The sequence below is a fragment of the Collinsella sp. AF31-11 genome, from assembly GCF_003475605.1.
Classification (GTDB): Bacteria; Actinomycetota; Coriobacteriia; order Coriobacteriales; family Coriobacteriaceae; genus Collinsella.
Genome location: NZ_QRQS01000009.1, coordinates 1 through 105,177, shown reverse-complemented (window position 1 = coordinate 105,177; position 105,177 = coordinate 1). Strand labels below are relative to the sequence as shown.

The window sequence follows — 105,177 nt, the reverse complement described above, 5'->3', positions numbered from 1 at the left end:
CCCCCCCGCGGGGGGGGGGCGCGGCCCAGGCTGCCGCCGGTGCCGCTGTGCCCACCATCTCGCGCGGGCGCGTGACCTTTGTGGATGCCGCTCTGCCGCAGGGCGTGGTGGTGCCCGATGCCAATCTGGCCGTGTTCTCGATCGCCGACCTCAACGCCCGCATGGATGCCAATCGCGCCCGCAGCCGCCGCAAGGTGGACATTACGCAGATCACCTTCCCCTTTAAGCCGGGCGACTACGTGGTGCACGCAACGCATGGCATCGCGCTCTTTAGCGAGATTGCGCGCCAGGAAGTGGGCGGCAAGGAGCGCGACTACTTTTTGCTGGAATATGCCGATGGCGACAAGCTCTACGTGCCGCTCGAGCAGGTCGACCGCATCACGCGCTATGTTGGCCCCGACGGCGACAAGCCGCGCCTGACCAGGCTCAACACCGCCGACTGGACGCGTGCCACCAACAAGGCGCGCAAGAACGCCAAAAAGCTGGCGTTTGACCTGGTCGATCTGTATACGCGCCGCTCCTCGATTGCCGGTGTCGCCTGTCCGCCCGATACGCCCGAGCAGATCGAGATGGAGGAGAGCTTTCCCTACGACGAGACGCGCGACCAGCTGGAGGCTATTGCCGACATTAAGGCGGACATGGAGGCATCCAAGCCCATGGACCGCCTGCTGTGCGGCGACGTGGGCTTTGGCAAGACCGAGGTCGCCCTGCGCGCAGCGTTTAAGTGCGTGGACTCCGGCCGCCAGGTCATGGTACTCTGCCCCACGACCATTCTGGCCCAACAGCACTACGAGACGTTCTTTGAGCGCTTTGCCCCGTTTGGCCTTGAGGTCGAGGTGCTCAGCCGCTTCCGCACCCCGGCGCAGCAAAAGCGCGCGCTCAAGGCGTTTGCCGAGGGCACGATCGATGTGCTCATCGGCACGCATCGCCTGCTTTCGGCCGATGTGAACCCCAAGAACCTGGGCCTGGTGATCATTGACGAGGAGCAGCGCTTTGGCGTGCAGCACAAGGAGCAGCTCAAGAACTTGCGCGAGCAGATTGACGTGCTCACGCTTTCGGCCACGCCCATCCCGCGTACCATGCAGATGGCCACGAGCGGCGTGCGCGATATGAGCCTGATCACCACGCCGCCGACTGGGCGCCGCCCCGTGATCGTGCACGTGGGGGAGTACGACCCCGACGTGGTGAGCGCGGCGATTCGCCTGGAGGTGGGTCGCGGCGGACAGGTGTACTACGTGTCCAACCGCGTCAAGACCATCGATGACGCTGTGGCACGCGTGCACGAGGCCGCGCCCGAGGCGCGCGTGGGCGTGGCGCACGGCAAGATGAGCCCGCGCGAGGTCGAGGACGTGATGATCGAGTTCGCGACCAAAAAGATCGACGTGCTCATTGCCACGACCATCGTGGAGAGCGGTATCGACAACGCGTGCGCCAACACGCTTATCATCGAGGATTCGCAGCGCCTGGGCCTGGCACAGCTCTACCAGCTCAAGGGCCGTGTGGGCCGCTCGGCTACGCAGGCCTACGCATACTTTATGTTCCCGGGCGAGCTGCCGCTTACCGAGGAGGCAACGGCGCGCCTGACCGCACTGTCCGAGTTCCAGGACCTGGGCAGCGGCATGCGCATCGCCATGCGCGACCTGGAGATTCGTGGCGCCGGCTCGCTTATGGGCGCCGAGCAGCACGGCAACCTGTCGAGCGTGGGCTTTGACCTGTTTACGCAGATGCTGGGCCAGGCCGTGGCCGAGGCGCGCGGCGACGACGATGCCGGCGTGGAGGCGGCGAACGTGGGCATTAACCTGCCGGCCGACTACTTCTTGTCCGAAGAGTACCTGCCGGCGGTGGATCAGCGCGTGCTCGTGTACCGTAAGCTCGCGGCGGCCGAGGACCTGGAGAGCATCGACGAGGTGCAGGAAGAGACTGAGGCCGCGCATGGCGAGCTGCCGTTGGCGGGACTCAACCTGTTCAACCGCGCGCGCATTCGTATTCGCGGCGAGCGCCTGGGGCTCGAGAGTGTCACGCTCAGCGGCGGGCGCATTACCTTCCTGGGCGTCGACGTGCCCAAGAAGGTGGCCTTTGAGCTCAAGACTCGCTATGGCGCGGTGAACTTCCCCAAGAGCCGCAAGCTATCGGTGCCCTACAAGGCGGGCGCCGGCGCAGGCAGCGGCCTGGGCCGCGGTCTCGACGCCAACGACGGCACCGGCCCCGTGGCGGCCGCACTCATGCTGCTGCAGCAGCTGGGTGCGAGCGACGACGACTAACAAGTAAGTCGGTGGGACAAAGTTATCAGTAGTTTTTGTCCCAGGTGCGATAGTCGCATCGAGCCTGTCAACGCAAGCGACCCTGGGACAAAAACTACTGATAACTTTGTCCCACCACGTTGCGGGTCGACCCTTCGCCCCATCGAAAGGAAAGCATGTTCGGATACATCTATAAGAATGATGTCGCTGCTATCGCGGTTGTCCTGTGCCTTTGTCTGTGCGTGGGCAGCTTTTTCGATTATCAGATCTCGAGCGCGCTGTTTAACATCGCTAGCATGTACGGCCGCTTTATCGAGGCCGCCGGCGAGCTGCCGTTCGAGCTGACGGCGAGCATCGCGGGCGTTATGCTCGTGCGCGCGGTGCGTCCCGACTCCAGGGGGAGCAAATGGCTCGCCGTGCTCGGCATCCTTGTCAACGTCGGTCTGACTGGCTACGAGGTCGTTTCGTCCCTGCGGGTTGGCGGCAAACTTGTCGCAACACAGTTGGTGCTGACGTTTGTGCTGGTCATCGCCGCCAACCTTATCGTCTACCGCCTCACGCGCGACACCGATCCCAAAGAGCTCACGCGCTGGGCGTTGATGGTGCTTGCCGTGTGGGTCGCCCAGGCCATCATCCTCAACGTGATCGTCAAGCCGCTGTGGTCGCGCCCGCGCATGCGCGTGATCGCGGTGACGCAGGGACTCGATTTTCAGCCGTGGTGGGTGATCGGTAACCCCGACAAGTGGGCCTATATCGCCGCCGGCGTGATCAAGGACGGCTTTAAGTCGTTTGCGAGCGGACACACGGCACACGCGGCGATCGGCCTTATGCTCGCCGGGCTTCCCGCGGCGACCTTTAAGGAAAAGCCGTCGCGCCGCCGCGTGGTCTTTTGGATCGCCGCTGTGGTTGCGGCGCTCGTCGCCTTTGGTCGCATCGTGATCGGCGCGCACTTTTTGAGTGACGTGAGCTGCGGCTTTGCCCTGGTGCTGGCGCTCGAGTGCCTTGCCGCGCGCATTGCTTATCCGGGCGGCGTACAATAGCCCCATCTGAATCATCGGGCCGTGCCCGGCTAGAGAGGATTATCATGCTCGCGTTCAACAACGACTATTCCCACGGCGCGCATCCGGCGGTGCTGCAGGCGCTCGTCGACACCAATATGGAGCCGCAGCCCGGCTACGGTACCGATGCACACACCGAGCGTGCCAAGCAGCTTATCCGCAAGGCCTGCCAGGCACCCGATGCCGACGTATTTTTCCTGGTAGGCGGCACGCAGGCCAACGCGACGGTGATCGATATGCTGCTCGCGCCCTACGAGGGCGTTGTTGCCGCCGAGACCGGCCACGTTGCCTGCCACGAGGCTGGTGCCATCGAGTTTGGCGGCCACAAGGTGCTCACCATTCCCGGCTACGAGGGCAAGATGCATGCCGAGGATCTCGAAAACTATATCCAGGTGTTCTACGAAAACGAGAGCTACGAGCACACGGTATTCCCGGGCGCCGTGTATGTGAGCCTGTCGACCGAGTACGGCACGCTGTACTCCAAAGCCGAGCTCGCGGCGATTCATGCGGTGTGCCAGAAGCGCCAGATTCCGCTGTTTGTGGATGGCGCCCGCCTGGCCTATGCGCTGGCAGCCGATGAGTGCGACATTACCCTGCCCGAGCTGGCGCAGCTGTGCGACGTGTTCTACATTGGCGGCACCAAGTGCGGCGCGCTTTGCGGCGAAGCCGTGGTGTTTTGCGGCATGCACGCTCCGGCACATCCCATTCCGCGCATTAAGCAGCACGGAGCGCTGCTTGCCAAGGGCCGCCTGACGGGCGTGCAGTTTGAGGCACTCTTTACCGATGGCCTGTATTTTGAGATTGGTCGCCAGGCAATCGAGACCGCGCAGGCGCTTCGTCGCGTGCTGCACGAGCGCGGCTACCAGTTCTTCTTGGAGACGCCGACCAACCAGCAGTTCGTGATTCTGCCCAACGAGGACATGGCCCGCATTCGCGAACATGCCTCGATCGAGTACTGGGAAAAGTACGACGAGACCCACACCGTGGTACGTTTTTGCACCAGCTGGGCCACGACGCAGGAGGACATCGACGCGCTGGCGGCTGTCCTGTAGGTTGATGTAATGACGAGGGGCCGCCTTGCGCTTGGGTTTGGCGCGGGGCGGCCTTTGCTTTTGAGAGGGAAGGGTTGTATGGCCGAGATGTCCGAGCCGACGATTCGCCTCGCGACGCCCGAAGACGCGCCGGCGTTGCTTGCCATCTATGAGCCGTATGTGCGCCAGACGGCGATTACCTGCGAATACGAGGTGCCGAGCGTTGAGGAGTTCGCCGGGCGCATCGAGCGTACACTCAAGCGCTATCCGTATCTGGTGATGGAGCTGGACGGGCGTCCGGTGGGTTATGCCTACGTGAGCCCGCTCAACAGCCGCGAGGCATACGACTGGTCGGTCGAGACGTCAATCTACCTGGCGCGCGATGTGCGCCATGGTGGGCTGGGTCGCAAGCTGCACGATGCGCTCAAGCAATGCCTGGTCGCGATGGGCATCACCAACATGTGCGCGCTCATCGCCGTACCGCACGACAAAGACGACGAGTATCTGACGCACAACAGCCAGGACTTCCATGCCCATATGGGGTATCGCCTGGTGGGCGCCTTCGACCGTTGCGCCCAAAAGTTCGGCCGCTGGTACGACATGTGCTGGATGGAGCTGGTCCTAGCCGAGCGCGTCCCCAACCAACCCAAACCAACCTGGTTCCCCGACCTCCTCGCCTAAAACCACCACAAAGGTGCCTGTCCCCATTGTGGTGGTTTTGGTGGTGGTTAGCCGATGGGCTCGGTGTATTTGGCGCGGTCGGTGCGCTGGATACGCTTGGAGATGTGCAGCGGGCGGCCGTCGGTGTCGTAGACGTAGTCGGTGATCAGAATCAGCGCCTGCCCGCGCTCCACATTGAGCAAAAACGCCTCGTTTTGCGAGGCGTAACACACCTCAAAGGTCTTGTGCCCCTGCGCCGGCGCGCGATGGAACTCCTGGCGCAGCGCGGTGTAGAGCGATCCGTTGATATCGCGATCGATGAGCGCCTCAAAACTTGGCGGCAGATAGGTGGTCTCCAGGCACAGCGGCGCATCGTCTAGATAGCGCAGACGGACGAGCTTGACGAGCTTGCTGCCCACGGCGGCATCGAAGAACTTGGCCACATTGCCTGCGGCCTTGGCAAAGCCCGAGTCCACGGTGCGCGTGGTGGGCTTCATGCCCTGGCCCTGGATCTGCGCCGTGTAGCTCGAAAACACCAGGTTGTTCTCGTGGAGCGCCGGCGTGTCAGCCACAAAGGCGCCGCGCCCGCGCTCGGTGCGAACCAGGCCCTCGTCAACAAGCACCTTAAGGGCATGGCGCACAGTGCTGCGCGACAGCCCCGATTCGTCCATGAGCTCCATCTCGGACGGCAGCTTGTCTCCGCAGGCGTAGATGCCGGCGGCGATGCGGTCGCGCAGTGTGGCCGCCAGACGCTCGTATTGGGCCAGTTTCTTTTTAGATGAAGCGCTCATGTGATTAACCTGTATCTAACCTGTATGCTTGCCTAATCAAGCATGTATCCAATTCAACAACAAAACCGCTGGTAACGAGTATTTATATACCGTATCAGCAAAATATCTAAGACAAATATAGCATACAACTAGTCGACATAACCAAAACGTGTATGTAACTTGTATGCCATCGAGAGCATCAAACGAGAAGAAAGGCTGATGCACGATGACTACTCAGGAACAGGTTAAGGACGTCGTCTCCCAGGTTTTGGCTGACAAGGCAGACAAGGGCGGCATCAAGCGCGTCGTGTGGATTGGCGCCGGCGGATCCAACGGCGGCAACTATCCTGCCCAGTACTTTATGGAGCACGAGGCCACGCAGGTCGTGAGCTCCAGTTACACCAGCAACGAGTTCGTGCATGCCACCCCGGCCTACGTCAACGAGAACACCCTGGCCGTCGTCGTGTCCATGCGCGGCACCAAGGAGACCATCGTCGCCGCCCAGGTCGCCAAGGACCACGGTGCCAGCACCATCGCCATCTATGTCGACGAGTCCGCCCTCACCGAGGTCTGCGACTACAAGATCCAGTACGACAGCCTGGCCGTCGACGAGTCCTGCATGGGCCGCACCAACTCCGCCGTCGTGACCATGATCGCCATGGAGCTTACGCAGCAGACCGAGGGCTATGCCGAGTACGAGACCGCTATGGCCGCTTTCGACTTGGTCGACCCCATCTATCGCAAGGCCGTCGAGTACACCCGTCCGCTTGCTGCCAAGTGGGCCGAGCAGAACGCCGACAAGCCCTGCATCAACGTCATGGCTCAGGGCCCGCTCTTTGGTGCCGCCTACGTCTTTAGCATCTGCAACGTGCAGGAGATGCTGCAGATCGACTCCTGCACCATCAACACCTGCGACTTCTTCCACGGCCCCTTCGAGATCCTGGACAAGCGCACCTCGCTGTTCCAGCTCATCAGCGTCGGCCGCAGCCGCTGCAACGACGAGCGCGGCATCCGCTTTGTCAACCAGTACGGTGGCGAGCGCGTCTACCAGCTCGACGCCAAGGAGCTCGGCCTCAACGACATCAAGGACAGCGTGAGCGAGTACTTCAACCACCTGATCTTTGCGCCGATCCTCAACAACGTGTACATGCGTGCACTCTCTGCCGTTACCCACAAGGACTACATGACGCGCCGCTACATGTGGAAGCTGGACTACTAGGAGTTACGCGGTTTTACCAAACCGCGTAACGGCTCGACGCTGCGCTGTCCGTCCTCTACCTGCGGCGGGTCACTCATTGGGGACGTACTTAAACGACTGCCCCAAGGTGAGAGTGGATAAGCTCCCGTTTTTGGCCTGTTTGGGGGCTCAAAGTGGGAGATTATTCACTCTCGTCATTTTGCGGCAGTTGGGTGACTAGTCATCGGGGACGTTTTTGTTTGACTAGTTGTTTAAGAACGTCCCCAATGACTACACTCCTTTTGTCTAGAGATTTCCCGTTTGCCGATTTGTGTCTTGATAAATGTATATAACGACTATAACGTAGCATGAAACATACTGGAAACAAAGCCAAGGAGGCTACGTTGAAGAGAAGCAATCTGGGCTATGTGCTGGTGCTGATCGCCGCGCTTATGTGGGGCAGCATCGGAATCTTTGTAAACGGCATCTCGGCCATGGGCGTTTCGTCCCAGAGCATGGCTGCCTTCCGCTTGTTGGTCGGAGCGCTTATCTTGGCGCCGGTCCTGATGTTTATGGGCTGCCGTCCGGGCGAGGGGTCTACCGTGGCTCAGGGTCCGCTGGCCCTGTTCAAGGCAAGCCCTAAAGAGCTTGTTCCCTGCGCGCTTGTCGGTATCGTCGGTTTGGCCGCCGCCAACACCTGCTATTACGAGTGCATGGGCGAGGTGGGCATGTCCACGGCCTCGGTGCTGCTCTACACCTCGCCGGTGTTTGGCGTCGTGCTCGGCCGCGTGCTTTATCGTGAGGACGTGACCCCTAACAAGCTTGTTGCCATCGCTTTTAACATAGGTGGCTGTGTACTTGCAGTGACCAATGGCGACCTTTCCGGTTTCCATTTTTCGGTTTGGGGCGTCACGTCGGGCGTGATTGCGGGCCTTTGTGGTGCGTCGCTCGCGGTGTTTAGCCGAATAGCAACCAAAACGGTCCACCCGCTGGCCGTCACGTTTTGGGGCTTTGTTTTTGGCGGTGCGGTTATGGCAGCTATCGCGGCTCCGTGGCCGGATGTCGCCGTGGCAATGTCGCCACAGCTGCTGCTGCTGTTCCTTGGCTTTGGACTCATCCCCACAGCCGTGGCTTACATCTTATATATGCAGGGTCTATCCATGGGGCTCGAGACGTCGAAAGTTCCCGTCGTAATGTCATTCGAGACAGTCGTCACCGTTCTTGTGGGCATTGGTATCTACGCGGAGCCCGCCGGCGCGATCAAAGTATTGGGCATTGTCTTGGTGCTCGTGTCCATCGTGATCATGAATACGGATTTTACCATGCTGCGCAACAGTACCTTTGTCGGCCATGTTATTGAGAGCATGACCTTTAAGCCCAACGCGTGGTGGACGGAGAAATCGCAGGACATGGATCTCTTCAAGGAGCGCACGGGCATCGCGCTGGAACCCACCGTGCAGGAAAGCCCCTGGTATTTCGTGCGATAGAGGCAGTGTAAGCCCTTGGGGAACGTAACTGAGCGGGACTGTCCAACGAGCCACGGCGCTTTCGTTTCCAGTCAGTTAAACCCGCGAACGGTCGATATTTGGCCGTGAGTGGTTCTTATAATAATTATCAATATTCGCAACGTATAAGACGTTATAATGACCATAACGAAAAGGAGGAGGCAAGATGAATCAGATCATTCTCGCATCTCATGGCGGCCTGGCCGCAGGCGCCAAAGACACGCTCGAGATGGTTCTCGGCGACGTGTCGAACGTCCACGTCGTGTCGCTTGCTCGTGACGACAAGGAGCCCATCACCAATAAGGTGGACGCTCTGATCGCCACGTTCAACGCGGACGACACCGTCTATGTGCTGACCGATATGCTCGGCAGCTCGGTCAACAACAGCATGGTCGAGCTTTCCCGCAACGGTGCAGCATTCACGGTGATCAGCGGTTTCAACATTCCGCTGGCACTGACGCTTGCTATGAGCCCCGTCCCCGTCACGGGCGCCGAGCTCGCGGCCCTCATCAACGAGGCCCGCACCGGTCTGACCAACCCCAACGCGCCGATCGAGGCTGCCGTGGCCCCCACTAAGAAGGCCAAGGCGCCCCGTCACAGCTCCGGTCCCGCCAAGATCGTCCTCGCACGTCTTGACTACCGTCTGCTGCACGGCCAGGTCGTCTTTACCTGGACCACCAAGGTTCAGGCCGAGCGCATCATCGTCGTCGACAACGCTGCCGCCAACGATGACATCAAGAAGGGTGCTCTTAAGCTGGCCAAGCCCCAGGGCGTGCGCCTGAACGTCTTCACCGTCGAGCGTGCCCTCGCCAAGATGGACAAGCTCAACACCCTCGGCGAGCGCGTCATGTTCGTCTTTGGCAACACGGCCGAGATGCTGCAGTTCTGCCAGGGTTACAAGCTCGACGCCATCAACCTGGGCGCCACCGCCAACCACGACGGTGCCGATCAGGTCGGCGGCAAGGACAGCTCCGTCTTCTTCGACGCCACCCAGAAGGCCGACGTCAACCAGCTGCTCGACATGGGCATCAAGCTCTACGTTCAGCAGACCCCCACGTATCAGAGCGTCGACATCGACGCCAAGCTGTAATCAACCAGGCTTTTGCCTGACTGAAAGGAGAAGGGTATGAATACGTTCATCAGTGCGGTGCTCGTCGGCCTCGTCGGCGTGTTCTGCATGTGGGACTCCCGCCTGCTCGGTCGTCTTAACTTCGAGCAGCCCCTCGTTGGCGCCACGCTCGTCGGTCTGCTGCTGGGCGATGTGCCCACCGGCCTTGCCGTCGGTGCCGCCGTCGAGCTCGTGTCCATGGGCCTGGTGCAGGTCGGCGCCGCCGTTCCGCCCGATATGGTTCTGGGCGGCATCGTGGCAGCTGCCTTCGCGTGCCTGACCGATGCTTCCGCCGAGACCGCCATGACGATCGCCATCCCGGTCGCCGTCCTGGGTCAGCTCCTCGGCATCGTGTTCCGTTCCATCATCGCCGCCCTCACCCATGTGGCCGATAGCGCGATCGATAACGGCAAGTTCAAGACCGCCTACCGCATGCACATCTGCGCCGGCTCCGGTCTGTACGCCATCATGTACTTCCTGCCGATCTTCCTGGCCGTCTTTGTCGGTACCGACCTGGTCCAGGCCATCGTCAACATGGTTCCCGAGTGGCTGTCTACTGGTCTGAACGTCTCGACCAAGATCATGACTGCCTACGGTCTGGCCCTGCTGCTCACCATGATGATCAAGAAGGGCATGACCCCGTTCCTGTTCATCGGTTTCCTGCTCGCCGCTTACCTCAACCTGTCCGTCATCGCGGTCGCTCTGATCGGTGTGTGCCTGGCTGTCGTCTTCATGGGCTTCAAGTTCAACGGTTCCCATGCAGCCGCCGGTGTCGATTCCGACTACGATCCGCTCGAAGACGACGAAGACTAAGGAGGAACACACTATGGCAACCACAACCAAGGACGTGTCCCTGAACAAGAAGGTCAGCCAGTTCTTCTGGCGCTCCTGGGCCATCCAGGCCTCTTGGAACTACGAGCGTCAGATGAACATGGGCTTCCTCTACGGCATGGTTCCCACGCTCGATCGCCTCTACCCCGACGAGTCTGACCCCAAGCAGCTCGCTGCTAAGAAAGAGGCCTACCATCGTCACATGGCGTTCTACAACTGCACCCCGCAGACGAGCGCTTTCGTCCTGGGCCTCGCCGCCTCCATGGAGGAGGAGTACGCCAAGGATCCCGAGAACTTCGACCCCGATTCGATCAACGCGGTCAAGACCTCCCTCATGGGCCCGCTTTCCGGTATCGGTGACTCCTTCTTCCAGGGCACCATCCGCGTCATCGCCTTTGGTCTGGGCGTCCAGCTGGCTCAGCAGGGCTCCATCATGGGCCCGATCCTGGCCATGCTCATCTCCATCGTGCCCTCCGTGCTGATCACTTGGTTCGCCGCCAAGATGGGCTACCAGGGTGGCCACGAGTACCTGGGCAAGCTCCAGGGCGGCGACCTCATGGAGAAGCTCATGTATGTCTGCGGCATCGTGGGTCTTATGTCCGTGGGCGGCATGATCGCTACGCTGATCGGCGCCACCACCCCGCTGCAGTTCGCTGAGGGTACCGTCGTTATCCAGGACATCCTGGACGGCATGATGCCCCAGATGATCTCCCTTGGCCTCACCGGCCTTATGTACTGGCTCATCAAGAAGAACGTCAACACCGGTTGGCTTCTCGTGATCGCCATCGTGGGCGGCATCGCCCTCTCCGCGGTCGGCATCCTGGCCTAGTCGCGACCCAGCGTCTAACCGCTTTCCCCCGGGGGCCTGCCTGGCATCCCATACCCCAGGCAGGCTTCCATCCCTAAATGTGTCAAAGGGACAGTCCCTTTGACACATCCTCAACGGGCCGGCGACTCGGTCCTAACCACGGTAACCCTGCGAGCGTCCGGCAATGTGACGCCGCAAAAATTCGAAAGGAATGTGTCAGATGTACGAGATCGACCTTAACCTCCCTAAGCAGATCGTCGCTGACGTCCTGTCCAACCACGAGATTCACAGCGTCGCCTTCGTCGGCTGCGGTGCTTCTATGTCCGATCTTTACCCCGCCAAGTACTTCCTGGCCAACAACACGGACAAGCTGAACGTTCAGATCTTCACCGCTAACGAGTTCAACTACGACACGCCTTCCTGGGTCAACGAGCACACCTTCGTGATCACCTGCTCCCTCGGTGGCTCCACGCCCGAGACCGTCGAGGCCAACAAGACCGCCAAGAAGCACAACTGCCCGGTCGTCTCCCTCACCAACAAGGCTGGCTCCGCTCTGACCGTCGACGCCGACCACGTCATCGTTCACGGCTTCCACGCCAACTATGCTGCCAAGTGCGAGAAGCCCGGCTACGCCATTGCTCTTGCTCTCGAGATCCTTCAGCAGACCGAGGGCTATGACCACTACGAGGACATGATCACCGGCCTCACCAACGTCTTCGAGCTCTGCGAGAACGCCGCTCAGTCCGCCAAGGGCCTCGCCAAGCAGTTCGCCCAGGACTTCAAGGACGACGAGATGATCTACTTCATGGCCTCCGGTGCCTCCGAGAAGATGGCTTATTCTCACGCCGCCTTCCTGTTCACCGAGATGCAGTGGATCGACGCCGCCGCCTACAACACCGGCGAGTACTTCCACGGCCCGTTCGAGGTTTCCACCGAGGGTAAGCCCTACGTCTTCTTCATGTCCGACGGTGCCACCCGTCCGATGGACGCTCGCGCCCTCACCTTCCTGCAGCGCATGGGCGCCAAGGTCGCTCTGATCGACTCCAAGGACTACGGTCTGGCCGACGCCGTGCCGGCAAGCGTCGTCACCTACTTCAACCCGCTGCTGCACCTCGCCGTTATGCGCGAGTACGGCAACCAGATCGCCGAGGCCCGTCAGCACCCGCTGACCATGCGTCGCTACATGTGGAAGCTTTCCTACTAATCACAAGTAAGTAGACCTTACGGGTTGATTGAGAGGGGATGGGGTTTTGCCCCGTCCCCTTTTTTGCTCTGGGGAGGGCGTGTGCGCACGCGCCGCAAAACCCCAGATAAAACCTACCAAAATAAACCTGTCCCTTTTTGGCAAGTGGGAGGAGATGCGTATGATCAAGGCAGTGCTGTTTGATATGGACGGCGTGCTGGTCGATACCGAGTGGTTCTACAACCGTCGCCGCGTGGCGTTTATGGAAGAGAAGGGGTTCCACTTTGACGAGATCCCCGATCTTTCGGGGTCTAACGAGCCCGCCATTTGGAAGTCGCTGGTGCCCGACGATGCTGAGCTGCGCGAGCGCCTGCGCGTGGAGTACAAGCAGGTCTACAGCCCGGTCCATCCCGTTCCGTATGCCGAGCTGCTCAACGAGCAGACGGAGCCGGTGATGCGTGAGCTGAACGAGCGCGGCGTGAAGTGTGCCATCGCGAGCTCGTCCTACCGTGAGCTCATCGACGAGCTGGTGGAGATTGCCGGTATCGCCGACGTGCTGGACTACACCATCAGCGGCCATGAGTGCAGTGCGTTTAAGCCCGACCCCGAGATCTATTTGCGCGCCATGGAGGCGTTGGGTGTTGAGCCGGCCGAGTGCCTGGTTATCGAGGACTCGCCTATGGGCATTGAGGCCGGCAAGCGCTCCGGCGCCCGCGTCCTGGCGCTGCGTCCGCACGAGGGCGTCAACCTGGATCAGTCCGCCGCCGACACCATCATCGACAACCTGGCCGACATTTTGGCCGCTTTGTAGCGTCGATCCACCACGAGTAGTACAGATTCGCACGTCTTTTGCGGCGGATTGGCTTAATTTGGCTTGGATTTTGATCCGTTTGACTTCGACTCAGGCTAAGTGAGTAGACTTTTTGGCACATGCCGAGCACAAAGCGTATCTGCTTTAGTAAAACCGCAGGTCACAGAGGTGGCAGTTTTTGGTGTGCTCGGCAGATCGTAAAAAGTCTACTCACTTAGAATTTGGCTCTTTGGTTGGGGAGCTGCAGGCTCGTTTTGGTTGTCGAGAGAGGGTGAATTGAAGCGCCCACTCGCGCTCCATGCTACAATCGCCGGCATGCCCCACAATTACATCTGCCTTCGAAAGGAGCCTACGTGGCGAACGCCATCGATCAGCTCACGGACCGCGTGCTCGTGCTCGGCCGCCTCACCATCGTCCGCCGCGCCATTACTGCCGTGGCGGTCACGATTTCCGCCATTCTTCAGACATTTCTGATCCAGGCGTTCATTCAGCCCGCCGACCTGCTACCGAGCGGTCTCACCGGCGTCGCCGTCTTACTCGATCGCGTCACCTCGCTCGGCGGCGTTCATATCGATATCTCGCTCGGCATGCTGGCGCTCAACATCCCCGTGGCGCTCCTATGCTGGAGCGGCATTAGCAAGCGCTTCGTAATCTTCTCGATGATGCAAGTTGTGCTCTCGTCGTTGTTCCTCAATATCTTTCACTTCGCCCCGTTTTTGGGCGACAAGATCATGCTCATCATTTTTGGCGGCGTGGTCTCGGGCTTGGGCGCTGCCATCGCGCTTAAGTCCGGCGCATCCACCGGCGGTACCGACTTTATCGCTCTGTGGGTCTCCAACCACACGGGCAAGACCATCTGGGGCGTCATCTTTGGTTTTAACTGCTTTATCCTGGCGATCTTTGGCTTTATGTTTGGCTGGGACAACGCGGCGTACTCCATTGTGTTTCAATTTATATCGACCAAGACCATCGACAGCTTCTATCGCCGCTACGACCGCGTGACGCTGCAGATCACGACGCGCGAGGCAGATGAGGTCATGACCGCCTATGTCAATCACTTTCAGCACGGCATTAGCTGCGCCGAGGTCATTGGCGGATACAGCCGCGAAAAGATGTACCTGCTGCACACCGTTGTCTCGACCTACGAGAGCCAGGATATCGTCAAGCTGGTGTGCGACGTCGACCCCGGCGCCGTGATCAATGTGTTCCACACGCTTAACTTTGTGGGCGGCTGGTGGGGCGGTCATGTCGACGAGCCCATGCCTACGGCCGTACCCGATCCCGACAAGCCCGCGCGCATGGCCAGCAGGCAGGCCCGTCTGCACGATCAGGAAAGCTTGCAGCAGGACGACGGCAAGTAAAGATTTGCTGTATGCGGTGTATCGTTTTATCAAGCTGAGGTAATATATAAAAAGACGTTATATACGTATTAGTTATTTCGATATTTTGATAAGAGTGATCAGATATGCCAGCGCCCAAAAATGCACCGCTTTACCAGCAGATTTACGACGAGATCAAGGAAGCGATCGAGAAAGGTGTTTATGCACCTAAGGAGCGCATCCCGTCCGAGCTTGAGCTTGCCGAGCAGTACGAGGTGAGCCGCATTACGGTGCGCCGCGCCGTCGAGGAGCTGTGCTCCGATGGCTACCTGGTTAAGCAACAGGGTCGCGGCACCTTTGTTTCCACGCCGCACATCAACCGCCAGTTCCATGCCTCGACGCTGCAGACGTTTTCCGCGCTATGTGCCGACAACGGCATGAAGGCCGGCGCGCACGTGGTCGATCGCCAGATTGTGCCGGCGCGTCAAAACGAGATGGAGTTCTTTGGCCTGCAGAAGGACGCGCTGCTGCTGCATATCAAGCGCGTGCGTACGGCCGATGGCGAGCCCATATTTGAGGAGAACATCTTTGTGCCGTTTGACGCCTACCGTGAGCTGTTGACGGCCGATCTTGAGGACAAGTCGATTTTTGCCGAGGTCGAGCGTGTTGGTGGAACGCCGATTGTCTCGGTTGGCTACCGCACGGTCGAGGCCGTTCGAGCTAACGTCGAGCAGGCGGCAGAGCTGGGCATTGCTCCGCACGATCCGCTGCTCAACCTGCGTGCCGGCTTTACCGGTCCCAACGGCGAGCCGGTCCTGATGGGTAAGCAGTACTACGTGGGATCGCGCTACGTTATGGTGATGTAGTTCGGGATAGAAAACGAGAGTGGATAATCTCCCGTTTTAGGTCCGGTGGCGGCCTTAAAGTGGGAGATTATCCACTCTCGTTCGTCGGGTGTCCAAAAATCCACTCTCGTCCTTTCGGAACGCGTTGCTCGTGGCTAGCGGCAGCTCGGCGCTGGTCCGCGTGGCGGCGTATAATCGGCGGCAGAGGATTCTGACGTTAGGAAACCATGACCGATAGCATGCAGCAGATGGCGCTCGACACGCTCGGCGCCTATTTTGGTTACACCTCGTTTCGCCCGGGGCAGGACCGCATGGTCGATGCGATCCTTGCCGGTCGCGATGCGCTGGGCGTTATGCCCACGGGCGCCGGCAAGTCCATTTGCTACCAGGTGCCAGCGCTCATGCTGCCTGGCATCACCTTTGTGGTGAGCCCGCTGCTATCGCTTATGGAGGACCAGACCCGCGCGCTGCTCGCGGCGGGTGCACGCCCCAGCTATCTCAACTCCAGCCTTACCCCGGCCCAGCAAAACACCGTGCTCAAGCGGGCGCGTGAGGGGCGCTACCAGCTTATGTACGTCGCGCCCGAGCGCCTGCTCGAGCCGCGCTTTTTAGCCTTTGCGCAGGAGGCCGCGGCGGACGGCGGCATCGGCGTGCCGCTCGTGGCCATTGACGAGGCCCACTGCGTAAGCCAATGGGGCCAGGATTTCCGCCCCGCCTACCTGCAGATTCGCGAGTTCATCGATTCCCTGCCGCAGCGCCCCATCGTGGCGGCCTTTACCGCTACGGCGACCGAGCGCGTGCGTGCTGACATTCAGCAGATGCTCGGCCTGCAAAACCCCGCGTGCGTGGTGACGGGCTTCGACCGCAAGAACCTCTACTTTGGCTGCGAGGAGATGGGCGACAAGGCTAAGGCCGCCTGGGTGCGCGACTACGTAATCGCGCATTCGAGCGAGAGCGGTATCGTGTATTGCTCGACCCGCAAGACAGTCGATGCGCTCGCGGGCGAGCTCGCCGAGGCGCTGGGTCCCAGCGGCATTCGCGTGGGCCGATACCATGCCGGCATGGGCAACGACGCCCGTCGCCAAAGCCAGCGCGCCTTTATCGACGACGATATCCAGGTGATGGTCGCCACCAACGCCTTTGGCATGGGCATCGACAAGCCCAACGTGCGCTACGTCATCCATAACAACGTGCCCGAGAGCATCGAGGCCTACTATCAGGAGGCGGGTCGCGCCGGCCGCGATGGCGATCCTGCCAGCTGTCACCTGCTGTGGAATGGCAACGATTTTCGCATGCGCCGCTTTTTGATCGACCGCGGCGATGCGGCCGACGAGGCGCTCGACGATGAGCAGCGCGCGTGGGCGCTCCAGAATCGATATCGCCTGCTCAGTCAGATGGAAGGCTACTGCAATACCACCGGCTGCCTGCGCGAATACATGCTGCGTTACTTTGGCGACGAGGCCGCGGCCGAGCATGCGGCCGTAGGCGGCACCGCCTCGGATGACGCCGAGGGCTGCGGCAACTGCAGCAACTGCCTTACGCAGTTCGAGGTCGAGGACGTCACCGATATGGCCCGCGCCACCGTGCGCTATGTGGCCACGCGGCCCATGCGCTTTGGCAAGTCGCTCATCGCCGATGTGCTTCACGGCGGCAACACCGAGCGCGTGCGCCAGATGCATCTGGACGAGGATCGCGGTTATGGCGAGCTGTCGAGCGAATCGGTCGGGCGCATCAAGGACATCATCGGCCAGTTGTGCGGCCGCGGTTATTTGGCCGCCTCGCAGGGGCAGTACCCGGTTGTGGGGCTGGGTCCGCGTGCCGGCGAGGTCGAAGAGGAGGCGTTTGCCTTTACCGTTAAGCGCCGTGCGTCCAAGCGCAAGGCCTCGGCCCGCGCTCGCCGTGCGGTGGATCTGCTGCGCGAGGAGGCCGAGCTGGATCAGCGCCCGCGCGTGGGCGACGATGCCGAGCTATTCGAGCGCCTGCGTGCCCTGCGCAAGGAAATCTCGACCGAGCTGGAGATGGCGCCGTACATGGTCTTTTCCGACAAGGCCCTGCGCGGTCTGTGTCGCCTGCGTCCGCAGACGCGCGACGAGCTTATCCAGGTCAACGGCATCGGCGAGAAAAAGGCAGACGCCTTTGGCGAGCAGTTTATGGCGGCGATTGAAGAGTTTGAGTCCGAGCATGCGCGAGATGGAGCGTAACGATGGCAACTGACGATAAAACCGAGCGTGCCGACGTGTCCGCCGTGCCGCTGTACCAGCAGGTCATGGACGACCTAAAGGGCGAGATCGCGCGCGGCGTGTACGCGCCCGGCTCGCGCATTCCTTCCGAGATGGAGCTTGCGAAGTCCTACGGCGTGGGGCGCATTACCGTGCGCCGCGCCATTGAGGAGCTGTCGCGTGCGGGGTATCTCAACCGCCAACAGGGGAGGGGCACCTTTGTGTGCGCCCCCAAGCTCAAACGCAAGATTCGCCAGAAAGGCGATGTCCAGAGCTTTACCGAGGGCTGCGCCGCCAACGACATGGTGGCCGGAGCACGCTTGGTGTCGCGCACGGTGGTCGCGGCGACGCGCGAGGACGCGGCTTTTTTTGGCGTGGAGCCCGGCTGCGAGCTTATCGTGGTCGAGCGCGTGCGCACGGCAGATGGCGTGCCCGTCATGCTCGAGAACAACGCCTTTGTGCTGGCCGATCATCCCTACCTGCAGACGTTGGCCGATAAGGACCTCGCCGATAACTCGATCTTTGCGTTCGTTGCCGAGCATTCGGGCCGCGCACCGCTCAAGTCCGACCCCTGCACCGTGGAGATTGCGCTTGCCGATGCTCAGGCGGCCCCACTGCTGGAGGTGCCGGTCGGCGAGCCGCTCTTCTATATGGAGGCGTACTTTACCGATGCGGACGGGCGGCCCCTGCTGCTCGGGCGCCAAAAGATCGTGGGCTCGCGCTACTTGTTTGACATCTAACGCCCATAGACAGAACAACATAGAACAAATTTGCTGAAACGACTTCACCTGTGACAGTTCGCATGTTATAAATAGGACAACATAGAACGATCGCAGGTACGAGCTGTCGTCGTTCAAAGCCGCCACACAAGGAGGAGCGTCACGGTGAACGCACACGATCTGATTCAGGAAATTATCGAGCGCAAGGGTAAGATCGAGAACGTCTTTTGGATCGCCTGTGGCGGTTCGATGATCGACCTGATGCCGGCCAACGAGCTGCTCAAGCGCGAGGCAACCACGTTTGCCTCGACGGTCTACACCGCGCGCGAGTTTTGCCTGATGGCCCCCAAGAGCCTGGGGCCGAAGTCGCTCGTCGTCGCCTGCAGCCACAGCGGCAACACGCAGGAGGTCGTCGACGGTTGCGAGATGGCGCTGGCTGCCGGTGCCGAGGTCGTGGCTATGACCGACTATGCGGGTTCCAAGATCGACAACGGCAAGTGGACCATCTGGGTCTATCCGTGGGGCAAGGGCGAGTCGCAGGCCGAGGTCCCGCAGGGCATCGGCGTTCTGATGGCTGCCGAGCTGCTCGATCAGCAGGAAGGCTACGAGGCGCTCGCCGACATGTATGCCGGCCTTAAGCAGATGGACGCGCTGCTGCCCGCCGCCCGCGAGAAGGTCAACGCGGAGCTGGGCGACCGCTTTGCCGAGCTCTGCCAGCAGCACAAGTTCTTCTACATCCTGGGCTCCGGCCCCAACTTTAGCCAGACCTACGCTATGGCCATCTGCTCGCTCATGGAGATGCAGTGGCAGCACTGCTGCTACATCCACTCCGGCGAGTACTTCCACGGCCCCTTCGAGGCCACCGAGCCCGGCGTGTTCTACTTTGTGCAGCTCGGATCGGGCGAGTGCCGTCCCATGGAGGAGCGCGCGCTCGCATTCCTCAACACGCATACCGATACGGTCATGGTGCTCGATGCGCTCGAGTACGGCGTGGACGAGGTGCCGGCCAGCGTGCGTTCGTTCCTGGAGCCGATCTTCTTCTACGCGATGAGCTGCGAGCTGCGCGCCGCCCGCGGCAAGGTGTTCGACCACAGCCCCGAGGTTCGTCGCTATATGGGTGTCGAGCAGTACTAGGTACCGGGAAAAGTATTCACCTTCGATTCGCAAGCGAACAGCGTGCGTAAATAGCGGGCCGCACCGGGGATTTCCGGCGCGGCCCGCTCTGCATTGCGTCCATGCGTGGGGGGTATCGCGTCAACCGACGACCTACTTGGCGTCGTAGGCCTCGGCATCCCACCAGTCGAGCTGGGCAATGTTGTCACGGATGTGCTGGCAGCTCTTGTGGAAGCCTTCGAGCTCGTGCTCGGAAAGGTCGAGCGTGTAGACCTCCTCGACGCCCTCGGCACCGATCACGCACGGCAGGGAGGTAAAGATGCCTTCCTCGCCATACTGGCCGGTCATAAGCGTAGAGGCCGAAAGCACGGCGTGCTCGTTGTGCAGAACGGCGGCGCAGACGCGCGCGGCGGAGTTGGCGACGGCGTACTCGGTGCACTGCTTGCCGGCGTAGGTCACATAGCCGCCCTTGCGCGCGAGCTCCTCGATCTCCATGTGGTCGAAGGCGTACTTGTCGGGGTTTTCGGCCTGAAGCTCGGTGAGGCTCTTGCCGGCGATGGTTGCGGCCTTAAAGGCGGCAAGCTGGCTAAAGCCGTGCTCGCCGATCATGTAGGCGTCGATGGACTTGGGGCTCACGCCGATCTTCTTGGAGATCTCGGTGCGCAGGCGGGCGGAATCCAGGCCGCAGCCCGAGCCGATGATCTTCTTGGGATCGTAGCCGGTCAGGTGCCACAGCTCGGTGCACACGACGTCGCAGGGGTTGGAGATGCTCACGAAGATGCCGTCAAAGCCGGCGTCGACGATGCGCTTGGCAAAGGTGCGCGCGGCGTCGGTGGTAAAGAACAGCTCGCCGTCGCGGCTGCCAGCGGCCAGCGCGACCTTGCCGGCGGCATTGACGATGACGTCGCAGCAGGCCAGCTCCTCGTAGCGGTCGTAGCAGTTGACGATCTTGGTGTTGTACGGGACAAACGAAAGGGAGTCGCGCAGGTCCTGGACCTCGGACGTCACCTTGGCCTCGTTGATATCGCACAGGTACAGCTCGTCGGCAATGCCCTGCATAAGCAGGCTGTTGGCGACATGTGCTCCTACGTGGCCCTGGCCGACCACACCGATCTTACGCGTCTGGTACATATACGTATCCTTCCGGCCGAGTTTTTCGCGTCGAACCATTGTAGCGTCCTGTTGCCACTTTGCTAGACTAAAGTGCCGTAGATTTTTGGGACATGCCTTAATTTCTACTTTTGCGGCGTTGGAGGGTAGATTTTTGGGACCTACCCGAAAATCTACCGCTGGGCGATGTGCTCGCGCGGATGGGGTCGCTCGTTGTACCATAGCTGCAACTGACTCGTTAGGAGCTTCCATGCCCATTCGCATTCCCGACGCCCTCCCTGCCGCCGCGCAGCTCGAGAGTGAGAACATCTTTGTCATGACCGAGTACCGCGCGCTGCACCAGGACATCCGTCCGCTGCGCGTGCTCATCCTTAACCTCATGCCCACCAAGATCGCCACCGAGACGCAGATCATGCGCAAGCTCTCCAACACGCCGCTGCAGGTGGAGGTGGACCTGTTGCGCACCAAGACGCACGAGGCCACGCATGTGAGCGCCGGCCACTTGGAGACGTTCTACCGCACGTTCGACGACATCCGCGATATCCACTACGACGGCCTGATCATCACGGGTGCGCCGGTGGAGCAGATGCCGTTCGAAGAGGTCGACTACTGGCCCGAGCTCTGCCAGATCATGGATTGGTCTACCACGCACGTGCACTCTACGCTGCACATTTGCTGGGGCGCACAGGCGGGGCTCTACCATCATTACGGTATCCAGAAGCACGATCTGCCGGCAAAGGCGAGCGGCGTCTTTGAGCATTATCTGGTGAAGCCGCAGAGTCCGCTGGTCCGCGGCTTTGACGACCGTTTCTATGCCGTGCATTCGCGCAATACCGATGTGCGCCGCGAGGACGTGGAAGCCGAGCCGCAGCTCGAGGTCGTTGCCGTGTCCGACGAGGTGGGCCTGTACATCGTCAAGTCGACTGACAGCCGCCGCTTCTTTGTCTTTGGTCACCCCGAGTACGATACCGACACGCTGCGTCTGGAGTACGAGCGCGACGTGAAGCGCGGGCTTGATCCCGAGGTGCCGGCACATTACTTCCCGGGCGACGACCCCACCGCCGAGCCGCGCAACGTCTGGCGCAGCCAGGCTCAGCTGCTCTACACCAACTGGCTCAACTACTACGTCTACCAGACCACGCCCTACGACCTGGCCCGCGCCGGCGAGGAGCACTAGACTGCGATGGTACTGCTGTAGCCGTGGCTGATGTGGCGGCGATTAGGCGCTGATGATGTTGGGCAGCGGCAGGTCGTGGGCATCGGTGGGGACGTGGTTGATGCGTTGTTCGTCAAAGGCGATGCCGATGATTTGGCATGCGGGTGAGAGCATGGGCAGGTAGCGGTCGTAGCAACCGCCGCCGTAGCCCAGACGCGCGCCGGTTTGATCGAAGGCCACGAGTGGCACAACAATCATGTCGAGTGCTTCGGCAGGCACGATGGGGAAGCGGTCGCTGTCGATGTCCGTGGCCGCGAAGGCCCGCGCGGGGTGGGCGATAAACGGAGCCGCGAACGCATCGTCGGCGGCAACTGCTCGCATGCACATGCGCTGGCCACAAGCTGCGGCATCAATTGCCGAGAGCATGCACGGATGGGCCACGCGCCAGCCGCGTTTGGCGGCCGCAGCGGCAAAGGCGGCAGCATTTGCCTCGGAGCCCATGGCGGCATAGACGGCAACGGTGCGTGGTACCGTGGCACCCAAGCGATCAATCAGCTCGACAAGCCGTGCACAGATAGCGGCAGACTTTGCCGCCCGCGCATTCAACCCAATTGCATCGCGCCGGGCAATCACCGCCCGCCGCAACTCAGCCTTATCCATCCCAGCTCCCTCTCCCAAACCTACCAAAAAGGGACAGGTTTATTTTGGCAGGTTTTATCTGGGCAAACGTCGAAGCCGACGCAAAGGCGCCCTTTGTGGCGGCTTCGACTCGACGTTGGCTTCACAGCGCCGCAGCGATCGCTTCAGTCACAAACTTATTGAGTGACTCACCCTTCTTTGCCGCCGCCAGCGCTGCTTGCTTGTGGAGCTCAGAGCCCGTTCTTACGTTGAACGAGCCCTTAAAAGCCCGCTCGGGTTCCTTGCCCTTCTCGGCGCAAAACTCAAGGTAATCGTCGACGGCGTCGTGGAAGCATTGCTCCACTTCTTCAGCCGTGGAGCCTTCAAATACGATTGCGTCCCTAATGCCGGCGACCATACCTGTTAGCACATGCTGTTCGGCATCGAACTCGACCGGGGCGAAATAACCCTTGTATGCCAAAACGTTACTCATGACTACCTCCGACATCTTGCAGAAAGCGAACGATGTTTCGAATGGTCCCCGCTGTCAATTCGTCAGATGGATGAGGCGTGTGCATTACGAACATCCTGCCATCTGATGGCCTGTAGAAGCGAACGCGCGATCCGGATGTCTTGCCTTTGCTGTCCATTTCAAAGCCATATGAAGCCATAACTTTAAGAAAGTCAGCGAATCTATACGTTGAAGGACAGCTAAGCAGCTGGGCGATGAGTTTATCGGATCGAGTCATCCCGCCTCACATTCTGCAACTATATTCTAGTTGCAATTTCAGTTTGATGCAAGCATCTCTACTATAGAACATGTGTGCGTATAGAACAAGTGTTCGAATCACAACTGAGGAAGGAGACAGGCACCTTTGTGGTGGTCTGTGCTGTGGAGTGGGCGTCTGCGGCGGTTTGTCTCAATCTGTAACAGTAACACGGCAAAATTGGACCTAGATGTTACAGATTGAGACAAACCGCCGCGGTGGGCTGCGCCGCCCCGCTCAAATCGCAGAAAAAAGGTAGATTTTCAGACATGTCCCAAAAATCTACCTTTGGTGGTTAGCCCATCAGGTCGATGACGTTAAAGCCGGCGTTGCTCTTGGCGATGACGTCTCGACCGCCAAAGACGCAGGTCGGCGACTCGGCTGCGATGCGCGTCACATCGGCGCCGAGCGAGCGCAGTTCACCGGGCGTGGCGGCAAGCATCTGGGCGCGGCGCTTCTCGCGCGCGTCGGGATCGAGGCCGGCCAGGTAAGTCGTGTTGCGGCGTTTGGTGAGCGCGTACGGCTTCACGGGCGCGTCCATGCCGCTCACACAGCTTACGATAAAGCCCTCGAAGGCGGCCTCGTCGGGCTCAAAGTTGCCGAGCCATGCGCCCGCGCGCGCCACGCGCTCAATCGAGGGATCGATTGCCGGGTCGCGGTAGGTGTAGAACGCCGCCTGGCGCTCGCCGGCCGCGCGGAATCCGCAGCCGTACGCGCCGCCCTTTACGCGGATCTCGTTCCACAGGTAATCGTAGGAGAGCGCGTTGGCGGCAACCGCCCAGGCGCCCGTCACGTCGATGCCCAGACGGCGCGGGTCGCATGCGCTTGCCGCAAAGCAGATGTCGCTGGGGATGACAAAGGCCTCGTGGCGGTCGCGCGGCACCGGCACCACGAGCGCGTCGCGGCCGGCAGCGCCGCCGCCAGCGTCCGCGCTCAACCCCAGGTCGCCCGCGGCGGCCCAGTACGCGTTAAAGTCTTCATCGCTGCCGGTAAAGCTCGCCAGGCAGCCATCGGCCACAAAGATGCGGCCCGCCAGCTCGGCAAACTTGGCGCGCAGGCTATCCAAGCGCTCGTCAAAGTGTTCGAGCAGATCACGCAAGAACAGGTAGAAGTCCACGCCCGAGAGCTGTTCGCGCACCACGGCCGAAGGCGAGCTGTAACTCATCGCGCGACCGAGTGCTGCCGAGTGGCCGTTGTTGATAAAGCCCTGCTCAAGCCCAATGCGAATCTGCGTGAGCACGTCGCGCACGCGATCGGCGTCGGCATCGAGCAGCAGCGTGCTCGACCACACCTCGCGCGGCAGGTTTGCCAGCGCATCGATCTTCTCGGACAGGGCGCCGGCGCTTACCAGCAGGTAGGGGCGCACGCCGTCCACGTCGGGCTGCGTCATGACCTCGGTCGTAAAGCTCAAAAAGCCCAGCTTGCCGGCGATGAGATTATCGAGCTCCTCGGCCGAGTGCTCGCTCGTGGGCAGCTGCTTGAGCAGGCGGCAGAGCAGGGTCACGTAGGGCAGGTCCTCAAACGCGACGCAACCCAGATCGAAATATTGCATGGCGTAGGCCAGGCGGTTGGTGGGGATGTCGTGGCGCAGGCAGGGGATGGGCGCGGTTGTGTCCACGACCAGCGGCGGCTCGGGGCGTGCCTCGCTAATGTCGGACACGCGCAGGCGCGGCAGCGTGGCCTTGGCTTCGGGCGTGTCCTCGGCCTCCTGCGCGGCACGCAACGCGGCCGTGCGCTCGACCACGTCGGCCAGCTCGGTATCGGTCATGGCATCGCGCTTGGCTGCCAGCTCAGCGCCCTCGGCGCCCTCCGAACCGGAGCCGGCGTCCACCGGCACCAGCTCGACGAGCGCCATGTGGTCGTTTTCCAGCACCAGCTCGCGCAGCAGGTCCTCAAAGTAGCTACCGTCCAGCTCGCCGCGCAGCTCCTCGTACACCGGGCCGTACTTGAGCGCCAGCGACGCGGCGTTGTCATCGTAGAGCCAGGTGCTCAGCGCGTCGCACGCAATGGCCACGCCGTCGGCGATGCCGTAATCACGCTGGCGCAGGTCGTACTCGTTGCTGCTGATGATGGCTTCCAGGCGCTCGCGCGGAACGCCATGCTCGCACAGGTCGCGGCAGGCGTCTTGGAACACGCGGCGCAGCTCGCGCGCCACACCAGGCTGCGCGTTTTGCAGCATGATGAGCTCGTAGGGCTGCAGGCTTTCGGCCGCGGTGTAGCTCACCACGTTGCCGCCCACGCCGGCGGCCAGAATGGCCTTCTTAACCGGCGCTTCGTTGGAACCCAGCAGCGCCTCGAACAAGATATCCGCCGCGATCGTGCGCTTGCGGTCGAGCGCACTGCCCAGCACAAAGCCCAGGCCCACCAGGGCGTTCTCGGGCGTGGTGGCCATCTCGACGCGCTTATACTCGCAGGTCACGGGCGCCTGCACGCCCAGCGGATTGGGCGCCAGCGTGGACGGGTCCTCGCCGGCGGCGACGGCTGCGTCCATGCGGCGGTTCGCAGCGCTCGACTGCGACAAATAGCGCTCGTCCAAAAAGGCCAGCGCGCGGTCCACGTCCAGGTCGCCGTAGAGCGTGATGTAGGAGTTAGAGGGGTTGTAGTGGCGCGCGTGCGTGTCCAGGAACTGCTCGTAGGTGAGCGCGGGAATCGCGCGCGGGTCGCCGCCGCTCTCGTGCGCATAGGCGGTGTCGGGATAGAGCGCGGCGTTGACGGCGTCGTCCAGCACACTCATGGGGTCGGACAGTGCGCCCTTCATCTCGTTGAACACCACGCCGTTATAGCACAGCGTGCCCTCGCGCAGGCTGGCGGAGCTGTCGCCGTCCTCGCCCTCGACGCCCTCCGGCAGGTCCAGCTCGTAGTGCCAGCCCTCCTGCTCAAAAATGGTGGGCTTGGTATAGATAGCCGGGTTGAACACTGCGTCCAGGTACACGTCCATCAGGTTGTACAGGTCCTGCTCGTTGGTGGTGGCAACAGGGTAGATGGTCTTGTCGGGGTAGGTCATGGCGTTGAGGAACGTCTGCATGGAGCTCTTGATCAGGTCGACAAACGGCTCCTTGACGGGAAACTTGGCCGACCCGCACAGCACCGAGTGCTCAAGAATATGGAACACACCGGTGGAATCGGCCGGCGGCGTCTTAAAGCCAATGGCAAAAGCCTTGTTTTCGTCGTCGCACGCCAGGTACAGCAGGCGAGCGCCCGAGGCGGTGTGGCGAAGCACGTAGGCATCCGAGTCGAGCTCGGGCACGGTCTCGCAGCGCTCGACGGCAAAACCGTGGCAGGTGGTACCGGGCACCAGCAGCGCGGCAGCGGCGGCGCGCGGGTCGGTTGAGGTGGTGGGCATATGCAGTCTCCTTTGACGCCCCAGCGGGGGCGAATCGAGTCGAATCCTCGAGAGTATACCCATATGGAGCGCGGCTCTGCAGCGAACTGAAGACGATACCGGCGGATTGGGTAAAGGCCCCGCGTGACCGCCGCGCGAGCGTGGAAATTTGGACGCCTATCGAATGAGAGTGGATTTTCGGACGGAATCAGCCTCAAAACGCCCAAAAACCGTCCAAATACCCACCCTCATTTCCCGACCGTCCAAAATCCACGCTCATCCGCCGCCCACACATCTCTCATATCTCATTCGTCTCTAATACGAGAGATAACAGAAAGGTGAGAGATAAATATGAGAGATAACTGAGCAGCAAAGAGACAGGCAATCATGGTATTGTCTCAATACCGATTGTTCTACCAGCAAAAATATGTATAAATGAAGCAAATGGTAGACATTTCATCTCTATCTATCTCTTATCTCTAAGCCGAGAGATAGAGAGATAAATGAGAGATAATTACGAGAGATAACTGAGAGACGAGGGAAATCTATCCGCGGCATTCTCCGCAGGACCGAGCGAAAGGACGTGCAGATGAACGAAAACGAGCTGACCGGTCTGCTTGAGTCTTTAAGGCGTATGGGCTCGGATGATCTTAACGTCGAAGTGAAGGAGAGCGCCACGACGCTTTCCCGCGACGTGTGGGAAACGGTGAGCGCATTCGCGAACACTGCCGGCGGAATCATCGTGCTCGGAGTGAGTGAGCGCGCAGGTTTTGTCCCGGTTGAGAACTTCGAGACCGAGAAAGTGCTCAACCAATTTGTGTCAGGCATGGGTGATGCGGGCGGTCGAGGAAAGCTGGCCAATCCGCCCAAATACACGATCGAGCGAGTGGAGCTTCAGGGCGTCATCGTTCTCGTCATTACGATTGAGGAGCTCGATCCGTCGAGCAAGCCCTGCTATGTCATAGAGCGGGGCGCCCAGGGCGGCAGCTACAAGCGCATCGATGACAAAGATGTGCCGCTTTCATCGACCGAGGTGCTCGCATTGGCGTCATACGGTCGAGCGACTCCGAGCGATCGCGACGCGGTGGCGGGTGCGGGCGCGGACGATCTCGACGAGACGCTGGTCGACCGTACGATAGATCGGGCTTTCTCGTTGACGCCCCGGGCAATGCGCGGCGCGCCGGACAAACAAACGAAGCTGGAGCGCCTAAATATCCTTGATTCCCAGGGCAATGTCACCAAGGCTGGACTCCTAGTTGTGGGCACCTACCCTCAGCAGTTCTATCCCAAGCTCTTCATTGACGTGGCTGTCCATGCGGGAACTCAGAAGGGCATGGCGGGGTCGCTGAGGTTCATGGACCGCACAATCTGTGAGGGAACGTTGGGCGAGATGATCTCGGATGCCGTCGCAGCCGTCGCCAAGAATTTGCGGCGAACCTCGACCGTCCAAGGCGTCTCGCGTGTCGACTCGCTTGAGATTCCCGAGGAGGTTCTGCGCGAGGCAATCGCCAACGCCGTAATCCATCGAGAATACGGGGATCGGTTCTGTGGACAATCGATTGCCGTCGACGTCTTTGATGATCGTGTCGAGGTGACGAATCCTGGCGGCCTTTACGGGGGAAAGACTCGCGAGAACTTGTTTGACGGCAGCTCCCGATGCCGTAACGCGACGCTTGTGAAGCTCATGTCGATTGTCCCGCTGCCGGATGGCGCAGGTTCGCCGGCTGAGGGCAATGGCTCGGGCATCCCGATGATGATCGATGCCATGCGCGCGCATGGTCTGGCCGAGCCCCTGTTCTGCCCGGGATTCGATCGGTTCAAGGTCGTACTTTACCGTTCAAAGATCGAGCCGGTCGATCATGGCGGGGGCTTAATTGTGACGGCACTCAAACACTACGGCGAGCTGGGGACGCGCGAGCTGGCAGAGCACACAGGGCTCACAATTTCCCAGGTTAGGTCGCGCGTCAACGCGCTCATTGCTCAAGGCGAGCTTGAGCCCACGGCGCCGGCGACGAGCCGCAACCGCAAGTATCGACTGTCGGAGCGCGTGGGATAGATGCGTTAGTGGACGAGGCGACCCAATAATCGACTCTCGATTGGCGTCCATTAAGGTAAAGCGGTTGTTGCCCAGTCGACGGTGATGCTAAAGACTCGGCTTACGCCGGCATGGCCCCGAACCCGTCCATCAAGAACAGCCTAAGAACCAGCTTGATGACATATCCCGGTTTGACTTCAGCCGTGCCAAAGACGCTGCGCTCGGCGAGCTCGCTGCAGTATGCATAGATGTCGCGGATAAGGTCCGCGCCCGAAAGCGTAAACATGTAGCCTGCGTCCGAAAGCGCATTGGGTGCGGCGGGCAATTTGGTCATGCGACAAAAGGTCAACAGGTCGGGCGCCATAGCGTCCTGGTAGCCAAGATGGCTGCCGTCTTCTTGTGCGACGAGTTCCAGCTGGCGTACTCGATCCAGCGCCGCTGCCAGCACAAAGCTCGGTGTGGGAGCATTGACGTCCTCCGTGCTCGCCACGAGTCTGCCTGCTGCCTGCGTGACAAGCCAGGCGACCTCGCGCTGGCAGCGCACGGCCTTGCGTGTAACCGGCTTGATGGACGAAGAAGAAACGCTCCCCTTAGGCGGATTCGAAGCAGCTATAAGGCCCTCCCATGAACGACCCGGTCCAACAAGCCCGGATGAAACACGTGCTACATCAGTATACAGGGAAGTGGGACAGCGGGGTACAAGCGCGCCAGCGGCAAACCGAGAGCATCAACGACGTGCCGATCGCGGAATGAGACCTCGTAATAATTGACTCTCGGCCATATTATTGAGGGGCATGATTCGCGTTCGTATGGTTGTAGGTGCTGGCGATGAACGACATTGACCTTGCTGTTCCGTTGATGGATGGACCAAGCTATGACCGCGCCTGCAGTCTCGTGCCTTCCGAATACGTTGAGGCATGGGAGTGGTTTCTGGGTGAGGAACAGCGCGGCGGCGTTTGGACCAGCCTTCCGCACCACACCAAGGAAGATAGCCCTCAGTATCAGTATCGTTTGAGAATTGGCTCGGACTTCTTTCCCGTAACGCGGGATTCAGGGATCTTCTGGCCGGGCCAGGATCGGGTGAAGCAAGATCCCAATAAGATCTTTGCGCTTTCGGTCCATAACTCTAAAAAGAGCTTCTATACCGATGTGCCTCCGCTCTATTTGGACGATGGTACGTGGGTCATTAAGTACTCGGTTCAAGCGCCGGGTACCGTTGGTTTTCGAGACCAGAATTACAACCGTAAAATGCTCAACTGCATGGAATGTGGCGTTCCAGTCGGAGTCATATTTGCAACCGAGGTGGGCTACAAGGTGCTCGGCCTTGCGTTTGTTGAACGGTTCGAGCCCGAAAACGGATGGTTTGTTCTGCACGGTCCTGTTCATAAAGGCGGACCGGACCCTCGTTTTGCGCCCGACATGAGTTATCTGAAGCACATGCCCGTCGATATTGAGTTTGCCGGACAGGGTACGACCGATGACGAAAAAGTTCGCTATGCGTTAAGGCGCGAGCGACTGGGGCAACAATGGTTCCGCAAGCAGCTCGTTGCCGCCTATGACGGCCGTTGCGCGGTGTCGGACTGCGGCGTCAGCGAAGCTCTGGAGGCTGCACATATCGAGAATTACTCGGGCCCTAAATCGCAAGTTGCCAGCAATGGCATTCTGCTTCGGCGCGACTTACATTCCCTATTTGATGCTCATCTGATTTCGTTTGAGCCTGTTTGCGGTGAATATCGGCTGTGCGGATCGTACCTGCTGGATAAGACCGACTACGCTTCCTTTGCAGGTGCGACGCTAAGGCAGCCGAATGAGCGTCAGTGGCGACCCAATACGGCGTTTCTTGAGGCCCATCGCATTGAGTTCGATCGCTCGGAAAGGAAGCGTGAAAAGGCGGGGATTCTGCCGTATTAGCGTATTTGGCTTTGGTGGTCTTTTAAGATCGTGTTGTTTGATCGGATCGCGTGGCGATGCAATTTCGCGCGCACTTGCTGGTGCATGCTCTTCCTGGTTTCAATTACGGGAAGGGAGCGAGCGTGAGCTGGCGAGGCGATGTCGTGATGGGGAAGTACGGAAAACTGCCGCGTGCCCTTATCGACAACAATATGTTTCCGAGCGTAGGAGTTGATTGCGGGTCGTTTGTCGTCGCCTGTCCTTGTTGCGGCTCGCAAATACCGTGTCTCGACATTCGGTTCATCGATGCGCGCGACAGACTCAGTGACGAAGTGAGAAAACGGACAGGCGTTCATATGCCGGTGTACCCGGAGAAATACCCTGTTTGTGGCCTCGATATCGTGTACGACGCCGGCGACGAGGGATAGGTGATGCGGAGGAGCTGGCTGTGAAGGCCTCTCCGTCCCTACAAATAAATCCCCTCACCGAGTTGCTTGTGGAACTCGGCGTGATGGTCACGTGCCCAGGTAAAGAGCGCCTGGTCAAAGTCAGTGCGCGTAGCCGGGACGCCAAAGACGCCGGCAACTTCGACGCGCACAAACTCCAGTGCCGGCAGCTTGTTGATGGCAGTGAGGGCAAACGGGGATGAGGGCTCCTCGAACAGATAGCGGCTGCCTTGCAGCGCATCGCAACTGGTGCACGTGTTGCCGAGCGACGGGGCTTTGGAGGCTCGCGCGCCCACGGGCTTGTAGCCGCAGCGCTTATGAAGGTAGTCGCGGATCTCGCCCGGCGCGCAGCCAAGAGCGGGCACGATGGCGAGTGCGTTGGCGTTGGCCGTGTCGATGGCAATGTGCCCGGCTTCGTTGGGTGCGTGCGCGATGGCGATGCTCTCGTCGTTATCGGTTCGATAGGGAATGCCGAAGGCCGCGACCGAGGTCTCTTTGTGACACTTCCAGCACTCGCGCTTGCCCAGTACTAGATATATATACGGCGCCGAGAGGTCGGATCGGTCAACACCGGGCAGCCACTCGGCAAAGGGTTCGGGGTTGACGCCGCTAGGTACATACCAGATCTTCTTGGTTCGGTCCCATTTGGCGCCCAGCGCCTTGGCTTCTTCTTTGTGCGAAAAGGGAACATCGAGCTCGGTGCGCATGGCGGCTCCTTGGTGCTGCAGGTGCAAGTGGCTCAAGGATACCGCAGAGCGCAGACATCGCGGCGTTTTGCTGAGAAGTTGCGGTTCGGATGGGTTCGAGACGCGTTGGTCTCGGCCTCGGTGGCTATTGGGCGGTTGGAGCAGTTTGCGGCGCAGTTTTGTGCCTGGCTATTGTTGATGTTGGGGTATTGAATTTATTTGGCAGCCATTCGTCAGGTGAATTGATGCTACGTTGCGATGATGGTTGGAGCTGCCAGCGGATTTGGCGACATAAAACAAAACAGCCCAGAGACATAGCCTCTGAGCTGCGAACATTTGGTGGGCGTTAGAAGATTTGAACTTCTGACCTCTTCCGTGTCAGGGAAGCGCTCTCCCCCTGAGCTAAACGCCCGATCAAGGGTGCGCAAGTGCGCAAGGGATAATATAACGGAGCCTGAACTCGGTGGCAAGAACATTTTTAAAAATCGCTTGCATTGTGGTCTGGTGAGAAAAAGCCGCTCGCCGCCTGCAGGTGACCGTTTGCGGTCAAATTATCGACAAAGCGTAGACAGGTTTGTGGCAAGGTTTCAGGGAAGTATGTGCTGGCTTCGCCGTCTTGCGCACGATTGCACGAGGCGTGTGCCGTTGTTTGAGTAGTATGGGGGCCGACAATGAACATGCTGGTCGTAGATGATGAGGCTGATATCGCAAATATGCTCGCGGAGTTTTTCCGCATGGAGGGCTACGAGGTTTCGGTTGCCCATGACGGGCCGTCGGCCCTGGCGGCGGCTTCTTCTGGCCCCACCCCCGATATCATGCTGCTCGATGTAAACATGCCGGGGATGGACGGCTTCGAGGTCTGCCGCCGCGTGCGGAAGCATGTGAGCTGCCCGATCATCTTTCTAACGGCGCGCGTTGAGGATATGGACCAGCTTGATGGTTTTGCGGCGGGTGCCGACGACTACGTGCTCAAGCCTTTTTCTCTCGAGGTCCTGGGTCGTCGCGTGGCGGCGCACATGGCGCGCGAGGGAAGGACTCGCGATCGGCAAAGCGACGGCGCCGTCCGCTTTTTTGGCGAGATGACCATCGATTACGCTCAACGCATCGTTGAGGTTCACGGTGCGGGTGGTAATCGGGATTCGTCCGCCGGGGGCGATTCGAACGCGGTGACCGTCGACTTGACCAAGCTCGAGTTCGACATCATCGCCCTGTTGAGCAAGCGCCCTGGCCAGGTGTTTGACCGCGATGTGATTTACGAGCGCGTGTGGGGATGGGACGCCGCGGGTGACCCGTCGCAGGTGCGCGAGCACATTCGCCGCATTCGCAACAAGTTTACGTCGGCGGGGATCGCGGACGATCCGATCGCAACGGTATGGGGCGTGGGCTACAAGTGGGTGGCAAAGTGACGGGTTTTGGTAAGGGCCCACGCGGGCGCCATGCGCCTCACGAAGACGGCCGAGTTGTCGCTTGCGAGGACGGTTGTCGGGACAATGGCGGTTCTGTCCGCAGGCGCGACCGCCGCGCAGCTCGCCGCGCCGAGCGACGCGCGGCCCGCGAGCTTGAGCGCGAGCGGCTGAAACGCCTGCCGCGAAAAGAGCGCCTGCGTGCCTGGTGGAGCCTGCGGCCGTTGGGCGTGATCTTCACGGCGTATCTGGTCGCCTATCTTGTTGTCGCCACGGTGCTTGCGCTGAGCGCCATTGAGGTACTCGCGGCTTGGAATAATGGATATTACGAACTCGAGGTGACGCTCGACAACGGTTTGACCGAGCACGGCGTGATCGATTCGGGCCCATACATCTACGACCCCACCTCTCAGCAGCTGCTTCCCGCATCCGAGCTCAACTTGCCAGGCGATGGGCCGTACGCGGTCTTCATTGCGACGGGCGATTGGGGGACCGGTAGCGATTACGTGCCGGAGGGCGGGCGCACCATCAGCACGCTGTACGCGACCGTCGACATGGTTCGTAGCGGCCAGGTGCAGCTCTACGACTGGGGGCTCAATTACAACGAGGGCTATCCGCAGGAGGAGATTCTAGAGGTGAACAGCACGATTCCAGCGGAGAACCTCGCCCGCTATGACGCGTTGAGCCGCGCGGGCCGCGCGCAGAGCGTGGAGCTGTTTGAAAACATGACGGGAGCCGATCTTGAGGAGACGTTTGGCGAAGGGCTCGTCTCGAACACTGCCTATTATGCGGCTTCACCGCCTCCCGATGGTCCGATGCCTTGGGTCCTCACGCTTGCGACGGGGCTTGTGCCCGTTTTGGCGTACGGCGGCCTGGGTTGGCTCACGTTCAAGCACTTCTACCGCGTTCACATCGCCGGGCCCTTGGGGGAGCTGGCGAGCGCCGCGGGGCGCATCGCCGGTCAGGATTTGGATTTCTCGATCGAGCGCGTGCGGGGCAAAGAACTTGGTCGCCTGTCTGAGACGCTGGAGAATATGAGGGCGTCGCTGCTCGATGCCCAGCGCGAGCTGTGGCGCACCGCCGAAGGGCGGCGTCAGCTCAATGCGGCGTTTGCGCACGACCTCCGAACGCCGATCACGGTGCTCAAGGGGACGGTCGAGATGGCGCAGATGCGCCTGCGTCGCGGCGATGAGCTCGATGTTGGTTCGTTGGATGCCCTGTCGGCCCAGGTGGTGCGTTTGGAGCGGTACGCAACGGAGATGGGAGGGCTGAGCAAGCTCGAAGATCGGCCTGTAGACCGCAAGCCGCTGGCGTCGCGGTCTCTTGTGGATGAGCTCGAGTCGCATGCGAACGAGGTTGTTGCGGCGCGCGGGGAAGGGCTCGCGTTGAGGGTTGCAATCGACGAGGGTGAAGATGGCGCCCGTCCCGACATGGTCTACATCGACCTACCCCTGGTCGAAGAGGTCCTCGACAACCTTTTGAGCAATGCGTGCGGCCATGCGAAGGGCGTCATCGAGGTTGAGATTTCTGTTCGCGAGGGCAGGTTGGCTCTGAGCGTTGCCGATGATGGTCCGGGCTTTACGCCCGAAGCCCTGCGGCGCGGGTGCGATCCGTTCTTTAGCGAGAACAAATCTGCCGAGCATTTTGGGCTGGGCTTGAATGTGTCGAGCATTTTGTGCGGTTTACACGGGGGAGCGCTTGAGTTAGGGAATGGTTCGACCGGCGGGGCACGTGTGACGGCGACGTTTAGCATGGGCGGCGATGGGGACGAAACAGGGGAATTGTGACGAGGGCGCGCGCTGCGCGGGCGTCGCCGGGCTCATCGAGCCGTCGGCGAACCAGTTACCTGCTATTACCTTAAGAATGACTTACCTTAACGTAAGGCTTACTGAATTGTCATTGCTGGTAGACAAAACATAGACACCAAGTTGCGAAACTGTCCTTGTCAGGTACACAAGGAGGTAACGCGATGATGAGGATGCAGCCCGAAGCCGAAGGGTATTCCGATCAGGTTTCTTGCGGGGGCGCCGCTCGCCGTCTTGACGTAAGCGCTTTGAGCGAGCTTCGCAATCGAGTCGCGGGCGCTCATGACGCGCTGGACGACGCCTCTTCTGCCGGCGCGCGGACCGCAAACGCCCCCTCATTCACGACCGCTGCGGACATGTCGGCCGAGGCCACCGCAGAGGACGATGGCCTCGACGCCCGCCGACGAATCTTGCGTCGTCGCGTGCTTTTGGCGCTTGCGGCCTCGGCCGCGATCCTCGCGATTGCCTGCTGGGAATATCTTCCGGGGATCTTGGCATGGCTTGCAGACCCTCAGGCGGTTCGGTCGTTCGTCGCCAACCATAGCGTGATAAGTCGTCTCGTCATGCTTGGAATCAACGTCACTCAGATCTTCTTGGCCTTTTTGCCCGGCGAGCCTGTGGAGCTGGCGAGCGGTTACGCGTTTGGCTTCTGGGAGGGGACGGCGCTGTGCCTCGTCGCCTCGGGGCTGGCGACGTCGGCGATTTATTGGGCGACGCGTCGATGGGGCTGGAGCCTGGTTGGCCTCTTCTTCGACCGCAGCCTTCTCGACCGGTTTTCGTGGCTCAATAATGCGAAGCGACTCGAGCTGGTCATGCTGGTGATTTTCTTGATCCCGGGAACCCCGAAGGACTTCTTGACGTATTTTGCCGGCCTCACCAAGATGCGCTTCGCCCCCGTGGTGCTCATCGCAACGTTTGGGCGCATTCCCTCCATTGTGACTTCGACGGCCGCGGCATCCGCTGCGGGCAGCGGAAACTGGCTGGTGGTTGGTGTCGTCGTTGCCGTGTCACTGCTGTGCGTGGCGTTGGGCGGCTTGCTGTATCGTCGCCTGCGTGCCAAGGCAAACTGAGGCGGCAGGCGAAGATGTACGGCGGCTGATGGGCCTTTTGCGGCGACATCGTACCGCCGAGTTGCCGCGGCAATCGAAAACCTCCCCCAACATGGTGCATTCTGAAATCGAAATATTGCGGAAACGCGAGCAAAGTGCACATGCTGGGGGAGGTTTCGAGTTTTTACGCGCGTGTGGCCCTGCTATGCGCTCCGATTGATGAAGAAGTCGGCCATGGAGCAGAGCAGGTCAGCGGCGTTGTGCGAAATGACGCCGTTCTCGGCGAGCGCGCGGCTGGTGTCTTGCGCCTCTTGCGCGAGTTTGAGTGCGAGATCACGGCACGCGTCAATGCCCCCGCCGATTTCGATGAGTTCGACGGCGTGCGCGAGGTCCGCGGGGTCGCTCGTTTTTGCTTCGAGCAGCCCCCAAGGGCCGCGGCCTCAGGTTCGACCGGCTGGCCCCGGCGGACCTGTCGCTCGCGATGTCGCACGTGAACTCCGCCCCGCGCGGCGCGCTCGGCTTCGCGACGCCCGCCCGCGCCTTCCGGGCGATGCTCGGCGCCGACGCGGAGGCGCTGCTGGATGCGTACGGCGTGGAGGACGTGCCCATCGGCGAGCTCGACCTGACGCCGGGGCTCATCGCGCGGGCGCGCGCGGAAAGGGGCGATGCCCCGCCGTCCTAGCCTAAGGGAAAACGGAATAGACTGACCGACCGTTCGGCTGAGTCTGGGAAGAGGCGCCGGGCGGCGGGCGGAGCATGGCCACCGGACCCATCGAAACACATCTCCACCGTTCCTTCAACTGGGAAAACGGCGCCCCCGGGCCCCGGGAGGGGCCGCGGGGGCGTTCGGCTAGGTGCGGGAACGGCCTATTTGCTCAATGTGTTCGGCTGAGATCGGAAATCAACCCTTGCATTGTGGAATTCGGGGGCTTTGTCATATCCATTTCAAAAGAGCCTGCTGCCGCGATTTGACTGTCGCATAATGCAAGGCCATTGCGGTACCGAGCTATGGAAAGACGCCTGCGGAATTGTCCTACCGATAAGCGGACAAGCCTCCGGCTGGTGCCTTCGCCGTGGTAAGGTAAGCCGAATTGTTTCCAGGCTGTTTCGGGGGAGTGGAATGAGCAAAGAGTGCGTCGAGCAGGTCGAAGGCGCAGGAGCTTCGGTGCCGATGACCGATATATCGAACATTGATGTGCCCGAGGGCACCGACGAGCTCAGCCGCAGCACCCGCCGTGCATGGCGCGACCGCCTGAACAGCGCTTCGACGCGCAAGTTGATCATGGGCGTCTTGGCTACGCTGGTGGGCGGTTCGTTTTGGGGCTTCTCGGGCACCAGCGCGAGCTTTCTGTTCGATACCTACCACGTCGACACCTTGTGGCTTATGAGCGTGCGTCAGATTCTCGCCGGTCTACTCTTTATGGCCGTGGTTGTTACGCGCGACCGCGAGCGCCTGATTAAGCTCTGGACCACAGCCGCCGATCGCAAGCAGCTGCTGCTCTTTACCGCCTTTGGCCTGCTGTTCAATCAGTTTTGCTATCTTTCGGCCGTGCGTCTGACGAACGCCGGAACCGCGACGGTGCTCCAGTGCCTGCAGCTCGTTATCATCATGGGCTACACCTGCGTGACCGATCGCCGCATGCCGCGTACTCGCGAAGTCATCGGCATCGGTCTGGCTCTGGGTGGCACCTTTTTAATCGCCACCGGTGGCGACCCCACCAGCCTGAATATCTCGCCGCTCGGCCTGATCGCGGGTCTCATGTGTGCGGTCAGCGCTACATGCATGGCGGTGATTCCCGCCAAGATCCTGCCCGAATACGGCAGCCCCATCGTCACGGGCTCGGCAATGCTCACGGCGGGCGTGGTCTCGTGTTTCTTCGTGCAGCCTTGGGCGCATATGCCAGCGCTCGACGCTGCCGGCGTCGAGGCGCTCGCGGTGTTCGTGGTTATCGGCTCGTTTTTTGCTTACATGCTCTATATGCAGGGCGTTAAGGACATCGGCTCGGTACGTGCGAGCCTCATCGGAACTGTGGAGCCGGTTTCGGCGACCATCACCAGCGCCGTTATGCTGGGCACGGTGTTTTTGCCGACCGACCTTATCGGCTTTGCCATGATCATCGTGATGATGTTCCTCACGGTGTAGCTGGCGCCGCCGCCAAGACAGAAAAGGTGTTGTGCCACATTTTCGCCAATTGATGTCCGTGTCTGGAGTTTAGCTGTCGATGCCCAAAATGCCATAAACTAGCAACGTTATGGACTTTTTCATTGCGACTCAATTGCGAGGATTTCTTTATGGCTGGTAATCACTTTAAGAGCAGCGATAGCGGCCGTCCTGCAGTTCCGCCGCGTCCGAACGGGGCTGGTAATGCCGGCACGCCGGGCGGCGCTGGACAGGGCGGTTCCGGTAAGCGCGTGTCCCCGGGCGAGACGGCGATGTTTACCGCTCTGTACGAGCAGTCTCAAAAGGCAAAAAAGACCGGCCGTGCAAGAGGGAATGTCTTTGCGGGCGGTGCAACCTCCACGTCGCAGCCGAGCGGGGCTCCTTCGGCACCTGCGAACAACGCAGGTGCTGTCAACGCCGCGAATACCGACGGCAACGTTAATGCCGGCAGGGCCGCCAACAATACTTCCTCTTCCGGTGGCGTGGGGCTTACGGGTAACCTTGGCACGATTTACACCGGCGCCTCCGAGACTGGCACGTTCGCCCGCCTGGATGATAGCGGTGTCGAGTTTGCGGGCTCGGGTTCCAAGGAAGATTATTACGATTTTGGCTTGAACTACGGTGGCGACGCTTCGTCGAGTTCGACCTCTGACGGTCTGGTCCGTCATCGCCATCGCAAGGGCGAGCGCAAAAAGCGTCACACTGGCGCCATTATTGCCGCTGTAGTCGCGGTGCTTCTCGTTGCGCTTGGCGCAAGCGGCTTTATGCTGCTTAACTCGGCAAAGACCGTAAAGAGTGAAGCGAAGGAGGCTGTCGAGATCGTCGGTGGCCTTAAGGACAAGGTCACGTCGGGCGATTTTTCGACGCTGCCTGACGACGCGAAGAAGATCGATGAGCTCTGCGACAACATGAAGGCGGAGACCTCGAGCCCGCTGTGGACGGCGGCTTCATTTATCCCGGTGTATGGCAGCGATATCAATGCGGCCCGCACCATGATCGACGCCCTGTCCGATGTCTCGAGCAACGCGCTGGTTCCCATGGCCGATAACCTTTCGCAGGCCACGCCCGGCAAGCTGTTCCAGGATGGGACCATCAACGTGTCCGCACTGCAGGCGGTCGCCGATTCGCTCTCCGATAGCTCGAAGGTGTTCAAGAGCGTCAACGAGAAGATCCAGGGCATTGGCGATACTCATATTTCCCAGGTGACCGAGTTGGTCGATAAGGCCAAGGACGGCTTTGCCACCCTCAACGGCGCGGTTGACGCGGCGGAGAAGGTCGCCCCCGTCCTTCCCCAGATGCTCGGCGCCAACGGCCAGACGCGTCATTATCTTGTGCTCGCGATGAGCAATGTCGAGATCCGCGCCTGCGGCGGTTTCCCCGGTTCTCGCGGCGTGATGTCGGTGACTGACGGTAAGCTCGAACTGGGCGATTTTGTCAAAGTCGACATGATGAAAGAGCCTTTGAGTCCGCTTCCCATCACCGATGAAGAGGCAAACTTGTTCACGACCGGATGGGGCCTGACCGGATTCAACACGCTCGGATACACGATGGGCGACGTTACGATGACGCCCGATTATCCGCGTGCGGCACAGCTTGCCAGCGATATGCAGAAGGCCATTGTCGGAGATGACATCGACGGCGTATTTGCAGTCGATCCGGTATTCTTGCAGTATATGCTCGGCATTGTAGGCGGCACACAACTTCCTGACGGTACCGTCGTTGATGGAAGCAACGCTGCAAAGGTGCTGCTGCACGATATTTATTGGAATTACCCGGTAGAGGAACAGGACGCCATTTTTGCGGCGGTTGCCGGATCGGCTTTTAACAAGATCGTGGACGAACTGGGCTCCAGCGATATTGCTAAGATTGCTGGAGCCATCGAAAAGGGTGCTTCCGAGGGCCGCATCCTTATGTATTCGAGAAACGATGACGAGGAAAAGGCCGCGAAGGCTCTTGGAATATCGGGCGCCCTCCAAACCGATACGTCGGAGGCTCCGATTTTGGGCGTCTATGTGAACAACTACAGCTATTCAAAGATGGATTGGTTCCTCGATAAGCGAGTCACCATCGATTCTTCGGTTGAAAATGCCGATGGCTCGACGACGTATCGAGTGACCACCTCGCTCAAGAACACGATGACCCCTCAGGAGAAGGCCGAGATGCCTGGTTATTTCCAGGGCCATAACGGCATTAGCCAGGATATTGATGATGAGGTGCTGAGGCTTTATCTCTATGCTCCTGCGGGAGGCAGCATTTCGGACATTAAGACTTCGGGCTCCGGTTCTATCGAGATGAACGAAGCGACGCACGATGGCCTGAAGGTTGCATGGGGCGGTGTCCACATGCTTCTTGGACAAGACGTAAAGGTCGAGTACACGGTCACGACTTCGAAGGACTCTGGGCACAAAGAGCTTAAGGTTCGTACCACGCCAACCGCTCAAACGTTCGAACAGGATAAGTAAGATATGAAGTACTTTGGCACCGACGGCTTTCGCGGTGAGGCCAACGTTGGGCTGACGGTAGAGCACGCTTATAAGATTGGCCGTTTTGTGGGCTGGTATTACGGCGCCAACCGCGAGCGCAAGGCGCGCGTGATTGTGGGCAAGGACACCCGTCGCTCGAGCTATATGTTCGAGGCGGCGCTGGTGAGCGGCCTGGTCGCGAGCGGTGCGGACGCCTATATGCTGCACGTGATCCCCACGCCGGGCGTAGCGCATCAGACCGTGGAAGGCTGCTTCGATTGCGGCATCATGATCAGCGCGAGCCACAACCCGTTTTGCGATAACGGCATTAAGCTCGTCAATAGCGACGGTTTTAAGATGGACGAGGACGTACTGGAGCTCATCGAGGACTACATCGATGGTAAGAACGAGGTACCGCTGGCCACGGGCAACCACATCGGCGCCACGGTGGACTACATGCAGGGCCGCAACCGCTACATTGCTTCGCTCATCGCCAGCGCGAACTTTTCGTTGCAGGGCGTCAAGATCGGTATCGACTGCGCCAACGGCTCGGCTTCCTCGGTGGCCAAGCCGGTGTTTGACGCGCTCGGTGCCGACGTGCGCGTGATCAACGCCGCGCCCGATGGCTTTAACATCAACGTCGACTGCGGCTCCACGCATATAGAGCGCCTGCAGCGTCATGTGGTGGAGCAGGGCCTGGACGTGGGCTTTGCCTATGACGGCGATGCCGATCGCTGCTTGGCCGTGGACGAGCGCGGTCGCGTGGTAGACGGCGACCAGATTCTGTACGTGTGTGGCGTGTATCTGAACAAGCACGGTCGCCTTTCGGGCGGTACCGTGGTGCCGACGATTGCCAGCAACTTTGGCCTGGTCAAGTCGCTGGAGCTTGCCGGCCTAAGTGCCGTGACCAGCGGCGTGGGCGACCGTCACGTGTATGCCAAGATGCGCGAGGGCGGCTACAGCCTGGGCGGCGAGCAGACGGGCCATACGATCTTTGGCGATATCGAGCGCACGGGCGACGGCATTATGACCTCGCTGCGCGTGATGGAAGTGATTCGCGCCGAGCGCGAGACCCTCTCGCAGCTCACGGCTCCGTGCAAGCTGCTGCCGCAGGCGCAGGTGGCCGTGCACGTGGCGGACAAGGACGCCGCGCTGGGCAACATGGGTGTGCAGGCCGCCATCGCCGAGGCCGAGGCATCGCTGGCGGGCGAGGGACGCGTGCTCGTGCGCAAGAGCGGAACCGAGTCGGTGATTCGCATTTTGGCCGAAGCTCCCGACCAGGCATCCGCCGATGCCGCCATGAAGCGCATCGCCAACGCACTCGAGGCTCTATAGCTACGCGGTTTTACCAAACCGCGTAGCTGCTCGACGCTGCAAACGGCCCCAAGCGGCAATCTGACGCTCAATTTCAAGGGCGCGACCAGAAGGTCAGCGCCCTTTCATTTCACGTCACCTTGCTCGCTTGGGGCCGTTTTCGCTGACGTTGCCAAGACATCGGCGTCAACATGGTTGGCGTTGGCGATGGCGTGCTGGTCAATCCTTACAGCTCGTATAGCGTGGTGAACTTGTCTTGGAGGTAGCTGCAGTAGTAACGGGCGTCAAAGTCCATACCACAGGCGCCCTTGATGAGCTCCGGCGCGTCCTTGGCGCGGCCCCACTGCCAAATGTGCTCGCCCAGCCAGGCACGGACGGGCGCCAGATCGCCGCTCGCGCAGGCACCGGTAAGGTCGACGCCGTCGCGGCACATGGCCGGCACAAACATGGCGTCGTAGGCGCTGCCCAGCGCATAGGTGGGGAAGTAGCCAAACGAGCCGCCGCTCCAGTGCGTATCCTGTAGGCAGCCGTGCGTGTCGTCGGGAACGGGAATGCCCAGGTACTCATCCATGAAGCGGTTCCAAAGCGCGGGGATGTCCTTGGCCGTGGCCTCGCCGGCAAACAGCATGCGCTCGATCTCGTAGCGCACCATAATATGCAGCGGATAGGTGAGCTCGTCGGCCTCGGTGCGGACCAGCGACGGCTGCGCGATGTTCACGGCGCGGTAGAGCGTGTCTTCGTCCACGCTGCCATAGACCTCGGGCGCGTGGCGGCGCAGTACCTCGAGCAGCGGCCCCATAAAGGCGCGGCTGCGGCCCACGGTGTTCTCGAAGAATCGGCTTTGGCTCTCGTGGATGCCCATAGAGGTGCCGCCCTCCAGGCACGTGCGCGCATAGGCGGGGTTCACGCCCAGCTCGTACATGGCGTGTCCCGCCTCGTGGATGATGCTGTAGACATTGGAGATACAATCGTCCTCGTAGATGTGCGTCGCGATGCGCGCGTCACCCACGGCAAAACCCTCGCTAAACGGGTGCTCGGTAAAGGCAAGCGTGGTGTCGTCCAGATTCAGGCCGACAAGCTTCATCAGGTCGAAGCTTATGGCACGCTGGGCAGCCTCGGGCACGTGGGCGTGCAAAAAGTCGGCGGCCGGCTGCTGGCCGCGCTCGCCGATGGCGTGCACGAGCGGCACGACCGTGGCCTTGACCTCGTCACAAAACGCATCGAAGCTCTTGGCGGAAAGGCCGCGCTCGTACTGGTCGAGCCAAACGTCGTATGGGTCGCGCTTGGGGTCCATAAGCTCGGCCTGATGCTTGAGCTGGCCCACAACCTTGTCCACATAGGGCTCAAAGCTCGCCCAGTCATTGGCCGTCTTGGCCTTGTGCCACACGGCGTCGGCCTCGCAGGTGAGCCTGGTCCAGGCCTCGGCCTCCTCGGTAGGGACAACGCTCGCTTCGCGCTGGTCGCGGCCGAGCACGCGGAGCTCGTCGAGCAGCTGCGGGTCGTCTACATGTCCGCCTGCAACCGTCTCGCGCGCTAACGAGCGTACGAGCTCAACGGATTTCTCGCTGGTCAGCAGCTTGTGATGCTCGCCGGCAAGCGTACCCATGGCGTCGGCACGGGCGGCAGCGCCGTTGGCGGGAGCAATCGTCGCTCCATCGAACTCGGCAATCTTGAGCAGGTACTCGCGAGTCCACAGCTTGCCTTCGAGTTTGCGGAACTTTTTGACGGCCTTGTCGACCTTCATGCCTTTAGGCGTCTTGCCCGCTGCGGGCTTGGCCTTCTTATCGAGCTTCTTTCCCATATCGTATCCTTAATCTCGCAGGCCGAGCGCCGCAGGCGGGTGCACGGCCAGTTTGCACAGCTACCTGCTTTGTACCCAGCGCGAACAAAACGGAACGCGGCGATATGCTTGCAGAATGTGTTATCCTATAGCCCAATGCGTTGACGGAGAGGGTTTTGCCCGCCGCGTCGCCGGCAAGAGAGGGAAGGTCATGGGCTGCAAGCCTTCCTGCGGTGGCAAGGGCCAAGCGTTCACTCCCGAGCAGCGACCTCAACGGGCGCGCGGCCAGTGGCAGCAAAGCCCCAGTAGGGAAGCCGTGAGCCTCGCGACAAGAGGCGCAGAGTGGGCGCGGCGGGCCAGACATCCGCCGGGTCAAACAAGGTGGTACCGCGGAATTTAACCGTCCTTGGGCAATGCACATGCCCGAGGGCGGTTTTTTTGTTACCGAACCGGGCCGAGCATCCGCAGCATCGGGCGGCGTCAGCCGTCCCGGAGCGCGGATACGCGAGAGACGAAAGGGAAGACATGAGTCTGATTGATGATCTGGTCAAACTCGAGGAAGAGGCCAAGGAGCTCGTCGCAGGCGCCGACGACGCCGCAAAGCTCGAGGCTGCGCGCGTTGAGCTGCTCGGCCGCAAGGGCCGCATCACCGGCCTGATGCGTATGATGGGCAAGCTCGCCCCCGAGGATCGTCCTGTCATGGGCAAGCGCGCCAACGAGATGCGCCAGCTGATCGAGGGCATGCTCGACGAGCGCACCACCGAGATGAAGGCCGCCGCCCTCAAGCACGCACTCGAGCACGAGGCCGTCGACATTACGCTGCCGGGCATCCGTCCGCAGATCGGTCACCAGCACCTGATCAAGCAGATCATCGAGGAGGCCGAGGACATCTTCTGCGGCATCGGCTACACCGTCGAGTCCGGCCCCATGGTCGACACCTCCTACTACAACTTCACCGCGCTCAACGCGCCCATGGATCACCCGAGCCGCTCGGCCCGCGACACCTTCTACGTGGTCGACAACAACCCCGGCAGCGTCGCGCACCCCGAGGCTCACGCCCATGGCGAGTCCGACGTACTGCTGCGCACCCAGACCTCGGGCGTGCAGATCCACACCATGGAGTCGCAAAAGCCGCCCATCTACATGATCTGCCCGGGCACCGTCTATCGTCCCGATACGGCCGACGCCTGCCACCTGCCGCAGTTCAACCAGATCGAGGGCCTGGTCGTCGACGAGGGCATCACCTTTGGCGATCTTAAGGGCACGCTCGACTACTTTGTTAAGTGCATGTTTGGCGAGGATCGCAAGACCCGCTACCGCCCGCACTTCTTCCCCTTCACCGAGCCCAGCTGCGAGGTGGACGTGAGCTGTCATGTGTGCGGCGGAAAGGGCTGCAACTTCTGCAAGCACAGCGGTTGGATTGAGATCCTGGGCTGCGGCATGGTCGATCCCAACGTGCTCATCAACTGCGGCATCGACCCCGAGAAGTACACCGGCTTTGCCTTTGGCATTGGCGCCGAGCGCGTCGCGGCCCTGCGCTACGACCTGCCCGACCTCAGAACTCTCATGACAGGCGATATGCGTTTCCTGAATCAGTTCTAGGCTGCGGCTTGCCCAAGCACGGCACCTCGGCGCTCATTCGTCGCTTGCGTACCAAAGTACGCGGCGCTCCTCTTTCGGGCCGATCTGCCGCACTTGGACAACCCTCGCTTTGTAAGGAATGTTCACAAAGTTGAAGTTTCTACCTGCATCTCTTCGCAGGCTTTCAGTATGAAAGGAGAGCTACATGCGTGTTTCTTACGACTGGCTCAAGACCATGATCGATATTCCGGAAGATCCTAAGACCCTTTCGGACGAGTATATCCGCACCGGCACCGAGGTTGAGGCGATTGACACCGTGGGCGAGTCCTTCGACCACGTGGTGACCGCCAAGGTGCTCACCAAGACCCCGCACCCCGATAGCGACCATATGTATGTGTGCTCGGTTGACGTGGGTGACAAGAACCTCGACGCCGACGGCAACCCCGCCCCGCTGCAGATTGTCTGCGGCGCGCAGAACTTCGAGGCCGGCGACCACATCGTCACGGCCATGATCGGCGCAGTTCTGCCCGGCGACGTCAAGATCAAGAAGAGCAAGCTTCGCGGCGTCGTGTCCATGGGCATGAACTGCTCTGCGCGCGAGCTCGGTCTGGGCGGCGACCACTCCGGCATCATGATTCTGCCTGAGGATACGCCCTGCGGCATGCCGTTTGCCGAGTATGTGGGCTCGAGCGATACCGTGCTCGACTGCGAGATCACGCCCAACCGCCCCGACTGCCTGTCCATGATCGGTATGGCCCGCGAGACCGGCGCCATTTTCGATCGCGATTTCCACGTGGAGCTGCCCGCCATCAAGGCAGAGACCGGCCGCGCGACCGACGACGAGCTTTCGGTCGAGATTGCCGACGAGGGCCTGTGCGACCGCTATGTCGCCCGCATCGTGCGCAACGTGAAGGTCGGCCCGTCGCCCGACTGGATGGTCAAGCGCCTCAACGCCCTGGGCGTGCGTCCGCACAACAACATCGTCGACATCACCAACTACGTGATGATGCTCACCGGTCAGCCGCTGCACGCCTTTGACCTGTCAACCTTTGCCGAGCGCGAGGGCCATCGCCGCGTGGTGGTTCGCGCCGCCCGGCAGGACGAGAAGTTCACGACCCTCGACGGCGAGGAGCGCACGCTCGACGCCGGCATGGGCCTCATCACCGACGGCGAGCGTCCCGTGGCGCTGGCCGGCGTTATGGGCGGCATGGATTCCGAGATCGAGGACGACACCGTCGACGTGATGGTCGAGAGCGCCTGCTTCAACGCCGGCCGCACCTCGCACACCAGCCGCGACCTGTCGCTGATCTCCGATGCCTCCATCCGCTTTGAGCGCCAGGTCGACGAGACCGGCTGCGTGGATGTCGCCAACGTTACCTGCGCGCTCATCGAGCAGATCGCCGGCGGCGAGGTCGCTCCCGGCTACGTCGACGTTTTCCCCGCGCCCAAGACCATCGACAGCATTAAGCTGCGCCTGGCCCGCGTGCACGCCATCTGCGGCGCCGACATCGAGCCCGACTTTATCGAGCGCTCGCTCACCCGCCTGGGCTGCACCGTCGAGCGCGACGGCGAGGACTTTATGGTTACCCCGCCGAGCTTCCGCCCTGACCTGCCGCGCGAGATCGATCTGATCGAGGAGGTCCTGCGCCTGTGGGGCATGGGCCGCGTGACGGCGACCATCCCGGCTGCCAAGAACCACATCGGCGGCCTGACGCGCGAGCAGAAGCTTACCCGCAAGGTCGGCGAGATCCTGCGCGCCTGCGGCCTCAACGAGACCACGACTTTTGGCTTTGCCGCCCCGGGCGACCTGGAGAAGATTGGCATGTCCACCGAGGGCCGCGGCTGCCCCGTGGTGCTCATGAACCCGCTGGTGGCCGAGCAGACCGAGATGCGCCGCTCGCTGCTGCCGGGTCTGCTGCAGTCTGTGGCCTACAACGAGGCCCACGGCACGCCCAACGTGCACCTGTACGAGGTCGGCAGCCTGTTCCACGGCCGCGAGAACGCCAGCCTGCCCAAGGAGACCAAGTCCGTGGCGGGTGTGCTCTCGGGCCAGTGGAGTGAGCAGTCCTGGAACATGAAGTATCGCAAGCTGCGCTTCTTCTTTGGTAAGGGCATTGTCGAGGAGTTGCTCGCTCAGCTGCGCATCGAGAAGGTGCGCTTCCGTCCCGCCGAGGGCGAGGGCTACGCCTTCTTGCAGCCGGGCCGTGCGGCCGAGGTTCTGTCTGGCGGTACCGTGCTGGGCTGGGTCGGCGAGATTCACCCCGAGGCGCGCGAGGCCTGCGGCATAGATGAGGTCGTCGTTGCCTTTGAGCTCGATCTGGACAAGCTGATCAAGGGTGCCCGCAACCAGGAGAACTACCGTGAGTTCTCGCAGTACCCGGCTGTTGAGCACGACCTTGCAATCGTGGTCGACAACTCCGTGACCTGCGAGGACCTCGAGCGCCGTATTACCAGTGCCGGCGGCAAGCTGCTCGAGGGCGTGCGCCTGTTCGATGTCTACCGCGATCCGGTCCGCATTGGCAAGGGCAAGAAGTCCATGGCCTTTGCGCTTACGTATCGCTCCGACGATCACACGCTCACCAGCGAAGAGGTCGAGAAGGCGCACCAGAAGATCGTCACCAAGGTGTGCAAGGGCGTAAACGGCGAGGTCCGCGGCTAAGATCGCTTGCGTCTGTGACGAATGTATTGCAAAACGGCGCACTGCTTTGTTGGCAGTGCGCCGTTTGCTATGATAGCCGGCGGCGTGTTACGAATCTATCAATACGTAACACTATCAAGGTGATTCAAACGGCGCTGCGATTGCGTGCCGACAATCGGGAGGCATACATGCACATTCCAGATAATTATCTGTCCCCGCAGACCGATGCCGTCATGGCGGTGGCGATGGTGCCCGTTTGGGTTCACTGCATCAAGAAGGTGCGCGCCACGCTCGATCGCGAGCACATGGCTTTTCTGGGCATCTGCGCCGCGTTCTCCTTTTTGCTCATGATGTTCAACGTGCCGCTGCCCGGCGGCACCACGGGTCACGCCGTCGGCGGTGCGCTCATCGCACTGCTGCTGGGTCCCGAGGCCGCTGCCATCGCGGTTTCGGTCGCGCTGGCGCTGCAGGCGCTGCTGTTTGGCGACGGCGGCGTTCTGTCGTTTGGCGCCAACTGCTTTAACATGGCCTTTGTGCTGCCGTTTGTCGCTGCTATCGTGTTCGGTGCGCTCAACAGTCGTCTGCACGACAAGAGCTGGGGCACCTCGGTTTCTGCCGTCGTGAGCGGTTGGGTCGGCCTGTGCCTGGCGGCCCTGTGCGCGGCAATCGAGTTTGGTATTCAGCCGATGCTCTTTACCAACGTTTCGGGCGCGCCGCTGTACTGCCCCTTCCCACTGTCCGTGGCTATTCCGGCTATGTTGATTCCGCATATGCTGGTTGCCGGCGTGATCGAGGGCGTGGCGACGGCCGCCATCTACGGTTTCATTAAGAAGACGGCGCCGAGCATTATCGTCGGGCCCGAGGCCGTCGATGGCCAGCTTGCCGCCGATGGTACCGCCAAGAAGACTTCCCTAATCCCCACGCTCATTCTGGTCGCCGTACTTGTATTGGCCACGCCGCTGGGCCTTTTGGCCACGGGTGACGCCTGGGGCGAGTGGGACGCTGAGGGCGCCGCGACCGCCGTTCAGGAGGCTGGTGACGACAGTCTGCAGGCTTCGGTCGGCCTCGATGCTCCGACCTTTGCCGATGCGCTGCCCACGGGCGACTACCTGCAGGTCTATTCCGAGGAGCAGGGCCTTGGCTTTGCCGGCCAGGCCGCGATGTATATCCTTTCGGGCGTGATTGGCGTGGCGGTGCTTACCATCGCATTCCGCCTGGTCTCGCTGACGGTCAAGGAAAGCGGTGCTCATGGCAATAGCCGAGCTGCCTAGCTGGCTTGCGGCCGAGGAGCGATATGAGCCCGTGGGGGCTCGGCATCGTGTGATGCAAAAGAATGTCCTGCACCTGGCGAGCCTGCTTGAGCGGGTTCGCCTGGGTGGAGGTGCGCACGAGGGCGGGTCGATGGTCGACCGCGCCCTTTCTTGCGTTTCGGCTCCGGTGCGCCTGGTGGGGATGTTCGTTTGCGTCCTGTGCGTGTGTCTGACGCAAAGCCCGCTGTATCTCATGTTGATGGCGGCTATCGCGCTGGTGCTCGTTGCCGTGCGCCCTGTACGCGGGCTGCGCGCGACCTTTGTGCCGGCGCTCGGCGCCGCGGGACTCGCAGTGGTTCTGGCGCTGCCTGCTCTGCTGCTGGGCGCTTCTGCCACGGGCGCCATGCTCAAGATCGCGCTCAAGACCTTCATTAATGTGTCGCTGGTACTGGGCGTTTCGTGGACGCTTACCTGGAGCCGCATGTCGGCGGCGCTCAAGATGCTGCATCTGCCCGACGAAGTTATCTTTACGTTTGATATGGCGTTCAAGCATATCGAGGTGCTGGGACTCACGGCGCACGATCTGTGCGAATCGGTCATGCTGCGCAGCGTCGGATCCGCGCCTGCGGGTTTTTCGCGCACCGACTCGCTGGCGGGTATCATGGGCATGACGTTTATCAAGGCGATGGAATGCAGCCGCGCGATGGACGAGGCTATGCTTTGTCGCGGCTTTGCCGGTGCGTATCCGGCGCCCGCGCGCGCCGGGTTTGGCTGGCACGATGCCGTTTACGCGGCCGTTGTGGCGTTGCTCGTCGTGTTGTGCGCGGTGTTGTAGCGCGGACGGTCGAACTGTCGATGTGAGTAGGGAAGGGCGGCGTTTTGGCAAACGATACGAATAACGCGATGGGTGCGAGCGGTGCTGCCGGCACCGAGATCACGCCGCTCATCGAGTTTCGCGACGTGGTGTTTTCCTATGCGGGTCATACGGTGGTCGACGGCGTTTCATTGCGGGTGAACCGTGGGGAGCTCGTTGCTCTGCTTGGTCCTAACGGCTGCGGCAAGACGACGGTCATGCGTCTTATCAACGGCCTTGAGCTTGCGGACGCGGGTGCGTACCTGTTCGACGGGCATGTGGTCGATGCGGCATATCTCAAGGATTCCGTGACGGCCCAGCGGTTCCATCAGCGCGTGGGCTTTGTGTTCCAGAATGCCGATGCGCAGCTCTTTTGCGCCACGGTCGGCGAGGAGGTCGCGTTTGGCCCCGCCCAGATGGGGCTGCCGGCAGACGAGCTCGAGCGCCGCGTGCGCGATGCCATGGGGCTGTTCCAGGTTGCCGACCTTGCCGACGCCTCTCCCTATCAGCTCTCGGGCGGGCAAAAAAAGCGTGTGGCGCTGGCGGCCGTCGTGTCGATGAACCCGGATATCTTGGTCCTCGATGAACCTACCAATGGACTCGACGAAGATTCATGCGACATCGTGGTCAACTTCTTGCTAGCCTACGTCGCGGTGGGTAAGACGGTCTTGATGAGTACGCATCACCAGGATCTGGTGCGACGCCTGGGTGCCCGCGCCATCTATATCGATCGATATCACCATGTGGTCGAGGCGCCTTCGCCGTCGTATGGAACCGAAAGCGGTGCTACGGACTAGTTGCTGCGTAAAGCGTGCGTAGCCGCCTGCGCGGCTTTGCCGTGATGGTATAGTTATCCAGGTTTTTTATGGGGGTGGCTATGCCAAGCTGGAACATTCATATCGCTCAGACGGAGCGTTTGCTGGATCGCACCAGTGTGCTTGCCGATAGTGTGCGCGACCGCAATGCCTTTTTGTTTGGCTGCGTGGTTCCGGATATCTTCGTGGGCTATATGGTTCCTGGCATTGCCGATCCCATTCCGTATAGCATTACACATTTTGCCAAGCCCGAGCCTATCCCCAAGCCGCGTGAGCAGGAGTTTTGGGACACTTATGTGGCGCCGCTGCTCAAGGGTATGCCGATAGGTGCGCCGGCTGCGGCGACGTCGATTGTCGAGGAACGCGAGCGACTGAACCGCGTGCACTATCCCCAGCGCTACAAGTATGCCGAGCCGGTTGCCGGTCCCGGCGCTAGTGAGTTCTCGCTTGCGTCCGAAGATGTGGCGCAGTCGCTGCTCGATTTAACGCTGGGCGTCTGGTCGCATCTGGTGGCCGACACGGTATGGAACACGCGTGTGAACCAGTATCTGGAGGCGCACGGCGGCAAGCCGTGTGAGGAGTTCCGCATTAAAAAGCAAGGCGACTTTGACTGGTTTGGCAAGACGCTGGGCATTGTTTCGATTCCGCGTGCGACCAATCGCCTGTATACCGCGGCGACGCGTTTTGGGCAGTATCCCATCCATAAGGAGTATGTGCTCAAGACTATCGGCGTCATGCACGAGATTGTACGCGAAAACCCCGGTGAGCCCGATCATCCGCCGTATCGCCTGCTAACCGAGGAATTTTTCGATGCAACGTTTACCGAGGTCATCGAGCTAACCGAGGCAGGCTTTGCCGAGCGCGTAGCCGCTCCCGGCACACCCGCACTGCCCCTGATTGCTAGCTGCTAGCTGGCCGGCCCGGTAGTGAACAGCTCGTCCCAATCGACAAATAGCTTTTGCCGCAGGGCATCTTCGGCGTCGCACTCCTGTTTGGTCTTTGGGGTGTAGGGAAGCCCAGCCTTTTTATGGATGAGCTCGGCTATGTGGTCGAAGCTCTTCTTATCCTTAATCTGGTCATAGGTAAGTTGGATGACGTCGTAGCCCATGCTTGTGAGTGCGGTGGCGCGCTCGGCATCGGAGAGGCTCGCGGCTTCGCTGTCATGAGCGGAGCGGCCTTGGCATTCCAGAATGACACCCATGCTGTCGGTGAAACTTTCGATGAGGATGTCGGCGTAACAGCAGGTTTTGTCATACAGCGAACGTGCGGCTTCGCTGAGCGGGATGCGCGCGTTATTGGTGATGTCTATGCCCAGGCCGCCTTCGTCGCGGGGGAGTGAGATGAGCATGGATGTTTGGACCTCGAAGGGTGAGGCAGTCTGTCCTGTCATGCGTTTGGCGGCCCAACGGAGTTGCTTGACGCCGCGCAGGCCTGCGGCCTGCTTGGCGAACGCGGCGATATCCGCCGCGCTGAGGAGCGGCGCGCGTTTCCACAAATTGGTGCCATTGCCCTTGGTGTCAACAACGCGCTCCCAGCCACAGTCGGGTGGAATGAGCTTAAGGGATATTGCCTCATCAAGTTGCTTTTGCGCACGCTCGCAGGGCGTAAATACTGCAAATGAGCTGCACATCTCATAACACGCCATGAGCAGCTGGTTGCGTGAGACCTGCGTAGCAAGGTTGAGCAGTGTGAACTCGGGCGATGTGACATCAAATCCATGTTCAGTTTGCCTAAACGACCCGGGAGGTGGTTCCTGGGTCAGCAGGCGGCTGCGAAAAAGCTTGCCGTTCGCGCGGCGACCCTTTTCGCCCACGAATCTCCAGACCGGCTTGTCGAGTAGATCCTCAAATACTGGCTGTTTTGAGTAATGCACCAAGCGATGGTCATGGTCGGGCGGCAGGATTGCCGGATAGAGTCCCAGTATCTGGGGCGGGATGCGATAGTACTGGAAAGCCGAGGGTCCGCAAGCGAGAAATGACATAGCAATCCGATCGTTTGAGCGTTGTTTGGGCTAGAAAGGCTATCGGTTTCGGAAGTGCGGGGAAAAAGAGAAGCAGGCAAAGCACAAGGAGTATTTGAGCCAACTTTATCAGGGGTTTTGTTGAAATAAAAGGGCTTGTGCTTGGGGGTGAGCAATTTTTCCCCGCACTTCCGAAAACATAGTCATTTTTGACCTTGCTAAAACGATTTAGCAGCGTCGGTTAAGGTGTGGGTTTGCCACCGGGCGAACACTTTTAGCGCTTGGGACTTTATTATTTGGGCCCTGAAGGGTGGATTTCGCGCTTTTGGTAAAGAAATGAGTGCGTGTTTTGCCGTGTGCAGGTATTGGCACACAGAAAAAGGGCCCGGAAGGCGAAGCCTTCCGGGCCCTTTGCAATGCAAATCTGCTTGCAAGTGCGATTTAGCGCACCTGAGCGACGTAAGCGACGTTGGTCGAGGAAACCTTGTCCTCGAGCTGGACGCTCATGCGGGGATCGCCGGCGGTGGCGACGGTCAGATCGCCGGCCTCGACGTAGCCGAGCTCCTTGGCGGTCTCGATCGCCTTGACGATCGTGCCGTTGACGGTGCCCTGGGTAATCTCTGCCTGGTGCGGGATGACGCCCCAGTACATGATCATCTGCTGGACGGCCCACTCGTGGCGGGAGAACGCGCAGATCGGCATGTTGGGACGGAAGTGTGAGATCAGGCGAGCGGTACGACCGGTGGTCGTCGGCACGGTGATGCACTTGGCGCCAACGGTGGTGGCCATGTTCACAGCGGACATACCCACAACGTTGTTGACGACGCGGGTGCCGTGAGCGTCAGCCGGAACCTCGAGCGGAGCGTGGGCCGGGAGGTACTTCTCGGTCTCGAGAGCGATGCTGGCCTGCATCTTAACGGCCTCGACCGGGTACTTACCGGCAGCGGACTCGCCGGACAGCATGACGGCGTCGGTGCCGTCGTAAATGGCGTTAGCAACGTCGGCAACCTCGGCGCGCGTCGGGCGCGGGTTCTGCTGCATGGAGTCGAGCATCTGCGTAGCGGTGATGACGGGCTTGTAGGCCGCGTTGCACTTGGCGATGATCTCCTTCTGGATGTGGGGAACGAGCTCGGGCTTGATCTCGATGCCCAGGTCGCCACGGGCGACCATGATGCCGTCGGAAGCCTCGAGGATCTCGTCGAAGTTCTCGACGCCAAGGGCGCACTCGATCTTCGGGAAGATCGTCACGTGCTCGCCACCGTTCTCGCGGCAAAGCTTGCGGATGCCACGGACGGACTCGCCGTCACGGATGAAGGAAGCGGCGATGTAGTCGATGTTCTCGGTCAGGCCAAAGAGGATGTCCTGACGATCGCGCTCGGTGATGGCGGGCAGCGAGATGTTGACGTTGGGCATGTTGACGCCCTTGCGCTCGCCGATCAGGCCGTCATTCTTGACGACGCAGGTCATGTCCTGGCCGTCGACGGACTCGACCTCGAGGGCAACCAGGCCGTCATCGATCAGGATGAGGGAGCCCTTCTCGACCTCGGAGGGCAGAGCCAGGTAGTCGAGGGAGATGTGCTCAGCGGTGCCGTGGAAATCCTCGGACGTGGGCTGAGCGGTGACGACGATCTTATCGCCGGTCTTGACGGCGACCTTCTTGCCGTCGACCAGAAGGCCGGTGCGGACCTCGGGGCCCTTGGTGTCGAGCAGGATGCCGACGGGCAAACCGAGCTCCTTGGAAATACGACGGACGCGCTCGATGCGACCGTGGTGCTCGTCGTAGGATCCGTGCGAGAAGTTGAAACGGGCGACGTTCATGCCCGCCTTGATCATCTCGCGGATGGTCTCGTCGCTATCGCAGGCGGGACCCATGGTGCATACAATCTTAGTGCGCTTGTACATTCAGACCTCCATCTGACATCGTCTTGCGCTGATAGATAAAGCATAAGAAATAAAACTGAGTTGATTATAACGAAATGACGACCGAATACCCCAAAAAATCGACCGTACGCCGATTTAGAAGTTCATTCTTTAGTCAAAAAAGACTAAAGAAAAACTTTTACCAAGCGGTCTTACCGCTGCTATCTGGGCGATATTTCAGTTTGCCGATGCGCTGAAGAAAAAACGTTTTATCAATCTCGAGCATCACACTGTCTGCACCGTTGCACCCGAGCCGTGTTTCCAATTGGAATGTTTTGGCTAGACGCGCCGCTTTGGGGTACCATAGCTCCACTATCAACTGCCGCTCAGCACGGCAGCCTTGATGAGCCCTTGCCCTTCTCCTGGGAATTATGATCGGGCATCAATCTGCTGAGTGGCCCGAATCCCAGGAGGGGACTCTATATGCAAAAGGAATACCTGTCCGCCGCGGCGGAGGTGCTCAGCGACCAAGGTGTCGATGAGAACCTCGGCCTGAGCACCGGCGAGGCGTCGTCGCGTCTTGCCAAGACAGGCCCTAACAAGCTTGAGGAAGCCGAGAAAACGCCGCTTTGGAAGCGTTTCTTTGAGCAGATGGCCGACCCCATGGTCATCATGTTGATCGCGGCCGCGGTTATCAGCGCGCTCACGGGCATGGTCAAGGGCGAGCCCGACTTTGCTGATGTCGCCATCATCATGTTCGTCGTTATCGTCAACTCGGTGCTGGGCGTAGTCCAAGAGGCCAAGAGCGAGGAGGCCCTCGAAGCCCTGCAAGAGATGAGCGCGGCGCAGTCCAAGGTACTGCGCGACGGCAAGCTCGTGCACCTGCCGAGCGCCGAGCTCGTGCCCGGTGACGTGATCATGCTCGAGGCGGGCGACTCCGTCCCGGCCGACTGCCGCGTGCTCGAGAGCGCCACGATGAAGATCGAAGAGGCCGCACTCACCGGCGAGTCCGTGCCGGTCGAGAAGCACGCCAACGTGATCGAGCTTGCTGCGGGCACCGATGACGTGCCGCTCGGCGACCGCAAGAACATGTGCTACATGGGCTCCACCGTTGTGTACGGCCGTGGCCGCGCCGTCGTGGTCGGCACCGGTATGAACACCGAGATGGGCAAGATTGCCGGCGCCCTGGCCGAGGCTAAGGAAGAGCTCACGCCGCTGCAGGTGAAGCTCGCCGAGCTCAGCCGCATCCTTACCATCATGGTTATCGTCATCTGCGTCGTCATCTTTGGCGTCGATATCCTCCGCCACGGCGTGGGCAACGTCCTTACCGACCCGACCGCTTTGCTCGACACCTTTATGGTCGCCGTCTCGCTCGCCGTCGCTGCCATCCCCGAGGGCCTGGTCGCCGTTGTGACCATCGTGCTGTCGCTTGGCGTGACCAAGATGGCCAAGCGCCAGGCGATTATCCGCAAGCTTTCTGCCGTCGAGACCCTCGGCTGCACGCAGACCATCTGCTCCGACAAGACCGGTACCCTTACTCAAAACAAGATGACCGTCGTCAAGCACGAGCTTGCTGCGCCTAAGGAGAAGTTCCTGGCCGGTATGGCGCTGTGCTCCGATGCCCAGTGGGACGAGGATTTAGGCGAGGCCGTGGGCGAGCCGACCGAGTGCGCGCTTGTCAACGACGCCGGCAAGGCGGGCCTCACCGGCCTGACTGCCGAGCATCCGCGTGTGGGCGAGGCCCCGTTCGACTCGGGTCGTAAGATGATGTCCGTGGTCGTCGAGACCCTGGACGGCGAGTATGAGCAGTACACCAAGGGCGCGCCCGACGTGGTGATCGGCCTGTGCACCCACATCTACGAGGGCGATAAGGTCGTCCCCCTGACCGAGGAACGTCGTGCCGAGCTCGTGGCGGCCAACAAAGCCATGGCCGACGAGGCCCTGCGCGTGCTGGCGCTGGCGAGCCGCACCTACACCGAGGTTCCCGCCGACTGCAGTCCCGCTGCGCTCGAGCACGACCTGGTCTTCTGCGGCCTGTCCGGCATGATCGATCCCGTTCGCCCCGAGGTCGCCGACGCCATCCGCGAGGCCCACGATGCCGGTATTCGCACCGTGATGATCACGGGCGACCATATCGATACCGCCGTGGCCATTGCCAAGCAGCTGGGAATCGTCACCGATCGCAGCCATGCCATCACCGGTGCCGACCTCGATCGCATGAGCGACGAGGAGCTCGACGCGCATATCGAGGACTACGGCGTGTACGCCCGCGTCCAGCCCGAGCACAAGACCCGCATCGTCGAGGCTTGGAAGTCGCGCGACCAGATCGTGGCCATGACGGGCGACGGCGTCAACGATGCCCCGTCCATCAAACGCGCCGACATCGGCGTTGGCATGGGCATCACCGGCACCGACGTTACCAAGAACGTTGCCGACATGGTGCTTGCCGACGACAACTTCGCCACCATCATCGGTGCCTGCGAAGAGGGCCGTCGTATCTACGACAACATCCGCAAGGTCATCCAGTTCCTGCTTTCGGCCAACCTTGCCGAGGTCTTCTCGGTGTTCATCGCCACGCTCATCGGCTTTACCATCTTTCAGCCGGTGCAGCTGCTGTGGGTGAACCTGGTCACCGACTGCTTCCCCGCGCTCGCGCTGGGCATGGAGGACGCCGAGGGCGACATCATGAAGCGCAAGCCGCGCAACGCCAAGGACGGCGTCTTTGCCGGCAATATGGGCCTGGACTGCGTGGTCCAGGGCCTGATCATTACCGTGCTGGTGCTGGCGAGCTTCTTTGTGGGCGTGTACTTTGACATGGGCTACATCCACATCGCCGATATGATCGCAGGCAATGCCGACGAGGAAGGCGTGATGATGGCGTTCATCACGCTCAATATGGTCGAGATCTTCCACTGCTTCAATATGCGCAGCCGTCGTGCGTCGCTGTTCACCATGAAGAAGCAGAACAAGTGGCTGTGGGCCTCCGCCGCGCTGGCGCTGGTACTGACGGTGATCGTAACCGTGCAGCCGACGCTTGCCGAGATGTTCTTTGGTCCCGTGACGCTCGAGCTCAAGGGTGTTATCGCCGCGCTGGGCCTTGCCTTCCTGATCATTCCGCTGATGGAGATCTACAAGGCGATCATGCGCGCCGTGGAGAAGGAGTAGGTCGAAAGGCTATCCTTCCCACCGGCCCGACCGCCTGCGGGGTTTCCACGGGCACGTCCTCGCCGCTTTGCGGCTGCGGGATGTGCCCTTGGGAAACCCCTCCCGGCGGGCGGGCCTTCGGATAACCTCTCAGGACCATAAGCTGAGGGAAAGTTTGTGAGCTGGTCGGGCTTTGCCCGGCCAGCTCTTTTTGTTTTAAAATACCTGCTCAGTTGTGTGGTTTTGTGCTGGGAGGCATCTGTGGGCAAAGCTAAGGCTAAAGCGAAGAAAAAGACGACGGGGGCGCGGGCTAAGCGCGATCGTCGCCGGAAGCTCGCGACCGAGGCTCCCGCATCTGCTGAGGAGCTGCTGGCAAGCGTGCCGGGGCTTGACGCGTTGCAGGATGTTCCGGCGTTCGATGACCTGCCGGTCGATGCGGCTCAGCAGGCTGCATTTGACGACTTTTGCGCACAGGCTGAGGAACCCGAGCAGATGCAGCTCGGTGCCGTGGTGCGCCTGGACCGCGGATTTCCGCTGGTGGCAACTGCCGACGACACGTTTCGTGCCGAGCATGCCGTAGGGTTTGCCAAGTCGCGTGGCGAGGACGAGGTCTTGCTGCCCGCTGTGGGCGACCGCGTGGCGGTTCGCCGTGCTCCCGGGCACGATATGGGCGTGATTGAGTGCGTGCTGCCGCGCCATACGAGCTTTGAACGTTGGCGCGGCCGTGCCCGCGGAGAGCGCCAGGTGCTCTGCTCCAACGTGGATAGCGTGCTAATCGTGCAGGCGCTCGGTGCTGGCGAGGTGCTGCTCGACCGCGTGGCGCGCTCGCTGGTGTTGGCGCTCGACTGCGATGCCGAACCGGTGGTGGTGCTCACCAAAGCTGACCGCTGCGATGCCGAGGAGCTCGAGCGCGATCTGGACCGCGTGCGCCGCCTGGTGGGTCCGGACGTGCGCGTGATCGTGACGTCCTCTGCCGAGGGCCTCGGCCTGGACGAGGTCCGTTCCTGCGTGCCTGCTGGGAGCTGCGCCATGATTCTGGGCGAGTCGGGTGCCGGCAAGTCGACGCTGCTCAATGCACTGCTGGGCCACGATACGTTGGCGACCGGCGGTGTGCGCGAACGCGACGATCAGGGCCGTCACACTACCGTCGCGCGCGTGATGGTGGCGCTGCCGGGCGACGCCGGCGTGATCGCCGATGCCCCGGGCCTGCGCAGCCTACCGCTCGTGGGTCACGAGCGGGGTCTGGCGCGCGCCTTCCCCGAGATTGTCGAGGCATCGCGCGCGTGCCGGTTTGGCGATTGCACACATACCCATGAGCCGGGTTGCGCCGTTCGCGAGGCCGAGGACGCCGGGCAGATCGACGGCCTGCGTCTGGAAACGTTCCAAAACCTGGCGTCATCCATGCGCGTGAGCGCTCAAATGCTCGATCCCGATGTCCATTTGTAATTGATTTTTCCTATGACAGCCGTCTCCCAACTGTTCGGGAGACGGCTTTTTTGCTGTGGAAAAGCCTCGAAACATGCAGTTTGCTGACGTGCTGACCAAAACCTTGCCACGAGCTTGACGGGCTGGTCAGTTTTTGGTCAGCGATTGGTTTGACATCGAAAACCAAGATCGCGATTGCGCCGCTTTGCACTCTGACCGCCCAGACAATGGTGGTACGGGCATTCGCCCGGCACTGCCATGAGAGGAGCGGCCGTGAACAAGAGCAAGCGCATCGCCATCAGTCTGGTCGCAGGCGTGCTCGCTGCTCTGCTCTGCATGGTTTACGGCTCGTCGATCCGCTCGCAAGCCGAACAGGTCCAGGCTGAGACCTTGGCCAAGTACGGGGGCGATCGCGTCGAGGTATGCGTTGCGGCGCGCGATATCGATGTGGGCGAGACCCTCGATGAGACCAATGTCATAACCCAGGAATGGCTGACGAGCCTGCTGCCGCGTGACGCAGCGACCGAGCTGCGCCAGGTGCGCGGCGACGTGACGACTTCGCGTATTCCCAAAAACGCCGTGATCTGCAATGTCTACACCAAGGCCGAGAGCCACAAGCTCGAGGTGCCTAAGGGCAAGGTCGCCGTTTCGGTGGCGGTCGATGCCGAGCACTCGGTCGGCGGCGCCACGGGCGTGGGCAGCTACGTGGATGTGTATGTGCAAAAAGACGGCGTAACCGATCGGCTGTGCGGCGCGTACGTGATCGATACCAGTGAGGATTCCGGTGCCACGCGCGAGGGCAAGATCGAATGGGTGACGCTGGCGGCTGACCCCGAAGACGTCAAGGAACTGCTGGGCGCCTCGGGCAAGGGAACGGTCAGCTTGACGATTCCCGCCACGGCTCGCGGCAAAAAGAGCGGAGGCGACGAGTGATGAAGGCGATCTGGCTTGCGTGCTGCGCGTGCGGCGATTACGGGCTGTTGCAGCGGGAAGTCGAGGGCCGTGATGCGGGTGCACAGGTGCTTCGCGTGGGTGACCTGGACGGGCTGGTTTCCATGGCGCGGGCGTTTCCGTCGCGCCGCGGGGCTGCCATCATCGCGGCGTCTCTGTTTGATACCGAAGATGTGCGCAAGACTGTTGCGCGCCTGACGGCCGAAGGCCGCGTGAGTCGCGTGGTCGTGTTGATAGAAGCGCTCGATCCGTCGGATATCGAGGGGCTGTTTCGCGCGGGGGCGACCGAGGTCATCGCTGCGCACAGTATATGTGGCAACGGGCGCGCGGGCGAGGGAGCGGTTGATTCCGATCGGCGCATGACGATTGAGCCCGATGCTTTTGTTGATAGGGAACCCGGGGCGCCTCGCGCTACAAGAGGCCCGCGTGTTGATGATTATGGAAAAGCGGAAGCCGAGCATGGTCGGCGCCCCCGGAACCCCCTTGTATACGATGACGCTGGAGGGCCGGCACAGCATGCTGGCGACTCCCCGGCTGTAGATATGGGATACGTGCACGGCGTGAATCTGGCGGATGAACTGAACGAAGTTGAGGGCTTTGCCGGGTGCGGCGAGTTGTCGCCGATGCAGCATGAGCAGATTGCACAGAACGAGCCTGCCTCGCAGACCGAACAAGCTGCCATGCCGGCTTGGACGCAGCGTGTGGTTGCGGCGGGGGAGACGGGGACGCTGTCACCGACGCCCGCCCCGCCGCTTCAGATGCCGCCGGCAGACGCCGCCGCTCCGCCGCATCGAGCTCCGGTCATCTGCGCCATTTCGGGTTCGGGCGGTTGCGGCAAGTCGACGATTGTTGCCACCATGGCACACACATCGTCGCTGTTGGGCTTGCGTGCCGCCGTGCTCGACCTGGACCTGATGTTTGGAAACCTTTACGACTTGTTAGGCGTCGATGCTCCGCGCGATATAGCGGCACTTATCGAGCCGTCGGCGGCGGGCGCGCTCGCCGAGCCGGATATCGTAGCCGCATCGATGCGCGTGGCGCCGGGCGTTACGCTCTGGGGTCCCGTCGCGGCGCCCGAGCAAGCCGAGCTCATGGCACGTCCGGTGGAGCTATTGCTTGATGTTCTGCGTCGCGAATCCGACGTGGTCTTTATCGATACCTCGGTCTTTTGGGGCGACGCCGTGGCGGCTGCGGTGGCGGCGAGCGACCGTTGTCTGGTCGTTGGCGATGCGGCGGTGTCGTCCGCGACATCGGCGTCGCGCGTCATTGAACTGGCAAGTCGAGTAGGTGTGCCGCGCACGCGCATGAGCGCTGTGTTCAACCGGTTCGGTGCGCGCGGGGCAGACGAGGACGTCGCCATGCGCTTTGAGATTGCCTGTGCGTTGAGCTCCAAGATTCGTATCGCCGATGGCGGACAGGATCTCGCCGCGCTCATGGCGTTTGGGCGCGCTGACGAGGCAGTGGGGCAGACCAGCGCTTTTGCGACCAGTGTGCGCGAGGCCACGCGCGAGATGCTCGTGGAACTGGGGTGCGCCGTCGGCCCTTGGAGCGATATGGTCGCCGACCGTGCAACACGCACCGAACGCCCGCGTATTCGCCTTCCCTGGTCGCGCGAGGGTGATCAGCGATGAGCCTGCAAACGAGGATTAAGGCTGCCGGCGCTGCAGCGACGGCAGCGCCTGTAGATGCAGGGCGTCGCCGCGCGGTGAAACGACGCACCAAGCGCGCCGTAATGGACCGCATGGGTTACGACGAAGTGGCGCGTATCAGCGCCTATATCGACCCGGCGCTTGCCCGCTCGGAATTGCGTCCCGCGGTGGAGGCGGCGCTCAATGTTGAGGAGCCGACCGATCTCGCGACGCCCGAGCGCGAGACCATCATCGACGAGATTTTGGATGATGTGGTGGGCTTGGGGCCGTTGCAGCCGCTCATCGAGGACGACACCGTTACCGAGATCATGATCAACGGCTGCCGCTCGGCTTTCTTTGAACGCGGCGGCGTTTTGTATCCCATCGAGCACGCGTTTGAGGACGACGAACAGATCCGTGTGCTAATCGACCGCATCATCTCGCCACTTGGCCGCCGTATCGACGAGCGCAGCCCCATTGTCAACGCCCGCCTCAAAACGGGCTATCGCGTCAACGCGGTGATTCCGCCTGTGGCGATTGACGGACCGATTCTCACCATCCGAAAGTTCTCGGACCGTATCTGCTCTCTGGACGAGCTCGTGGGGTTGGGATCGCTGCCGCTTTGGTATGCGCAGCTGCTGTCGTGCGCGGTGTCGCTGCGACAGGACCTGGCGGTTGCGGGGGGCACGGGATCTGGTAAGACCACCCTGCTCAACGCGTTGTCATGCGAGATTTCCACCGGCGAGCGCATCGTGACGATCGAGGACTCTGCCGAGCTCAAGTTTGCGCATCATCCGCACGTGGTGCGCCTAGAGGCGCGCGAGGCTTCAATTGAGGGTGAGGGCGCGGTGACGATCCGCGACCTGGTAACTAATGCCCTGCGCATGCGCCCCGACCGCATCGTGGTGGGCGAGGTGCGCGGTGCCGAGTGCTGCGACATGTTGCAGGCCATGAACACGGGCCACGACGGGTCGCTCACCACACTTCATGCGGGTTCAGAACAGGAGACCGTGGTGCGCCTGACGTTGCTTGCACGTTATGGCATCGATCTGCCGAGCGAGCTCATCGAGGAGCAGATTGCCATGGCGCTCGACGGCATCGTGATGTCCGAGCGCCACGCCGATGGCAGGCGCTTTGTGGCCTCATATTCGGGGGTTCGCCGCGGCGTGTCGGGCGGTGTTGAGCTCGAACGCTACGTGACTTTCGATGCCGCCGAGTGCACCTGGACGCTCGACCGCGAGCCGCCGTTTATCGCAGAAGGCCTGCGGTCGGGGACGCTTACACAAGAGGAGGTGGACGAATGGAGATCGCTATGCCCCTCGTCGTAGGGGGCTTGGCAGGGCTTTCTGTCGCGACGGCGTGTGGGGCAGAGCCTCGTGTGCCGCAGGTACCGCCGGCGGAGCTGGCACGTCAGGCGCTCGAGACGGTGGCAGAGAAGCTGCCGCGTGAGCTGGTGGAAAACGATCTGCTGAAAAAGATCGCCCGTTCGTGGGCATCGTTGGTCCCCACAGATCGCTTTGGGCTTGCTATTGAGGATAACGCGACTCGCTTGGCATTTCTGCTGCTATCGAGCGGTGTCTGCTGCGTTTTGCTAACGATGGTGTCGTTATCGCCCCTCGGATTTGCCTTGGGACTTGTTGCCCCGTTTGCCGTTGGCGTCGCCCGGGATGGCTTTGAGAGTCGGCGCGAGCAACACGATGTGGAGGAGGCCATGCCCGAGGCGTTTACCGCACTTTCCATGTCGCTTGCCTCGGGACATTCGCTGGCCCAGGGCATGCGCTTTGTGGGCGCTCATGCGCAAGAGCCGGTGCATACCGAGTTTTTGCGGGTGGCGGCGGCGATCGATTGCGGCATCTCGGCGACCGATGCGCTCGACGACCTGCTTGTCCGCATCGACGCCCCCGGGCTTTCGCTTGTCGCGTTGGCGCTCAAGGTGTCGCAGCGAACCGGTGCCCCGCTTGCCGACCTGCTGGCCGAGGCGTCGAGCATGGTGGGGGAGCGCATTGAGCTCAAGCGCCGCCTGGATGTCAAGACGTCGCAGGCCCGCATGTCGGCGCATATGGTCGCGGCGATGCCGGCGGGCATGTGCGCGGTGTTGGCGCTGCTTTCGGCAGATTTTCGTCGCGGTCTTGTGACGCCTGCCGGTGCGGGCGCTGTGGTGCTGGGTCTTGCCCTCAACGCCGTTGCCCTGGTGGTTATCCGGCGCATTATGAGGGTGGAGCTATGAGCGCCCTGGTTGCAGTTGCGGCTTGCCTGTGCGCTCTGAGTGTATTTGTCGCGACGGGTTTGGATCGGGCGGATGCACGCAAGATCGCAGGTACCTGCAAGCGCGAGGCAGTGCTGGTCGCTGCTGCGGGTCGCTCGGTGGCCGATGCCCTGACCGCGCGAGTGAAGGGCGCGGTTGGGGCGGGCGGCCCGGCGCGAGTGTCGCTCGGCGAAGTGTCCGAGATGATCGATGTTGTTCGCTTGGGTCTTTCGGCCGGTCTTTCGTTTGATGCGGCGCTTGAGATTTTCTGCGCCAACCGCCGGTCAGTGCTGGCTCTTCGCCTTGAGCGGGCCCGCATGGCGTGGCAGGTGGGCGTGGGCACGCGTGAGGACGAGTTGTTGGCCGCCGCGCGCGACCTGGACGTGCGAGCGCTCGAGACCTTTGCCATCACGGTGGGGCAGGCGCTCGCCCTGGGTGCCCCACTTGCCGAGACGCTGGCCGCTCAAAGTCGCGAGATCCGTGCAGCTCATCGCGCCGCGGTTGAGCGCGAGATCGAGCGTGCGCCCGTCAAGCTGCTGATTCCCACCGGCACGCTCATCTTGCCGGCGTTGCTTCTGTCCATATTGGGCCCGCTGCTGGGAGCAGGCGGGATGATGTAGGGAGGAATACATGAACACGATGGTCGAAGTTGCTGACAAGGCTTGGAACTGGGCTTTTTGCCGGGCGATCCGCGCTCGCCAGCATGCCAAGGAACTGTTGCAGGAGGAGAGCGCGCAGGGTACCACCGAGTACGCCATTTTGGTGGGCGTGCTTGTGGTGATCGCGATTATTGCCATCGTTGCATTTAAAGGCAAGGTTAAAGAGCTATGGGATGCGATCAGCGAGGGCATCAACAGCCTGTAGAGGGCGAGCGCCCCATCGGGGTGCTGCTGGTGTTTGCTTGCCTGATCGTGGCGATAGCGGCGGTGCTTTGGGGGCTTAACGCCGCGCGGCAGCAGCGTCCTGGGGCCGCCTTCGACTCGGGCTCAGATTCGGCGGTGGCGTCTCAAAAAGATGAGACGCGAGATGCGGACGATTCGGATGTCGCTGTCACGGCGCAAACCTTTCTGCGGACGCTCGACAAGCGGTCTGCCACTGCGACGGATTCGCCTGAGGGCAACGCGATTGCGGTCCGGCTTGCATGGTCCGAGGACCGACCGATGACCGAGGCAGCGGCGGATATGTTACGCGCCTACCGCGAGGTGCCAACGGCCCAGCTCGCCCTGAGCGGCTATCTCGATATTAAGGGCAACGTATGGGGCGCCATCGTGCGCGATGGACGCGGCTGGGTCGATATGGTGACGGTTGCTGCGGATGTCGGCGATGCCTCGTGCCGCCTGCGAGTGATCCGCCTGAGCCCGCAGGCATCGAACTCAAAGGAGGGGTCGTGAAATGCATGACGTCCTGCGCGAGGAATCTGCCCAGGCGACGGTCGAATACGCCATCGTCACGGTGGCGCTGCTTTCCATCGTGCTGGCGATCGCGGGACTTTGGCGTGCTGGCACCGATGGGCGCTTGGCGGCGCTGGTCGAGCGGGCGGCATCCCATGGCGTCGCCTCGACGTCGGTTATCGACGCCGCTGCGGGCGCTAAGGACATCTCGTTGTATTGATATCGCGCGCGAGGACCGGGCGCAGTCTACGGTCGAGGCCGCTTTTTTGCTGCCGACGTTTCTGACGCTCATCCTTCTCGCACTGCAACCGGTGTGCCTGCTCTATACGCGCGCGGTCATGGAGTCTGCCGCCGCCGAGACCGCGCGGCTCATGACCACGACGACGGCGGAGGACGATGATCTTAAGGAGTTCACCCGCCGCCGGCTTGCCGCAGTGCCCAACGTTTCGATCTTTCATGCCGGCGGGCCGTTGTCGTGGGATATCGAGCTTGGCCGGGCCGGTGCGGGTGGCGTCTCGTCCGTGTCCGTTTCCGGCGAGGTCAAGCCGTTGCCTGTGATCGGTGCGTTTGCGCAGGCTATGGGTGGTACAGCCGAGGGCGGCTACGTTGAGCTCAAGGTCAATGTCTCGTATCAATCGCGTCCCGAATGGCTGGAGGGAGATTATGATTCGTGGATTGCTGCATGGGATTAAGCGTTTCTGGTCTAGACGCGTTTTGACGCGCCGTCCGAGCTGCCATCGCAAACGAGGCGGCTTTATGGGTCGAGCCGGTGTCGACCTGTTTATCGAAGACGGTGCCTACACCACGCTTTCCTCTGCCGTGGTCATCCTAGTGGTGCTCACGTTGTTGTTTTCGTCAACCGCGGCGATATGGAGCATGTCGCGTGCCGGGGATACCCAGATGGCGGCCGATAGCGGCGCGCTGGCGGGTGCCAACGTAGTGTCGTCCTATCACACGGCTGCCACGGTGGTTGATGCGAGTATCTTGAGTCTGGGGCTGGCGGGGTTTGCCACGATCGGGACGGGCCTGGTCGCCATCCTCATCCCGGGTGCCGAGCCGGTTGCTGGCAATATGGTCGACACCGGGATTGGGATCATTAAAACGCGCAACAAGTTTGCCAAAAGCGCATCGGAAGGCTTACAGAAAATCGAGACGGCTCTGCCGTATCTGGTTGCCGCGCGAGCTACACAGGCGGTGTCGGCGCAGGATACCGATAGCGTGAGCTATACCGGTACGGCGCTTGCCGTGCCCAGGACATCCGAGTCCGATTTCGTTGCGCTCGAGGGGTCCGAGATCTCGACCGATGCTATTAAAGACACGTCAGATGATTTAGAGCTCGCAGCCAAAAAGTTGAAGGAGGCTTCTGAAGATACGGCGAAAGCAAAAGAGCGCGCCTGGCTTGCGGACTGCGGCGGGTCGGACAAGGGCACGATTGGTAGCCGTTCGTGCATGTGGGAGCGCGCGAAGAAGCTGGCGTCGCTGCCGGGCGAGCTCAACCCACATTACGCATCGAGCGTCACGTGGGAGCCCCAGGTGGCGCTTGACCGAGCGAGAACATATTACCGTCAGCGCCTGGCAAATGAGAAACCGCTCGGCATCAGTGTTGAGATGCAGGCGGAGTCTGCCGCTCGAAAGGCGTTCTATCGGTATGCCGGTGAAGAGCTCGGGCGTGCCTCCATCGTGGACGACGGCACGAGCGTCGTCGCGGACCTGCCGCTGCTGCCGCGCAATGCGGACGAGGTCAGGGCGAGCGATCTTTATACCGATGCCGCGTGGCCGACGAGCAGCAATGACGGCAAGACGTACATCCATTATGGAACTGGCTGCCCAAACTATAAAAAGGGAGCGCCGGGAGGACTGTCATCGGTTGCTGACTTTGACGGGAGAGAAGCATGCGACCGCTGCCATTTTGGAGTCAAGACACTGGGTGCCGTCGCCGCTCCTTCTACATCGATCGAAAACGGCTTCGAGTATCACTTTGACAAGTTCAAAGACGCCATGGAAGACTACGCCGAATGCCGCAACAAAGAGCTTGAGCTCGAGCGACAGACCGAAGGCGAGGCCGATCGCGCGGGAAGCGCATTCGATCAGGCCATTCAAGCGCTTTCGGGTGAGCGTCCGCGTATCGCGCCGCCCGGTCGCAACGGCGTGGTCGCCCTTGCGGTTTCGGGCGATATGACCAGCCCCGATCAACTTAACTCCTCGTTTAACACGGCGGTTGAGCTTGGCAGTCGCGGTGCCATCTCTGCCGCGGTGCTGGCGCCCGATGAGGCGACGGCGCAAAACAACGTGCTTTCGCGATTTTTCTCGACATTGAAGGAACGCTCGGGCGGCGTTGCCGGCGTGCTCGACGGCGTCATGGATGTTTGGGGACGGCTGCTCGTAGGATACGGTGATATCCAAGGTTCGGCCGACGAACTTATGGACGAGATGATTAAAGACCTAGGAGGGGGCGGCGGCGCGTTGGGCTCCATCGCATCGTGGCTCGGCGATACCGTTTCGGCGTCCGTGGCGGCGCTGGGTTTGGAACCGTGCGACTTGCGCCTGCGAAAGCCGGTGCTGACCGATTCCGCCAACGTCATTAAGAGTCCGGGGTCTGACATTGCTGGTTTCTCTCAAGCGCAAGACAAGCTGCGAGGTATTCCGTTGGGCGTGACCGATCCCAAGGCGCTTTGCGAGGCGTTGGAATATCAAGTCGAACGCACCATTGGCGGTACGGTGTTCACGCTTGCGGAGATTCCTCTGCCCGGCGGCGGCTCCATCCCACTCACCGTCGATGTCGCCACGCTGGTTGGCGCTCTGGGCGGTGGGTCGTAATGAGTATCCGCATGCGTCTGCGCGAGGAGCGCGCCCAAGCGACGGTGGAGATGGCAGTGGTTACGCCCGTTTTGCTGGTGCTGGCACTCATCGTGTACAACGTCATGATCTTTGCCAGCGCTGTCGCGCGCTTCGACCGCGTGGTGCCCGACATCGTGTTGGCGCACGCCGTGGCGTCGGAGGGGGAGGGCGGCGAAAGCTCTGCCGATGCCTCGGCGACGGTTCAGACTCAAATTCTGAATGCCATGGAAGGCTATGACTTGCAGATCGAAGTGTCGAGCGAGCAAGGCGCGGAGGCATCGGATGGTGGCCTGCTCTCCCTATCCGGTACGTTTAGGACCTACACCTGCACCATGCACTATGAGCCGTGGCCGACTTCTCTCAGCATCGCTGGCGTTCCGCTGGGGGCGCCGACAACGTTGTCGCACGAGCGCGCGGTGACGGTCGATCCATGGCGTCCGGGGGTGGTTATGTGACCGCGGTCTCGTCCTACATCGCTTACGCGCGGGCACTCAACAGGCTGGGTTGGACGCCGGCCGAGTTTGCGGTGGCGGAGTCGTTCGTCGTGCGCCTGCTCGGCATGCTGGGACGGCGTCCGGTTGCCGCCAACGGCCTGCCGCTCGTCATGGCGTTTCCGCACTGTTCCTCGGTCCACACGTGTTTTATGGCCTATCCCATCGATATCGCCTTTATCGACCGCAACGGCAACATCCTCGCACGCTATGAAAACGTCCGTCCGTGGCGCATGTGCTCTCACCCGTGCGCCTGGGCCGTACTGGAACGTCCCTCAATCCTCGCCTCGCTCCCTGTCCTCCAACAAGTGCCGGCGTAAGAATTGGCGACAGCGGACTTTCGTCATACGAAATTGGGTAAGATGGAGGAGAAGATGCATGGATGTTGAGATCCATCCCAACGCTAAAAAGCACCTGACGGAAAAGCAGGTGCTTAGCGCCTGGCTTGCGGTTACTGAGTGCATTCGTCGCGAGTCGAAGGACGAGCCGCCGAGATGGCTTGCGATTGGATGGCTCCCAGACGGACGAAGCGTGGAGCTTGTCGCGGTCGAGCTTGTCCGTGGGTGGCTTATCATTCATGCCTTGTCTCCAGTCCAGAAGAAATTTTGGCAGAAGATTGAACAGACTCGGCAAAGGGGTCGATGATGGGCAAGACGTATACGGCCGCTAATGGTCAGGTTGTAACGGATGAAATGATTGACGCGTGGTGCAAGTCGTACGAGCGCGGAGAGTTTCCGGATGGCGAACACACCGTTGGTGGGATTGTGCATGGACGGCCCCCACTCTCAGGTGAGGGGACGGCAACGCTGTCGGTCAAGATTCCTCTGGGAATGAAGGAGGCCATTCGTCGACGGGCGGCTGTCGAGGGGATGACGCCAAGTGAGTTTGCCCGTGCGGCTCTGAGTGAAAAACTTCTTGCTTCCGGCTGATGCCTCTGACGTGCCGATTTATAGAACCGAGACTGCGCTCAAAAACTTTTTTAAAATTCTCGGTTGACCGGAACGCGTCCTTGGTTATACTAATCAAGCCTTGAAACAAGGCACACCTCAAATGGCTGGGTAGCTCAGTTGGTAGAGCAGAGGACTGAAAATCCTCGTGTCAGGGGTTCGATTCCCTTCCCCGCCACCTTGAATTGACTAGGACCTCTGCAAAGGGGTCCTTTTCTTTTATGCAGCCCCCACATGGAATCGAACACCGTGAGGGCGCGGAGCTGAGTAAACGCGTAAGCGTTTGCCAGCGCAGCTCGCAAGGCGCGCAAGCGCCGCAGCGGTCCGTCCGCGCAGCGCGCGGACGCGATTCCCTTCCCCGCCACCTTGAATTGACTAGGACCTCTGCAAAGGGGTCCTTTTCTTTTATGTAGTCCCCTGCGGAAAGCGCATCCCAGACATTCCTCCCGCTTTTGCGTCACTTTTCAGACCATTCGGTCGCCTGTCCGCACGCGCGGGTATACTCAAAACGATACTTTTCCTATGCAATACGATGCGGGCTCGACCTGCACGATCCGAAGGGGGCAGTGATGGAGAGGATACTCGGCGTTAATCTCTCTGGCTGGTTTATTCCCGAGCCTTGGGTGACCCCGTCGCTGTATGCGGCGACCGGCGCATCCAACGCGGCTGAGCTACAGGAGGCCATGGGCACCGCCGCCTATAACGAGCGCATGCGCCGTCATTACGAGACGTTTGTGAGCGAGGACGATTTTCGCCGTATGGCGCAGATCGGCCTCAACGCCGTGCGCCTGCCGGTGCCTTGGTATGCCTTTGGCTCACAGGAGTCCGATGCCTCCTACATCTCGGTTGTCGACTACATCGACCGCGCGATTGAGTGGGCTGCCAAGTACAACATTCGCGTGCTGCTTGACCTGGCAACTGTGCCCGGTGGTCAGGGCGATTCCAACGATTCGCCCACCACGCCGGAGGCTGTTGCCGAGTGGCATTCGTCCACTAACGGCCGCCATGTCGCACTCGACGTGCTCGAGCGTTTGGCCGATCGCTACGGTGAGGCCGAGAGCCTGCTGGGCATTGAGCTGCTTGACACGCCGCAGATGAGCGTCCGCAAGAGCCTCTTTACCATGACGGATGGCATTCCTGCTCACTACCTGCGCAACTTCTATCGCGATGCTTACGAGCTCGTCCGTTCGTATATGCCCGAGGATAAAATCGTCGTCTTCTCGTCTTCGGGGTATCCCAGCGAGTGGAAGCATTTTATGCGCGGCACCAAGTACAAGAACGTCTACATGGACCTTCACCTGTACCATTACCGTGACGAGTATGCACTCGACATCACGAGCCCCCGCGGGCTGACGACGGCGATTTCGCGTAACAAGCGCGAGCTTAAAGAAGCGATTTCGACGGGGTTCCCCGTGCTGGTGGGCGAATGGTCGGGTGCGGCGATCTTTGCCAACTCGTCGGTTACGCCCGAGGGCCGCAATGCCTACGAGCGCGTGTTCATCGCCAATCAGCTGGCATCGTTTGCGCCGGCTGCCGGTTGGTTCTTCCAAACGTGGAAGACCGAGAAGCGTATTGCGGCATGGGATGCCCGCGCGGCGCTCGGTACGCTCGAGCGCGGCATGATTGAATAGGTTGATATGACGCAAAACAGCGCCCATACGGGCAAACTCTATGTGGTCGGCACGCCCATCGGCAACTTGGGAGACCTGTCCCCGCGCGTTGGCGAGGCGTTTGCCGCCGCCGATGCCATCTGCTGCGAAGACACGCGTGTGACGTCAAAGCTGCTAATGCACCTGGGTATCTCCAAGCCGCTTGTCCGTTGCGACGAGAATGTGATCGCCAGCCGCGCCGCCGGCCTGGTCGACCGTCTGCTGGCGGGGGAAACCCTCGCCTTTGCCTCGGACGCCGGCATGCCGAGCGTGTCCGATCCCGGCCAGGCGCTGGTCGAGGCAGCGCGCGAGGCCGATGTGCCCGTCGAAGTTATCCCCGGGCCCTCTGCTTGCGTCACGGCGCTCGTTTCGTCCGGCATTCCCTGCGAGCAATTTTTCTTCGAGGGCTTTTTGGGCCGCAAGCACGGTGACCGCGTGCGCCGTCTGCAGCGCCTTGCCGTGGTGCCCGGCGCGCTCATCTTCTACGAGTCTCCACATCGCATCGTGGCGACGCTCGAGGCTGTGGCCGAGGTCTTTCCCCAGCGTGAGGTTGCCGTCTGCCGCGAACTCACCAAGCTACACGAGGAGGTCTTGCGTGGGCCCGCCGCCCAGCTTGCCGAGGAGCTGCGTGCTCGTGGCGAGGTAAAGGGCGAGATTGCGCTGGTCATCGCGCCGCCGAGTGAGGACGAGGAGGCCGGCATCGTGCCGGCTGGCGCTGCGGCGGCAGATCCCGACGAGGCCCTGCGCGAGGATATCCGCGCCGCGCTCGAGGAGGGGGAGCCCGCTTCTGCGGTGGCCAAGCGCCTGTCTCAGAAGTATTCGCGCCGCAAGCGCGATGTCTATGCCATGGTGCTCGATATGCAATAGATGGAGGATATCCAGCCCTTGCGCTAGAATCATCCCCTGTATGCAACGTTTTTCTGGAGGACTAACCCCATGGATCAAAGCAAGCCTTCGTTCTTTATCACGACGCCCATCTACTACGTCAACGCCGATCCGCACCTGGGCACGGCTTATTCCACCATCATCGCCGACGTCCAGGCTCGTTATCGCCGCTCTGCCGGCTACAACGTCAAGTTCCTGACCGGCATGGACGAGCATGGCGAGAAGGTCGCCGAGGCCGCAGCCAAGCACAACATGACGCCGCAGGAGTGGACCGACAGCCAGGCTCCGCACTTCAAGGAGTTGTGGAACAAGCTCGAGATCTCCAATGACGACTTCATCCGCACCACCGAGCCGCGCCAGCATCATGCCGTACAGTACCTGTGGGAGCGCATGAAGGAGTCCGGCTACCTGTATAAGGGCAGCTACGATGGTTGGTATTGCGTGCCCGACGAGACCTACTTCACCGATACGCAGGTCCAGAAGGGTGACGAGGAGTACGGCAGCGTCGGTCAGCACCTGTGCCCCGATTGCCACCGTCCGCTTGAGCGCGTGCAGGAGGAGTCTTACTTCTTTAAACTTTCCGCCTTCCAGGACAAGCTGCTCAAGCTCTATGACGAGCACCCCGACTTTGTTGAGCCTGCGTTCCGCATGAACGAGGTGCGCAGCTTTGTCGAGGGCGGCCTCAACGATCTTTCCGTGAGCCGCACGAGCTTTGACTGGGGCATTCAGGTTCCGTTTGATGAGGGCCACGTGACCTACGTGTGGTTCGACGCCCTGCTCAACTATATGACGGCTGTCGGCTACGGTGTCGACACCGACGAGGCCCGTGCCGAGCTGGCCTATCGCTGGCCCGCGCAGTTCCACATCGTGGGCAAGGACATCATCCGCTTCCACTGCGTCATTTGGCCCGCCATGCTTATGGCCATCGGCGAGGCCCTGCCCGAGCACGTCTTTGCCCACGGCTTCCTGACCGTGCGCAATGCCGAGACCGGCAAGGCCGAGAAGATGTCCAAGAGCCGCGGCAACGCCATCGCTCCGCAGGACGTCATCGACATGCTGGGTGTCGAGGGCTATCGCTATTACTTCATGACCGACGTGGTGCCCGGCACCGACGGCGCCATCAGCTTCGATCGCATGGAGCAGGTCTACAACGCCGACCTGGCCAACAGCTGGGGCAACCTTATCTCGCGTTCGCTCAACATGAGCGGCAAGTACTTTGACGGCTGCGCGCCCGCCAAGCCCGCATCGTTCGATGCGTTCGACAACCCGCTGGCAAAGATTGCCGATGGCCTGGTTGAGCGCTATATGGCCAAGATGGACGTGCTCGATTACGGTGGAGCCAAGGACGAGGTCATGGAGCTCATCCACGCCGCCAACCATTACATCGAGGACTCCGAGCCTTGGGCGCTTGCCAAGGACGAGGCCAAGGCTGACGAGCTCGCGTTTGTGATCTACAACCTGCTCGAAGCCATCCGCATCGCCGCCCACCTGCTGATGCCGCTCATGCCTCAGACTTCTGCCGAGGCTCTGCGCCGTCTGTCCTGCGAGGACGAGGCCGCAAGCGACGATCTCAAGGGTATTTGCGCTTGGGGTCTGCTTGCCGGCGGCGCTCCCGTCGAGAAGGGCGAGCCGCTGTTCCCGCGTCTGGGCTAAGACACCGCGCGCCATATCGGCAATTCGCAGTTTAGGTGTAAGGGCATGGCCGCAACGGTCCATGCCCTTTTGTTTCAAGACGTCGCCACCATGCTAAGGAGGCAACTATGACAACTTCGCCTTTGGCAAACCCCACGGCAACAAGGGAGCTGCTGGAGGAGTTTGGCCTTGCGACCAAGCATCGCCTGGGCCAGAACTTTCTAATCGACAACCATGTGATTGAGCGTATCTGCGAGCTTGCCGAGCTTGCAGGTGACGAGCGCGTACTCGAGGTGGGTCCGGGTGTTGGCACGCTCACGCTTGCGCTGCTGCAGGAGGCTGCGTGCGTCACGTCGATCGAGGCCGATCCCGAGCTCGAGCCGGTGCTCGATGCCCATGCTGCCGACTATGCCAACTTCCGCTTTATTATGGGCGATGCGCTCAAGGTGGGCCCGGAGCAGATTGAGCAGGCTGCTGGCGGCGAGCCCACGGTATTTGTCGCGAACTTGCCCTATAACGTGGCGGCGACGATCATTTTGCAATTTTTCCAGACGATGCCGGCGCTCAAGCGTGCCGTCGTCATGGTGCAAAAGGAGGTTGCCGATCGCATTGCCGCGACGCCGGGCAATAAGACCTATGGCGGCTATACGGCAAAGCTCGGCCTGTATACGCAGGTGACGGGTCGCTTTGAGGTGCCGCCGCGCTGCTTTATGCCGGCGCCGCATGTGGACTCAGCCGTCGTGCGCATCGACCGCGTTGACGGCGTGGTGCCCGAGGGGCTCGATTGCGAGTTTGTGGCCCGCGTGATCGACGCCGCATTTGCTCAGCGTCGCAAGACTATCCGCAATTCCATGAGCGCCAACGGCTTTGCCAAGGACGTGCTCGATGCCGCCTTTGAGGTTTGCGGTATCGCGCCGGCCACGCGAGCCGAGACACTCGATGTTGCCGACTTTGTCCGTCTGGCCCAGGAGCTCATCCATGATGCCTAATGCCGAACGTGTGACGTTTACCAAGAAAAAGAAAACGGTCGCCTGTCCGGAGCCCTTGGCGCCGCTCGCTGATACTCATGCGCACCTGCTTTCGTTTTGGGGCAAGGAAGTGCCCGAGACGCTCGTGCGCTCTAAAGCCGCGGGCGTCGACCTGTTGGTGACGATCTTCGACCCTATTGCCGATAAGCGCAGCGTGACGGACTATAGCGACTGGCTGACGCGCGAGATTCTGCCGATGCAGGATATCCCGCAGATCAAGTATCTTGCCGGCGTGCATCCGTATGGCGCGCCGGACTATACCGACGATGTTCACGCACAGGTCGTTGCCGCACTCGATGACCCCTTATGCGCCGGTATTGGCGAAATCGGCCTGGACTACCACATGGACTATGACGACGATATCGCGCCGGCGCCCCATAACGTGCAGATTGACTGTATGGCGCGCCAGCTCGAGCTTGCCGTGTGCCGTAACGTGCCGGTGGAGCTGCATCTGCGTCACGAGGACACGGACCCGGAGCGTACCTCGCACGTGGACGCCTACAACGTGCTTCGTGAGGTGGGCGTGCCCCAGGCCGGTTGTGTGCTGCACTGCTTTGGCGAGGACCGCGCCACGATGGAGCGCTTTGTGGAGCTGGGCTGCTATATCGCCTATGGTGGTGCGGCCACCTTTAAGCGCAACGACGACGTGCGCGAGGCATTTGCGGCGACCCCGCTCGACCGCATTTTGTTCGAGACGGATTGCCCGTATATGGCGCCGGAGCCCATTCGAGGTCTTGAGTGCGAGCCGGCAATGATTTCAATCACGGCAAACACGCTGGTCAACGACCGTGTCGATCGCACTGGTGAGGACGCCGAAACAATCGCGCAAGCCGCTTGGGAAAATGCTTGCAAACTTTTTCAAAAATAGTTCTTGCGTTCACGGTGGCGCTCCGTTATTCTAATTCCTGCACGCGGGCGTGGCGGAATTGGCAGACGCGTACGGTTCAGGTCCGTATGGGGGCAACCCCATGAAGGTTCAAGTCCTTTCGCCCGCACCATTGAATGAAAGAGCTCCCAGCAATGGGAGCTTTTTTGTTACGGGCCGTTTTTGGCAGATTTGACCTATCGATTTCGCGCGGTAGATGCCCCTGCGGTCAAAAAGTGGCAAATATGAGTACTGGCACGAAAATAGAGACATTTCACGAAGCCATTTTTGCTCATTTTACGCAACAGATGTACGCTAATTTGACTCAATCATGAGACGAAATGAAGTAATTTCGATAGACTTCGGGTTCAAAGAGGCGATTTTGACCCAAATACGCTGTTACTAAACTGGTAACAGTACTCATATTTGGTCTTTTTTGACCACGGGTCCTCTTGTTGGTGTCACACAGCTGCTTCGTGCGGGTATCCTAGTCCCAACGTGTGCCTATCAGAGGAGAGACCATGCTGTTTTCCGGTATCATCGCCGCCCTTACCAGCCTTTTGATTCCCATCATCATCCTGTTGCTGCTGCTGCCCAGCGCCTGCTATGTCGTTGAACAGCAGCATGCTGTGATCATCGAACGCTTAGGCAAGTTCAACCGCATCGTCAACGCGGGCTTCCACATGAAGGTGCCCGTAGTCGACCGTAAAGCTGCCACGGTGAGCCTGCGCACGATGAAAAACGGTTTTGGTATCGACGTTAAGACTCAGGACAATGTGACTATCGGCCTCGAGGTCTCGGCTCAATATCACGTGAGCTATGACATGGGTGCTGGCCCGGCGGATTCGGGCATCTACAAGAGCTACTATATGCTGCAGGAGCCCGTCGACCAGATGCGTGACTTCATCACCGACGCCCTGCGCTCTTCGATTCCCGTCTACACACTCGATGAGGTCTTTGCCAAGAAGGATGACATCGCCAAGGATGTTAACGCTACCGTTTCCGAGCAGATGGCTGCCTACGGCTTCACCCTCGTGTCGACGCTCATTACCAAGATCGCACTGCCGACTGAGGTCGAGAACTCTATGAACGACATCAACGCCGCCCAGCGCAAGCGCGCTGCGGCACAGGAGCTCGCCGAGGCCGACCGCATCAAGCGCGTCACCGAGGCGACCGCCGAAGCCGAGGCCATGGAAAAGGCGGGCGAGGGCATCGCCAACCAGCGCAAGGCGATCGCTCTGGGCATTAAGGACTCGCTCGAGATTATCCAGGAGACAGGTGTTGGCAACGATGAGGCCAACCAACTGTTCATGTTTACGCAGTGGTCCGAGATGATGACGGAGTTTGCTCGCATGGGTAAAACCTCGACGGTCGTGCTGCCGAGCGACTTCTCGCAGTCGGCCTCTATGTTCGAGCAGATGCTGACCGCCGGCAAAGTTCAAAACGGTTCGAAGGAGTAGGCACGCGTGAAATACACCGTCGTTTGTGTTGGCAAGCTCAAAGAGCGCTTTTGGAAGGACGCGTGTGCCGAGTACACCAAGCGCCTGGGCGCCTATGTCAAGGTGGATATCCGCGAGGTGGCCGATATCGACCCGGCCAAGGCGGGCGGCGTGGATGCCGCGCGTGACAAGGAGGGGGCGGCGATTCTTGCTGCCTTGCCGTCTCGAGCGCATGTGATCCTGCTGGCTATTGAGGGCAAGGAGCGTTCGAGTGAGGAGCTCTCGGCGAGGCTCGACGATCTTATGCTGCGAGGCAGCAGCGACATTGCCTTTGTAATCGGCGGTTCGGACGGCGTGAGCGATGACGTGCGCGCACGAGCCGACGAGATGTTCAGCTTTGGACGCATTACCTTGCCGCATAACCTGGCGCGTGTAGTGCTGCTAGAGCAGATTTACCGTGCCTGCAAGATCAGCCGTGGCGAGCCGTATCACAAATAGGTCGGCAATACGAAACAATGACGTGGGACAATACCTTTCGTCTTGAGGAATGCGTCTGAGAGGACTATGTGATATGAAAATCGGATTTGTCGGTTTTGGCAATATGGCGAGCGCCATGGCCGATGGCTGGATTGCCGCCGGTGTGACTGCGAGCGACATATGCGCCTGCGCGGGCCGCTACGACGCCTTGGTTGAGCGCTGCGAGGCGCGTGGGATGGTCGCCTGCCATGATGCGGCGGAGGTTGTCGCCGCATCTGATATCGTGGTTGCTGCGGTCAAGCCGTACATGATCGAGAAGGTCTTCGCTCCGCTCAAGGACATTCTTGCCGACAAGGTTGTCCTTTCGGTCGCCTGGACTTGGGACAGCGCCAAGTGGGAACAGGTCCTGCCGGGTGTCGCGCACATCTCGACGGTGCCCAACACGCCGGTTTCAGTGGGCGAGGGCGTTATCGCCTGCGAGAAGTCCTCTACGCTCAACGACGAGCAACGTGCTGTTGTGCTCGACCTGCTCGGTAAGCTTGGCGCCGTCGTCGAGCTCGACACGAGCCTGCTGTTTGTGGGCGGTACCGTGGGCGGTTGCGCACCGGCATTTGTCGCCATGGCGATTGAGGCCTTGGGCGATGCGGCCGTCAAGCACGGTATCCCGCGCGCCGATGCCTACCGCATCGTGAGCCAGATGGTGCTGGGTACGGCAAAACTGCAGCTTGTAGGCGGCCAGCATCCTGCGGCGATGAAGGATGCCGTATGCTCGCCCGGCGGCGCCACCATCAAGGGCGTCGTCGCGCTCGAGGACGCCGGCATGCGCAGCGCCCTGGTCAAGGCCATCGACGCCACCCTCCAGTAAACCTGCCATTTAGGGACAGGTTTATTTTGGCAGGTTTTTCCTGCGGTTTTGTCTTGTGTGGAAAAAGCGCCCCACAACTGGCTCAATTCCAGTTGCGGGGCGCTTGCGTTTGCCCAGATAAAACCGACCATAATAAACCTGTCCCTTTTTGGTCGGTTAGTCCCAGAAGCCGTCTTCTTCGTCCTCGGATTTGGGGCCGCGGTCGACATACATCTTATGGGTGCGCTTCTCCATTACAAAGGCAAGAATCGCAAACAGCAGGATGCCGCCGGCGAAAAGGATGGCAAAACCGGTGCGGGTGCCAAACAAAAAGGAAAAAACTGCGTCCATTGGGTGCCTTCTTGCGTAGTTGAGTTGGGTCGTAAACGCTCATAAGTATATACTTGCCCATACATGTACAAGGTTGCAACCTAAATGGAATGTATATCGCCGGAGGATCTAATGCTTGATATCAAGTTTGTTCGCGAGAACCCCGATGCCATCGATGTCGCCATGGCTAACCGCCAGACATCTTGGGATCGCGAGAAGTTCTTTGAGCTCGACGACGAGCGCCGTGCCGTCATCACCGAGGTCGAGGAGCTCCAGGCTACGCGTAATGCCGAGTCCAAGAAGATCGGCGCCCTGATGAAGGAGGGCAAGAAGGACGAGGCAGAGGCCGCCAAGGAGGCCGTGCGCGCCGTCAACGAGAAGATTGACGGTCTGGCCGAGCGCCGAGGCGCTCTCGAGCAGGAGCAGTATGACTTCATGGCTCACCTGCCCAACATCCCTTGCGAGGCCACGCCGTACGGCAAGGACGAGGACGAGAACATTGAGCGCCGTCGTTGGGGCACCCCGCGCGAGTTCGACTTCGACTTTAAGCCGCACTGGGATCTGGGCACCGATCTGGACATCCTCGACTTCGAGCGCGGCAACAAGCTCTCCGGCAGCCGTTTTACCGTTCTCGGTGGCGCCGGCGCCCGTCTTGAGCGCGCCCTCATCAACTTCTTCTTGGACACGCACACGAGTCGTGGCTTCAAGGAGTGGTGGCCGCCCATCGTCGTCAAGCGTCAGACCATGTTCGGTACGGGGCAGCTGCCCAAGTTCGAGGACGACGCTTATCACGTCTCGGGCGACAACTTCCTGATCCCTACCGCCGAGGTTGTGCTCACCAACCTGCACGCCGGCGAGGTTCTCGACGCCGACACCCTGCCGCGCCGTTACACCGCCTTCACCCCCTGCTTCCGCGAGGAGGCCGGTTCCGCCGGTCGCGACACCCGCGGCATCATCCGTCAGCACGAGTTCGACAAGGTCGAGATGGTCAAGTTCGCTAAGCCGGAGGAGTCCGACGAGGAGCTCGAGAGCATGACCGCCGAGGCCGAGTACCTGCTGCAGCAGCTGGGCCTTCCGTATCGCGTGATTAGCCTGTGCACCGGCGACTTGGGCTTCTCTGCCCGTCAGACCTACGACGTCGAGGTCTGGCTGCCGAGCTACAACGCCTACAAGGAGATCAGCTCCTGCTCCAACTGCGGTGACTTCCAGGCTCGCCGCGCCAACATCAAGTATCGTGACCCCGAGAACTTCAAGGGTTCGCGCTACCTGCACACTCTCAACGGTTCCGGCCTGCCGGCCGGCCGCACCATGGCCGCCATTCTGGAGAACTACCAGAACGCCGACGGCACCATTACGATCCCCGAGGTTCTGCGTCCTTACATGGGCGGTCTCGAGAAGATCGAGCCGGTCGCGTAACTTGGCTGCATAGGGGATATGCAAGGGCGCTCCTTCGGGGGCGCCCTATTTCGTGCGCAGGTCCATACCATGCCGTGCGGACAGTTCAATAGAAAACACACGAACAACTGTTCTGTATACAGCCATCTACCTGCTATGCTTTTGCTAAATAAGAGCGAGAGAAAGGGGACGCGATGGAGCTGTTTGATGATCGGGTGGTTTTGTTTGAGAGCGACGAGGGCGGGGAGTATCTGCTTGTAACGTGTGAGCCGTCTGGCATGGGTGGCCTGGTGGTTCGACAGACGAGCGAGGGTCCGTTGACCCAATGGTGCTTTGAGGAGTCGCCGCATGTGGTCGAGACCTTTGTGACGCATGAGGGACTTGTGGCCCTGGAGCATTTCTATGGGGTCCGGACATCTAACCAGGCTGCGCGCATGCTGAGCATCTCGTTTGCCGATTATGATTGTGCCCAGCGGGTGAGATCGCTCCTGAGGGAACTTGATGCTAAGTTTGACGTGATCGAAAAGCCAATCGATCGTACGGGGAACGGTGGTATATGCGGAGCAGCGTGACAAAACTGCGTTCCACAAAAAAGTTTGAGATTGTGCTTGACTCCAATAAGCTAAAGTGGTTTTATATGTCTTGCGCTGCGGCGTTACCTCAGCTGGATAGAGGGTCTGACTACGAATCAGAACGTCATAGGTTCGAATCCTATACGCCGCACCAATTGAAATTGAAAGCCTCCGGTGACGGGGGCTTTTCTTTTAGGCGGACGCCGCATGGATTCGAACCTCGGTCGAGGCGCGAGCGTCTTAATCATCACTTCGTAAAATTTTTCCAAATTGTCGCTTGACCCATCGAGGGGTCACGTGCATAATAATCCTTGCGCTGCGGCGTTACCTCAGCTGGATAGAGGGTCTGACTACGAATCAGAACGTCATAGGTTCGAATCCTATACGCCGCACCAATTGAAATTGAAAGCCTCCGGTGACGGGGGCTTTTCTTTTAGGCGGACGCCGCATGGATTCGAACCTCGGTCGAGGCGCGAGCGTCTTAATCATCACTTCGTAAAATTTTTCCAAATTGTCGCTTGACCCATCGAGGGGTCACGTGCATAATAATCCGTGCGTTGCGGCGTTACCTCAGCTGGATAGAGGGTCTGACTACGAATCAGAACGTCATAGGTTCGAATCCTATACGCCGCACCAATTGAAATTGAAAGCCTCCGGTGACGGGGGCTTTTCTTTTAGGCGGACGCCGCATGGATTCGAACCTCGGTCGAGGCGCGAGCGTGAAGCGGACGCGGAGCGTCCGTAGCGAGCGGGCGAGTCCGCCGGCAGGCGGGCGAAGCCGGTGCGGATCCGCGCAGCGGATGCGCGGAATCCTATACGCCGCACCAATTGACTTTAAAGCTCCCGGCAACGGGAGCTTTTCTTATATCGCGATGCGTCGAAGATCGCATCAAGGGGTCAAAATGAGTAAAAATCAAATTCAATAACTTTTTTTGAAAAACGCTTGACGATTATTCAGTCCATGTGCATAATATTCAACAAGCCGCGGCGTTACCTCAGCTGGATAGAGGGTCTGACTACGAATCAGAACGTCATAGGTTCGAATCCTATACGCCGCACCATTTGAGATTAAAGCTCCCGGCAACGGGGGCTTTTCTTTTACGTAAACACCGCATGGATTCGAACCTCGGTCGAGGCGCGGGCGTAAAGAAAACGCGGAGCGTTTTTAGCCCGCGGGCGAGCACGCCGGCGGGCGGGCGAAGCCGGTGCGGATCCGCGCAGCGGATGCGCGGAATCCTATACGCCGCACCATTTGAGATTAAAGCTCCCGGCAACGGGGGCTTTTCTTTTGCGCCAGCTTGAGTGCTTTCGTCCAAAGGGACGATTTCCTGTCGACTCGTGTAAGATTCCGAGTAGATGTCGCGACTTATTCGCGACCACTCCTTCTCAAGCGACCGATCAGGGTGATATTTCGTGGCAGAGCGTCCGACATACAAGCTCAGGTTTCTCGATCCCAAGAAGCGCTTTCCGGCGATGCCCGAGCAGCCTGCGGGACGCTCATATGGCGTGGTCTGGAAACTCTTTGGCGAGGATCAACATGAATCTTGTTATGTCGTCGAATTCGTTGGCAAAAGTCATGTGTCGCTTTTGGGCTACGTAAGCGTTTCGGGTGAGGTGTACAAGGTGGACCGCCCCGTTAGCGAGGCTCCGCTGCCCAACGATCCCGACATGGAACTGGTCCTTGACGAGTCCGATTCCAGTATTGGCGAGATTATGGTGAGGGCGGCCAACGGCGCCATGCGCGCGTGCGCGCGAACTGCCGGATCTCCCGAAGGCCCCATGCGCGAGCAGTCCGACCGCGAGACGTGGAATTCGACCCGCGCTCTTCCTTACGGCGAGTTCATGGCCTCGATGTTCTTGCGCTACGTGATATTTGCCAACTCCGAAAGCGCTATTGCGAACACGGCGGGCGTCGACGGTCTCGATGATGACATGCAAAACGTTGTCGACAAGATCAAGCTCGTAAAGTTACCCGAGCCGGTCGAGGTGTTTTTGGGCTTTAACACGGCACCGCTCCCCGATGCTATCGAGACGCTGCTCTACCGCGTTGACCATACCGAGAATCCGAGTGGTATCGAGCGTTATGCCGCGGCCTTGATGAGCGAGGTCAATCTGCCACGTCTGCGCACCATCGCGGCAAAAACTGAAATGAGCCTAGCGCGCATCGACCGCTCAAAGCTTTTCTATCTCAATTTTGATCGCAGTCTTCTCGATCAGGCCGAGATCGATGCCCTGCTTGCCATCGAGTGCCGTCTCAACCGCCTCTCTGGCATCCTTGAGCGCATCGGGGCCGGATTAGGCCCCGTCGCGTCCTCGCCGAGCTTTGAGGGCTGTGCGCTTTTTGATTCGTGGCATATCGCCAAGACGACCAACGATGTCCCCCGTCTGCTCGATACGGCCTCAAGCGATAACCCGTGGGGCAAACCGGGTACGGTGGCTTGCCAGCCGGGCGGTGAGTGGGACGTTCGCACCCGCTTTGCACGTATCGTAGAAGCGCTCAACGTGGTCACACGGCTCGACTATACCTATCGAGTAAATGTTGCCGAGGGGATTATGCTCGTTCGGTTTGGGCGCTCTGTCGTGGATGCCATGCCGCAACGTGAATACGACGCTCAAGATGACGCCTGGCGCGAGCTGGAAGAGGACACGCGTGCGATCTGGGCTGCGGAGCACGATGCGCGCGTGGCGCTCACGCTTGCGGCGGCGTGTTTTGCCGCGGGCACCTGCATCACGCGCTGCTATGTGCAGATTGCTGCTCCCGACAGTGAGCAGGGCGAGCGCGTTGTCGCAACGTATTTCTTTGGGCGCGCGGCCTATCTGGCCGATTGCGTGCCTGTCGCCAAGGATCTTGAGAGCATGGACATGGACGATATGCCGTGCAAGCGTGTGCTTGAGGCCTATGAGTCAACTGCTCCGGAGACGATTGAACCTGCGGAGGTTCATGCTCGTCCGCGTGATGACCATCGCACGCTGCCGCCGGCGCTGCGCGATCTGCTGCTTGCCGATAAGGCTGACGAGTTGGAGGTCATGGAAGAGGACGATGACCCATACGTGGCCCGTGTTGTTGAATTGCGCGAGCAGGCAAAAGTCGACCGTACAGGTGCTTTTGAAGGTTTTTCCCGTCTTGTCGAGGAGTTGGAGGCTAAGTGCGCCGTCGCCGAGCTTTTGGCGACGGGTCCGGTTCAAACGCAGTTTTGTGATAACCAGCTGGTGCGCATGGTGCTACCGGTGTTGGAAGAAGACCGCTCTGTGCGAATCCTTCGTGCGCCCGATGCGCTGTACTTTGCCCAGCACGAGATCTGCAGCTTTTACGCCGAGCAAGAGGACTTTGAACGAGCACTGCCCGAAGTGCGCCATCTTTACGATCTGGCGCGCTCGTCCATGCAGTCTCACTTCGCGCTCATCAACGTGTTGGCACGTCTGGAGCGCTTTGACGAGATTATCGAGGTAGCGCGCCATGGCCTGCGCATTGCAAGCGACCGTACTTCAATCGGTTACCTGTTTTATCGCCTGGCGTTTGCCTATTGGAACTGCGACCAGCTCGAGCTCGCGTTGGCGTGCTACCGCCTGGTGCCGCGCGGCGAGGAGTCGGGCAGCAGCGCGCTGGAAGAAATGCAGGGCCTTATGAACGAGATGGGCGTCAGCGAGCCTCCGACGTTCGAGGAAGCGGTCGAGACCATCCGCAAGGCTGGACTCGAGCTGCCGCCAGTGTCCGCCGTGACGAATCAGCTTGCAGATGCCGCTGTGCAACTGGTCGACAACGGTTTCTTTTTCCTGGCACGCGGTTGTATCTTCCAAATGTGGCGCACCATGGGCAACGACGAGCTCGGCTCCCTCAACCGCTCGCTGGGGTAGGCGAAGCTTTCAAGGAGGAAAGGCTGCTAGGCAATTAGAAAATTTCCTCTTGCCCAACTTCGGCTGTTTGGTTACTATAGAACGGCTGTTACGGAGAGCTGACCGAGAGGCCGAAGGTGCTCGCCTGCTAAGCGAGTATGCCCCAAAAGGGCATCTGGGGTTCGAATCCCCAGCTCTCCGCCAGTATGAATTGAAAGAAGGGTCCCATTTGGGGCCCTTTTTTATTATCAAGAATGGCGGCTGGGGATTCGAACCCTCAAAAAAGGAGGCATCCTTTCGGATGCCTCCTTTTAATGAGCTTATTATTATTGCGTCCTACACCTCGGGCGCCTTGGCGACGGTCTCGCTTTCTGCCGTGAGTGGGCGGTTGTCGATGCGACGGCCCAGGCGGTCGAGCTTCACGAGTAGCCACTCAATGGGATTCGGCCCCGAGCCTTCCTCGTCGGCAACCAAATCCATGACGGCGATCTTGGTACCGTCCTGCTTGAGCGTAATGCTGCCCACCTTGTCGCCCACATGCACCGTGCCCGAAAGATCGTCGTAGCTAACCTTTTCGGTCACCTCGCCGGCAAGGGAAAACACGGTCGCTTGCGCCGTAGGATCGGCGAGTGTGGCGTCGATCGTCTTATCAGTCCAGTCGGTTTGACCAATGCGCGCCATAAGCGGGTTGCCGTTGGCGGTCTTTTCCTGCGTGTTGGCGATCGCGACCGTCACCTTGTGACCGTAGTACCAATTGGCAAGGGTTGCGGTATCGGTAAAGCGCTGGTCGGTGGTGGTGGAGTTCAAAACGACGGTGTAGATCTCGTCGCCATCGCGGTTGTAGGCACCCGTAAAGCAATAGCCTGCATCGTCGGTAGTGCCGGTCTTGCCACCGATGTTGCCATCTTGGCCCAGCAAATAGTTATGCGTGTCCATGGAATGCGAATGGTCGGTGCCGTCGGCGCCCGTGACCTCGATCCAGGAATCCTCGCTCGCTACGACCTCGCGGATCGTGTCGTTTTTCATGGCCTCCTGCATCATCAGCGCTACGTCGTGTGCGGTTGAGTGCATATCGCCAGCCCACTCATCAAAGTCCAGACCATGCGGGTTTTCAAAAAGCGTACCGGTGCAGCCGAGCTTCTTAGCGCGCTCGTTCATGGCCTTCACAAATGTGGCCTCGGCGTCTTTGGTCTTAGGGTCGATCTTCTTGCCCACATATTCGGCGAGCACGATGGCGGCGTCGTTGCCCGAGGGAATCATCAGGCCGCGCAGCGCCTGCTCCACGGTAAGCTCGTCGCCTTCGAGCAGGCCGGCAGTCGAGTTGCCTACGGTGGCGGCAGCGTTGCTCACCGTGACCTTCTCGTCCATCTTGCAGTTTTCGACGGTCAGGATTGCGGTCATGACCTTGGTGATCGAGGCAATCTTGACCTGCTCATCGGCGCCGCGTCCATAGTAGACGGTGCCGTCCTTGCCCATAACAAGGGCATTAGTTGCCTCGATATCGGGCAGGTTTTCTGTCGTGATGCCGCGGACGTCGGCGGTCTTGCCGCAGACGTCGTCGGTCGTGAGCACTTGGGCGCCGGCGACGGTGGGCACGCCAGCGGTAAGGGCGATGGCGCAGGCAAAGCCGGCGGCAAGCTGGGCGGAGCGTTTTGCAAAAGAGGTGAGGGACTTCACAGATTTCGCTTTCGACGGGATGGTCTCTTCTGGCACTAGAGTATATCGTTTGCCGGCGACGACGATCGTTGCGTGCGTGCGTGGCCCACATCCGCGCCCGAACGGGCACAAGGGTGCTTAAGGCCGACTTAATCACCCACGCTTGTTGTGTGTGACGGGCGCCCCCTCGGGCATAATGGAGCGCGAGAGGAGCACGCATGAACGAGCGCATTTTGGTAGTTGATGACGAGAAGGCCATCGCCGACCTAGTTGGCATCTACCTTACAAAAGAAGGCTTTGATGTCCAGATTGCCTACAGCGGGGCCGGTGCGGCCAAGGCGATTCTGGAGCAGGAGTTTGATTTGGCGCTGCTGGATGTCATGCTGCCCGATATCGATGGCTTTGAGCTGTTGCGTACGATTCGTTCCAGCCATACCTATCCCGTGATTATGCTGACGGCGCGCGATGCCCAGCAAGACAAGATCGAGGGGCTCTCGCTTGGCGCAGACGATTATGTGGTCAAGCCGTTCCGTCCGCTGGAGCTCATTGCACGCGTTCATGCTCAGCTTCGTCGTTATACCAGCTACGGCAGCCGCGCACAGGTGGCCGAGTCGCCGATCATCCAGCTCGACGGCCTCGAGATCAACCGCGACGCCCGCTCTGTGACGGTGGACGGTGCGTCGGTGCGCCTTACGCCCATCGAGTATTCCATCTTGCTGTATCTGGTCGAGCATCGTGGTAGCGTGGTGCCCGTTGAGGACCTGTTCCGCGCGGTGTGGAACGAGGACTTTATGCCCGGCTCCAACAATACGGTTATGGTGCACATTCGCCATCTGCGCGAAAAGATTGGCGACGATGCCCAGAAGCCGCGCTTTATAAAAAACGTCTGGGGCGTCGGCTACATAATCGAATAACGCCTTTGATGGTGGGGGAGTAGATATGACAAAAGACGATAGGCGGGCATTCGAGGTGCCCGATCGACTCTTTGAATACGTAAGGGCGGTCGTTGACAACCGTGCGTTAGCGACGGTGCTGCTCTTTTTGCTGAGTCTGCTGCTCATCGGCATTGACAATATCGTTGGCATCCTGGCAGTTCTACTCATTGGCATTTTGCTGATTGATCGATTCGAAATCGTTCGTCGCTGTGTGGTGATCGGCGGCGCCGCGTGGACAATTACGTTGGCGATCGGGTCCATGGCGCTTGGCGGTATTGGCGACCCCGTATTCTTTGACGCCGGCTTTGTGTTCAACATGCTTGGATTTGTGCTGGCGCTTGCCGTGTGCGTCCTGTTCTTCTGCGGACGCGCCCTGTACTACCAGGGTTACGAGCAGGGCGAGCTGCACGCAGACCGCGTGATTGCCGCCCGCATTCAGGACCGTCTGATCGATAACCCCGACACATGGGACAACATTGACGGCGACTTCCTCGAGGCCGAGGGTGCGCTCAACCGGGCGCGCGATTGCGAGCGCAGGGTTCAACAAGCCCTGCGTGACGAATCCCACCGCAAAGATGACCTGGTGACGTACCTGGCGCACGACCTGCGCACGCCGCTCGCCAGCGTGGTGGGCTACCTTTCGCTCTTGCAGGAGGCCCCCGATTTGCCGCTTGAGCAGCGCGCGCGTTTTACGGGCGTGGCAATCGACAAGGCCCACCGGCTCGATGCGCTCATCGAGGAGTTCTTCGACATCACGCGCTTTGATTTCCACGATATCGTGCTCACCCGCAGCTACGTCGATTTGGGGCTCTTACTGGCGCAGGTGGCCGACGAGTTCTATCCCATTCTCAGCGAACAGCATAAAGAAGCCCAGGTTGATATCTGCGAGGATCTGACGGTGCTCGTGGACGGCGACAAGATGGCTCGCGTATTCAACAACATCATGAAAAACGCTGTTGCCTATAGCTATGAAGGCTCGATGATCACGATTGAGGCCAGACGTTTGGGTAACGGCGGCGTGCGCGTACGATTTATAAACCAGGGCGATCCGATCCCTGAGCCAAAGCTCAAGGTGATCTTTGAGAAGTTCTATCGCCTGGATGCGGCGCGTGCGACCAATCGCGGCGGCGCTGGGCTGGGTCTCGCCATCGCCAAGGAGATTGTATGCGCGCATGGCGGTACCATCGCGTGCGAATCGACGCCCGAGCATACCGTTTTTACCATCGAGCTGCCCGCCGCGTAGCGTAGGCGCCCTTACAAACACTTGACAATGCGCTCACGTGCGTATGAGCCGCGATTCCTACTATCGATACTGCTGGATTGATATCGATATGGAGGTATGCGGTATGACGGCTGCTGCGGCTGTGGAGCCCACGGAGCTTGAAGAACTCATGGAAGCGCGAGCCGAGGCTGCGCACGAGCGCGAAGTCGGAGACGCGACGCGCCCCACGGCGCAGGACCTTGCCGCCTCGCCGACGCGCATCGACGTCGAGGGCCTCGATTTGTTCTATGGCGACCACCGCGCACTCAAGGACGTGTCCATCAAGATCCGCGACAAGCAGATCACCTCGTTTATCGGTCCTTCGGGCTGCGGCAAGTCGACGCTGCTACGTTGCTTTAACCGCATGAACGACGGCATCAAGGACTGTCGCATCGAGGGCAAGATCGCGCTCGATGGCCAGGATATCCTGGGCGACTACGACATCTGCCGCCTGCGCCAGCGCGTGGGCATGGTGTTCCAGCGCCCTAACCCGTTTCCCATGAGTATTTACGACAACGTCGCGTACGGCCCCCGTGGCATGGGCGTGCGCGATCGCGCCGTGCTGGATGAGCTGGTCGAGGATTCTCTTCGTCGAGCCGCTCTGTGGGATGAGGTCAAGGACAAACTGAAGGAGTCGGGCCTGGGTCTTTCGGGCGGCCAGCAGCAGCGTTTGTGCATCGCCCGTGCACTGGCCGTGCAGCCCGACATTCTGCTGATGGACGAGCCGACCTCGGCGCTCGACCCCGTATCGACGCTGGTGGTGGAGCAGCTTGCCTGCGAGCTCAAGGAGACCTGCACGTTGGTGGTCGTTACGCACAATATGCAGCAGGCGGCGCGCATCTCCGACTCGGTCGCGTTTTTCTTGCTGGGCGAGCTGGTGGAGCACGCGCCCACCGCTCAGCTCTTCAAAAATCCGACCGACCCGCGCACAGCGGATTATTTGACGGGACGTTTTGGCTGATACCATCTCGTAAAGGTACCTTTAGGGTTAAGATGCGGTCATGTCGGCCGCAAAGGGGTTCAACATGATCTATTACGTCGAGGACGATGACAACATCAGGGATTTGACGGTCTATGCGCTGCGCAAGCAGGGGATCGAGGCCGAGGGCTTTTCGTGCGATGGCGAGTTTAAGGCTGCTGTGGCGCGACGGGTGCCCGATGCTGTCCTGCTCGACATCATGCTGCCCGATACCGATGGCCTGGCAATTATGCGTCGCCTGCGTGCCGACCGCCTGACGGCGACGGTGCCCATCATGATGCTTACCGCCAAGGACACCGAGCTCGACAAGGTGATGGCGCTCGATGGCGGTGCCGACGATTACCTGACTAAGCCGTTTTCGCTCATGGAGCTTGCGAGCCGTTGCCGCGCACTGCTGCGTCGCGGCGGCATGGTCAAGCAGGCGAGCGATGTGCTCAGTGTGGGCGACATCGTGCTCTCGCCCAGCCATCGCGAGGTGACCGTTGCCGGCGAGCCGCTTAAGCTTACCCTGCGCGAGTTCGACCTGCTTGAGTATCTCATGCGCAAGCCTGGCGTGGTCTTTACCCGCGAGTCGTTGCTGCAGAGCGTGTGGGGCTGGGACTTCGACGGCGGTTCGCGCACCGTTGACGTGCACGTGCAGACGCTTCGCCAAAAACTGGGCGAGCATGCCAGCGCCATCGAGACCGTGCGCGGCGTGGGCTACCGCTTGGCCGAGCCTTCTGCCGGTGATGGTGCCGAAGGTGACGACACCGCGGCCACCGCATCGGAGGAGTAACCCGTGGTCTTCGCCCCCCAGGGAAAACAAACGCTGTCGCACCGCGTTTTTGTGACGATCTTTGTCTGCGCCATGGCGGTTATCGTGGCGTTTACGGTGCTGGGTGCGTTTTTTTTGCAAAACACCTTGGCGGATGCCACGAGTGCCAATCTAGCGCAGGAAACCGAGCTCATTGCTGCCGCCCTCGACGAGCAGCAGGAGCCCATCCCGTTCTTGCGTAGCCTCGATCGCGAGGACTTGCGCATCACGCTGATTAACAAGGATGGATCGGTTGCCTACGACAACGAGGCATCGCCTTCCACACTGCCCAACCATGGCGATCGCCCCGAGGTCATCGAGGCCTTTGAGAGTGGTTTGGGTTCCGCGGAGCGCGCAAGCTCTACGCTCGACGAGATTATGCTGTATCGCGCCGTCGCCCTTGATAACGGCCAGGTTGTCCGCTTGGCGCAGGCCCAGCCTGGCGTTGCGGCGATTTTGCTGTCGATGGTGGCGCCGATGCTGCTTATCGCAGCAGCGGGTGCGGTACTCTCATTTTTCATGGCGCGCCGCGAGTCCCGTGCCATCATCGCGCCGTTGCAAGAGGTGGATTTGGACCACCCGCGCCGTAGCTATGAGCACGCCTATGCCGAGATGGTCCCCATGCTTGAGCGTATCGAGTCGCAGCGCCAGGAACTCAAGCGCCAAATGGCGGTGCTAGCGGACAACGACCGTATGCGCCGCGAATTCACGGCGAATATCACCCATGAGCTCAAGACGCCGCTTACGGCGATTTCGGGCTATGCCGAGCTCATCGCAAACGGCATGGTTGAGGGCGAGGATGACCTGCGCAACTTTGGCGGTCGCATCTATCGTGAGGCGGGCCGCTTGGCAGCGCTTGTCAACGATATCCTTACGCTGTCTAACTTGGACGAGGCCGAGCGTGCAACTGAGGGCGAGGCGGTGCCCATTGGGTCCACGGAGCCTATTGAGCTCTCGCGTGCCATCTACACGGTTGAGCAGCGTCTTGAACAGGTCGCCCGTCAGGCGAATGTGACGATAAGTCATGAGACCAAGCCTGTGGTCATCGAAGGCGTGTCGCGCTTGATTGACGAGCTCATCTACAATCTGGCAAGCAACGCCATCCGCTACAATCGACCCGGCGGTACGGTTACGCTGCAGTGCGGCACCAACGACGAAGGCCATCCGTTCCTCGCGGTCGCCGACACGGGAATCGGTATCGCGCCTGAAGAACAGGGCAAGGTATTTGAGCGGTTCTATCGCGTGGACAAGAGTAGGTCCAAGGCACGCGGCGGAACCGGTCTGGGGCTTGCCATTGTCAAGCATGCGGCCCTGTATCATCACGCCACGATCGATCTATCGAGCGAGTTGGGCGTGGGAACCACCATTACGGTGATGTTTCCCATACAGCAGGACGAGCCATTCGCATAGCGATACAACATAGATAATGATGTAGACGCCGCATCGGACTTTCTGGTGCGGCGTTGTTGTGCAATTTTACGATTGTTTCCGTCATTTTTACAGGAGAGCCTGTTTCTTATGTATAGAGTTTGGTCTCGGTAAAAAGATGCGATAACATACGGACAGTTTTGTCAATCCGAACTGGGGAAATGAAAGGCAAGCTGCATGACCCTTCTCGAACTGTTCCAGCTGCTGAAGAAGCACCTCAAGCTGGTCATCACCCTTCCGGTGGTCTGCGCGATCGCCATGGGCATCGTGTCCTTCGCTGCGATGGACAACACCTACACCGCGACGACGAGCATGTACATTCTCGCCAAGACCGACGATAGCGGTCAGATGAGCTACAACGATCTCTCGGCGAGCCAGATGCTTTCCAACGATATCGCCACGCTGCTGGATAGCGATAGCGTTAAGAGCGGCGCCGCCAAAGAACTGGGCCTCACCGATCTGGATGACTACAAGGTGTCTGTTTCCTCCGAGACCACCACGCGCGTCATTACGCTTTCGGTTACCGGCACCGATGCCAAGGAGACGGCTGAGGTCGCAAAGGCCATGGCCAGCTCGGTGAGTACGGTCGCTCAGAACGTCGGCGCTGCCCAGAGCATCAACGTTATCGACGAGGCTAAGACCCCCGAAGCCCCCAGTGGCCCCAAGCGCGCGCTGTATATTGCCGTCGCGTTCCTCGCGGGCATCTTTATCGCAGTTGCCTATGTCGTTTTGGCAGACATGCTCAATACCCGCATCCGCGGCGCCGAAGAGGCAGAAGAGCTCCTGGGCATTCCCGTTGTTGGCCGAATTCCGGCTATGAAAGGTGGTAAATAGGCATGGCTAAGGCAAAGAACACCGATAAGCTCGTTGTACAGAATGCCGCCAAGACCCTTCTGGCCAACATCCGCTTTGCGAGCGTGGACGACCCCATTCGCACCATCACCGTTACCTCCTCGATTCCCAACGAGGGCAAGTCCACGGTTTCCATCAACCTTGCCCAGGCTATCGCCACCAGCGGCAAGAGTGTCCTGCTGGTCGAGGCCGATATGCGCCGCAGGTCCCTTGCCGATATGCTCGGTGTCCGCTCCCGTGGCGGACTCTATTCGGTCCTGTCTGAGCAGGTGTCTATCGACCAGGCGATCGTCGAGACCGGCCAGAAGAATTTCTACTTCCTCGATGCCGAGCCGCACATTCCCAATCCTGCCGATATCATCGTCTCTCACCGCTTTGCAAAGCTGGTAAAGGCACTGTCCGCCAAGTTCCAGTACGTCATCTTTGATGCTCCTCCGGTCGGTACTTTTATCGATGCTGCCGAGATCGCGAGCCTGACCGACGGCGCGCTTTTTGTCGTGCGCGAGGATTTCACCAAGCGTGAGGAGGCGCTCAACGCTATCGGTCAGCTTAAGAAGTCTGAGAAAGTCAAGCTTATCGGTACCGTTATGAACTACTGCGAGACCGAGACCAGCGAGTACTACTATTCTTACTACACCAAGGACGGTAAGAAGGTGAAGAAGGGCTCCGGCGATCAGGGGACTTCCAAAAAGGGCATCTTCACCAACCGTGCAAACGTTTAGTTAATTAGGGCTGATCTATGCGTGACATTCATTGCCATATCTTGCCGGGTGTAGACGACGGCGCCGCCGATCTCGATGAGAGCTTGGCGATGCTCGAGGCCGCCAAGCGGGCCGGTGTAACCAGAATCGTTTGCACTCCTCACTGCCGTGATCCCTATTTTGATTACGACAAGATGTGGGATGCCTTTGAGCTGCTGCGCGATAACGCTGACGGTTTTCCGCTCCAGATGGGCTTCGAGGTCAACCATCGAAAGCTCGTTGAGCTTGGTATCGATGCCGCGGAGCACCTGCATTTCGATGGGACCAACGAGTTCCTGCTCGAGCTTTCGACGCATGCCGATGCGTATGCGTTTAGAGAGTACGAGAACACGATTTACGATTTGCAGTGCCGTGGCTACCAGGTGATCATCGCTCATCCTGAGCGCTATCGTGCGGTTCAAAAGGATGTAAGTGTGGCGGAGCGCCTAGTCGATATGGGCTGCAAGCTGCAGGCTTCGGCGGACTTTATTGCCGGTGGTCGCTTTGGTCGCGAGAAAAAGCCGGCCCAGCGCCTGTTCGATCAGAACCTGTACAGCTTCATCGCGAGCGATGCCCATAACGTGGGTCATTACGACTGCCTGGCGAAGGCTCGCGCGAAGTTTAGCGTGCGCGGAGCTCATTTTCGCTAAAATCTGTCCCTAACGTTCGTGCTGAATGAAGGGGGCTGTCATGGATATCCAACTTAAGACGGGATGCTTTGAGGACGCGGCGCTGGTGCGCCGCGTCGTTTTTATGGACGAGCAGGGCTACGAGAATGAGTTCGACGCTATCGACGAGGATCCGAACTGCATTCATGTGACGCTCTATGTAGACGGCGAGCTTGCCGGTTGCTCGCGCGTGTTTCCCGAAGAGCTTGAGCGCGCGACTGACGTAGAGGCTCCGGTGTCGCCGACGTGCGACTTGGACGAAGGCGCCGCGGCGGGGGAGACCTACATTATGGGGCGCGTGGCCGTGCTGCCGGCTATGCGTCGTCGTGGACTGGCGAGTGCGATCGTTGAGGCCAGTGGTGCGTGTGCACGCGATGCCGGCGCTAAGCTTATTAAGCTGCATGCGCAGGAATACGTGCTGCCGCTCTATGCCAAGGCGGGCTACACACAAATTGCCCCGGTAGACTACGAAGACGAGGGCCAGCCCCATGCCTGGATGGCCAAACGGGTCGAGGGCGGCAGATAGGGACGTTCCTTTTCTGCCGGCAGTTGGGGACACTCCTTGGCAATTGGCGCATTGGAACGCTCGGACATACAGTTTTTCGATACCGTGTGTATATATGCGCGCTAATGGGTTATAAAATCTAAGTCTGAACATAGCAGGTCTGCGATGCGGCTCGGGCAACCGGGCCGTTTTTGCGGACGGGGGTAGCGCGAAAGGACTGCACATGCGTCAATTTAAGACCGAGAGCAAAAAACTGCTCGACCTCATGATCAACTCCATCTACACCAATAAGGAAATCTTCCTGCGCGAGCTTATCTCTAACGCGAGCGACGCCGTTGACAAGCTCAACTTTAAGAGCCTGCAGGATCCGAGCGTCAAGCTCGACCAGGGCGACTTGGCTATTCGCGTCTCCTTTGATAAAGATGCCCGCACCATTACCATCTCGGATAACGGCATTGGCATGACCGCCGAGGAGCTCGAGCGCAATCTGGGCACCATCGCCCATTCCGGCTCCGAGGAGTTTAAGACCGAGAACGCCGAGCAGCAGGGTTCGGATGTCGATATCATCGGTCAGTTTGGCGTGGGCTTCTACTCTGCCTTTATGGTTGCCAGCCATGTGAAGGTGGTCAGCCGCGCCTATGGCGAGGACACCGCTCACGTGTGGGAGTCTGATGGTCTTGAGGGTTACACCATCGAAGACGGCGAGCGCGCCGAGCACGGTACCGATGTCGTCCTGACGCTGCGCGAGAACGAGAAGCTCGACGCCGACGGCGAGGCCGAGACCTACGATCGCTTCCTGACCGAGTGGGGCCTCAAGAGCCTGATTCAGCAGTACAGCAACTATGTGCGTTACCCGATCCAGATGATGGTGTCCAAGAGCCGCCAGAAGCCCAAGCCCGAGGATGCTGGCGACGATTATAAGCCCGAGTACGAGGACTACCAGGAGCTCGAGACCGTCAACTCCATGACGCCGATCTGGAAAAAGCGCAGCTCCGACGTTGAGCAGAAGGATTACAACGAGTTCTACAAGTCCACGTTCCACGACTTTGACGATCCGGCACGCACTATCAGCTTCCATGCCGAGGGTACGCTCGAGTACGACGCCCTGCTGTTTGTGCCGGGCCGCGCCCCGTTCGATCTGTACAGCAAGGACTACGAGAAGGGCCTGGCGCTCTACAGCTCCAACGTGCTGATCATGGAGAAGTGCGACGACCTGCTGCCCGACTACTACAACTTTGTCCGTGGCGTTGTGGATTCTGCCGACGTGTCGCTCAACATCTCGCGTGAGACACTGCAGCAGAACCGTCAACTCAAGGCCATCGCCAAGCGTGTCGAGAAGAAGATCACCGCCGACCTTGAGGATATGCGCGACAACGACCGCGAGGCCTACGAGAAGTTCTTCGAAAACTTTGGCCGCGGTCTTAAGTACGGCATCTACTCGAGCTATGGCATGAAGGCCGATGAGCTCGCCGACCTGTTGCTGTTCTGGTCTGCCAAGGAACAGAAGATGATTACCCTGGCCGAGTATGCCAAGGGCATGCCCGAGGATCAGAAGGCCATCTACTACGCCGCCGGCGACTCGCGTGAGCGCTTGGCCAAGATGCCCGTGGTAAAGGGCGTGCTCGACCGCGGCTATGACGTGCTGCTGCTGACGCAGGATGTGGACGAGTTCACGTTCCAGGCCATGCGTGAGTACGTGGCGCGCGATATGCCCAAGATCTATGAGGACGATGCTGCTCGCGAGGCTGCCGAGAAGGCCGTTGCCGACGGTGCCGAGCCCGAGGTCGAGGATCGTCACCTGGAGCTCAAGAACGTTGCGACTGGCGATCTTGACTTGGCGACCGAGGACGAGAAGAAGGAGGCCGAGGACGCCACCAAGGAAAACGAGGACCTCTTTAGCGCTATGAAGGAGGCGCTCGGTGACAAGGTCGAGAAGGTTGCCGTTTCTGCGCGCCTGACCGATGCCCCCGCGTGCATCACCACCGAGGGCCCGCTTTCGCTCGAGATGGAGAAGGTACTCCAGAAGGGACCCGAGGGCGCGCCCGACGGCATGCCCAAGAGCCAGCGCGTGCTCGAGCTCAACGCCAAGCACCCGGTCTTTGCCAAGCTCGTTGCTGCTCAGAAGGCAGGCGATGCCGACAAGATCAAGCAGTACTCCGGTCTGCTCTACGATCAGGCCCTGCTGGTCGAGGGCATTCTGCCCGAGGACCCCGTGGCCTTCGCCGCAGCTGTCTGCGACCTGATGTAACTTAGTTACGCCGTTCTACCGAACGGCGTAACGGCTCGACGCTGCCCTTCGTTCCGCCGTTCTAACGAACGGCGGACCAGCCGACGCTGCGCGGGCACCAGAGCGACAACTTGTCATTCAAAGAGGACGGCATGACCAGAAGGTCTATGCCGTCCTCTTTTCATGCCAATTTGTTCGCTCTGGTGCTCGCTCGCTGGCATTACCAAAACATCGGCGGTCCAATAATGATCCCTTGGGGACGGAGGAAAAAGCGGTCATTGGGGACGTTTTTGTTTGACTAGTCGTTTAAGAACGTCCCCAATGACTAGTTGGGTTGCTAATTTGTGCGGGTTGTGGTTTTGTGACCTGCTGAAATTAAAGATACTGTACAACTGTACGTTAACTCATCTTCGTAGTATATTGCTACCCGCAAAACTCAATACCATTGTGCATCGAGACGTTAAAACGCCTTCGTACAATGGTTATCGATAGTACGATTCGATTCAACGACAGGATGGATGGTCCAAGCGTGAGTCTCGGCAGCAAACTATCCGATGCAAAGGTTTCCTTTGCAATCTTTAAACGCGACATCAAGCGATTGATCGTGAACCCCGTCGCCCTGGTGGTTACCCTCGGCGTGTGCGTTATTCCCTCGCTGTATGCCTGGTACAACATCGTGGCCAACTGGGATCCGTACGGAAACACCCAGGGTATCAAGATTGCCATCGCCAACAACGATCAGGGCACCCAAAACGACTTGGTGGGCGAGCTCAACGCGGGCGATAAGGTCGTCGATCAGCTCAAGGAGAACGATCGGCTGGGCTGGACCTTCGTCGATTCGGCGGCCGATGCTAAAGAGGGCGTCGAGAGCGGTGAGTACTATGCGGCCATCGTAATCCCCAAGAACTTCTCGGATAACCTGGTTTCGATGCTCGACGGCAACTACCATCAGCCCAAGCTTACGTACTACGTCAATGAGAAGAAGAGCGCTATTGCGCCCAAGGTTACCGACACCGGCGCAAACACCATCGAGGAGCAGATCAACTCGGAATTTGTCTCCACGGCGGGCGAGACCGTTGCCAGTATTGCCAAGGATGCCGGAGTCGATTTAAAGGACAAAACGACCCAGGCCCAGGATTCGTTGGCAGCCTCGGTGTCCGAGGCATCCGACACCTTGGGCGAGGTGCGTGATTCGATTGGCGACATGAACGCCGCCATCGACAAGACGAGCGGCTCGATCGCATCGGCCGATGCCGCGTTGGCGGGCTTGCAGGGTCGGGCGCCGTCGCTGACGCAGGCGATCTCCCAGGGCAACGACCTGCTGGGCGAGGCTCGCGCCACGGCGGGTAATTCCATCACCTCGCTCTCCAAGGCGCTCTCGGAAGGCAGCATCGCGTTGAGCAAAACGTCGGCTTCTGCGAACGCCGCGGTCGGAAAGATGACGGGCGCTTTGACGTCCACAACCACTCGTATCGACAACTCGCTCGATTCTCTCCAGGCGACGATTGACCACAACAGCGCTGTCATCGAGCGCCTGCAGATTCTCGCTAACGATACGTCGACGGGGTCGGAGGACGCCGACGCGCTCATCGCATCGACCATCAATTCGCTTCGCGAGCAAAACCAGAAGCTGCAGAGCATCAAGGATGGCCTTTCTGCACAGTCGATCGCCATGGAAAACGACGCTAGGGCAATCTCGAACGCGAGCAAGGCACTCAACACGGCAATTCAGACCGGTACGGCTAACCTCGGTCAGGCTCAGACGGACCTGGGGCAGGACGCGCTGCCGAAGGCCTCGAGCGCGCTTGATTCATTTGCCGCCGTCTCGGGTGATCTGACGGGAATCGTGTCTGGCCTCACGCCTACTATTGCAAGCGCGCGCGGTACACTTTCGCAACTCAATGCTACGCTCGGTCAGGCCAAGACCACGCTGTCCCAGACCGATGCCTCGCTTGCCAAGGTCCAGGACAAGCTCGCAACCGCCGCCAACGACATTGCGGCGCTGCAGACCTCCGAGTCCATGGGCGAGCTGGCTGAACTGATGGGTGTCGACGTCAATGACGTGGCAGACTTTATGGCATCTCCCGTAGAGCTGACTTCCAAGTCAATTTTCCCGGTCAAGAGCTTTGGCTCGGGCATCGCTCCCTTCTATACCAATCTGGCGCTTTGGGTGGGCGGCTACGTGCTTATCGCTATCTACAAGCTCGAGGTCGACCGCGAAGGCATCGGCAGCTTTACCGCGCGTCAGGGCTACTTTGGCCGCTGGTTGCTACTGGTGATCCTGGGTGCGTTCCAGGCCATCATCGTTACGGTGGGCGATTTGGTGATTGGCGTGCAGTGCGTCAACCCGCTGCTGTTCGTGCTGGGCGGCATCGCTATCTCGTTCACCTACGTCAATATCATCTATGCGCTGTCCACCACGTTTAAGCATATCGGCAAGGCGATCGGCGTCATTCTGGTTATCGTGCAGATTCCGGGCTCTTCGGGCATGTACCCCATCGAGATGATGCCCGGCTTCTTCCAGTGGCTGCATCCGCTGCTGCCCTTTACCTACGGCATCAATCTGCTGCGCGAGACGGTCGGCGGCATGTATTCGTTCAACTACCTGTTTAACCTGTGCATTCTGGGCGTGTTCTTGATTGTGGCGCTCTTTATCGGCCTGCAGCTGCGTCCGCTGCTGCTCAACCTTAACCTGCTCTTTGATAAACAGCTTTCCACGACCGGTATGATGATTTGCGAGTCCAACGACCTGCCGCGCCAGCGCTACTCGCTGCGCACGGCCATGCGTGTCATGCTCGATTCCGATTCGTACCGTCGCGAACTGCTCGACCATGCGGTGACCTTTGAGCACCGTTACCCCTACTACATCAAGGGCGGTTTTGCCGCCGTGGTGGGCGTTCAGGTCCTGCTCTTTGTCCTGTCGACGGTTCTCGATATCGACAATAACGGCAAGATCATCCTGCTTGTCATTTGGATCATCTCGGTTATTGCCATCTGCGGCTGGCTTATCAATATCGAATATATCCGCGCGAGCCTCAATACCCAGATGCGCATCTCAGCGCTTTCGGATGAGGACTTGCGTCGCGAGATGCGCGAACACACGGCCGCCATTCCTGCCGCCCGCCACATGTTTGGCCTCAACGCCAGCGAGCGTGGTGCCAAGGGCGGCGATCAGTCCACGGGCCGCTTGCCGCATATAGGCTCGCACCATAAATCTCAGGGCAGCGACAGCACAGCCACAAATGATGGAGATACCACCGCGCTTGGCAAGCACTCCAAAGGAGGTGAGGCATAAATGAAGAACATCCTGCATCTGTTTAAGCGCGATGTCCAAAACGTGTCTCGCTCCGTGATCGGCTTAATTGTCGTGATGGGTCTCATTATCGTGCCGTGTCTGTACGCGTGGTTTAACATCGCCGGCAGCTGGGATCCGTACGGCAACACCGGCAATCTTAAGATTGCCGTGGTCAACACCGACGAGGGCTACGAGAGCGATCTGATTCCCGTCGAGGTCAACGTGGGCGAAAACGTAACCGCCACCCTGCGCGGCAACGAGAACTTCGACTGGGTTGTCCTCAACGACCGCGATAAGGCGATCGAGGGCGTTAAGTCGGGCGCGTACTACGCTGCCGTCGTTATCCCTAAAACGTTTAGCGCCGACATGATGACGCTTTTCTCGACTGAGGTGAAGCACGCCGATATCGAGTTTTACGAGAACCAGAAGGCCAACGCCATCGCGCAGATCGTGACCGAGAAGGGTTCGAGCGCCGTTCAAAGCCAGGTTAACGAAACTTTTACCGAGACCATTACGAGCATCGGTCTTAAGACGGTGTCCAGCCTGCTCGATTACATGAGCACCGACCAGGTCAGCAACTTTATCGCCAACCTGTCCTCGACGCTCGGCGATTCGGTCCAGGACCTGCAGGGCGTTCAGGCCAGCGCAACGTCGCTTGCGGGCATTTTGAGCTCCACGTCCGATTCGCTGACGTCGGCGAGCGGCATGCTCAAACAGACCGGTGCCGTCGATGAGTCGACAAAGCAGTTCATGGAACATGCCAAAAGCGGTATCGATGATTCCAAAGAAGCGCTTAAGGCGGCAAACGATGCCATCGATGCCGCGATCGATGGAAGTGCGGGTTCGTTCGACAAGGTGTCTGCCGAGCTCGATAAGGCGTTCGACACCGCAAACCTGCATGTGGACCTTACGGTGCGCCAGCTCGACGCTGCCGCCTCGGCGCTCTATACGCGTGCTTACGATATCGATGCGATGGCCGGTCTGCTCGGTAGCCTTGCCGACCAGGTGAGCGATGAGAATTTGAAGGACGGCCTCAAGTCCGCCGCGACGTCGCTGGGCGGAATCGCCGATGAGTACAGCAACAATGCCACGGAGCTGGAGAAAATCGCGACGTCGCTTACGGACAGCATGGCCGAGGTCAACAACTCGCGTGACGAGGTCGATCAGGCCATCGCCGATGCCAAGGCCGGTATCGCAGGTGCCAAATCCGATTACGATTCCACGTTCTCGGTTAAGGCCAAGGAGCTCAAGAAGACCGTCTCGGGCATTCTGGACTCGCTCGATGGCATCTCGGGCGATCTGGATAGCGCCGTAGACGGCCTGACCGATGCATCCGGTTCGCTGGCAAAGGGCCTCTCCAAAGCCGCAAAGCTGGTCAACAAGGCTTCCGATCAGCTGGGTGAGGCGTCGGACAAGATCGGCGCATTTAAGGACGAGCTCGACGGCGCCTTGATGTCGGATGACCTTGCGACGATCAAGACGATGATCGGCAACGATCCCGAGGGTTTGGCCGTGTCGCTTTCCGGCCCCGTCGCGCTCGACCGCAAGCCGGTCTATCCGATCCGCAACTACGGTTCGGCCATGGCGCCGTTCTATACGATTCTGTCGCTGTGGGTGGGCTCGATTGTGCTGGCAGCCATGATGAAGGTGTCGGTTGACGATGAACTCATCAACGAGCTGATCCCCGTGCGCCTGCACGAGATCTACCTGGGTCGTTACCTGTTCTTTGGCGGTCTGGCCCTGCTGCAGGCAACGCTCGTGTGCGCGGGCGACATTCTGTTCTTTGGCATTCAGTGCGACAATCCACTGCAGTTTGTGCTGGCGGGCTGGGTCGCGAGTCTCGTGTTCTCCAATATCGTCTACACGCTTACGGTTTCGTTTGGCGATATCGGCAAGGCGCTCGCCGTCGTGCTGCTGGTCATGCAGGTCGGCGGTTCGGGCGGCACGTTCCCCATCGAGATGACCGGTCCCGTGTTCCAGGCGATCTATCCGTTCCTGCCGTTTACTCATGGCATCAACGCCATGCATGCCGCCATGGCCGGTGCCTACCATATGGAGTACTGGATTGAGCTAGGCATTCTGGCGAGCTATCTGATTCCGTCGCTGGCACTGGGCGTCGTCTTCCGCCGCCCGGTCATCAAAGCCAACGACTGGATCATCGAAAAGCTGGAATCAACAAAGCTTATCTAGTACAGCAACGTTAACGCCGATGCAGCGTGAATGCGGCTCGCGCAGCGTCGGCCGGTCCGCCGTTCGGTAGAACGGCGGAACAAAACGCTTTATTATGCTGGATTGCGATGCAACGCTGGTTGTTGCTACAGTAGCGGGGCGTACCGGGGGTCCGGTGCGCCCCGTTTTTATTTGACCATGAGGCGGCACGCGGTCACGCGCGTGCGGACACCACGCCCAGACTGAGCGCGAGGATGCCCTATGGCCCAGAATGCCGTTGATGAAATCGAAAACATGCCCGATAGCCCTGTCGCACGGGAGGACCTGGGCGCCGGCGGCACCTCCCGTGGCGCCGGAGCGCGTTCTCCGTTCTTCTGGAAGGCCTTGCTGTTTTCGGTGGCGGTCATCTGGGGCTATTCCTTTACCACCATGAAAGATGCGCTCGATACCGTTCCGGTGTTCGAGCTGGTCTACGTTCGCTTTCTCCCGGCATCACTGGTTATGTTTGCCATTTTCCACAAACGAATCATCGCGCACTTTAATGCTCGCAACCTTATCGTCGGGCTTGGTATGGGCGCACTTATGTGGGGCGCGTACGGTTTGCAGACGATTGGCCTGGCACAGACCACGGCGGGCAAGAGTGCATTTTTGACGGGTACCTATTGCATCCTCGTGCCGTTTGCGAGCTATGTCCTGGGCGGAGAAAAGCTTACCCGTTACAACTTGGGCGCCGCATTGCTGTGCCTGGCGGGCATTGGCCTGGTGGCACTCGATAGCGTCGAGTTCAATGCCGGAGATGTCATCACGTTGGGCGGCGCGGTCTTCTTTGCTATCCAGATGGCGGTGACCGCCAAGTATGGCCGCAAGATGGATATCAACGTCATCACGTTTTGGATGTTTGTGGGCAATGGCGTTTTGAGCTTAATCACGTCACTACTATTCGAGACTCAGGCGCCTCTGTCCGTGTGGACGCCGAGCTTTATCGGCGTGGTGGCCTTTCTCTCGGTGGGTTGTACGTGCGTGGCCCTGCTCGTCCAAAACGTCGGTCTGGCGCATGTCCCCGCCTCGACGGGCTCGCTGCTTCTTTCGATGGAGTCCCCCTCGGGCGTGCTGTTCTCGGTGCTGCTGATGGGGGAGGCGCTCACTTCGCGCCTGCTTGCCGGCTTTGCGCTCATCTTTTTGTCGATTATCTTGAGCGAGACGCATTTCGATTTCTTGCGCCGAAAATCTCGCCCGCAATTGTAAACAACTTGTTGCGCCGCCCTTCCAGGGCGGCATTTTTTGTGTCATGCCCTTACAGTTGTGCCTTGCACTTTATGCTGTCAAAGTGCGTGCTGCAAAAACGTTACTGGAGGGCATCTATGGCACCAGCTCTGTCCGATCTTCAACCTCAACCAGCGCCTCAGGCTACCACAGCGGCGCAGACCGCTATCGACGATGGCCTGGTCAAAGAAGCCCAGGCATTTGCCGGTGAGCTTGCCGCATGGCGCCACGATCTCCATCAGATGCCCGAGCTCGGTAACAATCTTCCGCAGACGTCTGCCTATATCCAGGCACGTCTGGACGAGATGGACATTCCCTATACCACGCTTGTCGACGGCTCCTGTGTTGTTGGCCTGATTGGTGCCGGTGCGGCCGCGGCTGCTCAGGGCAATGGTGCGTGCACGGACGAGCAGTCCGGTACGGTTATCATGCTTCGCGGCGACATGGATGCCCTGCCCGTTGCCGAGGAATCGGGCGAGCCTTTCGCTTCCACCAACGGCTGCATGCACGCTTGTGGCCACGATATGCACGCGACGGCGCTGCTTGGTGCGGCGCGCCTGCTCAAGGCCCGCGAGGCAGAGCTTGTTGATGCCAACGCCACGGTTAAGTTGCTGTTCCAGCCGGGCGAGGAGACCTTTGAGGGCGCCCGCGCTGCCATCGCCGACGGCTTGCTCGAGAACCCGCGTCCTCAGGCGGCTTTTGCCATGCACGTTAACAGCCAGTCGCCGCTTGGCCTGGTGCTCTATGGCAGCCCTGCACTTTCGGGTGTATACGGTTTTCGCATCACGCTCCAGGGCAAGGGTGGTCACGGCTCGAGCCCCGAGATTTGCATCGACCCCATCACGGCGGGCGTGCATGTGCACCTGGCGCTCCAGGAGCTTATCTCCCGCGAGGTGCCGGCGGCCAAGGAGGTCGCACTTACCGTGGGTAAGTTCGCCGGCGGTCAGGCTGCCAACGTCATCCCAGATACCTGCGTGCTGGAAGGCACGCTGCGCGGCTTCGACGTTGAGCTCATGGAGCACCTCAAGACCCGCATCGCCGAGGTCGTCAACGGCGTTGCCGCAACATATCGTACGCCGGCGACTATCGAGACACTCTCGGATGTTCCCCCGCTCGTACTCGACAGCGATATGACTCAGGCGTCGCTTGGTTACGTGGGCGCAGTGCTGCCCAAGGCCGCCTTCTTGCCGCTGTTCCATGCCATGGCGAGTGAGGACTTCGCGCTTATCTCGAGCGAGATCCCAAGTGCGTACTTTACGGTGGGCGCGGCCGTAACCGACACGGACGAGCATTTTGCCCAGCATCATCCCAAGGCGCGCTTTAACGATGCCGAGCTTCCCCTCGGCGCCGCGGCTTATGCCGCCGTCGCTCTCGGATACATTGCGGACCACAAGGAGTAATCCATGTCTCAGCAACGTAAATTCTTCCCCGGCTGGCTCGTGGTGGCCTCCGGCTTTGTGATCATGGCCACGTGCTACACCATTTTCGTCAACTGCATGAGCCTGTTCCAGCCGCTCATCGTCAGCGACTTGGGAATATCTCTTGCGCAGTACAACATCTCCAACGCCCACCATTGCCGCGTCCAAGCAGTTTGGCATGGCCGACCTCGGCAAGGTCACGGGCACCATTACCTCGCTCGAGATGGTCGGCGGCACCGTAGGCGCTATCGTCTCGGGCGTGCTGTTCGATGCCACGGGCTCCTTTGCGAGCATCTGGATCGTGTGCCTGGCGTGTTCTGTGGTCATGCTCGTATTCCTGCTGGCCTCGGAGCCTATCGCCGCCAAGCTGCGCGCAAGCGTGGCGGGGGAGTAGACGTCCGTCGTTCTTTTCTGCTCGCCCCGTTCTGCCCGTGGCTGCCTTGGAAGCCGAATGGAAGCTCGTACCATCATTCGCTTTCCAAGGCAGCTACGGGCCTACGAAATGATCCCTTTTCCTCCGTCCCCAAGGGATCACGTGACCCGAAGGGGACGGAGGAAAAGAGATCACAAACAGCGACGGCGCGTCTGGCCGAACGAGTCCCCATACCCTCGTTCGGCCA

General features: G+C 60.3%; 87 protein-coding genes and 8 tRNA genes. 81 read left to right on the top strand and 14 right to left on the bottom strand.

Annotation, left to right across the window (positions count from 1 at the left end; translation table 11 throughout):
* The 4 genes from mfd to DWZ22_RS07330 all read left to right on the top strand — a co-directional run.
* Nucleotides 1-2,261, top strand: a 2,261-nt coding sequence (mfd, locus tag DWZ22_RS10315; protein WP_199583467.1) for a transcription-repair coupling factor, incomplete at its 5' end; no start/stop codon positions are given.
* 155 nt (nt 2,262-2,416) lie between these two features.
* The gene (locus tag DWZ22_RS07340) at nt 2,417-3,280 is read left to right on the top strand and encodes a phosphatase PAP2 family protein (RefSeq protein WP_118405801.1); all 864 of its coding nucleotides are present in this window, start codon (nt 2,417-2,419) and stop codon (nt 3,278-3,280) included.
* Nucleotides 3,281-3,324: 44 nt separating this feature from the next.
* Nucleotides 3,325-4,350, top strand: a complete 1,026-nt coding sequence (locus tag DWZ22_RS07335; protein ID WP_118273117.1) for a low specificity L-threonine aldolase — start codon at nt 3,325-3,327, stop codon at nt 4,348-4,350.
* 78 nt (nt 4,351-4,428) lie between these two features.
* The gene (locus DWZ22_RS07330) at nt 4,429-5,010 is read left to right on the top strand and encodes a GNAT family N-acetyltransferase (protein ID WP_117735434.1); all 582 of its coding nucleotides are present in this window, start codon (nt 4,429-4,431) and stop codon (nt 5,008-5,010) included.
* A gap of 47 nt (nt 5,011-5,057) precedes the next feature.
* Here the strand turns inward: DWZ22_RS07330 and DWZ22_RS07325 are convergent, their stop codons facing one another.
* The gene (locus DWZ22_RS07325; RefSeq protein WP_118405800.1) at nt 5,058-5,780 is read right to left on the bottom strand and encodes a GntR family transcriptional regulator; all 723 of its coding nucleotides are present in this window, start codon (nt 5,778-5,780) and stop codon (nt 5,058-5,060) included.
* A 205-nt stretch (nt 5,781-5,985) separates the two neighbouring features.
* Between DWZ22_RS07325 and DWZ22_RS07320 the strand changes: the two genes are divergently transcribed.
* The 12 genes from DWZ22_RS07320 (at nt 5,986) to DWZ22_RS07265 (ending at nt 19,418) form a co-directional block, all read left to right on the top strand.
* Complete coding sequence (locus tag DWZ22_RS07320) at nt 5,986-6,978, top strand: SIS domain-containing protein (RefSeq protein WP_117648180.1); 993 nt, start codon at nt 5,986-5,988, stop codon at nt 6,976-6,978.
* A 362-nt stretch (nt 6,979-7,340) separates the two neighbouring features.
* Nucleotides 7,341-8,423 (top strand): DMT family transporter, encoded by a 1,083-nt coding sequence (locus tag DWZ22_RS07315; protein WP_158573312.1) that lies wholly within the window; start codon nt 7,341-7,343, stop codon nt 8,421-8,423.
* A 184-nt stretch (nt 8,424-8,607) separates the two neighbouring features.
* Nucleotides 8,608-9,531 carry a PTS mannose/fructose/sorbose transporter subunit IIAB gene (locus DWZ22_RS07310; RefSeq protein ID WP_117735437.1) on the top strand — a complete coding sequence of 308 codons (924 nt, stop codon included), beginning with the start codon at nt 8,608-8,610 and terminating at the stop codon, nt 9,529-9,531.
* A gap of 36 nt (nt 9,532-9,567) precedes the next feature.
* A complete protein-coding gene (locus DWZ22_RS07305; protein ID WP_022095161.1) occupies nt 9,568-10,362 on the top strand; it encodes a PTS sugar transporter subunit IIC in 795 nt (264 codons plus the stop codon).
* Between the two features lie 13 nt (nt 10,363-10,375).
* A complete protein-coding gene (locus DWZ22_RS07300; protein WP_117763540.1) occupies nt 10,376-11,209 on the top strand; it encodes a PTS system mannose/fructose/sorbose family transporter subunit IID in 834 nt (277 codons plus the stop codon).
* Nucleotides 11,210-11,408: 199 nt separating this feature from the next.
* Nucleotides 11,409-12,392: an SIS domain-containing protein gene (locus DWZ22_RS07295; protein WP_233502247.1), complete on the top strand. Its 984-nt coding sequence runs from the start codon at nt 11,409-11,411 to the stop codon at nt 12,390-12,392.
* A 160-nt stretch (nt 12,393-12,552) separates the two neighbouring features.
* Nucleotides 12,553-13,182 (top strand): HAD family phosphatase, encoded by a 630-nt coding sequence (locus DWZ22_RS07290; protein ID WP_158573311.1) that lies wholly within the window; start codon nt 12,553-12,555, stop codon nt 13,180-13,182.
* A gap of 353 nt (nt 13,183-13,535) precedes the next feature.
* Nucleotides 13,536-14,543, top strand: a complete 1,008-nt coding sequence (locus DWZ22_RS07285) for a YitT family protein (protein WP_117743123.1) — start codon at nt 13,536-13,538, stop codon at nt 14,541-14,543.
* A gap of 104 nt (nt 14,544-14,647) precedes the next feature.
* The gene (locus DWZ22_RS07280; protein ID WP_117735442.1) at nt 14,648-15,367 is read left to right on the top strand and encodes a GntR family transcriptional regulator; all 720 of its coding nucleotides are present in this window, start codon (nt 14,648-14,650) and stop codon (nt 15,365-15,367) included.
* A gap of 206 nt (nt 15,368-15,573) precedes the next feature.
* Nucleotides 15,574-17,547, top strand: a complete 1,974-nt coding sequence (locus DWZ22_RS07275; protein ID WP_118405797.1) for an ATP-dependent DNA helicase RecQ — start codon at nt 15,574-15,576, stop codon at nt 17,545-17,547.
* Between the two features lie 2 nt (nt 17,548-17,549).
* Nucleotides 17,550-18,305: a GntR family transcriptional regulator gene (locus DWZ22_RS07270; protein ID WP_117735444.1), complete on the top strand. Its 756-nt coding sequence runs from the start codon at nt 17,550-17,552 to the stop codon at nt 18,303-18,305.
* Between the two features lie 144 nt (nt 18,306-18,449).
* Nucleotides 18,450-19,418: an SIS domain-containing protein gene (locus tag DWZ22_RS07265; RefSeq protein ID WP_118405796.1), complete on the top strand. Its 969-nt coding sequence runs from the start codon at nt 18,450-18,452 to the stop codon at nt 19,416-19,418.
* Between the two features lie 132 nt (nt 19,419-19,550).
* Here the strand turns inward: DWZ22_RS07265 and DWZ22_RS07260 are convergent, their stop codons facing one another.
* The gene (locus tag DWZ22_RS07260) at nt 19,551-20,528 is read right to left on the bottom strand and encodes an L-lactate dehydrogenase (RefSeq protein ID WP_117794022.1); all 978 of its coding nucleotides are present in this window, start codon (nt 20,526-20,528) and stop codon (nt 19,551-19,553) included.
* Nucleotides 20,529-20,757: 229 nt separating this feature from the next.
* On the opposite strand from DWZ22_RS07260, the gene metA reads away from it, so the two are divergent.
* Entirely contained in the window at nt 20,758-21,684 is a 927-nt protein-coding gene (gene metA, locus DWZ22_RS07255) for a homoserine O-succinyltransferase (protein WP_118405795.1), read from the top strand.
* Nucleotides 21,685-21,726: 42 nt separating this feature from the next.
* Here metA and DWZ22_RS07250 read toward each other — a convergent pair whose 3' ends face one another.
* From DWZ22_RS07250 to DWZ22_RS07235, 4 genes are all read right to left on the bottom strand, one after another.
* Complete coding sequence (locus DWZ22_RS07250) at nt 21,727-22,323, bottom strand: 5-formyltetrahydrofolate cyclo-ligase (protein ID WP_118405794.1); 597 nt, start codon at nt 22,321-22,323, stop codon at nt 21,727-21,729.
* Between the two features lie 121 nt (nt 22,324-22,444).
* Nucleotides 22,445-22,774 carry a type II toxin-antitoxin system HicB family antitoxin gene (locus tag DWZ22_RS07245; protein ID WP_022094981.1) on the bottom strand — a complete coding sequence of 110 codons (330 nt, stop codon included), beginning with the start codon at nt 22,772-22,774 and terminating at the stop codon, nt 22,445-22,447.
* Entirely contained in the window at nt 22,767-23,030 is a 264-nt protein-coding gene (locus tag DWZ22_RS10690; RefSeq protein WP_117735449.1) for a type II toxin-antitoxin system HicA family toxin, read from the bottom strand. The genes DWZ22_RS07245 and DWZ22_RS10690 overlap by 8 nt, the downstream gene beginning before the upstream one ends.
* Before the next feature lie 313 nt (nt 23,031-23,343).
* Nucleotides 23,344-26,391, bottom strand: coding sequence for an insulinase family protein (locus DWZ22_RS07235; protein WP_118405793.1), 3,048 nt, complete (start codon nt 26,389-26,391; stop codon nt 23,344-23,346).
* Nucleotides 26,392-26,959: 568 nt separating this feature from the next.
* Here DWZ22_RS07235 and DWZ22_RS07230 point away from each other — a divergent pair.
* Nucleotides 26,960-28,426, top strand: coding sequence for an ATP-binding protein (locus DWZ22_RS07230; protein ID WP_117743130.1), 1,467 nt, complete (start codon nt 26,960-26,962; stop codon nt 28,424-28,426).
* A 100-nt stretch (nt 28,427-28,526) separates the two neighbouring features.
* On the opposite strand, the gene DWZ22_RS07225 is transcribed toward DWZ22_RS07230, so the two are convergent.
* A complete protein-coding gene (locus DWZ22_RS07225) occupies nt 28,527-28,949 on the bottom strand; it encodes a hypothetical protein (RefSeq protein ID WP_117735452.1) in 423 nt (140 codons plus the stop codon).
* 284 nt (nt 28,950-29,233) lie between these two features.
* Here DWZ22_RS07225 and DWZ22_RS07220 point away from each other — a divergent pair, with 284 nt between their 5' ends.
* Nucleotides 29,234-30,316 (top strand): HNH endonuclease, encoded by a 1,083-nt coding sequence (locus tag DWZ22_RS07220; RefSeq protein WP_118405792.1) that lies wholly within the window; start codon nt 29,234-29,236, stop codon nt 30,314-30,316.
* Nucleotides 30,317-30,761: 445 nt separating this feature from the next.
* On the opposite strand, the gene DWZ22_RS07210 is transcribed toward DWZ22_RS07220, so the two are convergent.
* Together DWZ22_RS07210 and DWZ22_RS07205 are read right to left on the bottom strand one after the other, a co-directional pair.
* Nucleotides 30,762-31,448, bottom strand: coding sequence for a DUF5710 domain-containing protein (locus DWZ22_RS07210; protein WP_118093930.1), 687 nt, complete (start codon nt 31,446-31,448; stop codon nt 30,762-30,764).
* Nucleotides 31,449-31,764: 316 nt separating this feature from the next.
* Nucleotides 31,765-31,839 (bottom strand) — tRNA-Val (locus DWZ22_RS07205).
* Between the two features lie 259 nt (nt 31,840-32,098).
* Here DWZ22_RS07205 and DWZ22_RS07200 point away from each other — a divergent pair.
* The 7 genes from DWZ22_RS07200 to glmM all read left to right on the top strand — a co-directional run bounded on the left by DWZ22_RS07200 (nt 32,099) and on the right by glmM (nt 41,642).
* The gene (locus tag DWZ22_RS07200) at nt 32,099-32,833 is read left to right on the top strand and encodes a response regulator transcription factor (RefSeq protein WP_117799312.1); all 735 of its coding nucleotides are present in this window, start codon (nt 32,099-32,101) and stop codon (nt 32,831-32,833) included.
* Nucleotides 32,818-34,617 (top strand): HAMP domain-containing sensor histidine kinase, encoded by a 1,800-nt coding sequence (locus DWZ22_RS07195; RefSeq protein WP_233539308.1) that lies wholly within the window; start codon nt 32,818-32,820, stop codon nt 34,615-34,617. Before DWZ22_RS07200 ends, DWZ22_RS07195 begins: the two co-directional genes overlap by 16 nt.
* A 182-nt stretch (nt 34,618-34,799) precedes the next feature.
* Nucleotides 34,800-35,705 carry a TVP38/TMEM64 family protein gene (locus DWZ22_RS07190; protein ID WP_233539307.1) on the top strand — a complete coding sequence of 302 codons (906 nt, stop codon included), beginning with the start codon at nt 34,800-34,802 and terminating at the stop codon, nt 35,703-35,705.
* Nucleotides 35,706-36,093: 388 nt separating this feature from the next.
* On the top strand, nt 36,094-36,366 hold the full coding sequence (locus DWZ22_RS07185; RefSeq protein ID WP_199569668.1) for a hypothetical protein: 273 nt from the start codon (nt 36,094-36,096) through the stop codon (nt 36,364-36,366).
* 438 nt (nt 36,367-36,804) lie between these two features.
* Complete coding sequence (locus DWZ22_RS07180; RefSeq protein WP_199569666.1) at nt 36,805-37,827, top strand: DMT family transporter; 1,023 nt, start codon at nt 36,805-36,807, stop codon at nt 37,825-37,827.
* Nucleotides 37,828-37,976: 149 nt separating this feature from the next.
* Nucleotides 37,977-40,307: a DUF4012 domain-containing protein gene (locus DWZ22_RS07175; RefSeq protein ID WP_118405790.1), complete on the top strand. Its 2,331-nt coding sequence runs from the start codon at nt 37,977-37,979 to the stop codon at nt 40,305-40,307.
* 3 nt (nt 40,308-40,310) lie between these two features.
* Nucleotides 40,311-41,642 (top strand): phosphoglucosamine mutase, encoded by a 1,332-nt coding sequence (gene glmM, locus DWZ22_RS07170; RefSeq protein WP_118405789.1) that lies wholly within the window; start codon nt 40,311-40,313, stop codon nt 41,640-41,642.
* 205 nt (nt 41,643-41,847) lie between these two features.
* On the opposite strand, the gene DWZ22_RS07165 is transcribed toward glmM, so the two are convergent.
* A complete protein-coding gene (locus DWZ22_RS07165) occupies nt 41,848-43,422 on the bottom strand; it encodes a carboxypeptidase M32 (protein WP_118405788.1) in 1,575 nt (524 codons plus the stop codon).
* Between the two features lie 504 nt (nt 43,423-43,926).
* On the opposite strand from DWZ22_RS07165, the gene pheS reads away from it, so the two are divergent.
* From pheS to DWZ22_RS07135, 6 genes are all read left to right on the top strand, one after another.
* A complete protein-coding gene (pheS, locus tag DWZ22_RS07160) occupies nt 43,927-45,003 on the top strand; it encodes a phenylalanine--tRNA ligase subunit alpha (protein ID WP_040359117.1) in 1,077 nt (358 codons plus the stop codon).
* Nucleotides 45,004-45,187: 184 nt separating this feature from the next.
* Complete coding sequence (gene pheT, locus DWZ22_RS07155; protein ID WP_118098062.1) at nt 45,188-47,641, top strand: phenylalanine--tRNA ligase subunit beta; 2,454 nt, start codon at nt 45,188-45,190, stop codon at nt 47,639-47,641.
* A gap of 167 nt (nt 47,642-47,808) precedes the next feature.
* Nucleotides 47,809-48,891, top strand: a complete 1,083-nt coding sequence (cbiM, locus tag DWZ22_RS07150) for a cobalt transporter CbiM (protein WP_117743140.1) — start codon at nt 47,809-47,811, stop codon at nt 48,889-48,891.
* Entirely contained in the window at nt 48,869-49,705 is an 837-nt protein-coding gene (locus DWZ22_RS07145) for an energy-coupling factor transporter transmembrane protein EcfT (protein WP_118405787.1), read from the top strand. The genes cbiM and DWZ22_RS07145 overlap by 23 nt, the downstream gene beginning before the upstream one ends.
* Before the next feature lie 44 nt (nt 49,706-49,749).
* Nucleotides 49,750-50,520, top strand: a complete 771-nt coding sequence (locus DWZ22_RS07140; RefSeq protein WP_147352279.1) for an energy-coupling factor ABC transporter ATP-binding protein — start codon at nt 49,750-49,752, stop codon at nt 50,518-50,520.
* Nucleotides 50,521-50,600: 80 nt separating this feature from the next.
* Complete coding sequence (locus DWZ22_RS07135; protein WP_117763563.1) at nt 50,601-51,449, top strand: hypothetical protein; 849 nt, start codon at nt 50,601-50,603, stop codon at nt 51,447-51,449.
* On the opposite strand, the gene DWZ22_RS07130 is transcribed toward DWZ22_RS07135, so the two are convergent.
* Nucleotides 51,446-52,519 carry a hypothetical protein gene (locus tag DWZ22_RS07130; RefSeq protein ID WP_117743144.1) on the bottom strand — a complete coding sequence of 358 codons (1,074 nt, stop codon included), beginning with the start codon at nt 52,517-52,519 and terminating at the stop codon, nt 51,446-51,448. The genes DWZ22_RS07135 and DWZ22_RS07130 overlap by 4 nt on opposite strands.
* Before the next feature lie 420 nt (nt 52,520-52,939).
* Complete coding sequence (gene pyk, locus DWZ22_RS07125; RefSeq protein ID WP_089572705.1) at nt 52,940-54,400, bottom strand: pyruvate kinase; 1,461 nt, start codon at nt 54,398-54,400, stop codon at nt 52,940-52,942.
* A 441-nt stretch (nt 54,401-54,841) separates the two neighbouring features.
* Between pyk and DWZ22_RS07120 the strand changes: the two genes are divergently transcribed.
* The 26 genes from DWZ22_RS07120 to proC all read left to right on the top strand — a co-directional run bounded on the left by DWZ22_RS07120 (nt 54,842) and on the right by proC (nt 78,258).
* Nucleotides 54,842-57,523 carry a cation-translocating P-type ATPase gene (locus DWZ22_RS07120; RefSeq protein ID WP_118405785.1) on the top strand — a complete coding sequence of 894 codons (2,682 nt, stop codon included), beginning with the start codon at nt 54,842-54,844 and terminating at the stop codon, nt 57,521-57,523.
* Between the two features lie 471 nt (nt 57,524-57,994).
* The gene (rsgA, locus tag DWZ22_RS07115; protein WP_199583468.1) at nt 57,995-58,948 is read left to right on the top strand and encodes a ribosome small subunit-dependent GTPase A; all 954 of its coding nucleotides are present in this window, start codon (nt 57,995-57,997) and stop codon (nt 58,946-58,948) included.
* A 252-nt stretch (nt 58,949-59,200) separates the two neighbouring features.
* A complete protein-coding gene (gene cpaB, locus DWZ22_RS07110) occupies nt 59,201-59,860 on the top strand; it encodes a Flp pilus assembly protein CpaB (protein WP_022094089.1) in 660 nt (219 codons plus the stop codon).
* Nucleotides 59,860-61,509: a P-loop NTPase gene (locus DWZ22_RS07105; RefSeq protein ID WP_118405784.1), complete on the top strand. Its 1,650-nt coding sequence runs from the start codon at nt 59,860-59,862 to the stop codon at nt 61,507-61,509. Before cpaB ends, DWZ22_RS07105 begins: the two co-directional genes overlap by 1 nt.
* Entirely contained in the window at nt 61,506-62,834 is a 1,329-nt protein-coding gene (locus DWZ22_RS07100) for a CpaF family protein (RefSeq protein WP_117763566.1), read from the top strand. The genes DWZ22_RS07105 and DWZ22_RS07100 overlap by 4 nt, the downstream gene beginning before the upstream one ends.
* A complete protein-coding gene (locus tag DWZ22_RS07095; RefSeq protein WP_118405783.1) occupies nt 62,807-63,733 on the top strand; it encodes a type II secretion system F family protein in 927 nt (308 codons plus the stop codon). The genes DWZ22_RS07100 and DWZ22_RS07095 overlap by 28 nt, the downstream gene beginning before the upstream one ends.
* The gene (locus DWZ22_RS07090) at nt 63,730-64,371 is read left to right on the top strand and encodes a type II secretion system F family protein (protein ID WP_117734714.1); all 642 of its coding nucleotides are present in this window, start codon (nt 63,730-63,732) and stop codon (nt 64,369-64,371) included. Before DWZ22_RS07095 ends, DWZ22_RS07090 begins: the two co-directional genes overlap by 4 nt.
* Before the next feature lie 10 nt (nt 64,372-64,381).
* Nucleotides 64,382-64,615 carry a hypothetical protein gene (locus tag DWZ22_RS07085; protein WP_117734713.1) on the top strand — a complete coding sequence of 78 codons (234 nt, stop codon included), beginning with the start codon at nt 64,382-64,384 and terminating at the stop codon, nt 64,613-64,615.
* Nucleotides 64,579-65,142: a hypothetical protein gene (locus DWZ22_RS10235; RefSeq protein ID WP_118405782.1), complete on the top strand. Its 564-nt coding sequence runs from the start codon at nt 64,579-64,581 to the stop codon at nt 65,140-65,142. Before DWZ22_RS07085 ends, DWZ22_RS10235 begins: the two co-directional genes overlap by 37 nt.
* A gap of 1 nt (nt 65,143) precedes the next feature.
* Nucleotides 65,144-65,362, top strand: a complete 219-nt coding sequence (locus DWZ22_RS07075; RefSeq protein WP_118405781.1) for a hypothetical protein — start codon at nt 65,144-65,146, stop codon at nt 65,360-65,362.
* Nucleotides 65,298-65,834 carry a TadE/TadG family type IV pilus assembly protein gene (locus DWZ22_RS07070; RefSeq protein ID WP_118405780.1) on the top strand — a complete coding sequence of 179 codons (537 nt, stop codon included), beginning with the start codon at nt 65,298-65,300 and terminating at the stop codon, nt 65,832-65,834. The genes DWZ22_RS07075 and DWZ22_RS07070 overlap by 65 nt, the downstream gene beginning before the upstream one ends.
* A 64-nt stretch (nt 65,835-65,898) precedes the next feature.
* Nucleotides 65,899-67,959: a hypothetical protein gene (locus tag DWZ22_RS07065; protein WP_118405779.1), complete on the top strand. Its 2,061-nt coding sequence runs from the start codon at nt 65,899-65,901 to the stop codon at nt 67,957-67,959.
* Nucleotides 67,959-68,435: a TadE/TadG family type IV pilus assembly protein gene (locus tag DWZ22_RS07060; protein ID WP_117734708.1), complete on the top strand. Its 477-nt coding sequence runs from the start codon at nt 67,959-67,961 to the stop codon at nt 68,433-68,435. The genes DWZ22_RS07065 and DWZ22_RS07060 overlap by 1 nt, the downstream gene beginning before the upstream one ends.
* Nucleotides 68,411-68,791, top strand: coding sequence for a DUF192 domain-containing protein (locus DWZ22_RS07055; RefSeq protein WP_118405778.1), 381 nt, complete (start codon nt 68,411-68,413; stop codon nt 68,789-68,791). The genes DWZ22_RS07060 and DWZ22_RS07055 overlap by 25 nt, the downstream gene beginning before the upstream one ends.
* A gap of 58 nt (nt 68,792-68,849) precedes the next feature.
* A complete protein-coding gene (locus DWZ22_RS07050; protein ID WP_117734706.1) occupies nt 68,850-69,116 on the top strand; it encodes a hypothetical protein in 267 nt (88 codons plus the stop codon).
* Nucleotides 69,116-69,400: a ribbon-helix-helix domain-containing protein gene (locus DWZ22_RS07045; RefSeq protein WP_118405777.1), complete on the top strand. Its 285-nt coding sequence runs from the start codon at nt 69,116-69,118 to the stop codon at nt 69,398-69,400. Before DWZ22_RS07050 ends, DWZ22_RS07045 begins: the two co-directional genes overlap by 1 nt.
* A 123-nt stretch (nt 69,401-69,523) precedes the next feature.
* A tRNA-Phe gene (locus DWZ22_RS07040) sits at nt 69,524-69,596 on the top strand.
* A gap of 391 nt (nt 69,597-69,987) precedes the next feature.
* The gene (locus tag DWZ22_RS07035; protein ID WP_117634285.1) at nt 69,988-71,049 is read left to right on the top strand and encodes a glycoside hydrolase family 5 protein; all 1,062 of its coding nucleotides are present in this window, start codon (nt 69,988-69,990) and stop codon (nt 71,047-71,049) included.
* A 6-nt stretch (nt 71,050-71,055) separates the two neighbouring features.
* Nucleotides 71,056-71,934 carry a 16S rRNA (cytidine(1402)-2'-O)-methyltransferase gene (gene rsmI / locus DWZ22_RS07030; RefSeq protein ID WP_117634283.1) on the top strand — a complete coding sequence of 293 codons (879 nt, stop codon included), beginning with the start codon at nt 71,056-71,058 and terminating at the stop codon, nt 71,932-71,934.
* 69 nt (nt 71,935-72,003) lie between these two features.
* The gene (metG, locus tag DWZ22_RS07025) at nt 72,004-73,605 is read left to right on the top strand and encodes a methionine--tRNA ligase (RefSeq protein ID WP_117634281.1); all 1,602 of its coding nucleotides are present in this window, start codon (nt 72,004-72,006) and stop codon (nt 73,603-73,605) included.
* Nucleotides 73,606-73,712: 107 nt separating this feature from the next.
* Entirely contained in the window at nt 73,713-74,573 is an 861-nt protein-coding gene (rsmA, locus tag DWZ22_RS07020) for a 16S rRNA (adenine(1518)-N(6)/adenine(1519)-N(6))-dimethyltransferase RsmA (RefSeq protein ID WP_118098035.1), read from the top strand.
* Complete coding sequence (locus tag DWZ22_RS07015; protein ID WP_118405776.1) at nt 74,563-75,480, top strand: TatD family hydrolase; 918 nt, start codon at nt 74,563-74,565, stop codon at nt 75,478-75,480. Before rsmA ends, DWZ22_RS07015 begins: the two co-directional genes overlap by 11 nt.
* Nucleotides 75,481-75,523: 43 nt before the next feature.
* A tRNA-Leu gene (locus DWZ22_RS07010) sits at nt 75,524-75,610 on the top strand.
* Nucleotides 75,611-75,998: 388 nt separating this feature from the next.
* The gene (locus DWZ22_RS07005; protein ID WP_117794003.1) at nt 75,999-76,937 is read left to right on the top strand and encodes an SPFH domain-containing protein; all 939 of its coding nucleotides are present in this window, start codon (nt 75,999-76,001) and stop codon (nt 76,935-76,937) included.
* 6 nt (nt 76,938-76,943) lie between these two features.
* Nucleotides 76,944-77,414, top strand: coding sequence for a 23S rRNA (pseudouridine(1915)-N(3))-methyltransferase RlmH (gene rlmH / locus DWZ22_RS07000; RefSeq protein WP_118405775.1), 471 nt, complete (start codon nt 76,944-76,946; stop codon nt 77,412-77,414).
* A gap of 73 nt (nt 77,415-77,487) precedes the next feature.
* Nucleotides 77,488-78,258 carry a pyrroline-5-carboxylate reductase gene (gene proC, locus DWZ22_RS06995; RefSeq protein ID WP_117734699.1) on the top strand — a complete coding sequence of 257 codons (771 nt, stop codon included), beginning with the start codon at nt 77,488-77,490 and terminating at the stop codon, nt 78,256-78,258.
* A gap of 156 nt (nt 78,259-78,414) precedes the next feature.
* Here the strand turns inward: proC and DWZ22_RS10310 are convergent, their stop codons facing one another.
* On the bottom strand, nt 78,415-78,588 hold the full coding sequence (locus DWZ22_RS10310; protein WP_171025133.1) for a DUF6724 family protein: 174 nt from the start codon (nt 78,586-78,588) through the stop codon (nt 78,415-78,417).
* Between the two features lie 111 nt (nt 78,589-78,699).
* Between DWZ22_RS10310 and serS the strand changes: the two genes are divergently transcribed.
* The 8 genes from serS (at nt 78,700) to DWZ22_RS06955 (ending at nt 84,572) form a co-directional block, all read left to right on the top strand.
* Nucleotides 78,700-79,983 (top strand): serine--tRNA ligase, encoded by a 1,284-nt coding sequence (serS, locus tag DWZ22_RS06990; protein ID WP_117734698.1) that lies wholly within the window; start codon nt 78,700-78,702, stop codon nt 79,981-79,983.
* Between the two features lie 173 nt (nt 79,984-80,156).
* A complete protein-coding gene (locus DWZ22_RS06985) occupies nt 80,157-80,534 on the top strand; it encodes a hypothetical protein (RefSeq protein WP_117734697.1) in 378 nt (125 codons plus the stop codon).
* Between the two features lie 77 nt (nt 80,535-80,611).
* Nucleotides 80,612-80,688: transfer RNA gene (locus DWZ22_RS06980), tRNA-Arg, on the top strand.
* Between the two features lie 164 nt (nt 80,689-80,852).
* A tRNA-Arg gene (locus tag DWZ22_RS06975) sits at nt 80,853-80,929 on the top strand.
* Between the two features lie 164 nt (nt 80,930-81,093).
* Nucleotides 81,094-81,170, top strand: a tRNA-Arg gene (locus DWZ22_RS06970).
* A 348-nt stretch (nt 81,171-81,518) separates the two neighbouring features.
* Nucleotides 81,519-81,595, top strand: a tRNA-Arg gene (locus DWZ22_RS06965).
* Between the two features lie 352 nt (nt 81,596-81,947).
* A complete protein-coding gene (locus DWZ22_RS06960; RefSeq protein ID WP_117799388.1) occupies nt 81,948-84,389 on the top strand; it encodes a lipopolysaccharide assembly protein LapB in 2,442 nt (813 codons plus the stop codon).
* Nucleotides 84,390-84,481: 92 nt separating this feature from the next.
* A tRNA-Ser gene (locus tag DWZ22_RS06955) sits at nt 84,482-84,572 on the top strand.
* A gap of 132 nt (nt 84,573-84,704) precedes the next feature.
* On the opposite strand, the gene DWZ22_RS06950 is transcribed toward DWZ22_RS06955, so the two are convergent.
* Nucleotides 84,705-86,045, bottom strand: coding sequence for a D-alanyl-D-alanine carboxypeptidase family protein (locus DWZ22_RS06950; RefSeq protein ID WP_117763578.1), 1,341 nt, complete (start codon nt 86,043-86,045; stop codon nt 84,705-84,707).
* Between the two features lie 197 nt (nt 86,046-86,242).
* Between DWZ22_RS06950 and DWZ22_RS06945 the strand changes: the two genes are divergently transcribed.
* From DWZ22_RS06945 to DWZ22_RS06875, 15 genes are all read left to right on the top strand, one after another.
* On the top strand, nt 86,243-86,938 hold the full coding sequence (locus tag DWZ22_RS06945) for a response regulator transcription factor (RefSeq protein ID WP_117743173.1): 696 nt from the start codon (nt 86,243-86,245) through the stop codon (nt 86,936-86,938).
* Between the two features lie 25 nt (nt 86,939-86,963).
* On the top strand, nt 86,964-88,202 hold the full coding sequence (locus DWZ22_RS06940; RefSeq protein ID WP_117799386.1) for a sensor histidine kinase KdpD: 1,239 nt from the start codon (nt 86,964-86,966) through the stop codon (nt 88,200-88,202).
* A 103-nt stretch (nt 88,203-88,305) separates the two neighbouring features.
* On the top strand, nt 88,306-89,181 hold the full coding sequence (pstB, locus tag DWZ22_RS06935) for a phosphate ABC transporter ATP-binding protein PstB (protein ID WP_117734741.1): 876 nt from the start codon (nt 88,306-88,308) through the stop codon (nt 89,179-89,181).
* Between the two features lie 64 nt (nt 89,182-89,245).
* On the top strand, nt 89,246-89,974 hold the full coding sequence (locus DWZ22_RS06930; protein WP_089572665.1) for a response regulator transcription factor: 729 nt from the start codon (nt 89,246-89,248) through the stop codon (nt 89,972-89,974).
* Nucleotides 89,975-89,977: 3 nt separating this feature from the next.
* Entirely contained in the window at nt 89,978-91,402 is a 1,425-nt protein-coding gene (locus DWZ22_RS06925) for a cell wall metabolism sensor histidine kinase WalK (RefSeq protein WP_117799384.1), read from the top strand.
* Nucleotides 91,403-91,597: 195 nt separating this feature from the next.
* A complete protein-coding gene (locus DWZ22_RS06920) occupies nt 91,598-92,254 on the top strand; it encodes a YveK family protein (RefSeq protein ID WP_117734691.1) in 657 nt (218 codons plus the stop codon).
* A 2-nt stretch (nt 92,255-92,256) separates the two neighbouring features.
* On the top strand, nt 92,257-92,994 hold the full coding sequence (locus DWZ22_RS06915) for a CpsD/CapB family tyrosine-protein kinase (protein WP_117734690.1): 738 nt from the start codon (nt 92,257-92,259) through the stop codon (nt 92,992-92,994).
* A 17-nt stretch (nt 92,995-93,011) separates the two neighbouring features.
* Entirely contained in the window at nt 93,012-93,662 is a 651-nt protein-coding gene (locus DWZ22_RS06910) for a tyrosine-protein phosphatase (protein WP_022094060.1), read from the top strand.
* A gap of 40 nt (nt 93,663-93,702) precedes the next feature.
* Nucleotides 93,703-94,206, top strand: a complete 504-nt coding sequence (locus DWZ22_RS06905; RefSeq protein WP_118405774.1) for a GNAT family N-acetyltransferase — start codon at nt 93,703-93,705, stop codon at nt 94,204-94,206.
* Nucleotides 94,207-94,408: 202 nt separating this feature from the next.
* A complete protein-coding gene (htpG, locus tag DWZ22_RS06900) occupies nt 94,409-96,433 on the top strand; it encodes a molecular chaperone HtpG (RefSeq protein ID WP_117743165.1) in 2,025 nt (674 codons plus the stop codon).
* 508 nt (nt 96,434-96,941) lie between these two features.
* On the top strand, nt 96,942-99,707 hold the full coding sequence (locus tag DWZ22_RS06895; RefSeq protein WP_233546470.1) for a YhgE/Pip domain-containing protein: 2,766 nt from the start codon (nt 96,942-96,944) through the stop codon (nt 99,705-99,707).
* On the top strand, nt 99,708-101,897 hold the full coding sequence (locus tag DWZ22_RS06890; protein WP_118405772.1) for a YhgE/Pip domain-containing protein: 2,190 nt from the start codon (nt 99,708-99,710) through the stop codon (nt 101,895-101,897).
* 240 nt (nt 101,898-102,137) lie between these two features.
* A complete protein-coding gene (locus tag DWZ22_RS06885; protein ID WP_117734685.1) occupies nt 102,138-103,121 on the top strand; it encodes a DMT family transporter in 984 nt (327 codons plus the stop codon).
* A 116-nt stretch (nt 103,122-103,237) separates the two neighbouring features.
* On the top strand, nt 103,238-104,539 hold the full coding sequence (locus DWZ22_RS06880) for a M20 family metallopeptidase (protein ID WP_199568911.1): 1,302 nt from the start codon (nt 103,238-103,240) through the stop codon (nt 104,537-104,539).
* A gap of 142 nt (nt 104,540-104,681) precedes the next feature.
* Nucleotides 104,682-104,951, top strand: coding sequence for a hypothetical protein (locus DWZ22_RS06875; RefSeq protein ID WP_199583466.1), 270 nt, complete (start codon nt 104,682-104,684; stop codon nt 104,949-104,951).
* Nucleotides 104,952-105,177: the final 226 nt, after the last annotated feature.

Coding starts and splice junctions, on each gene's coding strand:
- DWZ22_RS07340 (WP_118405801.1), top strand. CDS start 2,417: ATGTTCGGATACATCTATAAGAATGATGTCGCTGCTATCGCGGTTGTC.
- DWZ22_RS07335 (WP_118273117.1), top strand. CDS start 3,325: ATGCTCGCGTTCAACAACGACTATTCCCACGGCGCGCATCCGGCGGTG.
- DWZ22_RS07330 (WP_117735434.1), top strand. CDS start 4,429: ATGGCCGAGATGTCCGAGCCGACGATTCGCCTCGCGACGCCCGAAGAC.
- DWZ22_RS07325 (WP_118405800.1), bottom strand. CDS start 5,780: ATGAGCGCTTCATCTAAAAAGAAACTGGCCCAATACGAGCGTCTGGCG.
- DWZ22_RS07320 (WP_117648180.1), top strand. CDS start 5,986: ATGACTACTCAGGAACAGGTTAAGGACGTCGTCTCCCAGGTTTTGGCT.
- DWZ22_RS07310 (WP_117735437.1), top strand. CDS start 8,608: ATGAATCAGATCATTCTCGCATCTCATGGCGGCCTGGCCGCAGGCGCC.
- DWZ22_RS07305 (WP_022095161.1), top strand. CDS start 9,568: ATGAATACGTTCATCAGTGCGGTGCTCGTCGGCCTCGTCGGCGTGTTC.
- DWZ22_RS07300 (WP_117763540.1), top strand. CDS start 10,376: ATGGCAACCACAACCAAGGACGTGTCCCTGAACAAGAAGGTCAGCCAG.
- DWZ22_RS07295 (WP_233502247.1), top strand. CDS start 11,409: ATGTACGAGATCGACCTTAACCTCCCTAAGCAGATCGTCGCTGACGTC.
- DWZ22_RS07290 (WP_158573311.1), top strand. CDS start 12,553: ATGATCAAGGCAGTGCTGTTTGATATGGACGGCGTGCTGGTCGATACC.
- DWZ22_RS07280 (WP_117735442.1), top strand. CDS start 14,648: ATGCCAGCGCCCAAAAATGCACCGCTTTACCAGCAGATTTACGACGAG.
- DWZ22_RS07275 (WP_118405797.1), top strand. CDS start 15,574: ATGACCGATAGCATGCAGCAGATGGCGCTCGACACGCTCGGCGCCTAT.
- DWZ22_RS07270 (WP_117735444.1), top strand. CDS start 17,550: ATGGCAACTGACGATAAAACCGAGCGTGCCGACGTGTCCGCCGTGCCG.
- DWZ22_RS07260 (WP_117794022.1), bottom strand. CDS start 20,528: ATGTACCAGACGCGTAAGATCGGTGTGGTCGGCCAGGGCCACGTAGGA.
- metA (WP_118405795.1), top strand. CDS start 20,758: ATGCCCATTCGCATTCCCGACGCCCTCCCTGCCGCCGCGCAGCTCGAG.
- DWZ22_RS07250 (WP_118405794.1), bottom strand. CDS start 22,323: ATGGATAAGGCTGAGTTGCGGCGGGCGGTGATTGCCCGGCGCGATGCA.
- DWZ22_RS07245 (WP_022094981.1), bottom strand. CDS start 22,774: ATGAGTAACGTTTTGGCATACAAGGGTTATTTCGCCCCGGTCGAGTTC.
- DWZ22_RS10690 (WP_117735449.1), bottom strand. CDS start 23,030: ATGACTCGATCCGATAAACTCATCGCCCAGCTGCTTAGCTGTCCTTCA.
- DWZ22_RS07235 (WP_118405793.1), bottom strand. CDS start 26,391: ATGCCCACCACCTCAACCGACCCGCGCGCCGCCGCTGCCGCGCTGCTG.
- DWZ22_RS07230 (WP_117743130.1), top strand. CDS start 26,960: ATGAACGAAAACGAGCTGACCGGTCTGCTTGAGTCTTTAAGGCGTATG.
- DWZ22_RS07220 (WP_118405792.1), top strand. CDS start 29,234: ATGAACGACATTGACCTTGCTGTTCCGTTGATGGATGGACCAAGCTAT.
- DWZ22_RS07210 (WP_118093930.1), bottom strand. CDS start 31,448: ATGCGCACCGAGCTCGATGTTCCCTTTTCGCACAAAGAAGAAGCCAAG.
- DWZ22_RS07200 (WP_117799312.1), top strand. CDS start 32,099: ATGAACATGCTGGTCGTAGATGATGAGGCTGATATCGCAAATATGCTC.
- DWZ22_RS07190 (WP_233539307.1), top strand. CDS start 34,800: ATGATGAGGATGCAGCCCGAAGCCGAAGGGTATTCCGATCAGGTTTCT.
- DWZ22_RS07180 (WP_199569666.1), top strand. CDS start 36,805: ATGAGCAAAGAGTGCGTCGAGCAGGTCGAAGGCGCAGGAGCTTCGGTG.
- DWZ22_RS07175 (WP_118405790.1), top strand. CDS start 37,977: ATGGCTGGTAATCACTTTAAGAGCAGCGATAGCGGCCGTCCTGCAGTT.
- glmM (WP_118405789.1), top strand. CDS start 40,311: ATGAAGTACTTTGGCACCGACGGCTTTCGCGGTGAGGCCAACGTTGGG.
- DWZ22_RS07165 (WP_118405788.1), bottom strand. CDS start 43,422: ATGGGAAAGAAGCTCGATAAGAAGGCCAAGCCCGCAGCGGGCAAGACG.
- pheS (WP_040359117.1), top strand. CDS start 43,927: ATGAGTCTGATTGATGATCTGGTCAAACTCGAGGAAGAGGCCAAGGAG.
- pheT (WP_118098062.1), top strand. CDS start 45,188: ATGCGTGTTTCTTACGACTGGCTCAAGACCATGATCGATATTCCGGAA.
- cbiM (WP_117743140.1), top strand. CDS start 47,809: ATGCACATTCCAGATAATTATCTGTCCCCGCAGACCGATGCCGTCATG.
- DWZ22_RS07145 (WP_118405787.1), top strand. CDS start 48,869: ATGGCAATAGCCGAGCTGCCTAGCTGGCTTGCGGCCGAGGAGCGATAT.
- DWZ22_RS07135 (WP_117763563.1), top strand. CDS start 50,601: ATGCCAAGCTGGAACATTCATATCGCTCAGACGGAGCGTTTGCTGGAT.
- DWZ22_RS07130 (WP_117743144.1), bottom strand. CDS start 52,519: ATGTCATTTCTCGCTTGCGGACCCTCGGCTTTCCAGTACTATCGCATC.
- pyk (WP_089572705.1), bottom strand. CDS start 54,400: ATGTACAAGCGCACTAAGATTGTATGCACCATGGGTCCCGCCTGCGAT.
- DWZ22_RS07120 (WP_118405785.1), top strand. CDS start 54,842: ATGCAAAAGGAATACCTGTCCGCCGCGGCGGAGGTGCTCAGCGACCAA.
- rsgA (WP_199583468.1), top strand. CDS start 57,995: ATGCAGCTCGGTGCCGTGGTGCGCCTGGACCGCGGATTTCCGCTGGTG.
- DWZ22_RS07105 (WP_118405784.1), top strand. CDS start 59,860: ATGAAGGCGATCTGGCTTGCGTGCTGCGCGTGCGGCGATTACGGGCTG.
- DWZ22_RS07100 (WP_117763566.1), top strand. CDS start 61,506: ATGAGCCTGCAAACGAGGATTAAGGCTGCCGGCGCTGCAGCGACGGCA.
- DWZ22_RS07095 (WP_118405783.1), top strand. CDS start 62,807: ATGGAGATCGCTATGCCCCTCGTCGTAGGGGGCTTGGCAGGGCTTTCT.
- DWZ22_RS07090 (WP_117734714.1), top strand. CDS start 63,730: ATGAGCGCCCTGGTTGCAGTTGCGGCTTGCCTGTGCGCTCTGAGTGTA.
- DWZ22_RS07085 (WP_117734713.1), top strand. CDS start 64,382: ATGAACACGATGGTCGAAGTTGCTGACAAGGCTTGGAACTGGGCTTTT.
- DWZ22_RS10235 (WP_118405782.1), top strand. CDS start 64,579: ATGGGATGCGATCAGCGAGGGCATCAACAGCCTGTAGAGGGCGAGCGC.
- DWZ22_RS07075 (WP_118405781.1), top strand. CDS start 65,144: ATGCATGACGTCCTGCGCGAGGAATCTGCCCAGGCGACGGTCGAATAC.
- DWZ22_RS07070 (WP_118405780.1), top strand. CDS start 65,298: ATGGCGTCGCCTCGACGTCGGTTATCGACGCCGCTGCGGGCGCTAAGG.
- DWZ22_RS07065 (WP_118405779.1), top strand. CDS start 65,899: ATGGGTCGAGCCGGTGTCGACCTGTTTATCGAAGACGGTGCCTACACC.
- DWZ22_RS07060 (WP_117734708.1), top strand. CDS start 67,959: ATGAGTATCCGCATGCGTCTGCGCGAGGAGCGCGCCCAAGCGACGGTG.
- DWZ22_RS07055 (WP_118405778.1), top strand. CDS start 68,411: ATGGCGTCCGGGGGTGGTTATGTGACCGCGGTCTCGTCCTACATCGCT.
- DWZ22_RS07050 (WP_117734706.1), top strand. CDS start 68,850: ATGGATGTTGAGATCCATCCCAACGCTAAAAAGCACCTGACGGAAAAG.
- DWZ22_RS07045 (WP_118405777.1), top strand. CDS start 69,116: ATGGGCAAGACGTATACGGCCGCTAATGGTCAGGTTGTAACGGATGAA.
- DWZ22_RS07035 (WP_117634285.1), top strand. CDS start 69,988: ATGGAGAGGATACTCGGCGTTAATCTCTCTGGCTGGTTTATTCCCGAG.
- rsmI (WP_117634283.1), top strand. CDS start 71,056: ATGACGCAAAACAGCGCCCATACGGGCAAACTCTATGTGGTCGGCACG.
- metG (WP_117634281.1), top strand. CDS start 72,004: ATGGATCAAAGCAAGCCTTCGTTCTTTATCACGACGCCCATCTACTAC.
- rsmA (WP_118098035.1), top strand. CDS start 73,713: ATGACAACTTCGCCTTTGGCAAACCCCACGGCAACAAGGGAGCTGCTG.
- DWZ22_RS07015 (WP_118405776.1), top strand. CDS start 74,563: ATGATGCCTAATGCCGAACGTGTGACGTTTACCAAGAAAAAGAAAACG.
- DWZ22_RS07005 (WP_117794003.1), top strand. CDS start 75,999: ATGCTGTTTTCCGGTATCATCGCCGCCCTTACCAGCCTTTTGATTCCC.
- proC (WP_117734699.1), top strand. CDS start 77,488: ATGAAAATCGGATTTGTCGGTTTTGGCAATATGGCGAGCGCCATGGCC.
- DWZ22_RS10310 (WP_171025133.1), bottom strand. CDS start 78,588: ATGGACGCAGTTTTTTCCTTTTTGTTTGGCACCCGCACCGGTTTTGCC.
- serS (WP_117734698.1), top strand. CDS start 78,700: ATGCTTGATATCAAGTTTGTTCGCGAGAACCCCGATGCCATCGATGTC.
- DWZ22_RS06985 (WP_117734697.1), top strand. CDS start 80,157: ATGGAGCTGTTTGATGATCGGGTGGTTTTGTTTGAGAGCGACGAGGGC.
- DWZ22_RS06945 (WP_117743173.1), top strand. CDS start 86,243: ATGAACGAGCGCATTTTGGTAGTTGATGACGAGAAGGCCATCGCCGAC.
- DWZ22_RS06940 (WP_117799386.1), top strand. CDS start 86,964: ATGACAAAAGACGATAGGCGGGCATTCGAGGTGCCCGATCGACTCTTT.
- pstB (WP_117734741.1), top strand. CDS start 88,306: ATGACGGCTGCTGCGGCTGTGGAGCCCACGGAGCTTGAAGAACTCATG.
- DWZ22_RS06930 (WP_089572665.1), top strand. CDS start 89,246: ATGATCTATTACGTCGAGGACGATGACAACATCAGGGATTTGACGGTC.
- DWZ22_RS06920 (WP_117734691.1), top strand. CDS start 91,598: ATGACCCTTCTCGAACTGTTCCAGCTGCTGAAGAAGCACCTCAAGCTG.
- DWZ22_RS06915 (WP_117734690.1), top strand. CDS start 92,257: ATGGCTAAGGCAAAGAACACCGATAAGCTCGTTGTACAGAATGCCGCC.
- DWZ22_RS06910 (WP_022094060.1), top strand. CDS start 93,012: ATGCGTGACATTCATTGCCATATCTTGCCGGGTGTAGACGACGGCGCC.
- DWZ22_RS06905 (WP_118405774.1), top strand. CDS start 93,703: ATGGATATCCAACTTAAGACGGGATGCTTTGAGGACGCGGCGCTGGTG.
- htpG (WP_117743165.1), top strand. CDS start 94,409: ATGCGTCAATTTAAGACCGAGAGCAAAAAACTGCTCGACCTCATGATC.
- DWZ22_RS06890 (WP_118405772.1), top strand. CDS start 99,708: ATGAAGAACATCCTGCATCTGTTTAAGCGCGATGTCCAAAACGTGTCT.
- DWZ22_RS06885 (WP_117734685.1), top strand. CDS start 102,138: ATGGCCCAGAATGCCGTTGATGAAATCGAAAACATGCCCGATAGCCCT.
- DWZ22_RS06880 (WP_199568911.1), top strand. CDS start 103,238: ATGGCACCAGCTCTGTCCGATCTTCAACCTCAACCAGCGCCTCAGGCT.